110 protein-coding genes, 1 tRNA gene and 1 riboswitch are annotated in these 109,213 nt (G+C 67.6%); of the genes, 56 read left to right on the forward strand and 55 right to left on the reverse strand.

Translation table 11 applies throughout. The features are described from left to right. Positions 1-229 (reverse strand): nuclear transport factor 2 family protein (locus tag ACFCV3_RS37895; protein ID WP_376039011.1); only part of this gene is annotated, 229 nt, incomplete at its 3' end. Positions 230-307: 78 nt separating this feature from the next. Here ACFCV3_RS37895 and ACFCV3_RS37900 point away from each other — a divergent pair. Further along, positions 308-1,102, forward strand: a complete 795-nt coding sequence (locus tag ACFCV3_RS37900) for a MerR family transcriptional regulator (protein ID WP_376039014.1) — start codon at positions 308-310, stop codon at positions 1,100-1,102. A gap of 65 nt (positions 1,103-1,167) precedes the next feature. Here ACFCV3_RS37900 and ACFCV3_RS37905 read toward each other — a convergent pair whose 3' ends face one another. Together ACFCV3_RS37905 and ACFCV3_RS37910 are read right to left on the reverse strand one after the other, a co-directional pair. Continuing rightward, positions 1,168-3,210, reverse strand: coding sequence for a YhgE/Pip family protein (locus tag ACFCV3_RS37905; protein WP_376039016.1), 2,043 nt, complete (start codon positions 3,208-3,210; stop codon positions 1,168-1,170). Then, a complete protein-coding gene (locus ACFCV3_RS37910; RefSeq protein ID WP_376039019.1) occupies positions 3,210-5,909 on the reverse strand; it encodes an MMPL family transporter in 2,700 nt (899 codons plus the stop codon). The genes ACFCV3_RS37905 and ACFCV3_RS37910 overlap by 1 nt, the downstream gene beginning before the upstream one ends. Positions 5,910-6,031: 122 nt before the next feature. On the opposite strand from ACFCV3_RS37910, the gene ACFCV3_RS37915 reads away from it, so the two are divergent. From ACFCV3_RS37915 to ACFCV3_RS37945, 7 genes are all read left to right on the forward strand, one after another. Beyond that, positions 6,032-6,682 carry a TetR/AcrR family transcriptional regulator gene (locus tag ACFCV3_RS37915; RefSeq protein ID WP_376039021.1) on the forward strand — a complete coding sequence of 217 codons (651 nt, stop codon included), beginning with the start codon at positions 6,032-6,034 and terminating at the stop codon, positions 6,680-6,682. An 89-nt stretch (positions 6,683-6,771) separates the two neighbouring features. After that, complete coding sequence (locus ACFCV3_RS37920) at positions 6,772-7,911, forward strand: VOC family protein (RefSeq protein WP_376039023.1); 1,140 nt, start codon at positions 6,772-6,774, stop codon at positions 7,909-7,911. Then, on the forward strand, positions 7,908-8,849 hold the full coding sequence (locus ACFCV3_RS37925) for a fumarylacetoacetate hydrolase family protein (RefSeq protein ID WP_376039026.1): 942 nt from the start codon (positions 7,908-7,910) through the stop codon (positions 8,847-8,849). The genes ACFCV3_RS37920 and ACFCV3_RS37925 overlap by 4 nt, the downstream gene beginning before the upstream one ends. Next, complete coding sequence (locus tag ACFCV3_RS37930) at positions 8,846-9,223, forward strand: DoxX family protein (RefSeq protein ID WP_376039029.1); 378 nt, start codon at positions 8,846-8,848, stop codon at positions 9,221-9,223. Before ACFCV3_RS37925 ends, ACFCV3_RS37930 begins: the two co-directional genes overlap by 4 nt. Further along, on the forward strand, positions 9,220-10,749 hold the full coding sequence (locus tag ACFCV3_RS37935; protein WP_376039031.1) for a bifunctional 3-(3-hydroxy-phenyl)propionate/3-hydroxycinnamic acid hydroxylase: 1,530 nt from the start codon (positions 9,220-9,222) through the stop codon (positions 10,747-10,749). Before ACFCV3_RS37930 ends, ACFCV3_RS37935 begins: the two co-directional genes overlap by 4 nt. After that, positions 10,746-11,651: a hypothetical protein gene (locus ACFCV3_RS37940; protein WP_376039032.1), complete on the forward strand. Its 906-nt coding sequence runs from the start codon at positions 10,746-10,748 to the stop codon at positions 11,649-11,651. The genes ACFCV3_RS37935 and ACFCV3_RS37940 overlap by 4 nt, the downstream gene beginning before the upstream one ends. 62 nt (positions 11,652-11,713) lie before the next feature. After that, positions 11,714-13,126, forward strand: a complete 1,413-nt coding sequence (locus tag ACFCV3_RS37945) for a hypothetical protein (protein WP_376039034.1) — start codon at positions 11,714-11,716, stop codon at positions 13,124-13,126. 10 nt (positions 13,127-13,136) lie between these two features. Here ACFCV3_RS37945 and ACFCV3_RS37950 read toward each other — a convergent pair whose 3' ends face one another. Beyond that, positions 13,137-13,415: an alpha/beta fold hydrolase gene (locus ACFCV3_RS37950; RefSeq protein WP_376039325.1), complete on the reverse strand. Its 279-nt coding sequence runs from the start codon at positions 13,413-13,415 to the stop codon at positions 13,137-13,139. A 115-nt stretch (positions 13,416-13,530) separates the two neighbouring features. Here ACFCV3_RS37950 and ACFCV3_RS37955 point away from each other — a divergent pair, with 115 nt between their 5' ends. From ACFCV3_RS37955 to ACFCV3_RS37970, 4 genes are all read left to right on the forward strand, one after another. Continuing rightward, entirely contained in the window at positions 13,531-13,698 is a 168-nt protein-coding gene (locus ACFCV3_RS37955) for a hypothetical protein (RefSeq protein WP_376039036.1), read from the forward strand. Positions 13,699-14,154: 456 nt separating this feature from the next. Next, complete coding sequence (locus tag ACFCV3_RS37960; RefSeq protein ID WP_376039038.1) at positions 14,155-15,837, forward strand: B12-binding domain-containing radical SAM protein; 1,683 nt, start codon at positions 14,155-14,157, stop codon at positions 15,835-15,837. Between the two features lie 14 nt (positions 15,838-15,851). Next, positions 15,852-16,466, forward strand: coding sequence for an HD family hydrolase (locus tag ACFCV3_RS37965; protein ID WP_376039041.1), 615 nt, complete (start codon positions 15,852-15,854; stop codon positions 16,464-16,466). 136 nt (positions 16,467-16,602) lie between these two features. Next, a complete protein-coding gene (locus ACFCV3_RS37970; protein WP_376039043.1) occupies positions 16,603-19,062 on the forward strand; it encodes an SIR2 family protein in 2,460 nt (819 codons plus the stop codon). A gap of 17 nt (positions 19,063-19,079) precedes the next feature. Here the strand turns inward: ACFCV3_RS37970 and ACFCV3_RS37975 are convergent, their stop codons facing one another. The 4 genes from ACFCV3_RS37975 to ACFCV3_RS37990 all read right to left on the reverse strand — a co-directional run bounded on the left by ACFCV3_RS37975 (position 19,080) and on the right by ACFCV3_RS37990 (position 21,872). Further along, complete coding sequence (locus ACFCV3_RS37975; protein WP_376039045.1) at positions 19,080-19,421, reverse strand: hypothetical protein; 342 nt, start codon at positions 19,419-19,421, stop codon at positions 19,080-19,082. A gap of 90 nt (positions 19,422-19,511) precedes the next feature. Beyond that, the gene (locus ACFCV3_RS37980) at positions 19,512-20,084 is read right to left on the reverse strand and encodes a hypothetical protein (protein WP_376039047.1); all 573 of its coding nucleotides are present in this window, start codon (positions 20,082-20,084) and stop codon (positions 19,512-19,514) included. A 526-nt stretch (positions 20,085-20,610) separates the two neighbouring features. After that, a tRNA-Thr gene (locus ACFCV3_RS37985) sits at positions 20,611-20,686 on the reverse strand. A gap of 16 nt (positions 20,687-20,702) precedes the next feature. Beyond that, on the reverse strand, positions 20,703-21,872 hold the full coding sequence (locus ACFCV3_RS37990; RefSeq protein WP_376039050.1) for an MFS transporter: 1,170 nt from the start codon (positions 21,870-21,872) through the stop codon (positions 20,703-20,705). Positions 21,873-21,932: 60 nt separating this feature from the next. Between ACFCV3_RS37990 and ACFCV3_RS37995 the strand changes: the two genes are divergently transcribed. The 10 genes from ACFCV3_RS37995 (at position 21,933) to ACFCV3_RS38040 (ending at position 31,157) form a co-directional block, all read left to right on the forward strand. Continuing rightward, a complete protein-coding gene (locus ACFCV3_RS37995) occupies positions 21,933-23,294 on the forward strand; it encodes a pyridoxal phosphate-dependent decarboxylase family protein (RefSeq protein WP_376039052.1) in 1,362 nt (453 codons plus the stop codon). 28 nt (positions 23,295-23,322) lie between these two features. Continuing rightward, complete coding sequence (locus tag ACFCV3_RS38000; RefSeq protein ID WP_376039054.1) at positions 23,323-23,616, forward strand: DUF4287 domain-containing protein; 294 nt, start codon at positions 23,323-23,325, stop codon at positions 23,614-23,616. Positions 23,617-23,625: 9 nt separating this feature from the next. Beyond that, positions 23,626-24,366, forward strand: coding sequence for a TrmH family RNA methyltransferase (locus tag ACFCV3_RS38005; protein WP_376039056.1), 741 nt, complete (start codon positions 23,626-23,628; stop codon positions 24,364-24,366). 125 nt (positions 24,367-24,491) lie between these two features. Then, a complete protein-coding gene (locus ACFCV3_RS38010; protein WP_376039059.1) occupies positions 24,492-25,340 on the forward strand; it encodes a DUF11 domain-containing protein in 849 nt (282 codons plus the stop codon). A gap of 158 nt (positions 25,341-25,498) precedes the next feature. Beyond that, a complete protein-coding gene (locus tag ACFCV3_RS38015) occupies positions 25,499-27,124 on the forward strand; it encodes a sugar ABC transporter substrate-binding protein (RefSeq protein WP_376039061.1) in 1,626 nt (541 codons plus the stop codon). Between the two features lie 32 nt (positions 27,125-27,156). Next, on the forward strand, positions 27,157-28,038 hold the full coding sequence (locus ACFCV3_RS38020) for an ABC transporter permease (RefSeq protein WP_376039064.1): 882 nt from the start codon (positions 27,157-27,159) through the stop codon (positions 28,036-28,038). Next, a complete protein-coding gene (locus ACFCV3_RS38025; protein ID WP_376039067.1) occupies positions 28,035-28,910 on the forward strand; it encodes a carbohydrate ABC transporter permease in 876 nt (291 codons plus the stop codon). The genes ACFCV3_RS38020 and ACFCV3_RS38025 overlap by 4 nt, the downstream gene beginning before the upstream one ends. A 23-nt stretch (positions 28,911-28,933) precedes the next feature. Further along, positions 28,934-29,920, forward strand: coding sequence for a LacI family DNA-binding transcriptional regulator (locus tag ACFCV3_RS38030; RefSeq protein ID WP_202875323.1), 987 nt, complete (start codon positions 28,934-28,936; stop codon positions 29,918-29,920). After that, positions 29,884-30,663 (forward strand): phosphotransferase, encoded by a 780-nt coding sequence (locus ACFCV3_RS38035; protein WP_376039070.1) that lies wholly within the window; start codon positions 29,884-29,886, stop codon positions 30,661-30,663. The genes ACFCV3_RS38030 and ACFCV3_RS38035 overlap by 37 nt, the downstream gene beginning before the upstream one ends. After that, complete coding sequence (locus ACFCV3_RS38040) at positions 30,660-31,157, forward strand: molybdenum cofactor biosysynthesis protein (RefSeq protein WP_376039072.1); 498 nt, start codon at positions 30,660-30,662, stop codon at positions 31,155-31,157. Before ACFCV3_RS38035 ends, ACFCV3_RS38040 begins: the two co-directional genes overlap by 4 nt. 28 nt (positions 31,158-31,185) lie before the next feature. Here the strand turns inward: ACFCV3_RS38040 and ACFCV3_RS38045 are convergent, their stop codons facing one another. Continuing rightward, on the reverse strand, positions 31,186-31,458 hold the full coding sequence (locus ACFCV3_RS38045) for a hypothetical protein (RefSeq protein WP_376039074.1): 273 nt from the start codon (positions 31,456-31,458) through the stop codon (positions 31,186-31,188). Between ACFCV3_RS38045 and ACFCV3_RS38050 the strand changes: the two genes are divergently transcribed. After that, positions 31,451-31,945, forward strand: a complete 495-nt coding sequence (locus tag ACFCV3_RS38050; RefSeq protein ID WP_376039076.1) for a class E sortase — start codon at positions 31,451-31,453, stop codon at positions 31,943-31,945. The genes ACFCV3_RS38045 and ACFCV3_RS38050 overlap by 8 nt on opposite strands. Before the next feature lie 3 nt (positions 31,946-31,948). On the opposite strand, the gene ACFCV3_RS38055 is transcribed toward ACFCV3_RS38050, so the two are convergent. From ACFCV3_RS38055 to ACFCV3_RS38070, 4 genes are all read right to left on the reverse strand, one after another. Continuing rightward, on the reverse strand, positions 31,949-33,100 hold the full coding sequence (locus ACFCV3_RS38055) for an FAD-dependent oxidoreductase (RefSeq protein WP_376039078.1): 1,152 nt from the start codon (positions 33,098-33,100) through the stop codon (positions 31,949-31,951). Then, positions 33,097-33,654: a TetR/AcrR family transcriptional regulator gene (locus ACFCV3_RS38060; protein ID WP_376039080.1), complete on the reverse strand. Its 558-nt coding sequence runs from the start codon at positions 33,652-33,654 to the stop codon at positions 33,097-33,099. Before ACFCV3_RS38060 ends, ACFCV3_RS38055 begins: the two co-directional genes overlap by 4 nt. 80 nt (positions 33,655-33,734) lie before the next feature. Beyond that, positions 33,735-34,157: a hypothetical protein gene (locus tag ACFCV3_RS38065; RefSeq protein WP_376039082.1), complete on the reverse strand. Its 423-nt coding sequence runs from the start codon at positions 34,155-34,157 to the stop codon at positions 33,735-33,737. Beyond that, complete coding sequence (locus ACFCV3_RS38070; RefSeq protein WP_376039083.1) at positions 34,154-34,891, reverse strand: SAM-dependent methyltransferase; 738 nt, start codon at positions 34,889-34,891, stop codon at positions 34,154-34,156. The genes ACFCV3_RS38065 and ACFCV3_RS38070 overlap by 4 nt, the downstream gene beginning before the upstream one ends. 131 nt (positions 34,892-35,022) lie before the next feature. Here ACFCV3_RS38070 and ACFCV3_RS38075 point away from each other — a divergent pair, with 131 nt between their 5' ends. The 3 genes from ACFCV3_RS38075 to ACFCV3_RS38085 are packed head-to-tail and all read left to right on the forward strand — an operon-like array spanning position 35,023 to position 38,424. Next, a complete protein-coding gene (locus ACFCV3_RS38075) occupies positions 35,023-36,198 on the forward strand; it encodes a neutral zinc metallopeptidase (protein WP_376039085.1) in 1,176 nt (391 codons plus the stop codon). Positions 36,199-36,226: 28 nt separating this feature from the next. Further along, complete coding sequence (locus ACFCV3_RS38080; protein WP_376039087.1) at positions 36,227-37,522, forward strand: neutral zinc metallopeptidase; 1,296 nt, start codon at positions 36,227-36,229, stop codon at positions 37,520-37,522. Further along, on the forward strand, positions 37,522-38,424 hold the full coding sequence (locus ACFCV3_RS38085; protein WP_376039090.1) for a neutral zinc metallopeptidase: 903 nt from the start codon (positions 37,522-37,524) through the stop codon (positions 38,422-38,424). Before ACFCV3_RS38080 ends, ACFCV3_RS38085 begins: the two co-directional genes overlap by 1 nt. On the opposite strand, the gene ACFCV3_RS38090 is transcribed toward ACFCV3_RS38085, so the two are convergent. Continuing rightward, a complete protein-coding gene (locus ACFCV3_RS38090) occupies positions 38,417-38,875 on the reverse strand; it encodes a GNAT family N-acetyltransferase (protein ID WP_376039091.1) in 459 nt (152 codons plus the stop codon). The genes ACFCV3_RS38085 and ACFCV3_RS38090 overlap by 8 nt on opposite strands. Positions 38,876-39,001: 126 nt before the next feature. Here ACFCV3_RS38090 and ACFCV3_RS38095 point away from each other — a divergent pair, with 126 nt between their 5' ends. Continuing rightward, entirely contained in the window at positions 39,002-39,808 is an 807-nt protein-coding gene (locus ACFCV3_RS38095) for a hypothetical protein (protein WP_376039093.1), read from the forward strand. 54 nt (positions 39,809-39,862) lie between these two features. Here the strand turns inward: ACFCV3_RS38095 and ACFCV3_RS38100 are convergent, their stop codons facing one another. After that, positions 39,863-40,390 (reverse strand): hypothetical protein, encoded by a 528-nt coding sequence (locus ACFCV3_RS38100; RefSeq protein WP_376039095.1) that lies wholly within the window; start codon positions 40,388-40,390, stop codon positions 39,863-39,865. A 100-nt stretch (positions 40,391-40,490) separates the two neighbouring features. Between ACFCV3_RS38100 and ACFCV3_RS38105 the strand changes: the two genes are divergently transcribed. Then, on the forward strand, positions 40,491-41,333 hold the full coding sequence (locus ACFCV3_RS38105; RefSeq protein ID WP_376039098.1) for a hypothetical protein: 843 nt from the start codon (positions 40,491-40,493) through the stop codon (positions 41,331-41,333). A gap of 60 nt (positions 41,334-41,393) precedes the next feature. Here the strand turns inward: ACFCV3_RS38105 and ACFCV3_RS38110 are convergent, their stop codons facing one another. The 6 genes from ACFCV3_RS38110 to ACFCV3_RS38135 are packed head-to-tail and all read right to left on the reverse strand — an operon-like array spanning position 41,394 to position 48,011. Beyond that, entirely contained in the window at positions 41,394-42,401 is a 1,008-nt protein-coding gene (locus tag ACFCV3_RS38110) for an N-acetylglucosamine kinase (RefSeq protein ID WP_376039100.1), read from the reverse strand. Beyond that, entirely contained in the window at positions 42,398-43,654 is a 1,257-nt protein-coding gene (locus ACFCV3_RS38115) for a 6-phospho-beta-glucosidase (RefSeq protein WP_376039102.1), read from the reverse strand. The genes ACFCV3_RS38110 and ACFCV3_RS38115 overlap by 4 nt, the downstream gene beginning before the upstream one ends. Further along, the gene (locus ACFCV3_RS38120; protein ID WP_376039105.1) at positions 43,651-44,535 is read right to left on the reverse strand and encodes a carbohydrate ABC transporter permease; all 885 of its coding nucleotides are present in this window, start codon (positions 44,533-44,535) and stop codon (positions 43,651-43,653) included. The genes ACFCV3_RS38115 and ACFCV3_RS38120 overlap by 4 nt, the downstream gene beginning before the upstream one ends. 13 nt (positions 44,536-44,548) lie before the next feature. Next, positions 44,549-45,460 carry a carbohydrate ABC transporter permease gene (locus ACFCV3_RS38125; RefSeq protein WP_376039107.1) on the reverse strand — a complete coding sequence of 304 codons (912 nt, stop codon included), beginning with the start codon at positions 45,458-45,460 and terminating at the stop codon, positions 44,549-44,551. Between the two features lie 20 nt (positions 45,461-45,480). Continuing rightward, positions 45,481-46,809, reverse strand: a complete 1,329-nt coding sequence (locus tag ACFCV3_RS38130) for an ABC transporter substrate-binding protein (protein ID WP_376039109.1) — start codon at positions 46,807-46,809, stop codon at positions 45,481-45,483. Positions 46,810-46,820: 11 nt separating this feature from the next. Further along, positions 46,821-48,011, reverse strand: coding sequence for an ROK family transcriptional regulator (locus tag ACFCV3_RS38135; protein WP_376039112.1), 1,191 nt, complete (start codon positions 48,009-48,011; stop codon positions 46,821-46,823). Positions 48,012-48,166: 155 nt separating this feature from the next. Here ACFCV3_RS38135 and ACFCV3_RS38140 point away from each other — a divergent pair, with 155 nt between their 5' ends. Both ACFCV3_RS38140 and ACFCV3_RS38145 read left to right on the forward strand, forming a co-directional pair. Beyond that, entirely contained in the window at positions 48,167-49,822 is a 1,656-nt protein-coding gene (locus tag ACFCV3_RS38140; RefSeq protein ID WP_376039115.1) for an ABC transporter ATP-binding protein, read from the forward strand. Beyond that, the gene (locus ACFCV3_RS38145; protein ID WP_376039118.1) at positions 49,819-51,603 is read left to right on the forward strand and encodes an ABC transporter ATP-binding protein; all 1,785 of its coding nucleotides are present in this window, start codon (positions 49,819-49,821) and stop codon (positions 51,601-51,603) included. The genes ACFCV3_RS38140 and ACFCV3_RS38145 overlap by 4 nt, the downstream gene beginning before the upstream one ends. Here ACFCV3_RS38145 and ACFCV3_RS38150 read toward each other — a convergent pair. The 4 genes from ACFCV3_RS38150 to ACFCV3_RS38165 form a co-directional block, all read right to left on the reverse strand. Beyond that, positions 51,551-52,516 carry a DUF2891 family protein gene (locus ACFCV3_RS38150; protein WP_376039120.1) on the reverse strand — a complete coding sequence of 322 codons (966 nt, stop codon included), beginning with the start codon at positions 52,514-52,516 and terminating at the stop codon, positions 51,551-51,553. The two genes, ACFCV3_RS38145 and ACFCV3_RS38150, sit on opposite strands and share 53 nt — an antisense overlap. 12 nt (positions 52,517-52,528) lie before the next feature. After that, on the reverse strand, positions 52,529-53,500 hold the full coding sequence (locus tag ACFCV3_RS38155; protein ID WP_376039121.1) for a DUF979 domain-containing protein: 972 nt from the start codon (positions 53,498-53,500) through the stop codon (positions 52,529-52,531). Then, positions 53,497-54,198: a DUF969 domain-containing protein gene (locus tag ACFCV3_RS38160; RefSeq protein ID WP_376039124.1), complete on the reverse strand. Its 702-nt coding sequence runs from the start codon at positions 54,196-54,198 to the stop codon at positions 53,497-53,499. Before ACFCV3_RS38160 ends, ACFCV3_RS38155 begins: the two co-directional genes overlap by 4 nt. Positions 54,199-54,345: 147 nt before the next feature. Next, complete coding sequence (locus ACFCV3_RS38165; RefSeq protein ID WP_376039126.1) at positions 54,346-55,035, reverse strand: uracil-DNA glycosylase; 690 nt, start codon at positions 55,033-55,035, stop codon at positions 54,346-54,348. A gap of 397 nt (positions 55,036-55,432) precedes the next feature. Between ACFCV3_RS38165 and panD the strand changes: the two genes are divergently transcribed. After that, the gene (gene panD / locus ACFCV3_RS38170; RefSeq protein WP_376039129.1) at positions 55,433-55,855 is read left to right on the forward strand and encodes an aspartate 1-decarboxylase; all 423 of its coding nucleotides are present in this window, start codon (positions 55,433-55,435) and stop codon (positions 55,853-55,855) included. 37 nt (positions 55,856-55,892) lie between these two features. Continuing rightward, on the forward strand, positions 55,893-57,338 hold the full coding sequence (locus tag ACFCV3_RS38175) for an aminopeptidase P family protein (RefSeq protein WP_376039132.1): 1,446 nt from the start codon (positions 55,893-55,895) through the stop codon (positions 57,336-57,338). Positions 57,339-57,497: 159 nt separating this feature from the next. Here the strand turns inward: ACFCV3_RS38175 and ACFCV3_RS38180 are convergent, their stop codons facing one another. Next, positions 57,498-59,444, reverse strand: coding sequence for a M13 family metallopeptidase (locus ACFCV3_RS38180; RefSeq protein ID WP_376039134.1), 1,947 nt, complete (start codon positions 59,442-59,444; stop codon positions 57,498-57,500). A 128-nt stretch (positions 59,445-59,572) separates the two neighbouring features. Between ACFCV3_RS38180 and ACFCV3_RS38185 the strand changes: the two genes are divergently transcribed. Next, positions 59,573-60,508: an SMP-30/gluconolactonase/LRE family protein gene (locus ACFCV3_RS38185; protein WP_376039136.1), complete on the forward strand. Its 936-nt coding sequence runs from the start codon at positions 59,573-59,575 to the stop codon at positions 60,506-60,508. Between the two features lie 4 nt (positions 60,509-60,512). Here ACFCV3_RS38185 and ACFCV3_RS38190 read toward each other — a convergent pair whose 3' ends face one another. Next, entirely contained in the window at positions 60,513-60,806 is a 294-nt protein-coding gene (locus ACFCV3_RS38190) for an HU family DNA-binding protein (RefSeq protein WP_132408068.1), read from the reverse strand. A 94-nt stretch (positions 60,807-60,900) separates the two neighbouring features. Continuing rightward, entirely contained in the window at positions 60,901-61,674 is a 774-nt protein-coding gene (locus tag ACFCV3_RS38195) for a phytanoyl-CoA dioxygenase family protein (RefSeq protein ID WP_376039137.1), read from the reverse strand. Between the two features lie 71 nt (positions 61,675-61,745). Between ACFCV3_RS38195 and ACFCV3_RS38200 the strand changes: the two genes are divergently transcribed. From ACFCV3_RS38200 to ACFCV3_RS38210, 3 genes are all read left to right on the forward strand, one after another. Next, positions 61,746-62,549 (forward strand): AraC family transcriptional regulator, encoded by an 804-nt coding sequence (locus tag ACFCV3_RS38200; RefSeq protein ID WP_376039140.1) that lies wholly within the window; start codon positions 61,746-61,748, stop codon positions 62,547-62,549. 83 nt (positions 62,550-62,632) lie between these two features. Continuing rightward, on the forward strand, positions 62,633-63,652 hold the full coding sequence (locus ACFCV3_RS38205) for an LCP family protein (protein ID WP_376039142.1): 1,020 nt from the start codon (positions 62,633-62,635) through the stop codon (positions 63,650-63,652). 4 nt (positions 63,653-63,656) lie between these two features. Continuing rightward, complete coding sequence (locus tag ACFCV3_RS38210) at positions 63,657-64,220, forward strand: DUF1990 family protein (RefSeq protein ID WP_376039145.1); 564 nt, start codon at positions 63,657-63,659, stop codon at positions 64,218-64,220. Here the strand turns inward: ACFCV3_RS38210 and ACFCV3_RS38215 are convergent. From ACFCV3_RS38215 to ACFCV3_RS38255, 9 genes are all read right to left on the reverse strand, one after another. Continuing rightward, entirely contained in the window at positions 64,194-66,317 is a 2,124-nt protein-coding gene (locus ACFCV3_RS38215) for an MMPL family transporter (RefSeq protein ID WP_376039148.1), read from the reverse strand. The genes ACFCV3_RS38210 and ACFCV3_RS38215 overlap by 27 nt on opposite strands. Positions 66,318-66,398: 81 nt before the next feature. Then, positions 66,399-67,085, reverse strand: a complete 687-nt coding sequence (locus tag ACFCV3_RS38220) for a response regulator (RefSeq protein WP_376039151.1) — start codon at positions 67,083-67,085, stop codon at positions 66,399-66,401. Beyond that, entirely contained in the window at positions 66,988-68,202 is a 1,215-nt protein-coding gene (locus tag ACFCV3_RS38225; RefSeq protein WP_376039154.1) for a sensor histidine kinase, read from the reverse strand. The genes ACFCV3_RS38220 and ACFCV3_RS38225 overlap by 98 nt, the downstream gene beginning before the upstream one ends. Positions 68,203-68,206: 4 nt before the next feature. Beyond that, the gene (locus ACFCV3_RS38230) at positions 68,207-69,814 is read right to left on the reverse strand and encodes an alpha/beta hydrolase (RefSeq protein ID WP_376039157.1); all 1,608 of its coding nucleotides are present in this window, start codon (positions 69,812-69,814) and stop codon (positions 68,207-68,209) included. Positions 69,815-69,901: 87 nt separating this feature from the next. Next, positions 69,902-71,458: an alpha/beta hydrolase gene (locus ACFCV3_RS38235; protein WP_376039160.1), complete on the reverse strand. Its 1,557-nt coding sequence runs from the start codon at positions 71,456-71,458 to the stop codon at positions 69,902-69,904. A 90-nt stretch (positions 71,459-71,548) separates the two neighbouring features. Then, positions 71,549-72,967 (reverse strand): FGGY family carbohydrate kinase, encoded by a 1,419-nt coding sequence (locus ACFCV3_RS38240; protein ID WP_376039162.1) that lies wholly within the window; start codon positions 72,965-72,967, stop codon positions 71,549-71,551. Then, positions 72,954-74,351 (reverse strand): trehalose-6-phosphate synthase, encoded by a 1,398-nt coding sequence (locus ACFCV3_RS38245; RefSeq protein ID WP_376039164.1) that lies wholly within the window; start codon positions 74,349-74,351, stop codon positions 72,954-72,956. Before ACFCV3_RS38245 ends, ACFCV3_RS38240 begins: the two co-directional genes overlap by 14 nt. Positions 74,352-74,359: 8 nt before the next feature. Next, entirely contained in the window at positions 74,360-75,358 is a 999-nt protein-coding gene (locus tag ACFCV3_RS38250) for a Gfo/Idh/MocA family protein (RefSeq protein ID WP_376039167.1), read from the reverse strand. After that, entirely contained in the window at positions 75,349-76,752 is a 1,404-nt protein-coding gene (locus tag ACFCV3_RS38255) for an amidase (RefSeq protein ID WP_376039169.1), read from the reverse strand. The genes ACFCV3_RS38250 and ACFCV3_RS38255 overlap by 10 nt, the downstream gene beginning before the upstream one ends. A 147-nt stretch (positions 76,753-76,899) precedes the next feature. Between ACFCV3_RS38255 and ACFCV3_RS38260 the strand changes: the two genes are divergently transcribed. From ACFCV3_RS38260 to otsB, 3 genes are read left to right on the forward strand one after another with little or no spacing between them, the layout of a single operon-like run. Further along, on the forward strand, positions 76,900-77,208 hold the full coding sequence (locus tag ACFCV3_RS38260) for a DUF3263 domain-containing protein (RefSeq protein ID WP_376039171.1): 309 nt from the start codon (positions 76,900-76,902) through the stop codon (positions 77,206-77,208). A 2-nt stretch (positions 77,209-77,210) separates the two neighbouring features. Beyond that, positions 77,211-77,810: a LytR C-terminal domain-containing protein gene (locus ACFCV3_RS38265; protein WP_376039174.1), complete on the forward strand. Its 600-nt coding sequence runs from the start codon at positions 77,211-77,213 to the stop codon at positions 77,808-77,810. After that, positions 77,807-78,640, forward strand: a complete 834-nt coding sequence (gene otsB, locus ACFCV3_RS38270; RefSeq protein ID WP_376039176.1) for a trehalose-phosphatase — start codon at positions 77,807-77,809, stop codon at positions 78,638-78,640. The genes ACFCV3_RS38265 and otsB overlap by 4 nt, the downstream gene beginning before the upstream one ends. On the opposite strand, the gene ACFCV3_RS38275 is transcribed toward otsB, so the two are convergent. Beyond that, the gene (locus ACFCV3_RS38275) at positions 78,597-79,073 is read right to left on the reverse strand and encodes a hypothetical protein (protein ID WP_376039178.1); all 477 of its coding nucleotides are present in this window, start codon (positions 79,071-79,073) and stop codon (positions 78,597-78,599) included. The genes otsB and ACFCV3_RS38275 overlap by 44 nt on opposite strands. 55 nt (positions 79,074-79,128) lie before the next feature. On the opposite strand from ACFCV3_RS38275, the gene ACFCV3_RS38280 reads away from it, so the two are divergent. The 6 genes from ACFCV3_RS38280 to ACFCV3_RS38305 all read left to right on the forward strand — a co-directional run bounded on the left by ACFCV3_RS38280 (position 79,129) and on the right by ACFCV3_RS38305 (position 84,506). After that, on the forward strand, positions 79,129-80,061 hold the full coding sequence (locus ACFCV3_RS38280) for a DNA-3-methyladenine glycosylase family protein (protein WP_376039328.1): 933 nt from the start codon (positions 79,129-79,131) through the stop codon (positions 80,059-80,061). A 19-nt stretch (positions 80,062-80,080) separates the two neighbouring features. Beyond that, positions 80,081-81,304, forward strand: coding sequence for a cation:proton antiporter (locus ACFCV3_RS38285; protein WP_376039181.1), 1,224 nt, complete (start codon positions 80,081-80,083; stop codon positions 81,302-81,304). A gap of 64 nt (positions 81,305-81,368) precedes the next feature. Continuing rightward, positions 81,369-81,513, forward strand: a riboswitch (SAM riboswitch). Between the two features lie 13 nt (positions 81,514-81,526). After that, positions 81,527-82,792, forward strand: a complete 1,266-nt coding sequence (gene thrC / locus ACFCV3_RS38290; RefSeq protein ID WP_376039183.1) for a threonine synthase — start codon at positions 81,527-81,529, stop codon at positions 82,790-82,792. Then, positions 82,789-83,064, forward strand: a complete 276-nt coding sequence (locus ACFCV3_RS38295) for a ubiquitin-like small modifier protein 1 (RefSeq protein ID WP_376039186.1) — start codon at positions 82,789-82,791, stop codon at positions 83,062-83,064. Before thrC ends, ACFCV3_RS38295 begins: the two co-directional genes overlap by 4 nt. A 58-nt stretch (positions 83,065-83,122) precedes the next feature. Next, entirely contained in the window at positions 83,123-83,503 is a 381-nt protein-coding gene (locus ACFCV3_RS38300) for a VOC family protein (RefSeq protein ID WP_376039189.1), read from the forward strand. 4 nt (positions 83,504-83,507) lie between these two features. Then, the gene (locus ACFCV3_RS38305) at positions 83,508-84,506 is read left to right on the forward strand and encodes an alcohol dehydrogenase catalytic domain-containing protein (RefSeq protein WP_376039191.1); all 999 of its coding nucleotides are present in this window, start codon (positions 83,508-83,510) and stop codon (positions 84,504-84,506) included. 111 nt (positions 84,507-84,617) lie between these two features. On the opposite strand, the gene ACFCV3_RS38310 is transcribed toward ACFCV3_RS38305, so the two are convergent. The 3 genes from ACFCV3_RS38310 to ACFCV3_RS38320 all read right to left on the reverse strand — a co-directional run bounded on the left by ACFCV3_RS38310 (position 84,618) and on the right by ACFCV3_RS38320 (position 88,084). After that, a complete protein-coding gene (locus ACFCV3_RS38310) occupies positions 84,618-85,841 on the reverse strand; it encodes a hypothetical protein (RefSeq protein ID WP_376039193.1) in 1,224 nt (407 codons plus the stop codon). Positions 85,842-86,000: 159 nt separating this feature from the next. Continuing rightward, complete coding sequence (locus tag ACFCV3_RS38315) at positions 86,001-86,957, reverse strand: dihydrodipicolinate synthase family protein (RefSeq protein WP_376039195.1); 957 nt, start codon at positions 86,955-86,957, stop codon at positions 86,001-86,003. 8 nt (positions 86,958-86,965) lie between these two features. Further along, a complete protein-coding gene (locus ACFCV3_RS38320) occupies positions 86,966-88,084 on the reverse strand; it encodes a mandelate racemase/muconate lactonizing enzyme family protein (protein WP_376039197.1) in 1,119 nt (372 codons plus the stop codon). A 117-nt stretch (positions 88,085-88,201) separates the two neighbouring features. Between ACFCV3_RS38320 and ACFCV3_RS38325 the strand changes: the two genes are divergently transcribed. Both ACFCV3_RS38325 and ACFCV3_RS38330 read left to right on the forward strand, forming a co-directional pair. After that, positions 88,202-89,170 carry an LLM class flavin-dependent oxidoreductase gene (locus ACFCV3_RS38325; RefSeq protein WP_376039200.1) on the forward strand — a complete coding sequence of 323 codons (969 nt, stop codon included), beginning with the start codon at positions 88,202-88,204 and terminating at the stop codon, positions 89,168-89,170. 60 nt (positions 89,171-89,230) lie between these two features. Further along, positions 89,231-89,683: a hypothetical protein gene (locus ACFCV3_RS38330; protein ID WP_376039202.1), complete on the forward strand. Its 453-nt coding sequence runs from the start codon at positions 89,231-89,233 to the stop codon at positions 89,681-89,683. On the opposite strand, the gene ACFCV3_RS38335 is transcribed toward ACFCV3_RS38330, so the two are convergent. Beyond that, a complete protein-coding gene (locus ACFCV3_RS38335; protein ID WP_376039205.1) occupies positions 89,668-90,129 on the reverse strand; it encodes an Lrp/AsnC family transcriptional regulator in 462 nt (153 codons plus the stop codon). The genes ACFCV3_RS38330 and ACFCV3_RS38335 overlap by 16 nt on opposite strands. 93 nt (positions 90,130-90,222) lie before the next feature. Here ACFCV3_RS38335 and ACFCV3_RS38340 point away from each other — a divergent pair, with 93 nt between their 5' ends. Next, positions 90,223-91,059 (forward strand): LLM class flavin-dependent oxidoreductase, encoded by an 837-nt coding sequence (locus tag ACFCV3_RS38340; RefSeq protein ID WP_376039207.1) that lies wholly within the window; start codon positions 90,223-90,225, stop codon positions 91,057-91,059. Further along, positions 91,056-91,475 (forward strand): nucleoside deaminase, encoded by a 420-nt coding sequence (locus ACFCV3_RS38345; RefSeq protein WP_376039210.1) that lies wholly within the window; start codon positions 91,056-91,058, stop codon positions 91,473-91,475. The genes ACFCV3_RS38340 and ACFCV3_RS38345 overlap by 4 nt, the downstream gene beginning before the upstream one ends. A 168-nt stretch (positions 91,476-91,643) precedes the next feature. Here the strand turns inward: ACFCV3_RS38345 and ACFCV3_RS38350 are convergent, their stop codons facing one another. The 10 genes from ACFCV3_RS38350 to ACFCV3_RS38395 form a co-directional block, all read right to left on the reverse strand. Then, positions 91,644-91,979: a hypothetical protein gene (locus tag ACFCV3_RS38350; protein WP_376039213.1), complete on the reverse strand. Its 336-nt coding sequence runs from the start codon at positions 91,977-91,979 to the stop codon at positions 91,644-91,646. Positions 91,980-91,982: 3 nt separating this feature from the next. Further along, positions 91,983-92,861 carry a carbohydrate ABC transporter permease gene (locus tag ACFCV3_RS38355; RefSeq protein ID WP_376039215.1) on the reverse strand — a complete coding sequence of 293 codons (879 nt, stop codon included), beginning with the start codon at positions 92,859-92,861 and terminating at the stop codon, positions 91,983-91,985. Continuing rightward, positions 92,861-93,796, reverse strand: a complete 936-nt coding sequence (locus ACFCV3_RS38360) for a carbohydrate ABC transporter permease (protein WP_376039218.1) — start codon at positions 93,794-93,796, stop codon at positions 92,861-92,863. The genes ACFCV3_RS38355 and ACFCV3_RS38360 overlap by 1 nt, the downstream gene beginning before the upstream one ends. Then, entirely contained in the window at positions 93,793-95,049 is a 1,257-nt protein-coding gene (locus ACFCV3_RS38365; protein WP_376039220.1) for an extracellular solute-binding protein, read from the reverse strand. Before ACFCV3_RS38365 ends, ACFCV3_RS38360 begins: the two co-directional genes overlap by 4 nt. A gap of 87 nt (positions 95,050-95,136) precedes the next feature. After that, on the reverse strand, positions 95,137-97,149 hold the full coding sequence (locus ACFCV3_RS38370) for a hypothetical protein (RefSeq protein WP_376039222.1): 2,013 nt from the start codon (positions 97,147-97,149) through the stop codon (positions 95,137-95,139). A 125-nt stretch (positions 97,150-97,274) separates the two neighbouring features. Then, positions 97,275-97,856, reverse strand: a complete 582-nt coding sequence (locus tag ACFCV3_RS38375) for a hypothetical protein (protein WP_376039224.1) — start codon at positions 97,854-97,856, stop codon at positions 97,275-97,277. Then, complete coding sequence (locus tag ACFCV3_RS38380; protein WP_376039227.1) at positions 97,853-99,004, reverse strand: L-histidine N(alpha)-methyltransferase; 1,152 nt, start codon at positions 99,002-99,004, stop codon at positions 97,853-97,855. Before ACFCV3_RS38380 ends, ACFCV3_RS38375 begins: the two co-directional genes overlap by 4 nt. Before the next feature lie 75 nt (positions 99,005-99,079). Continuing rightward, complete coding sequence (locus ACFCV3_RS38385) at positions 99,080-99,280, reverse strand: cold-shock protein (protein WP_376039230.1); 201 nt, start codon at positions 99,278-99,280, stop codon at positions 99,080-99,082. Between the two features lie 113 nt (positions 99,281-99,393). Then, positions 99,394-99,573, reverse strand: a complete 180-nt coding sequence (locus tag ACFCV3_RS38390; RefSeq protein ID WP_132410131.1) for a hypothetical protein — start codon at positions 99,571-99,573, stop codon at positions 99,394-99,396. Then, positions 99,570-100,847, reverse strand: coding sequence for a PspC domain-containing protein (locus tag ACFCV3_RS38395; RefSeq protein ID WP_376039233.1), 1,278 nt, complete (start codon positions 100,845-100,847; stop codon positions 99,570-99,572). Before ACFCV3_RS38395 ends, ACFCV3_RS38390 begins: the two co-directional genes overlap by 4 nt. A gap of 184 nt (positions 100,848-101,031) precedes the next feature. Between ACFCV3_RS38395 and ACFCV3_RS38400 the strand changes: the two genes are divergently transcribed. From ACFCV3_RS38400 to ACFCV3_RS38415, 4 genes are all read left to right on the forward strand, one after another. Next, positions 101,032-102,555 (forward strand): PspC domain-containing protein, encoded by a 1,524-nt coding sequence (locus ACFCV3_RS38400; RefSeq protein WP_376039234.1) that lies wholly within the window; start codon positions 101,032-101,034, stop codon positions 102,553-102,555. After that, positions 102,552-103,193, forward strand: coding sequence for a response regulator transcription factor (locus ACFCV3_RS38405; RefSeq protein ID WP_132410137.1), 642 nt, complete (start codon positions 102,552-102,554; stop codon positions 103,191-103,193). Before ACFCV3_RS38400 ends, ACFCV3_RS38405 begins: the two co-directional genes overlap by 4 nt. A 106-nt stretch (positions 103,194-103,299) precedes the next feature. Then, a complete protein-coding gene (locus ACFCV3_RS38410; RefSeq protein ID WP_376039237.1) occupies positions 103,300-104,514 on the forward strand; it encodes an MFS transporter in 1,215 nt (404 codons plus the stop codon). 4 nt (positions 104,515-104,518) lie between these two features. After that, positions 104,519-104,869 (forward strand): hypothetical protein, encoded by a 351-nt coding sequence (locus ACFCV3_RS38415; RefSeq protein WP_376039240.1) that lies wholly within the window; start codon positions 104,519-104,521, stop codon positions 104,867-104,869. A 1-nt stretch (position 104,870) separates the two neighbouring features. On the opposite strand, the gene rpsR is transcribed toward ACFCV3_RS38415, so the two are convergent. Continuing rightward, positions 104,871-105,107 carry a 30S ribosomal protein S18 gene (rpsR, locus tag ACFCV3_RS38420; protein WP_376039242.1) on the reverse strand — a complete coding sequence of 79 codons (237 nt, stop codon included), beginning with the start codon at positions 105,105-105,107 and terminating at the stop codon, positions 104,871-104,873. Positions 105,108-105,157: 50 nt separating this feature from the next. On the opposite strand from rpsR, the gene rpmF reads away from it, so the two are divergent. Together rpmF and ACFCV3_RS38430 are read left to right on the forward strand one after the other, a co-directional pair. Beyond that, entirely contained in the window at positions 105,158-105,319 is a 162-nt protein-coding gene (rpmF, locus tag ACFCV3_RS38425; RefSeq protein ID WP_376039243.1) for a 50S ribosomal protein L32, read from the forward strand. Between the two features lie 101 nt (positions 105,320-105,420). After that, a complete protein-coding gene (locus ACFCV3_RS38430; RefSeq protein WP_376039245.1) occupies positions 105,421-106,743 on the forward strand; it encodes an aminopeptidase C in 1,323 nt (440 codons plus the stop codon). Here the strand turns inward: ACFCV3_RS38430 and ACFCV3_RS38435 are convergent. Further along, positions 106,740-107,435, reverse strand: a complete 696-nt coding sequence (locus tag ACFCV3_RS38435) for an alpha/beta fold hydrolase (protein WP_376039247.1) — start codon at positions 107,433-107,435, stop codon at positions 106,740-106,742. The two genes, ACFCV3_RS38430 and ACFCV3_RS38435, sit on opposite strands and share 4 nt — an antisense overlap. Then, positions 107,432-108,163 carry a PIG-L deacetylase family protein gene (locus ACFCV3_RS38440; protein ID WP_376039250.1) on the reverse strand — a complete coding sequence of 244 codons (732 nt, stop codon included), beginning with the start codon at positions 108,161-108,163 and terminating at the stop codon, positions 107,432-107,434. The genes ACFCV3_RS38435 and ACFCV3_RS38440 overlap by 4 nt, the downstream gene beginning before the upstream one ends. A 39-nt stretch (positions 108,164-108,202) precedes the next feature. Here ACFCV3_RS38440 and ACFCV3_RS38445 point away from each other — a divergent pair. After that, positions 108,203-109,213 (forward strand): serine hydrolase domain-containing protein (locus tag ACFCV3_RS38445; protein WP_376039253.1); only part of this gene is annotated, 1,011 nt, incomplete at its 3' end.

The raw sequence follows: 109,213 nt of genomic DNA on the forward strand, positions 1-109,213 counted from the left end.
CGACGCGGCGGGCGCCGATCTGCTCGGTGGTGTACTCGAACTCGGCGCCGGCGTCGCGCAGGAACGCGTGCACCTCGTCGCGGCCCCGGAAGGTCTCGTTCTGGTCGACGATCACAACGTCTTCGACGAGGAACGACGAGGCCGTGTCGGCGTCGTGCACGGTGCTCGCTGCGAGGAAGTCGCGGACCGTGGTCGGGAGGGTGTCTGAGCGGAGATCGGTGTGTGTCATGTCGTCACCGTGCGGCCTCGCGGCGCAGGAGGGTCAAGCGTTGGACCCTCCCCCAGGGGGAGGCTCCACACTGGACGCGTGCTGACCATCGGGGAGTTCTCGCGTCTGACCCACCTGAGCGTGCGGACCCTGCGCCGCTACCACGAGGGGGAGCTGCTCGAGCCGGCCGTCGTGGACGAGGCGACCGGCTACCGCTACTACTCCGTCGAGCAGATCCCGACCGCGCAGGTCATCAACCGGCTCCGCGAGCTCGACGTCCCCTTGAGCGACGTGCAGCAGATCCTGCGGACGCCGGACCCCGGCGTCCGGTCGACCCTGGTCGCGGGTCACCTGCGGCGCTTGGAGGCCGAGTTGGACCGCACCCGGGCCGCGGTCACCTCGCTGCGCCGCCTCCTGCAGCCCGGCCCCGCACCGATCGAGGTCGAGCTACGCGCCGAATCCGCCCGCGAGGTCGCGGCGGTTGAGGCCGTCATCGGCCACGCCGACGTCGAGGCGTGGTTCGCCGGCGCGATGGCCGAGCTGGAAGCGGCCGTGGGCGCAGCTGTGACCGGTCCGCCGGGGGGTACCTACGACAACTCCCTGTTCGAGGAGGGCCGCGGTCGGGTGCTGGTCTACCTGCCGACTTCCACCCCGCCGCGCATCGGACGGGTGCACGCCGTGACCCTGCCCGCCGCGGAACTGGCGGTGACCACCCACGTCGGCGAGCACGAGGGCGTGGACGTCACCTACGGCGAGCTCGGTGCGTGGGTCGTGGAGAACGCGATGTCGGTGGCTGGGCCCGTGCGGGAGGTTTACCGCGTGGGGCCCCGGGATGTGAGCGATCCGGCCGCCTGGCGCACGGAGATCGGGTGGCCGGTGTTCCGCGTGACATGAAGACTTGTGGACAGTGGACCGCCGTCCTGGCCGATGTCCGTCAATGATCACCTCGTCCGCGCTGATCAGAACGTGGTTGCGGCGGCGAGGCGGAGGCGGTGTGGTGTGAGGTAGCGGCGGCGGTCGGTGACGATGATGGTGAGGAGGGTGCCGATCGCCAGCCAGGCGGCGAGTTCGACGGTGCCGTTGGCCAGGCCGGGGCTGTCGGTGGCTACGGCACGCAGGGCCAGTACGGCGCCGTGTGTCGGCAGGTAGCCGGCGAGGCTGTAGAACGGGGACGGCAGGGGCGACACCGTGCCGGTCGCCGCGGCGAGGAGCAGGATCGCGAGGGATGCGATGCGCCCGGATCGGCCGAAGATGGCGGTGGCGGCCTGGTTGAGAGAGACGAAGGCGAAGGCTGCGAGCAGGGTCACGCCGAGGAAGGCCACGGTCCGGCCGAGGCCGAGGGCCAGCACCGGTACGGCGATGGCCGTGATCACGACTGCGGCGAGCGCGGCGGCTGTCGCACCGGGGATCGCGGCGCGGATGATGATGCGCCAGGTCGGTTCGCGTGCGGTGAGTACGGCGTCCGGGACGGCGCGGGTGACGATGTAGGTGGCAAGTGCCAGCGCCCAGAGCGCCAGCGCGGCGAACAGTCCGAGCGCGAGTGGTCCGGTCGAGTTGGTGTTCACAGTGGCGGTCGACGGGTTGGCGGCCACGGTCTTGAGGTGATTGCGTTCGTCGGCGGTGTAGGTCGGCACCTGGTTGCGGCCCTTGTTCAGCTCGGCTGCCAGTTGCTGTGCACCGGTGTTGACCTTGCCGACACCGGTCGACAGTTGCTGAGCGCCGGTGGCGAGCTTTCCGGCTCCGGTGGCGAGCTGAGCGGCACCGGTCGAGAGCTTCTGCGCGCCGGTGTTGACTGCTGCCGCGCCGGTCGCCAGTTGACGGGCGCCGGTGGCCGCCGAGGCGATCCCACGGGTGAGGGGCACGGCCTGCGCGGCCAGTTGACGGTTGCCGTTGGCAACCTTGCGTGAACCGGTGGCGAGCGCCTGCACCGAGTCCCGGATCTGTACGGCGTTCGCCCGGATCCGTGCCTTGGTCGCGTCGATCTTGGCCGCGGTCACCGTGAAGTCACGTGAGGCCTTGGCCAGCTGCCGGCAGAACTCGGGGTCACCGCCCTTCGCGCTGCACTGGCTTGCCAGCCGCTGGAACTTGGCGGCGTCGGCCTTGGCCGACGGTACGGCGTCCAGCGCGGCGATCACCCGATTGGCGAGCGGAACGACCGTCGAGGCGATCTTCTGGTTGCCTTGAGCAACCTGCTCGGCGCCGTCGGCGAGCTGTTTGGTGAGCGTGGGCAACTGAGCAGTGTCACGCTCGGCCTGGGTGAGTCCCTTCGAGAGTTGCGAGGACCCCGTGGCGAGCTGCGACGTACCGGCCGCCAGTTCTTTGGCGCCGCTGGAGAGCTGGGTCGCGGCCGTCGACAGCTGGCCGGCTCCGGTGGCGACCTGTTGTGCGCCCGGGACGAGTTGCTTCGTGCCGGCTGCGAGTTGGGTGGCACCATCGGCGGCCTTCCCGAGCTGGCCGTGGATCGTGGTGAAGCCGACGTAGATGTTGTCCAGGTAGGTCTGGACCACTTGCTGGTCGAGGGACTGCTGGGTTGCCCGCGCGACCTGCGTGGCCAGGGCCGGGTCGGCGACTCCCGCCGTACTGGAGGTCTCGACCTCGATCACGCCCTGGGTCGCGTCCAGCGGCTTGCCGGTGGCTGCTGAGGTCGCCTTGGCGGAGAAGTCCGCGGGAATGGTGACCACCGCGGCGTACTTGCCGTCGGCCAGGCCTTCTTCGGCGTCGTCGGCATCCGTGAGTGCCCAGTTGTACGGCGATTCCGTGCTGTTCATCAGGTTGCCGGCCAGGGTCCGGCCGAGTGGGATGGTCTGCTTGCCGACCTTGACCGGCTGGTCGTTGTTGACGACCGCCGCGGTCGCGGTGTCGTGGTTGCTGTCCGGTGACCAGAAGGCCCAGGTCAGCAGACCCATGACCAGGATCGGTACGGCGATCAGCCCGGCCCAGGTGCGCCAGGTCAGCGGGCCGGCGTCGGGCATCCGCGCGGAGTTGGCGAACGGCTTGAACATCAGTGAACCTCCGCGGGCTGGTTGGCCTGCCCGAACAGTTGGGTGGTGGCGGGGAGCAGGTCCCGGATCCGTTCCGGGTCCTGGCAGCTGACGACGAACGACGCGTCGCGGGCGAGCACGTCGCGCAGCGCGTCGCGGGCGTCGGTTCGCAGTACGACGTCGACGTCGTCGAGCAGGACGAGTTCGACACCGTCCGCGAGTGCGGCGGCTGCCGCGGCACCGGGGTCGGTGACCTCGCGGCACCGGATGACATGGACGGCGCGACGGAGGGCGTGACTGTGCTGTGGAAGGACTCGCCCGAGCACCTTCAGATCGCCCTTGTGCTTGGTGACTCGGCCGGCCAGTGTGAAGAGCAGTGCCGTCTTGCCGACCGATCCGTAGCCGTGCAGGACAAGCGTCGTACCGCGTGGCACGTGCAGCTCGACGCCTCGATAGATCGGGTGGCCGCGGTCGTCGTCCAGGCTGAGTTCGTGGGCGCTGATCACCTCGTCGGGCCCGCCCCAGTCGGCCAGCCGCAACTCGTGGACCAGCGAGTCACCCTCGGCGTCGAACACCGGCAGCATCCGGTCGAGTTTCGGCGGCAGGCCCCACGCGCGTTTCCCGAGCAAAGCCAGCACCGCCGGTACGAGCGTCATCCGGACGACGAAGGCGTCGACGAACACCCCGATCGCGAGGCTGAACGCGATCGGCTTGATCGTCGCGCTGCCTTCCGGCACGAAGGCGGCGAAGACGGCGAACATGATCAGCGCGGCGGCCACGACTACTCGTGACGCGGACACGAAGCCGGACTCGATCGCCTGGTGCGGGTCACCGTGGTGGACGTAGTGCTCACGGATCCGCGAGACCAGGAACACCTCGTAGTCCATCGCCAGCCCGAACAGGACACCCATCAAGATGATCGGCAGGAAGCTGATGACGCTGCCGGTATGGGCGACGTGCAGCGTCTCGGCCAGGTGGCCTTGCTGGAAGACGAATGACGTCGCGCCGAACGCGGCGCCGACCGACAGCAGATAGCCGAACGTGGCCTTGAGCGGAACCCAGGTCGAGCGGAACACCATCGCGAGCAGGATCAACGAGAGGCCGACGACCAGAATCCCGAACGGGACAAGGGCCTGGCCGAGCTTCGCGGAGACGTCGATGCCGACCGCGGTGATTCCGGTGACGGCGGTTCGTGTTCCGTACGTGTCCAGGAAGTGCTGCTCCTGGCCGCGGAGCCGCTTGACCAGGTCCTCGGTCTGCGCGGAGTCCGCGGCGGTCGTCGGGACGACCTGGATGATACCGGTGTCGCCCTTCGGGTTCGGTGTCGCGAGCGGTACGGCGGCGACGCCGGGCATGGTGCGGATCTCCGCGGCGATCTTGTTCACCAGCCCGACCGGGTCGGTGCTTTGGATGATGTCCGCGGTCACGATCAGCGGTCCGTTGTACCCCGGTCCGAAGTGCTCACTCACGACCTCGTAGGTCACCCGTGCGGTCGAGCCCTCCTCCTCACTGCCGTTGTCCGGCAGGGCGAGGCGCAGGTCGGCGGCGGGGATGGCGCAGACGGCCAGGCCGACGATCGTGATGACAACGGTGAGCAGCGGCGCCTTGGTCGCCGTACGGACCCAGGCCTTCGCGATCTGCGGCTTCGGCAGCCGCAGCCGCCGGCGGGCCTTCTGGGCCTTCGGTGGTCTGGGAGCACGCGGCCGGAGCCGTTTGCCGGCCATAGCCATCAGGGCGGGAATCAGCGTGACCGCGATCGCCACCGCGAACGCGACAGCGACTGCCGCGGCGATGCCCATCGTGGTGAGGAACGGGATCCCCGCGACGGTGAGGCCGAGCAGGGCGATCACCACGGTGAGGCCTGCGAAGATGACTGCCGACCCCGCGGTCGCGGTAGCCCTGGCCACGGACTCCTCGACGTCGAGTCCTTCGGCGAGCTGGTCTCGATGCCGGGACAACAGGAAGAGCGCGTAGTCGATACCGACGGCCAGGCCGAGCATCACGGCGAGCATCGGCGCCGTCGAGGAGATCGGCGTGACGACGGTTGCCAGATAGATCAGCCCGACCGAGATGCCCACGCCAAGCACCGCGGTAGCCAGTGGCATCACCGCCGCGATCATCGAGCGGAACATCAGCAACAGCACGATCAGCGCGATGCCGAGTCCGATCCCTTCGGTGGGACTGAGCTTCGGCACCTTGTTCGAGAACGCGTCACCGCCGGTGTAGACGTGCGCGCCGTCGCCGACGGTGGTCGCCAGGTCGTTGGCGATGCCGGTCAGGTGCTCCTTGGTCGACGGTTCGACCTGTGCGAGATCGACCTTCAGAGGTACGGCGATCAGCGCGGCGCGCCCATCTCCCGACACTGCGCCCGAGACGCCGGACCCGAACGGGTTCACCACCGTCGTGACCTGGTCGACCTTCTCGATCCGCTCGACCGCCGAGGCCACCGCGGTCCGCGTCGACGCCGTACTGACCTGCTGCCCGTCCGGTACGACGAGGACCAGTTGCGCCGACGTACCGCTCACCTCGGGGAAGACCCGGCCGAGGTGGTCGAGCGCGTCCTGGGACTCCGAACCCGGGATGCTGAAGGCGTCGTCCGTGCCGTGGTTGAACACCACCGCGGCGCCGCCGGCGGCGGCCAGCACGAGCACCCAAACGGCGACGACCAGCACCCGTAGCCGAGCGGCGGACCGCCCCAGCCGGTAGAGGAACGACGACACGGAGACTCCTCGGATCAGGCCTCACGCAATGGATTGACGATATCGTCACTAGCGAGGCAAATGTCAGCCTACCTCGAACTGACGATATCGTCACCTATGACGAAGCATGTACGCTGGCCGGCATGGCAGCCGACCCCACGCCAGGGCCGAACCGTCTGGAGCGTCGCAAACTGCGCACCCGGACGGCGCTCGTGCGCGCAGCTCAGACCTTCCTCGCCGACGGCAACCTGAATGTTCCGATCCTGGAGATCACCAAGGCGGCCGATGTCGGGATGGGCTCGTTCTACAACCACTTCCAGACCAAAGAGGAGCTTTTCGAGGCGGCTGTCGACGATGCGCTGGAGGCGCACGGCGCTGTCCTGGATGCGCTCGGCGATCCGTCGGACGACCCGGCCGAGGCGTTCGCTCGGAGCTTTCGGCTGACCGGGCGGTTGCACCGGAAGGCGCCGCAACTGAGCCGCGTACTCCTGCGCGGCGGCACCGAACTGATCACCTCCAGTCGCGGTCTGGCGCCGCGCGCGATCCGCGACCTCCAGGCGGCGATCGATGCCGGCCGCTTCGCCTCGCACGACCCGGAGCTCGCGGTCGTCATCGCCGGTGGAGCCCTGCTCGCCCTCGGTCAGCTCCTCCTCGATCGCCCCGAGCGCGACGATGCCGCCGCCACCGACCAGATCGCCGAAGACCTCCTCCGCATGTTCGGCCTGCCGCCCGACGAGGCTCGTGCGCTCACCCGGTCTCCGCTCCCGAGCCTCGACGACCTTCCCGCCGACTGACCCTGTTTCTGACGAATTCGTCAGAAACATTGACTGATGAGGTCCTCATGAGTGAGGATTTCGTCAGTTGATGGCTTGGGAGGCGAATCGTGGAGCGTTCGGTCAAGGACGAGAGCCACCGCAATCTGCACAGTGAGTACGGCGCCGTGCGCGGCGAGCATCCGGGCCGGGTGCGGAATCCGGTGATCAAGGTCGAGGACCTGGCCTGGCTGGAGTTCGAGAAGCCGGACCTCGATCGCGCCGAGCGGTTCGCGCGGGCCTTCGGTTTCGGTGTCGCGGCGCGAACCAGTGCGGAACTGCAGCTCCGCGGCTCCCGGGCGGGAGCTCCGTGCGTCCTGATCAGGCGCGGCCCGAGGTCACGGTTCGCCGGCCTCGCGTTCTCGGCGGCAGATCCACAGGACGTCCTGCGCTTGGCCGAGGCCACCGGCAGTCGTCCACAAAAGCTGCCGGACGGCCTCGGCGGGATCGGTGTCGAGCTGCGGGATCCCAGCGGCGCGCTGGTCCGTGTCGTCAGTGGTGTCCACATGCTGACGGAGATCCCGTCGCAGTCGCCGCCTGCGTTCAACTTCGGCTCGGAGGTCCGGCGTACCAACGCGACCCAACGCCCGGCTCGGCTGCCGGTGACGGTCGAAAGGCTCGGTCATGTGGTTCTGCAGAGCACGACGTTCCGCGAGACCTTGGACTGGTACCTCAAGCACCTCGGCCTGATCGTGAGTGACTTCCTGTACCACGAAGGGCGTCGTGACCGCGGTCCGGTGATGGGCTTCGTGCGCTGTGATCGCGGGAGCGTCGCGACCGACCATCACACGATCGCGCTCACGCTCGGTCCGCGCGACCGGTACGTGCACTCGGCGTACCAGGTCTCGGATCTGGACGCGCTGGCTGCCGGCGGTGAGTATCTGCTGGACCAGGGGTATCGCCGGTCGTGGGGGATCGGCCGGCACATCCAGGGCAGCCAGATCTTCGACTACTGGCGCGATCCGGACGGCTTCCTGGTCGAACACTTCACCGACGGCGACCTGTTCGACAACACCCTGGAGCCCGGCTGGGCGCCGATGACGGTATCTGGCCTGGCCCAATGGGGGCCGTCGGCAACGAAAGACTTCCTGGGCATCGGGTTCGGCCGGGAAACGCTCGGCGAACTCGGCTCCATCGCGGCCGCCCTGCGATCCGAGAACGAGTTCGATCTCGCGCGCCTGCGCGGTCTGCTGAAGGTGGCGGCGTCATGACCGTATCCGTCCTGCGGAGCGACGACGCCTGGTGGGTCCAGACAGCAGCGGGTGCGGCGAGGATCGACACCGAGGCCGTCACCACCGCCGAACTGCTCGCCGATCGTGGCGCCGTCGACGCCGCCGCCACACCCGGCCGGCCGGTCGTACCGGTCGATCGATTGACCCTGCGATCGCCGATCACCGCGCCGTGCCGGGTGGTCGCGCAGATGACCAACTTCCGATCGCACATCACGGATTCCGGAATGAATCCCGACACGGTCCCGCTGACCTTCTTCCGGAAATCGTCCGGTTCGCTCAGTGGGCCGTTCGACGACATCCGCCGCCCTGGTCACGTCTGCTTCCTCGACTACGAGGTCGAGATCGGTGTCGTCATCGGGACGCCGATCCCGGTCGGCACCGCGATCGACGAGCGCGACCTCTCCCGGTACGTCGCCGGTCTGGTGGTCACGAACGACGTCAGCGCCCGAGATGTGCAGTTGCCGAAGACGCAGTTCTACGAGTCGAAGTCGTACCCGACGTTCACGCCGGCCGGGCCGGCGCTCGTCCTGCTCGATGCCGCCGAGCTCGGGAGATTCGCCGATCTCCGGCTGCGCCTCACGGTCAACGGCGAGGCGCGGCAGGACAGCGTCGTCGGGGCAGACATGGTCTTCCGGCCGGCTGCGGCACTTCAGGCACTGGCCAGGTTCCAGCGGCTCGATCCAGGGGATGTGCTGCTGACCGGAACCCCGGGTGGGACCGCACTCAGCGCACCGGCCAAGCCGGTGGAGCTCCTCGGCTCGTTGTTGCCACCCGCGCTGCGATGGAAGGTGTTCTTCAAGCGCCAGGCAGGTAACCGGAAGTACCTGCGCGCCGGTGATGTCATCGAGGCGGGTGTGGGCACGGACGACGGCGCGATCGTGCTCGGCACGCAGCGCACGGTGGTGAGGGACGCGTGAACGCCGATCCGCTGTGGCCGAGGTACACGCTTTCGGTCATCGGGTTCGTGCTGATGGCGATCCTCGGCTCGCTCGGTGCCGCGAAGGTGGCCGCCGTACCGGCGATGCGTGCCGCGGCTGCGCATGCTCGCCTCGGTGTCAGCGCCTACCGGCTCATCGGCGTCGCCGAGCTGGCTGCCGTGGCCGGGTTGCTGCTCGGCCGGTGGTGGCGGTTCGCCGGCATCTCCGCCGCGATCGGCATCCTGGTTCTGATGGCCGGTGCAACGGCCGTTCACCTGCGGAATCGGGATTCCGCTGTGCGGTTTCTGCCCGCGATCGCGACCGCGACGCTGACCATCGCCTATCTCATCCTGCTCGGCGGTGTGACGCCATGACCGGCCGGGTCATCGTTGTCGGTGCCGGCCCCACCGGAGTTGCCGTCGCCACCTTGCTTGCGTCCTACGGTGTCGAAGTCCTGGTTCTCGAGCGATGGGCCGAGGTGTATTCCCAGCCGCGGGCCGTGCACCTGGACGACGAGGTGTACCGAATCCTGGGCTGGGTCGGGGTCGCGCGCGAGTTCGCGCGGATCTCCCGGCCTACGCTCGGACTCCGGCTCGTGGATGGGCAGCATCGGACGATCGCGGAGTTCCGGCGGCACGAACGCACCGGGCGGCACGGGTATCCGGAAGCCAACCTGTTCGACCAGCCGGACCTCGAGGTGCTCCTGCGTGCGAACCTCGCCAACTGCCCATCGGTGACGTTCCAAAGCGACGTCGAGGTCACCGCAGTGCGGCAACTGACAGCCGATGCGGTCCAGGTCGACCTCCACGATCGGACGACGGGGCAGGTCGAGACGCTGACAGCGTCGTACGTACTGGGTTGTGACGGCGCGAACAGCCTCGTACGCCGCGCGATCGGTGCTCGTTTCCGGGATCTCGGGTTCGATCAGCGGTGGCTCGTCGTCGATCTCGACATCGATCAGGAACTGGGCCATTGGGACGGTGTGCATCAGTTGTGCGACACCGGCCGTGCCGCGACCTATCTGCGGGTCGGCGCCCGCCGGCACCGCTGGGAGTTCCGGCTCGCGGACGACGAGGACCAGGAGGATTTCCGGACGCCAGGCGCGCTTCGGTCGATCATCGGGCCCTGGTTGCGAGCTGCCGATGACGACCGGATCGACATCGTGCGGGTGGCGTCGTACACGTTTCGTGCCCAGGTCGCCGATCGATGGCGGGACCGGCGCATCTTCCTGCTCGGCGACGCGGCGCACCTGACGCCGCCGTTCATCGGTCAGGGCCTCGGTGCCGGGATGAGAGACGCCGCGAACCTCTCCTGGAAGCTCGCCGGTGTCCTCGACGCGCGGCTTCCCGAGCAAGTCCTCGACACCTACCAGCAGGAACGACGCCCGCACGCGATCCACATGATCCGCCTGGCCAAGGCAGTCGGCGCGATCATGACCAACGGCGGCCGGACGGGTGACGTTCTCCGGCGGCTCATCGCACCGCGGTTGTCGCTCGTCCCTGGGCTGGCGGCCCGCGTGCTGTCCAGCGAAACTCCGCGCCTGACCCGGACGGGCCTGGTACGGCGAAGTCGTTGGTCCGGAGGCGTCGTGGGGACCTTGTGCGCGAACGCGCCGGTCGGTATCGAGCAACGCCTGGACGACCATGCGGCCGGCCGGTTCGCGCTGCTCACGACGCAGCACCTGACCGCGTTCCAGCGAGCGGAGGCGGTGGCCTTGGGCGTCGTCGTCCTCGAGACGAAGCCCAGGGATCGGCTGCACCATTGGCTGACCCAAGGCCGCCGTACCAGCGCGTTGATCCGACCCGACAGCATCGTCATGCTCGCTGCTGACACCGTCGACGACGTACTCCTGGCTGCCTCCGCTGTGATCCGCCGCCGCCGGCTGGTGGCAGTTCCATGAAAGGCATCCTGGCACTCGTTGCTGCCGTTGTGGCCTGCCTCGGCGGATGCCATGCCGGAGCCGGCACTGAGGCTGACAAAGCGACGCCGGCGCCAGGCCCGTCCCTGATGACGGTGGCTGCAGCCGACGCCGGCGTTCGGTGGGCTTCGCGCGCGAAGGCGCAGATTGCTCCCGGAACGCAGGTCTACACCGGCGATGGGCAGTGCACCGCGAACTTCGTCTTCATCGACAAACTGAGGAACGTCTTCGTCGGGCAGGCCGCCCACTGCGCCGCGCGAGGCTCCAGCGAGGAGACGAACGGCTGCCGAGCCGACAGCCTGCCCCTGGGGACAGCCGTCAGCTTCCGCCGCGGCGGATCACCGGTTTCGACCGGTGTCCTCGTCGGACGTGGCCGCCTGGTCTACAGCAGCTGGATCACCATGCGGCAACGCAACGAGTCCGACAGCGCGGTCTGCGGTCACAACGACTTCGCGCTGGTGAAGGTCGATGCCCGGTACCTGAAACTGGTGAATCCGAGCCTGCCGTTCTGGGGCGGGCCAACAGACCTCAGCACGTCGGGGAGTGCCTCCGGTGATGAGGTCTTCAGCTACGGCAACTCGAGTCTGCGCGCCGGCCTGGCCGCCCTGTCTCCCCAGCAAGGCGTCCTCGAGTCGGCCGATCCGGCGGTCCGCGGATGGGCCCACACAACGACCTCACCGCGCCCCGGTATCCCCGGTGACAGCGGCAGCGCCTACCTCGACGCCAACGGCCGTGCGCTCGGCACCTTGTCCACGCTCGGCCTCTCGATCCCCATCACCAACACGATCGGCGACCTGAACCACGAACTGACCTACGCCCGCGCCCACTCCGGTCTCGGCAACCTCCGCCTGGTCCTCGGAACCGAGCCGTTCACCGGATCCTGAGCGGACCGCGTTGCTCGCGACCTGAACCGTTCGTAGCCCTCGCTGCTGCTACGTTCGCGGCCATGCGCGCGCTGGCTCGGATCGTTGTGGTGATGGCACTGCTCGTCGTCGGCGGTTGCAGTACGGGGGACGCGTCGTCCCCTGGGTCGAAGAGGTCTGTCGTGCCGCCGAATCCGGATCGCGATCTCGGCACGGTGCTGGCTGCGCTGAGTCGCATCGATGCCTGCCTGCTGGTCGACCCGGCGCGCGCCAAAGTACCCGGCTTCGCGGCTGGTCAGCCGTTCGCACAGTCGTCGCCGTCGACCTGCGTGGTCCGGAACGACCGGGCGGGATCGGTGCAGGTCGACCTTTTGACTCCTTATCTCAAGCGGTGGCTGGGTAGCGAGCGGCTGGTCCTGGGTGGGGCGGTCGGCTACCTGCTGCGGAGCGGAAACTGCGAACTGGTTGTCCCGGTCAGTTTCCGGTTCGCGATCAAGTTCGCAGATCACGGTGCGCAGCAGCCTTCCAAGGTGACGTGCGGCCTGGTCCGTGCGTTCGCCGCCGCCGCCGTTCCACTGCTGGAGAAACCGGCGGTCTCCGGGCCGGGCCGCTGGGATGCGTGTGGCCTGTTGGGACGAGCGCTCGGCATGGAGCGGTCGCCGTACCCTCAGGCGCTCGATCGGTGCGAGATGACCGGTAAGGCTCGGCTTCAGTTGCAGTACGAGGTGGTTGCGTTCGATCCCGAGGACTACCGCGAGCGGGTGACGATCGGAGACCGGATCGCTGGACTGAAGCCGTCGGGTGCTGAGTGCGTGCTCACGATGGACCAGGGGCCAACCGGACTTCAGCCCCCGCGCCCGGCCTTCCAACGCATCGTCCTGGCAGCTCCGACCTGCCCGGAAGCGACGAAGCTCGCCACCGCCGTGGCCGATCTGCTCCGCACGCCGCGACCACCCAGCCCGGTCCAAGCGCCGCTGTACTTTCGCCCGAACGAGCCGGAGCAGGCCGCTCCTGGCGGATGTGCGTTTGTCGAGTTCCGTGTGGATTTCAAGGACTGCGAGCCGTACACCTCCGCAGACAGACCGAAGGCCGCCGAACTCCACTCCAAGGCCCAGGCTGACCCTCACGTGCTCTGTGCGATCGCAGCCGAGCCGGTGCGCGAGCGGTTCGGCGAGCGACTGAAGCCGGTGGTCGCCGGGGGCCGTTGCCATTTCCTCGAGGGCGGCGAACGGCTGAAGCTCGTGATCAGCAGCTCGGGCGATACCTTCCAGGCCGATCCGCAGCGGGCGCTGACCATCGCCGGACGCTCCGCCGAGCGGAGCCGCGGTTACGGCGACAGCCACGTCTTCCGGATCGGCTTGGCCGAGAAAAGTCAGCTCTCCATTGAGTACGACTTCTACACGACCAAGGAAGGGCCGACACCGGCCCCCGAAGACGCAGCCGTACTGGCCAAGCTCGAATCATTGGTCCCGGCCATCGTCCAGCAGCTGAACTGAGGCGGTCAGGTCATCCGGTTGCCTTGGCGGCGTCTTTGATCAGGTCCGCCACGGCCTTCGGGTGACTGAGCATCGCGACGTGGGACGAGGTCGGCACTTCGACGACCCTGCGGAAGTTGGCACGGCTGCACATCCATCGCTGGGTCTTGGGTGGGATTGCTTTGTCCCGGCCTGCGACCAGCCCCCACGACGGGATCGTCCGCCACGCGGCAGCCTGGCAAGGCTGCCGACGGAGGCGGAGCCGGCTTCGGCGGAGTTGGTGGCGGAGGTTCCCGGGCCCAGACCGCAGCGGGAAGGATTGGCGAGAAGCGCTCGTGGACTCAGAACGTCTTCATCAGTACGAAGCCGGCGGCGACCGGCAGCGTCAGGATCTGGTGCAGAATCAACGTGCCTAGCGTAGTCAGTTGTTGGAGACAGGATTCGCGCTCCGGCCGCTGACCGCGTTGGTGATCGGCGAGGGAACTGCCGGCTTCGGGCGTGACGCAGCGGGCTGGCCCGATCAGCCGGTGGCGGCCTGGCGGATGAGCTCTTCTGGCACCGGTTGGCAACGGTGTCTGGCCCGGCTGTGGTGACGAAGGAGGACACCACCGTGCGACGAGGAGAATCTGGGCCCGGTGGGCGGTCGACATGCTGCAGCACACGGAGAAGGCCGGTCGGGGAAACCTGTCCGATGAGCAGCACAGCGCCTACCTTGTGGACGGGGCATGTGTTCTTGACCGCTGACAGTCGCTATGCGGCCGTGCTGCAGGCCGTCCGTGAAGATGCTCCGTTCGACATGGCTGAGACGAGGCTGACGTCCGGCGCCCGCACGGTCCCGTACTGGAACGTCTGAGGGCCGGGTCGACCTCAATAGCCTGCTTGGGTTGCAGGGGTGTATCGGTGGTTGTCGTCCTTAGGTTGTGGGAATGCTCGCAACCATGGGCGCGGAGGTGTTCCCTCCTGGACCCCGAGGAAATGGCCTTCGGAACCGGTGGTACCGAAGGTTGTTCTGGAGTAGGCAAGGTAGCGCCGCTCGACTAGGGGGCAGGATGGCATCAGGGAAGCGTCGTACGGGGCTGCGGATACTGATGGTCGGACTCTTCTCCGAGCGTTACCCAGCGGCCGGCGAGACCCATGGTCTGTCGGTCATCGCCGGGGCGGTCCACTCCGCGTTCGAGCCGGAACTCGCTGAGTTCCGGGTCATCGATCTGGTGACGATCGGCAAGGAGGATGCTCGTCTTGTGGCGAGTCACGTCAACGCCGTCCGTCCGGATGTGCTGTCGATCTCCGCGCCTTACGGTACGTACGATCTGCTGCTGGAGTTGCGGGACACGATCAGGGCGCACCACGACCGCGGCGGTCTCACTCTTGTCGGAGGTGCGCTTCCGACGTATATCGGTCCGACGATCCTGACCGAGATCGACGACCGGACAGTAGTCGTACAAGGCGAAGGGGATCGCGCGGCCCCGGCCGTCATTGATGCCTGGAGGAGAAGAGAAGGGATCGACGCCATCCCCAACGTGCTCTTCTCTCAGGCCGGTGTTGTCAAGGCGACGCCGCGTCGCCTGACAGACAGCGGATCGGTTGCGATTCCGTATCGCGAACATCTCCGTAGCGGCATCAGCCGTGGAGTCCAGGTTTACACTGAAGCGAGCCGTGGATGCTCCTGGGCAGCTTGTACTTTCTGCCTGCGAGGGCTCACGGACGTCAAAGGTACGAACCGGGAGTATCGCAGGCTCGCAGGGCCGAGGCTCGAAGTCGATCTCCGACAGCTTCGAGATCTCGGAGCAACGCAGTACACCTTTGCCGATGAGGATTTCCTCGGGGGCGACTCGGATTCGCTCTCGCAGACGATCAATCTCATCGCACGCGTCAAGGCCGAGGACCCGGCGCGCGCGATGACGTTCGATGTCAGCGCTACAACCCGGTCGATATTTGACGAGTCCGACACCGAGACTGAGAACGAGGCAAAGGCCTCCCGACTCCTGCGTCTGAAGGAAGTCGGCCTCAACAAGGTCTTCCTAGGCGTGGAGTCAGGGAGCGTAACTCAACTGGCCCGGTACGCCAAGGGGCACACACCGAGCGAGATCATCCGGGCCTGCGAGACAGTTGCAGCCGCAGGTATCAAGCTGGAGCTCGGATTCATCATGTTCGATCCGCTGTGTACGCCCGCCGAGATCACCGAGAACTGCACCTTCTTGATCGACAACACCTTGGCGCCACTCGTGTCTGGACCGACGAGTGAACTCAGACTGCAGGTGGGGTCGAGATATATCAACGTGCTCACCCGTACAGAGCGACGGCTCGGACGCCGGCTCTTCGATCGGCAGGTCGATCCCAACACGCTGTCCCATGCCTACGAATATGCTGACCCGCAGGTCGCCGAACTTGCCGCCGGAGTTCGCAACTGGAACAGTATCGTCCACCCCTTCGTCTATGCAGCCAAGGGATTGACCCGACACGGCAGAGGAGTACTTGCGACATCCGAGCATAATCTGCTCAAACACACGCTGGGCCTCTACCGGGTGGCCAGCCTGAAGGCCTTGCGTGCGGCGGCATGGTCGGGTCGGGCGGCCCGTTACCGGTTGGACAGCAGCTCCGCGCTACACGAGCTCGTCAGTGTCGCGTCCTCCGTAGGATCGGATTCCCGCCATCCGATGATCGGTACGTTGACTACCGAGTCAGCCCACTTGCTGACGATCCTCGACGAGCATCCACAAGAAACAGTGTGAGAAAAGGTTCAAGTATGACGAATCACCAGTCGCCGGTCGACGAAAATCGCCTGCTCGATTGCTTTGCCGAGCTGCACAACTTGGTGAAGATCCCTCGGACCGGGTGGATCATGGCCGGAGTTCGTGAGCCCGAGGCGGTCTCGGACCACTGCTATGAGGCAGCGATGATGGCGTATGTGCTCAGGCGGTACATCGCCGAGCCTGTCGACATGGGCAAGGTTCTCACGATGCTCCTCTTTCATGAGGTCGGAGAGAGCCGGCTCACGGACCTGCCTCGTCGTGGTTCCGTCTATGTCAAGCAGGCGAAAGGAACGGCCGAGTCCGCGATCGTTCGCGACGTGATTGGCGATGTGGCGCCTGAACTGCTGGAGACACTGGAGGAGTTTCATCGGCGCGAGACTATCGAGGCCAAGCTCGCGGAAGCATGTGAGGAGCTACAGATTCTGTTCGCTGCTCTCATGTATGCCAAGGAGCGCAACGGCGATCTGACCGAATATCGGTTGGATGTTGCGAAGTACGACTCGTACGGGATCGAGATCGCCGACAAGTTGGCCAAGCTCGTCGGTACCAAGCTCGATGAATATCTGGGCGACGCAAAGTACTGGGAGCTGGGATATCGGCGCCAGTAGACCGATGCCTAGCTCAGGCAGTGCACATCGCGAGTCACTCATCGAGGCAGCGCGGGAGCGTCGCCTCGTAGTGGTCTGTGGTGCCGGCGTCTCCTTGAGTTCCACCGGTGGAGAGCCTCGAGCGGGCTGGGTCGGCATGCTCGCCTACGGATTGGACTGGTGCGAACGCGCCGGTATCGAACTGCCCGGTCGTAATGGTCTGCAGAGAGCACGTGCAGACCTGGCGGACGGAGACGTGCTGTCCGTAGCGGAGAAGCTGCAACGGGGCCTGCGACGGGACGCTCAGTGGGGAAATTTCATCGCAGACACGTTCTCAACGATTCCCCTGCGGAGCCGTGACCTCCTCGAAGCGATCGTCTCGTTGGACGCTCCGCTCGCGACGACCAATTACGACACGCTCATCGAGACGGTTTCGGGCCAACCGCCCGTCTCTTGGCGCAGCCCCGCAGTCTTCCAACGAGCGCTTCTGGACCGATCGATAGGAATCGCCCATATGCACGGCGTATGGACGGATCCGGACAGCGTGGTCCTTGGAAGTGAGGACTACGGCGCGTTGTTGGCATCGGCCCATGCGCAGGCGCTCGAACGGGCGATGTTCCTCAGATCGTCGGTGCTCTTTATCGGCTGTGGGGCCGGACTGGACGACCCGAACTTCTCGAGTCTGCGAAGACATCTCCTCGAAGCCTTTGGCGGAACGCCGCTCACTCATTACTACTTGACGACGGCCGCCGAGGCTCAGAACGGTCCCGTGCAGTTCGACCGAAGGGAATCCATCAAACCGATCGTCTACGGCGACCAGTTCGAAGATCTGGTGGGGTTCCTGACAGACATCGTTCGTGACATCAGTACAGGCGGGGATGTGGTGCCTGCCTTCGGTGGCAAGGTGGAGCCGAAGAGTCGGGCGACACTGCTGAACATGCCACTCCTCCGGGGGGCTTCGGTAGCGGGGCCGACCCTCGCTCAGCTGTGGCCGGATCTGATCCTCGAATCCCGAATTCGTCCCCTGAGGTCGCTGACCGTCGCAGCGTCCGACATCTCGACCTGGCTCGCGCGACAGCGACCGAGCCACGTGGTACTGATCGGTGGTGCCGGAGCCGGGAAGTCGACGTTGCTGAGGCGTCTGGCTATCGAGGGGACTGCGGCCACCGCCGAGGCAATGCCGGTCTTCCTGACCGCCGCAGAGTGTGTGGGACTACGTCTGGGTGACGTTCCCGCAGATGGGACTGTGCTGATCGATGGTCTGGACGAGGCGAGCGAAAGCGGGCTGCAGCAAATTGCTGCCTTTCTCCGGTCGCTGGGAGCGCGACCCTGGTGGGTCAGTTGCCGTGCGGAGTTCTTCAGTCGCGCGAGTGCAGTCCGCGCTCTCCTGAGTGGAGCCGACGAGATCCTCGAACTGCAGCCCTTGCTGGAGCAGCAGGTCAACGAGTTCATCGACAGTTTCGTCAGGCAGGCTGACGATGCCGAGACCGGCCGTACGCTGGCGTCATGGCAGGAGTCCGCAGACTTCATACAATTGGTGACCAATCCGCTGCACCTGATCGTCGCGGTGATCACGGCGTCTCATCATGCAGAAGGTGTCACAGCAGACTTGCCGAGAACCAGGTACGCCTTGTACAGCATGTTCTACGATCACCTGCTGACCTACGAGTCGGACCGACATGGACTTGACCAGCGCGAGACTGGGCGGGTGGTACGTGGCCATGTCAAGCTGGCGAGTCAGATCTATTCTCGACGGCAACAAGGGCGCAAGCCACCCTCGCTGCCGATCGAGACCAACAGGGAGAAGACATGGCCGGCGATGTCTTCCATCCTGAACGTTTTCAGCTCGGCCGACAGGTTGGTCATCCCCGGATTTGCTCATGAGACCTTCAGCGAGTTCGTGCTCGCTCAGGACCTGGTCCGCAGTGTGATCGCGAAGGCAAGCAAGATGCGGCCGCCAACGATCGCTTTCAACGACGACGTGAACGGATTCGTGCGCGAAGCGTTCGACTCGTTCGGGCCACCTGAACGAGAACGCGCCCTGTCAAAGCTTACTCGTGCTTACCACGACTCAGCGGACCCACGAGAGCGCGAACATGTGCTCTATTACATCGGTCGCCTCGGCCTCGACAGCTGTCCAGAGGTCCTGCAGGTGGCTTACCGTGCCGAGCCGAGCCCGGTTGCCCGCCGCTCGGCGGCGTTGGGGGCGATCCTTTACGGCGATCTCGATATCGAGGCCGACTACATGGGAACTGTCCTGCAGTCCGACGAGGAGGATCTGCTCAATCGGTCGGTCCAACTGGTCTACTTCGGCGACATGATTGGCAATCTGCACGACGCTCGTGACGAGGGCCAGGACTGGTCTAGGACCCGGCGCGCTTTGATGCTGCGAGTCGCGGACGTCAGCGTGCGGTCACGGCGACTGCGCTGGTGGGACCTGTATACGCTGCTTTGCTTCTTCAGATCTCGTGACGCCGCGCCGTCGTCAGCGGAATGCGCTGCCTTCGACCGCGTTCTCACCGAGGCCACAACGGATGCTTCGCGCGATGTGGCGATTCGCGGCATCATCGCGGACCTAGTCGTGAGGCGTGCCCCGGCCTCGTCTGAGTTGCCTTGATGTGGGTGGCACACCTGTCAGCCGTGCGCGTAGAGGACCTGTGCCGCCGTTGCGTTGATCCTTGCTCGGCATGCCCGCTGAGCCGCCGGCTCCTTAGCGAGCTGCGCGGGTTCGCCCAGGAGGAGTAGCACGCCGTCATTCCGCCAGAGCGCGTCGAGCAGTTCGCCGAACACCGCGGTAGATTCGCTCTCCGACCTCTGCAGATCGACAAATACCGTCAGAACGCGAACGCCGAGAGCGGCGGCAAAATCCACCAGCGTCTGCTGCCGTTGAGCTATGACTACATCTTCCGACGCCTTCACATAAAGAAATGCACGCGATCCGCTGAGCGCACCGCCGGTGAGGCGTAGGTTGGTCATCCACGCTCCTTGATCGACGGCAACGGCGGACAGCGTGGCGGCGCGACGAATAACTCTACAACTGGAGTCATGGGCTGAGCAACTAGGCGATTACTCTCCGTCTGGGGTGGTGGTTTCGGGTGCGCCGGACGACTCTGCATCGGGGCATTGACAGATGTGTTGCTCAGCTCTGGCGATCAACTGCATCAGGTGGGACCACGGTTGATTGACGCCGTGTGCGACGCGGAAGGCCATGAACTGGCGAACAGGTTCCGCGATGTTCGTCAACGGATGGTGCCATGCCTCCAGCACGACGTGCTCGTCCACCTGGTCCCGGTGCATGTAACCCGCAAGGGTGTCGTACAAGGCAAGCGAGTAGTTGATCTCGTCCCATCCATCTTCTCCGAGATTCGGAAAACAGCCTTGCTGTGCTGACCTGAACAGCCTTCTGCGTCCACGCGCGGAGGCCGGGTCGATGAGCAGTTCGTGGATCCGTTGGTAGGTCGCTGTGCGCGCCATTGACTCGGCATGGGCAGCGGAATTCCTGGCGACCTCCTGGGTCAGTTTCGCGTTCTGCCTTGCGGTGATGATCGACAAGAGCAGAGCGAGCAGTGACACACCAAGCGCGAGCAGGTCCTTGTTCTCGGTCCAGAAGTTGGCAGGAGCGACAGTCGCAGAAATCACCGCTCAACAGTAGGCGTTGCCGGCACCCGCTGCGAGAGCGTAGAAGTCGCGGTCCCGTGTTGGTTCCTGGAGCTGGCGTCCGTGTTGTTGGAGCAGCGGAGAGCAGCGACCAGCTTCTCGCCGAGCCCGTACGGCGCTCGGATCTGCCCGCGAGCGTCGTACCGGCCGGATCGAGGTGGGTTGTTGCGATGCAGGCCAGGTGGTGATTTGGGAATCATCAGACTCAAAGCTGTGCGGCAATTGGGCACTGGCCATTCTGACGATCTGTACCCCACCTAACTCGCCTGGTCAGAGAGCCGTCTCCGGACTGAATCTGTGGATTCGAGTGCGCGGGAGTCCGCGGACTGAGGATGCGGTCGGCGTGACGGCGGTAGGGCGAGGCGACGCTGACCTCGGCTGGTCCGGCGCGGGCGGTAGCCCGCAACTTCCGGGCGGTAGCCCGGGGAGGGGCCAAGGGTGGGCGGGTGCGCGCGTAGCTGGCGCGACGCAGGAGCGACTGCGTAGCACGCGGGGATGGTCTTTCCTTTGGAGCCGACGAGGGGACTCGAACCCCTAACCACCGCTTTACAAGAGCGGTGCGCTGCCAGTTGCGCCACGTCGGCGAGGTGCGGGGACAGTTTAGCGGGTGGTGGGGGGGGGGGTTTGCAGGTGGTGGCGGAGGGTGTGGGCGCCGGGGAGGGCGATGAGGGGGAGGAGGGCCAGTAGGAGGAAGGCGTAGCGGGGGTGGTTTACGAGGAGGCCTACTGCGGTGGCTGCTAGGAGGCCGCCTAGGTTGCCGGCGAGCCAGATGAGGCCGGCTGCTGTGCCTTCAGCGTCGGGGGAACGGCGTTCTACTAGTTCCAGGACTATGGGGAGGGCTGGGAGGAGGACCAGGCCGATGAGGGTGATGGTGATCAGGGCCACGGGGGTGCTGGGGAGGAAGGCCAGGAGGGCGCAGGAGATGGCGGTCAGGCTGAGGCTGGCCAGTAGGTAGGGGGACTCGGCGTGGTGGCGGGCGGCGTAGATGGGGAGTAGGGCGCTGCCCAGGACGCCGGCGATGACGTTCAGCAACAGGATGATGCTGGCGGTGGTGGAGGTGACGCCGGCGGGTTCCAGTAGGGGTTGGGCGAAGGTGCTGAGGGCAACGAAGACGCCGAAGGGGAAGACGGCCAGGATGCAGAGGCGGCGGATCAGCGGGTCTGACCAGGCGGTGCGGAGGGCGGTGAAGGTGGCTTGGGGTACGGCGGGGGCGGCGTGCGGGCCGGGGGTGCGGAGGGCGATGGCCAGGAGTGCAACGGCCAGGACGCAGAAGGCTGCGGTGACTACGAGCATGCTCTGCAAGGAGTTACCGGTGGAGAAGACGGCCGAGAGGAGGAAGGCCAGGAGCATGCCGGCGAAGATGCTGGCGGTGCCGATGGCGATGCCGGTCGGGCGGTCTTTCGGCGCGAGGTAGCGGCCGGTGATACCGGTGACGGCATTCAGGACCAGGGGTTGGGCCACAGCACAGATGAGTTGGCCGGCCAGGAGCCAGGCGAAGTGGTCGCCGCCCAGGCGGATCAGAGCGCCGATCGCGGTCAGCAACGCGCCGGCCAGGAGGGCCGGGCGGAACCAGCGGTCCAACGCGAGGCCGCAGGGGATGGAGAGGACGACGTACAGGAGGGGGAAGACCTGCGCGAGCCAGCCGATGGCGGTTTCGGAGACGGCGTAGTGGGTGGCTGTGACGGTGGTGACGCCGGCGAAGTTGAGCCAGACGAGTTGGGTCGCGGCGCCGACCAGTGAATAGCCGGCGATGGCGGACCAGCGGCTCATACCTGTCTCCTCCCGAAACTGATGCGGCACTGTACGACGGAATCGGCGTAGAAAGGAGGAATGGAACCGGACTGGGAGGGGCCGCTCGGCGAGGCCTACGCGCGGGCGATGGCGTATCTGCACAACCTGCCGGAGCGGCCGGTCGGGGCGCGGGCTACGGCAGATGAGTTGAGGCGGCGGTTGGGCGGCGAGTTGCCGGAGGGACCGGGGGACCCGAGCGAGATCATCGAGGAGCTGGCCGACGCGGTTGAGGGCGGGCTGGTGGCGACGGGGAGCGGGCGGTTCTTCGGGTTCGTGATCGGCGGGGCGACGCCGGCGTCGCTGGCGGCGGACTGGTTGGCGACGGTGTGGGATCAGAACGCGGGCCTGTACGCCGCTGCGCCCGCGGCAGCGGTGGCCGAGGAGATCGCGACGGGGTGGCTGGTCGAGTTGTTCGGGCTGCCCGACCAGACCTCTGTGGGGTTCGTGACCGGTGGGCAGATGGCGAACTTCACAGGGCTCGCGGCAGCGCGGTACGACGTACTGCGGAAGGCCGGGTGGGACGTCGAGGCGGACGGGCTGATCGGCGCACCGAGAGTGCGGGTGCTGGTTGGGGCTGAGCGGCACGACACGGTGGATCGGGCGTTGCGGTTCCTCGGATTGGGGACGCGGTGCATCGTGCCGATCGCGGTGGACGGGCAGGGGCGGATGCGGCCGGACGCGCTAGCCAGCGAGCTCCACCAGGGGCCGACGATCGTCTGCGCGCAGGCGGGCAACGTGAACACCGGCGCGATCGATCCGTTGGACGAGATCTGCGAGCTAAGCGACGACGCCTGGGTGCACGTCGATGGCGCGTTCGGGATGTGGAGTGCAGTCGGTACGCCGATCAAGGGGCTCGCGAAGGCGGATTCGTGGGCGACGGACGCGCACAAATGGCTGAACGTGCCGTACGACTCCGGCCTCGTCTTCTGCGCTCATCCGGCTGCGCACCGGGCGGCGATGGGCGTGCGGGCGTCGTACCTGATCCATGACGAGGACCAGCGGGACCCGCTCGACTACAACCCGGAGTTCTCCCGGCGTGCTCGCGGGTTTGCCGTGTACGCCGCGATCCGGGCGCTCGGACGCCAGGGGATCGTGGAGCTGGTCGATCGGTGTTGTGCGATGGCGCGACGGTTCGCCGAGCAGCTGGACGAGTACGTGCTGAACGAGGTGCGCCTCAACCAGGTGCTCGTGCGCTTCGGTGACGACGACCTGACCAGGAGAGTGGTCAGAGCCGTTCAGCAGGAGGGCACGGCCTGGATGTCCGGTACGACGTGGCAGGGGCGCGCGGCGATGCGGATCTCGGTGTCGAACTGGACGACGAGCGAGACCGATGTTGATCGATCGGTCGAAGCGATCACACGATGTGTCGAAATCGAACAGACCCGCTCGACGCAGGGGTGAAAGCAACCCCGACCGAAAGCAGGCGAGCATGTCGTTCCAGGCGTACTTGGACAAGATCGAGGAGAAGACCGGTCACACCCCGCGGGTGCTGGTCGAGCAGGCGAAGGCCAAGGGGTACGACGCCAAGGACGTGAAAGCCGGTGTCATCTGCGACTGGCTGAAGGCGGACTACGACCTCGGCCGTGGGCATGCGATGGCGCTGGTGTACGTGATCAAGAACGGCACGACCATCTCGGACAAGCACGTCGGCCGCCCCGGACCGCACGGCGACAAGTCGAACACTCTCTGGCTGGATGGCAAGGCCACGAACCCGCTCCAGTAAGTTAGGCGGGTGGAGTCGAAGAAGTCGCCGCGGGACAAATGGATCACGATCTACGGGCGCAAGCCGGTGCTCGAGGCGCTGGACGACCCGAGTTTGAGCGTGGCGAAGGTCGTCATCGCCGACAACGCGACCGGTGGTTCGATGCACGAGATCCTGCGTGCGGCGGACCGGACCGGTACGCCGGTGGAGCGGGCGACCGCGAACCGGGTGAAGTGGCTCGCGGGCAACGGGAAGCACGACCAGGGTGTGGTCGCGGATGTGAACGCGCCCCGGATGACGCCGCTGGAGGAGTTCGTCCGGGAGCGTGGCAAGCGGCCGACCAACGTGTTCCTGCTCGACGGTGTCACGAACCCGGGCAACGTCGGGATGATCCTGCGGACGGCGACCGGTGCCGGGTTCGACGGGGTGATCCTGCCCCGGGCCGGTACGCCGCATGTCGGGCCGCTGGTGATCAAGGCGTCGGCCGGGATCGCGTTCCAGGCCCCGATCGTGAACACGTCGACCGCGAAGACCGCTGTCGACGTCCTGCGGACGGCCGGGTACCACGTCTACGGACTCTCGGCGCGGTCGCGGGACTCGCTGTTCAAGACCGAGCTCGCGCCCCGCGCGGTCTACGTGCTCGGCGGCGAGACCAACGGCATCACGGTGACCACCGATTCCGACCTGCAGATCCCGCTGCACGCCGGCGTCGAATCCCTGAACGTCGCGGTCGCCGCGGCGATCGTCGCGTTCGAGGTCACCAACCGCTGACAACGGGTGACCCGTAACAAACGGCTGATTCGAGTGGTTGTGCGTAGTGATCGGGCGCACCATACTCAGCTGCATCGCCGATCAGGCGATGGGGGAAGTATTCAGTCGAATAGTGGGGGGCTGCTATGCATGCCTGGAAGGTACTTCGTGCTGCCCTGGTGACGGTCGTCGCCGGCGCAACGCTGATCGCACCGGCGACGGCCATGGCGGCCGATCCGCCGACCAGTGCGATCGAGGTCAGCAAGACCTCGCTGGATGTCGGCGAGGAATTCACGATCACCCAGACAGTGCACAACGCCGCGTCGTTCACGATTGTGGGCGCCAAGGCCGCGTTGTTCGGGAAGACCGGCGTTTCGCTGCCGGGCATGATCGAGCTGGTGAGTTGTACGGGAGCGGTGATCTGCTTCCCGCTGGACATCGAGTTCCGGGCCGCGCTCGGAGACCTGCCCAGCGGTGCGACCCGGACCGTTGTCTACACCTTCAAGGTGCTGGACACAGCGCCGGAATCCGTCACGCTGCAGCACCAGCTGCTGGGTGACGAGTACTCCTTCGAGCTGCTCGAGGGACCGACGCTGACCTTCGCGGTGGCGCCGGTGGAGGCGGACGTCTCGGTCGGGCTGACCGGATCGGCGTCCGGCGCGCGGATCAACTACACCCTGACGGTGAAGAACAACGGGCCGGCCACGGCGACCGGGATCAACGTCTCGGCGGCGTACCCGTCCGGTCTGTCGTACGGCGGGACGACCGGCTGCACGCGAGTCGGTACGACGCGGAACCTGTACTGCCCGGTCGCATCGCTGGCCAGCGGCGCCTCGGTGACGAAGACGTTCAGCGCGTCCGCCGGACTGCTGACCACGGGCTCGTTCGTCGCGACCGCGCAGCGGGTCGCCAGCTTGCCGACCGACTCGGTGGCGGGTAACGACAAGGCCAGCAAGACCTGCAGCATCCTGCTCGGGCTGCTGGTGCGCTGCTGATCTGACACACAGCAACAGCTGAAGCCGGCGGTCGTGGGGGTCTCCCCGCGGCCGCCGGCTGCGTTTTGTCCCTTGCCATCAGGCGCCACCGTCGTTTACGGTCCGGGTTAACGTTTAAGTGCTCGTTAGTGAGCACTCTACTGTGGCTTGGAGCGGCAATGATCAATCGGCGACGGTTCCTGCAGGTCTCCGGTGCGGCGGTGGTGGCTGGGTCCACGCTCGCCGGGTGTGGTGACGGCGGTACGGCGGGTGGCGGGGCGAAGGCGTCCGGCGAGCTGAAACTCCCGACGTACAAGCCCTTTGCGGGGTTGCAGCCCGATCTGCCGGGTGCTGAGTCGGGGCTCGAGCCCGGGTTCCTGCGGTTCCCGGCCAACGCGACCGCGAGTGTGAAGGCGCCGCCGCTGAAGAACGCGGTGACCGCGCTGACCGAGACGTTCGCGACGCCTCCGCCGCCGATGGGCAGCAACCCGATGTGGCAGGCGCTGAACCAGGCGCTCGGCGCGGAACTCAAGCTCACCATCGGCACGGACCCGGGCTACCCGGAGAAATTCGCGACGCTGCTGGCCAGCGACTCGCTGCCGGACCTGATGTGGCTGCCGCCGAACCAGGGCATCCCGAACATCGGCCCGATGCTGGAGGCCAAGTTCCAGGACCTCACGAAGTACCTGTCCGGCGACGCCGTTCTGGAGTACCCGAACCTGGCCGCGCTGAAGCCGGCGTCCTGGCGAACCGCGGTGGTGAACGGGAAGATCTGGGGCGCGCCGATCCCGTCGACGCCGTTCGGCCAGGTGATGATGGGCAACCCGCGGACCTGGGAAAAGGTCGGCGGCCTGCAGAGCGCGGACGCCGACGAGTTCTTTGCCAAGTGCAAGGAACTCAGCAACGGCACGAACTACGCGCTCGAGCCGGCGATCATCAACATGCTGCACATGTTCGGTGAGTGGTTCGGTGCGCCGAACGGCTGGCGGGTCAACGCGGATCGCTCGCTCACACACTTGTACGAGACCGAGAACTACCGAGCCGCCGTCGAGTACGCCGCGAAGTTGTGGGCGGCCAAGGTGTTCTACCCGGACCTCAACCTCGCCGATGCGACACCGAAGACCGTGAACGGCCAGATCGCCGCGCAGGTCGTGGTCGGACCGCGTGCGACCTCCGACTTCCGGGCGCTCGACCCGACGCTGTTCGTCGACACGCTGATCCCGTTCGGCCATGACGGTAAGGCGAAACCGGTCTACGACATGGGCTACGGCACGGTCGGGTTCACGCCGTTCAAGCAGACCGACGAGGGCCGGATCCGCGAGCTGCTCGCGTTGATGGACTACCTGTCGGCGCCGTTCGGCACCAAGGAGTATCTGCAGAAGAACTTCGGCGTCGAGGGGCAGCAGTACCAGCTGGACGCGCAGAAGAACCCGGTGCTGACCAAGGCCGGCACCCAGCAGGCGCCCGGTCTGGTCAGCGCGCTGACGATCATGACCTCGCCGGAGAGCGTGATCTTCAACCCGGCCTTCCCGGACGACACCCGCAAGATCCACGCGACCGAGCAGAAACTGCTGGAGTTCGCGATGCGCAACCCGACCGCGGGCACGTACTCCGACACCAGCAGCAAGGTCGGCCCGAAGCTGACCGCCGCGTTCCGGGACACGATCGTGGACATCGTCACCGGCCGGCAGAAGATCGGTGCGTACGACGAGGCTCTGAAGCGCTGGAAGTCCGGCGGCGGTGACAAGATGCGTGGCGAGTTCGCTGCCGTACTGCCGGCGGGCGTGCCGGTCACCGGGTCGTGAGGTTCGCGGAGAGGTGGCGCCGGGACTGGCAGATGGTGCTGCTGATGGTCCCGGGCGTCGTCTTCCTGCTGGTCTTCTTCTACCTGCCGGTGATCGGCAACGTCGTCGCGTTCCAGGACTTCCAGCCGTACCTCGGCATCATGCACAGCGAGTGGAACGGGTTCACGAACTTCGTCAACCTGTACGCCAACCCGGACTTCTGGGATGCGCTGCGGAACACGCTGATCCTGGCCGGTGCGCAGTTGCTGCTGTTCTTCCCGATCCCGATCGGGCTGGCGCTGATCGTCGATTCGCTGGTCAGCAACCGGGTACGGCGCTGGTTCCAGACCATCGCGTACCTGCCGCACTTCCTGTCCTGGGTGCTGGTGGTGACGCTGTTCCAGCAGTCGCTGGGTGGCGCGGGGTTCGTGAACAACCTGCTCCGGCAGGCCGGGCTGGACCCGATCCCGTTCATGACGAACCCCGACACCTTCCCGCTGCTGGTGGTCGCGCAGCTGGTCTGGAAGGACGCGGGCTGGGCGATGATCATCTTCCTGGCCGCGCTGACGACGGTCGATGTCTCGCTCTACGAGGCGGCGGCAGCGGACGGCGCCGGCCGCTGGCGGCGGCTCTGGCACATCACTCTGCCGTCGCTGCGAACCGTGATCGTGCTGCTGCTGATCCTGCGGATCGGCGACATCCTCAGTGTCGGCTTCGAACAGTTCATCCTCCAGCGCGACTCTGTCGGTCCGGGCGCGGCCGAAGTGCTCGACACCTTCACGTACTACGCGGGCGTGGTCGGCGGTGATTGGAGTAGCGGAGCCGCAGCCGGGCTGGCCAAGGGCGTGGTCGGCGCGTTGCTGCTCTGGGGTGCGAACTCGCTCGCCCATCGACTCGGTGAGCCGGGGATTTTCCAGCGAAGGGGTGGCTCGTGAGGCCCATTTGGAAAGAGAATCCGTCCCCTGCCTACCAGGCGATCAAGGCGGTCGTCCTCGGTGGCTTCGCGCTGGCGATCGTCGTACCGATCCTGGTCGTGGTGTCGACCTCGCTGGCCAGTGATCAGGACATCATCGACGCCGGTGGGTATGTGCTGTGGCCGTCGCATCCGACGGTGAAGGCGTACGAGACCTTGTTCAGCGGCGGGTTGATGGGCCGGGCGATCATGGTCAGCGTCTTCGTCACCCTGGTCGGTACGGCGATCGCGCTCGCGGTGACGATTGCCCTGGCCTATGCGACGTCGCGGCCGGTGCTGTTCGGGCGGCCGGTGTTGCTGATGGTGCTGTTCACACTGTTGTTCGCGCCGGGGATCATCCCGATGTTCCTGGTGGTGAAGCAGCTCGGGTTGCTGGACAGCCTGTGGTCGCTGATCCTGCCGGGGGCGTTGGGTGCCTTCAACTTCGTTGTCCTGCGCACCTTTTTCATGAATGTGCCGGGTGAACTGCTGGAGAGTGCGCGGATCGACGGCGCGAGTGACTTCATGATCCTCCGCAAGATCATCATGCCGCTGTCCAAGGCGGTGATCGCCGTGGTCGGTCTGTTCTACGCGGTCGGCTTCTGGAATGCGTTCTTCAACGCGCTGCTCTACCTGAACGACACCTCGAAATGGCCGGTCCAGGTGATTCTGCGGACCTACGTGCTGCAGGGGAAGTCGCTGTCGGCGGACCAACTCGGGGTGGAACCGCTGCCGCAGCCGCAGTCCCTGCAGATGGCGGTCGTGGTGGTCGCGCTGGTCCCGATCGCGATGGTCTACCCGTTCCTGCAGCGCCATTTCACCAAGGGCGTCATCACAGGTGCGGTAAAAGGTTAGACCGTTCTGCAAGAATCATCGGTATGTCGGACCGGCCAACACTGCGCATGGTTGCGAAGGAGGCAGGGGTCTCGGTCGCGACCGTGTCCTACGTGCTGTCCGGGCGGCATCGCAGTCACACCATCAAGGACTCCACCGCCGACCGGGTGCGGGAGGTCGCCAGCCGGCTCGGGTACCGGCGCAACGACGCTGCCCGGGCGATCCGGACCGGGAAATCCGACCTGGTCCTGCTGTCACTGAACGTGCTCGCCGACCCGTGGTCCCAGGCGGTGGCCGATGCCGTCAGCGCGGCGGTCCGCCCGTTGAACAAGACGGCGCTGATCGTCGCGGACGGCGACTGGCGGGCCGTGCTGTCGAACCGGACGCCGGACGTGATCTTCATCGACGGCGTCAGCTCGGAGCCTTCGGAGATCGCCGAGCTCGAGGCCTTCGCGGCGCAGGGTGTCCAGATCGTCGCGTTCAGCGAAACGCTTGAGCCACGGGGCTTCGACGTGATCCGGTCCGGCGCCGAGCCGCGGTGTCACCTGGCCGTCGAGCACCTGTTGGCGCAGCACGACCGGGTCGGCGCGCTCACCTCGCGCAGGTCGGGCTTCAAGCGGTTCGACGCCTACCTGAACACGCTGAAGGCGGCCGGGAAGCCGATTCTCGATGACGACATCGAGGTGTTCGAGCAGCACCCCGAGGGTGCCTACCGGGCCGCGATGACCTTGCTCAGCAAGCCGGACCGCCCATCCGCCATTTACTGTACGACGGACTTCGCCGCGATCGCCGTCGTACGGGCGGCGCATCGGCTGCGGATCGACGTACCGCGGGATCTGGCCGTGGTCGGGGTCGGGAACACGCCGGAGGGTGAGCATCTGGACCCGTCGTTGTCGACGGTCGGGCCGGTCGGGTTCAACGAGGCGCTGGCGCGGATCATGGTCGGCCGGTTGACCGACCGGGAGGGCGCACCGGGGGAGGTGTTCGACTTCCCATGGCAGCTGATCGTGCGAGAGTCGTCGCAAGCATGATGCCGGCGGGGGACGGCTGGGAAGCGGTCGAGATCGGGGAATCCGACACGGCGGTGTACCGGCGCGGTTCGGTCTTCGCCAAGAGCTGCGGTCCTTCGGGAGTGCCGGAGTTGGAGGCGGAGCGCGATCGGATCGCCTGGCTGGCGTCTACCGGGATGCCGGGGGCGACGGTGGTCGACTGGCAGGTGTCGGACGACAGCGCGTGCCTGCTGACGAGCGCGGTGCCGGGGATCGCGGGGATCGACCTGCCGTCCTGGGCCTGGCTCGGCGCGATGGAGACGCTCGGGCGGACCTTGCGCGAGCTGCATTCGGTGCCGGACTGCCCGTTCGAGCGCCCGTTGGCGTCCGTGATCGCTGCCGCCGAGGACGTCGTACGGCGGGGTGCGGTGAACCCGCAGTTCCTGACCGACGAGTGGCGAGCGATGACTCCGGAGGCGTTGCTGGCGCAAGTCGTTGCCGAGCGCCCCTATGTGGAGTCGGTGACCGAGCTCGGCGTGTGTCACGGCGATCCGTGTCTGCCGAACGTGTTCTTCGATCCGCTGACCTTGCGTGTGACCGGGTTCATCGACGTGGGCCGGCTCGGGGTCGCCGATCGGTACTCCGACCTCGCCTTGACCACGATCCAGCTGTACGACGAGTGGTCGGTGGACCCTGGTCCGTTCCTGACGGCGTACGGGCTGACCGAGCCGGATCGGCGGCGGCTCGAGTTCTTCCGGCTCCTGGATCCGTTGACCTGGGGATGAGTACGGCGGTCGAGGTCGTGGCGCTGATGGTGTCGCCCGTGCACGCCTTCGAGGGGCGGCCGCAGGACGGGCCGCGGCCTGATCCCGCACCGATCGCCCGTGCCGAAGTGGAGGTTCGGGCCGGGCTCGGGATTGTCGGCGACCGGTACTTCGGCCAGACCGTGCACCGCAACGCGGCCGTCACGCTGCTGGATGCGGATTCCGTGCCCGGCGTGGATCCGACGGTGCTGCGCCGCAACATCGTGGTCCGCGGGTATCCGATCGACACCCTCGCCGCGGGGCGGATGTCGGCCGGGCGGCGGTTCTCGCTCGACTCCGGGTCCGGGCCGGTGGAGTTCCAGGCTTATCGGCCGGCCAATCCGTGTGCCTGGATGAACGTGGTGGTCGGGCCGGGGGCGATGAAGGCGTTGCGCGGGCACGGCGGCGTACGGGCGACTCCGTTGAGCTCTGGGGTGCTACGGGTCGGTCCGGCGCTGTTCGAGCTGCTGGACTGAGCTTTCGGAGGGTTTTCGGTCCTCCGGCTTACCTTCGTCGGGTGAGGCTGGCTGGAGTTGTGGTGATGGTGCTGGTGGCGTTGGCCGGGTGTTCCGACACGACCGGCACCGCGCCGGAGGCCGACGTACCGGCGCCCTCGACCAGCAGCTCACCGCCACCGAGCAACCCGACGACCCCGAGCGCCACGCCGCCCCCGACGACCTCGGGGGCCACGCCTACCCCGAGCGCCAGGCCTACCCCTAGCGCGCGGCCGACCCCCACGCCCCGACCACCCGTCGCCGGGCCGGTCACGATGAGCATCCCGTCGATCGGCGTCCGCGGGCTCCGAGTAGTGAGCTACCCGGGGACGGCCGACGACCGGCCCGGGACCACGATCCAGGACCGCGGCGTCGCGGCCAGCCCACGCGGCCCGGCCGGAGGCGTCGGGGTCGGCGAGATCGGCAACTTCATCATCACCGGACACCGCGTCTCGCACGGACGCCCGCTGGAACGCGTACCCGAGCTGGCCAACGGCGCGCACGTGCTCTTCACCGCCGGCGGGACCATCTACGACTACGTGGTCTCGCAGACGATGACCATCTCGTTCCGCAAACCCGCCGAGAAGGCTGCCCAGAACGCGGCCGTCCCAGGCCGCCCGGGCGTCAAAGCAACCCAGGCCATGCTCACCATCTCCACCTGCGCGACCCCCGAGGACAACGCCGCCGGCAACTACTGGCGCGATTCCCTCGGCAACCCCGAACACCGCATCAACAAGATCGCCCGCCTGGTCGCCACCCGCCCAGCCTGACGGCTACGCGAGCTCCCGGATCAGGGTGGTGGGCTTGCCGGCCAGCGCAGCCGCAAGCAGCTGGCGAGCGAAAGGCAGCCGCAGCATCAGCCTCCGGAGAATCAATTGGGTCCGGGACGCAGGCAGGAACCAGCGCGCCGCCGACCGGCCGACCTTCTGCTTCTCCTCGGCGATCGGACGCCAGACTCGTTCGTACGCCGCCAGTCCGGCCTCAGGTGAAGTCGCCCGGGCCAGCTCACCAGCCAGGACATACGCACCGGCGATCCCCAACGACGCGCCCTGACCGGCCAGCAGGGACACGGCCTGGCAGGCGTCGCCGACGAGGCCGACCCGGCCCTTGCTCCAGCTGGGCATGACGATCTGCGCCACTTGGTCGTAGTAGATCTGGTCTGGAGCAGGGCAGGCAGCCAGGGCCTCAGGCACGACCCATCCAAGATCGCTGTACGCCGACTGGATCGCCGCCCGCAGGTCCGTCGGCAGCACCGGGTCGGGGGTCCGGTGGACGGCGAACGACGCGACCCGGCCGTCACGCAATGCATAGAAGCCGAACTGGCTGCCGATCGAATCCGTCAGGCAGAACCGACCGTCGACCTCCTCGTGGATGTGCGGCGCGTCAAAGGTGTACGCAGCGGTGTGGAAACCGAGGTACCGCAGGTAGTCCCGCTCCGGACCGAACACGATCCGGCGCACCGCAGAATGGATGCCGTCGGCCCCTATCAGGACATCACCGTCGACGGTGCTCCCGTCCGCCGTGGTGACACGTACTCCGTCGCCCTGGGCCCCATCCACCACCGGTACGCCGTACCGCAGATCGACGCCGTCCGGCAGATGTGCGCGCAGGACATCCTCCAGATCCGGGCGGGTGACGCTGAGGAGCTCTCCGGCAGCGAACCGGTCGGTGGCGACGCGGGCCCGGCTGCGCCCGCGATCGTCGACCAGCAACGCCTCGGGGACCTGATAGGCGACATCGCGCAAGGCCGGCAGCAACCCCATCGCCTCCATCGCGTCGAGTCCTGGCCCGAAGAAGTCGATCATGTAGCCCTGCGTGCGCGGCCCGGGACTGCGTTCGAGCACGATCACTTCCTGACCGAGCGCGGAGAGCCGATGTGCAAGGGCGAGACCGGCGATGCCGGCACCACAGACGATCACCTTCATGACAACACCAGCCTCCGCAGCACAGCCGCCGTACCGGCGTCGACCGGCCCCAGACCGCGATGCAGTAGCAGGCCGTCGATCGCGGCAGCGAGGACCGCCGCGGTGGCAGCGGGGTCGGGCACTTGGTGGAGGGCGAGCCAGTCGGCGATCCGAGCGCGGAAGCCCGTCACCAGCGCGGCGATCCGAGCGCGGAGCTCGTCGTCGCGGGTCGCGGCGAGGCAGGCCTCGGTGAACATCACTGAGAGCGGATCGGTCCCGGAGTACTCGTCGATCGACGCGAGCAGGGCGTCGACCCCGTCGGCCGGACTCGTCGCCGCGGCGAAGACCTCACTGGTTGCGTCGAGCACGCCCTGCATGGCGGTGATCGCTGCTTCGATCAGGACGGCCTGGACCGACGGGAAGTGGTAGTGCACGACGCTCGGACTGACCCCGGCGCGGTCGGCCAGGATCCGGGTGCTCACTGCGGACCACCCGCGCTCCGCGATCAGTTCTGCTGCCGCGGTGAGCAGGCGCCGCCGCGCCTCTTCACCCCGCACGGCCGCTGGAGAGGGCATCGGTCCTCCTAGGACGTTCGTCCTGTACGATCGTCCTGATCGTAGCGCAGCGAAAGCCGACGGCAACCTGCCGGGGGTTGTTACTTGCGGCCGAACTTCCACCACTTCGGCTTGTTGGCCTTGATCTCGTCCGGGGTGAGCGGTGGCGGGACCGGGGGCCGGGACTCCTCGGTGAGGAAGTTGCCGGACTCGGTGTCGTACGGCGTGACGCCGAGCCGGCGACTGATCTCCATCACGATCGGGATCGAGCGCGGCCCGTCGTTCAGGTAGAAGGTGATGTCGCGGACCTGGACGCCCTTGCCGATCGTCATCTCGACGTCGTAGTCCTCGCTGCGCAACGTCAGCCAGGACGGTTTGGTCGTGTCCACGTCCGGCACCACCTCGCGGACCACGTCGATCACGTCGGTCGCCATCCCCACCGAGGGCGGTTCGTAGCCGTCCGGCATGTCCTCGAGACGCCGCACGCCTCCTGGTCCTCGCACCGCATACACAGCCCAGCTCATGCCCTCAGCCTACGGGCGGCCAGAATCGCGAACGTCAGGTACTCACCCTGGTCCGCCTCGAGCATGTCGAGGGAGCCGTCGCGCTCACCCCGGTACGCCGAGACTGCCTGCGACCAGGCGAGCCAATCGGCCCACCCGGACTCCTGGAACCGCGCTGCCGTCACCTCGACCAGCTCGGTGATCTCCCACTGGAAACGCCACCAGTCGGCCGTGTGCCAGGCCAGCGCCTCCGGCCCGACCAGCTTCTTGATGTGCTCCGGGATGAACCCCAGCTCCCGGACCTCCCGCCGCAACGCCGGAGTCGCCACTCCGAGCTGCCCGCCCGGTGCCAGGAACTGCGTGATGTAGGCGAGGTAGTTGTCCGCCGTACCGAAGTACTCCCAGGCGTCCACACACACGATCGCGTCGAAGTACCCGCGCGCGAACGGCAACGCATGCGCCTCCGCCTTCAGCGTCGTAACGCCTTCCACCCCTTGTACGGCGATGTGCTCCGCGGCCGTGGTCGGGTCGATCCAGAGGTCCGCGGCCCAGACCCGAACCCCGTACTCCTTGGCCAGGAACGCCGAGGTCGTGCCCTTTCCCGACCCCAGGTCCAGGACTCGCAGGCCCGGTCGGAGCTCGAGCTCACCGGCCAGCTCCTCCAGCAACCACAGCGGGTGCGGCCCCATGTCCCCGGCCAGGACCCACTCTGCGTCGTACCCGTTGGCTCGTGGAAACCGCGAATTCTCCAGCACGAGGACTTAACTTACCGTCAGGTAATGTCAATTGCTGCAATTGAGTGGGCTGATCGGGTGATTCAGGTTTAGGATCATGCGCCGGTCTGGGGGTGGATCGGGGACTGCAGTGCTGGGGAGAGAAGAGAGACATGGCTGATCAGCCAGGGCCGAAACCGGGGCATTTCCTGCCGGGCGGGGCCGGGGACAGCGGTACTGAGGGCAAGCCGGTGGAGCGTGGAGCCGCGCCATTGGCGGCGCCGACGCCACGGTTGAGCAAGGCGGCCGAGGACGAGGCCGCGCCGCAGCTGCGGGGTTCGCGGCTGGACGGGCCCGGGATATCGAGTGCGCGGCGGGATGCTGAGGCGGCCGCAGCGGCGTACCGGACGGTGTTTCAGCCGGAGCCGATCCCGTTCGACCCGAACAAGAAGCGGTCCAAGCTGCTGGTGGCCGGGATCGTGGCCGGTGTGCTGCTGCTGGTCGGCGGGATCGTGTACGCCGGTGTCACCGTCATCTCCAAGAGCGACGGCCTGCTGGCGAACCCGTTGACCACACCGTCGGTGCGCGACGGGGACGGCGCGGCCAAGCCGACCCGCAAGCCGACCGCGGATGCCGACGTACTGGCGAAGAACCCGATCTACACCGCGGGGAAGCTGGCCGCGGTGAAGTGCAAGGAGCCGGGTTTCCGTCCGACCACCCTGGACAACGTCTGGTCGTACTACGAGGCGATGATCAGCTGCCTGGACAACGCCTGGAAGCCGATCGTCACCAAGGCCGGGTTCGAGTTCCGCTCGCCGAAGCTGGTGATCTTCAACGAGGGTCAGGAGACGGCCTGCGGGATCCAGGAGAAGGTCGCGTCGTACTGTGCCGACGAGCACGGCGGTAGCGTCACCATGCCCTGGCAGGAGCTGCCCGACAACTACGCGAAGAACAAGGCGGGCACCCGGATCTACATGGCCCAGTCGATCGCCTTCGTGTACGGCGCGCACGTGCAGAACCTGACCGGGATCCTGGAGTCCTCGGGCAACCTGCGCGACCAGGCCAAGGACAAGGCGGCTGAGCTGGAACAGGACCGGCGGCAGGCGCTGCAGGCCAACTGTTTCGCCGCGGCCTTCGTCGGCGCGAGCCGGGCGAGCTTCCCGATCTCCGGTGAGCTGGAGCGCCAGTGGGTCTACCTGATGAACCACAGCGGCGACGAGAACCACAAGAAGGAACCTCGCGACCACGGATCGATCAAGAGCCACGCCCTCTGGATGGGCCAGGGCTTTGCGAAAACCGATCCCGGGACCTGCAACACTTTTGGAGCGCCAGCCGCCAAGGTCGGTTGAGTCATGTCACGAGCGATGGGGACCAGTCATGCCTGACGAACAGCCCGACGGCGGTGCGAACACGCCGCCAGGCGCGGGACACTACCTCCCCACCAGCGACAGCCTCACCGAGAGTGACCGTACGACGCCGGCCGCGGCGAACCGGTCCCAGCCGATCGCCCTGGGCAAGGCGCGAGCCCTGTCCGACCCGGGCGAATCGTCCCTCCGCCGCAAGGCCCGCCCGCTCCCCGTCGACCCGTCGGCCGAGTCCGTCTACAGCGGACCGCCGCCCGCACCACTCCCCGGCGCCCCGATCACCCCGCTGGCCGGCACCCGCCGTACCGGCGGCGACCGCCGCGTCGGCTGGAACCGCCCGTCGTCGCGCGCCGGATCGCAGTACACTCAGGTCGGCCCGCCGCCCCTGCCGCCCCGGCAGTACTCGAAGGCCGTCATCGCCGGCCTCTCGGCCCTCGTCCTCGTCGTCACCGCCTCGGTCGGCGTCGCCTGCTTCAAGGCAATCAGCAGCTACGACAGCTCGGTCGACTCCCCCCTGTCACGCCCCAAGGTCCGCACCACCCCGGCCCCGATTCCAACGCCCCCGGACCCCACCGTCACAGTCACCGAGAAGCCGGTCCCGAACCTCGTCCGCCTGCAGAAGAACGAGCTCTACACGGTGGGCAAGGTTCCGTCGGTGAACTGCAAGACGTCGATCAAGCCGGACTCCCAGTCGGCGATTCTCGAGTACTACCAGGCCCTGGTTGCCTGCCTGGACAAGACCTGGGCACCGCTGATCAAGAAGGCCGGCTACAAGTTCGAGGCTCCGACGGTGGTCCTGCAGAGCAAGAAGGCCGGCGCCGGATGTACCGAGACGAGCGACTCGATGTACTACTGCAACAGCACCGGTCACTCGATCAGCATCAACTGGCAGGAGGATCTGAAGGACTATCGCGAGGATCCGGCCGGAGCCCAGATCTGGATGATGACCTCCGTCGCCACCGTCTACGGGTTCCATGTGCAGGACAACACCGAGATGCTGACCGCCTCGTTCTCGGAGGAGGGCTTCGCCAAGACAGACGCGTCGAAATTCCAGGCGCGGCGGATGCGTCAGCTCCAGAACAGTTGCTTCGGTGGAATCTTCCTCGGGGCGAACAAGCAGTCGCTCGGCCTGACCGGGGCGAAGTACGACACCTGGGAACGCGGCGAGAAGTCCTCGTCGAACGACCCGAAGGTCACCCGTCTTTACGGGTCGGGCGCGAACCAGTGGTTCTGGACCTCGTCCGGTTTCACCGCGCAGAATCCGAAGGCCTGTAACACCTTCACCGCATCTCCCAAACGAGTCAGCTGATGCTCAAGGCCGCAGGATTCGCCGTACTGGCTGTTGCGGTGGCTGCTGTGGCCGGGGTGGCGGTGGCGCGGGACGAGCCGTCGGTGGCGGTCGAGCCCGTCCGTACGGCGACGCCTACGCCGGTGCTGAAACCTCGGGCGAAGCCTGTTGTGAAGCCGTCGCCGTCGACCTCGATCGATCTGTCGTTGGAGGGCCTTGCGGCGGCGAACAAGTTGTACGGCGCAGGGAAGGTGCCGGCGGTGCGTTGCGTGCTGCCGGCGAAGCCACCCGAGACGAAGTCGGAGCTCTTGGCGTACGCGCGGGTGATGGTCGCATGTATGGACCAGGCGTGGAAGCCGTTGGTGGATCGCTCGCAGGCGGTCTTGTTCCCGGTGAAAACCGTGCAGGCCTATGACCTGAAGAAGCCTGCCGCGTCACCCGAATGCGGCGATGCCCCGAAGAACATGGATGCGTTCTACGACAACGGCACGATCTGCTTCGAGTGGCCCGAGTTCAGCGACCCCGCCGAACCGGCCTGGAACCTCGTCGACTTCCAGCAGTTGCTCGCCCACGAATACGGCCACCACGTCCAGCAGTCGACCGGGATCCTGGCGACGTACGACGCAGGCTGGTGGAAGCAGCCGAAGGCCGCGCAGCTCGAGAACGAACGCCGCCTCGAACTCCAGGCCAGCTGCCTGGGCGCGGCCTTCCTGGGGGCCAACCGGAGCAGCTTCAGACTCACCGGCGAACGGCTCCGGATGTGGAAGTCGATCGTCCGCCGGGTCGGCGACGAGAACAACACGCTGAAGATCCGCGACCACGGCTCCTACAAGAGCCACGCCTACTGGACCACGCGAGCCTTCACTGCCGGCGACCCCGCCACCTGTAACACCTTCAAAGCTTCGCCGAAGCGGGTCAGTTGAGTTTGAGTTTGAAGCCTTCGTGGGATTGTTCGAAGCCTAGGTTCAGGTAGAAGCGGTGGGCTTCGGTTCGGGATTTGTCCGAGGTTAGCTGGACCAGGGTGGCGCCTCGGTTGCGGGATTCTTCGATGGCCCAGTGGATGAGGGTCGTACCGAGGCCGGTGCCGCGGGCGGGGGCGGCTACGCGGACGGCCTCGATGAGGCCTCGGCAGGAGCCTCGGCGGGAGAGGCCGGGGATGATGGTGAGCTGCAGGGTGCCGATGGCCTCGTTGTTGCGTTCAGCAACTACCAGGAGCTGGTTCGGGTCGGCGTCGATGTCCGCGAAGGCCTTCAGGTACGGCGCCGGGTCGTCGAGGGACTCGCGGTTCGTGCCGAGCTGGTCGTCGGCGAGCATGGTGACGATGGCGGGGACGTCGGCGGCGGTGGCGCGGCGGATGATCAGGTCGGCGGTCATGTGACCAGTTTAAGCAAAGACCTTTTCGTTGTGATCCAACAATTACACGGATGTGATCACTGTTTGCCTTAGGCAACCAGGGGAACGGGTGATAGTAGAAACCACCGCACATCGGAAGGGCATCCCATGAGTCCGTTAGCGATCGACTTCACCGGGCCGTTCGAGGACGCGTTCAGCAAGCTGCTCGGGTTCGTTCCGAACCTGCTCGGCGGCCTGGTCATCCTGGTGATCGGGTACTTCGTAGCCAAAGTGCTCGGCAAACTGGTCGGGAAGCTGCTCGGCCGGGTCGGGTTCGACCGGTGGATGGAGCGGGCCGGCGTCTCCGGTGTGCTGCAGCGGTCCGGCACGGGGCTGACCGCTTCGGCGGTGCTGGGCAAGGTCGTGTTCTGGTTCGTGTTCCTGATCAGCTTCACGATGTTCGCCTCCGCGCTCGGCGTGCCGGAGATCTCGGCGTTCATGAGCACGATGCTCGGCTACATCCCGCGGATCTTCGCCGCGATCGTGATCCTGTGCCTGGCCGCGCTGTTCGCGAACTTCCTGGCCGCGATCATCCGTGGTGCCACCGGCAACGAAACCCTGGCCAAGCTCGGCAAGTACGCGGTCCTCGTGTACGCCGCCTTCGCCGCGCTCACGCAGTTGGGTATCGCCGTCCAGCTGACCGGTAACACCCTGCTGATCGTGCTCGCCGGTGCGTCGCTCGCACTCGGCCTGGCGTTCGGTCTCGGTGGCCGGGAGATGGCCGGCCAGGCGCTCAGCAACCTGTTCTCTCGCGACAACATCCAGAAGCCGATGCCGTCGGACAACGGGATGAACGCTCCGCAGCAGCCGTACCAGGCACCGCCGGCCGACCCGCAGTATCCGGCCACTCATGGTGCGCCGCAGAACGGCGGCTACTCCAACGGAACGCCGCCGCAGAACGGCAACTGGCAGTAGGCGACGATGTAAGGCGGGCGGCGACCTCAGCGAGGTTGCCGCCCGTTGCCGTATCTATTCGGTCTTGTCCGGTCCGGCGCTGCGCACATCCTCGACCTTGGTGAGGGCCTCGCGGAGGTCGCCGAGCCAGGTGTCGGCGTGCTGCGACACCAGCTTCACGCACCAGCCGAGCGCGTCGCTGCGCGATCGTGCCACCCCGGCGTCCACGAGAGTGTCGAGCACCTGCCGCTCGGGCTGCCGCAGCCGCGTCATCACGGGCGCGGACAGCGAGGTGAAGACCTTGCGGGTCGCGCCGCAGTCGACACCCCACGCGACCTTGCGCCGAGTGGCGTGCTCGAGCTCGCGGGCGATCTCGATCCGGCGCTCCCGGGTGTCCTCGCGGAACTGCTTGATCCGGCCCTCTTCGGCGGCGGACCGTTCGGCGGCGCTCACGTCGTCGCCCTGCTCAGGAGCCTTCAGCTTGCCGACGATCAGGATCTCGTCCCGGTCGATGGTCAGCTCCGGCTCGCCTTCGAACCACTCGCCGGGCAGGCGGCCGGTCACCCAGCCGCGGACCCGTTCGGTATCAGTCTTTGTACTCATGTAATCATGATTACACCCTTACCCAAGCGTTGTTCAAGGAGAGTTTCCAGCAGCTTGCAATAGGTAGTGCTCGTCCGGCGCCTCACCGACCCTGGACCGCATGACTCTGCCCAGAACGCTGGCTGCCGTCTCAGCCGCCGCCCTGCTCGCCACCGCCCTCGTCTGCACGCTCCCCGCCCAGGCCGCCGTACCGGATCTGCTGCTCGTCACGAAGACGGGCGCTCCGGCCTCCACCGCGACCCGGGCCGGTAGCGCGGAGTGCCCGCTCACCAGCAACATCCTCGGGGCGGGCGGCGAGGTGATCGGGGGCCGCGGCCAGACCAGCCTGTCCACCTACACCCAGATCGAGCGTGAGTGGGGCTCCGCCCAGGCCGACGAGGACGCCGACGGTACGACGGCCGACTGGAGCCTCACGTCGTACGCCATCTGCACGTCCGGCCCGGACCGGTCGTCCGTCAACGCGTTCTCGCCGCACGACTCGGCGACCGACAAGGCTGTCGCAGTCCGCTGCCCGGCTGGCACCGTCACCACCAGCGCGGGCGCCAGCACCGGCGGCGGCCGCCTGGCGCTGGATGACGCCATCCCGAGCGCCGACCTGACCACCGTCACCGCCGGCGCCTACGAGGTCCAGGGCGGCCGTGCCGACACCTGGTCCATCGTCGCCAGCGCCCGCTGCGGAGCGCCTCTCCCGGGCCTCCAGCGCGTCTCGGCCACCTCACCCACCGACTCCGCCACCAACAAGTCCGTGACCGCCACCTGCCCCGTCGGCAAGAAGGTCGTCGGCACCGGCCACGAACTCCTCGGCGGCCGAGGCCAGGTCTACCTCGACGACGTGGTCCCCAGCGCCGACCTCACCAGCGTGCGCGCCGAAGCCTTCGAAGACCAGGACGGCACCGCGAACAACTGGTCCATCACCGCCTACGCGGTGTGCGCCACTGCCTGAGCAAGGCAACAGGCGGTCAGGTCCGGCAACGGGGGTCCGGGCCTGACCACCTGCGGTCGTCTACGCGGCAGGGGAAGTCGCGTAGGCGGATCGGAGGGTGAGGTGGGCGTCTGCGGGTGCATCGGTGTGGTCGAGGCCCAGGAGGGCCGCGCCGACCACCGGCGGTACGTCGATCACCCGGGCGACTGCCTTGGGGGCAGCAGCGTTGAGCAGCCGGATGACCGTCTCCATCAGCAGCGGGTGACCGGCGGTCAGAACGCCCCCGCCGAGGATGACATCGGTCGGCTCGTCCAGGATGTCGAGGCGGCGCATGGCTACGACAGCCATGGTGACGATCTCTTCGGCCTGGTGCTGGACCACCTCACGGGCTACGGCGTCGCCGGCCGCTGCTGCCTGGAAGAGGATGGGTCCTGCTTCGAGGCGGCGGTTGTAGGGGATGTCGCCGAGATGGAGTGCCTCGATGAGCGCAGGGACGGACTTGACGCCGTAGTGCGCCGGGAGGGCTGTCTCCAGCGCCGAGAAAGGACCACGGCCGTCGTCGGAGCGCGCGGCGGCAGCGAAGGCTTCTTCGGCCAGTTGTGCGCCGCCTCCCCAGTCGCCGGAGATTCTGCCGACCGCAGGGAAGCGGGCGGTGCGGCCGTCCGGGAGGAGACCGGCGCAGTTGATGCCGGCCCCGCAGACGACCGCTACCCCGCGGGGCTCGTCCACACCGGAGCGCAGCAGGGCGAAGGTGTCGTTGGTGACGTAGACCGACTCGGCCCAGCCGAAGCTCTCGAACGCTGCGCTCAGCCGCTCCTCCTCGATCGGGAGGTCGGCGTTGGCCAGGCAGGCGGAGATCTGCTGGACCAGTGGGCGCTCGCCGAAGGGCAGGCCAGCTGCGGCGGCTGCAGCCCGCACCAGCGGCTCCAGACCGGCCACGGCGGCGTCGGCGCCGATGACGTGCGGCTCGAAACCGCCGCCGCGTGCTGTCCCGAGCACGCGGCCGTCGGCCGACACCAGGGCGACGTCGGTCTTGCTGTTGCCGGCGTCGAAGGCCAGTACGCCGCCCGGCACCAATGCGGCGCTCATCGGGCCCACGGCAGATGCTGCTTGTTGTGAGCGAGCAGCTTGTCCGTCAGCTGGTCCGCCAAGGAGATCTGACCGACCAGCGGGTGTGCCAGCAGGGCCTCGAAGACCCGCTCGCGGCCGCCCTTGATCGCCGCCTGCAGGGCCAGGTCCTCGTACGCCGTCACGTTCGCCACCAGACCGGCGTACAGGGGCTCCAGTGGTGCCAGTGCGACCGGCATGGTGCCGTCGGCGCCGACGGTGGCCGGTACCTCGATCACTGCGTCGTCTGCGAGGAACGGGAACGTGCCGTCGTTCAGCGTGTTCACCACCTGGACGTCACCGGTGTCGTTGAGCAGTGACGACGCCAGGTCCACGGCAGCCTCGGAGTAGTACGCACCGCCGCGCTTCTCGAGCAGTGCGGGCTTCTCGTCGAGCTGTGGGTCGGCGTACATCTCCAGCAGTTGGGTTTCCAACGCGGCCACCTCCGCAGCGCGCGACGGCTTGGTCAGGAGCTCCTGCACCACCTCGTCGTGCTGGTAGAAGTAGCGCAGGTAGTACGACGGTACGACACCCAGCTGCAGCAGCAACTCCGGCGGAAGTTTCAGGTCCGCGGCCAGCTCGGCCACGTGGCCCTCGAGCAGCTTCGGCAGCATGTCCTCGCCGTTGACGCGGACTGCGCGCTCCCAGGTGAGGTGGTTCAGCCCGACGTGGTCCAGCTGCACCTCACCCGGTGTGACACCGAGCAGCTTGGCGAAGCGGCGCTGGAACCCGATCGCCACGTTGCACAGCCCGACTGCCTTGTGACCGTGCGACAGCAGCGCCCGGGTCACGATGCCGACCGGGTTGGTGAAGTCGATGATCCACGCGTTCGGGTTGGTACGGCGTACTCGCTCGGCGATGTCGAGCACCACCGGCACCGTCCGCAGTGCCTTGGCGAGCCCGCCGGCGCCGGTCGTCTCCTGACCGACACAACCGCACTCCAGCGGCCAGGTCTCGTCCTCCTGACGAGCTGCCTGCCCGCCGACGCGCAGCTGCAGCAGTACGGCGTCCGCGCCCTCGATCCCGGCGTCGATGTCGGTGGTGGTGACGACGCGACCGGGGTGGCCTTGTTTGGCGAAGATGCGCTCGGCCAGCCCGCCGACCAGTTCCAGGCGGTCCTTGGCCGGGTCGACCAGGACCAGCTCGGTCACCGGCAGCGTGTCACGCAGCCGGGCGAAACCGTCGACGAGTTCGGGAGTGTAGGTGGATCCGCCGCCTACGACTGTGAGTTTCAACCTTTGACCCCTGTGAGTGTGACGCCTTCGATGAAGGCTTTCTGCGCGAAGAAGAACAAGATGATCACCGGGGCCATCACGAGCAGAGTGGCGGCCATGGTGAGGTTCCAGTTGGTGTGGTGGGCACCCTTGAAGGACTCCAGGCCGTAGCTCAGTGTCCAGGCGGCCGGGTTCTCACTGGCGTAGATCTGTGGGCCGAAGTAGTCGTTCCAGCAGTAGAAGAACTGGAACAGCGCGACCGCGGCGATGGCCGGACGGGCCATCGGCAGCACGATCCGGATCAGCGCCTTGAACTCGCCGCAGCCGTCCACCTTGGCGGCGTCGACGTAGTCCTTCGGGATCGTCAGCAGGAACTGGCGGAGCAGGAAGATCGAGAACGCGTCGGTGAAGGCCATCGGGATGATGAGCGGCCACAGCGTCCCGGACAGGTGCAGTTCCTTGGCCCAGAACAGGTACATCGGCACGATGACGACCTGGGGCGGAAGCATCATCGTGGCGATCACGAGCATCAGGGCGAAGTTGCGGCCGCGGAACTTGAAGCGGGCCAGCGCGTAGGCGACCGGGATACTCGAGACCAGGGTGAGCGTCGTACCGAGCACGGCGTACATCAAGGTGTTCTTCCACCAGGTCAGGAAGCCCGGGGTGTTCCAGACCGTCTTCAGGTTCTCCCAATGCCAGCTGTCCGGCCACAGGTCCCGGGTGAGGGCCTGCTGGTCGCTCATCAACGCGGTGAGCGCGACGAACACGAACGGGAGCACGAAGAACAGCGCGGCCGCGATGGCCAGCGAGTGCACGGCGACCCAGTGCAGGAAGCGGGTACGGCGTGCCTCGCGGTTGGCGGCGCTGATCGCGACCGGAGAGGTCACGGTAGTGGCAGTCACAACTGGACCCCTTTCAGTCGGAGAGGAAGCCGCTGCGGCGGCGCATCAGGATGGCGGTGAAGACCATGGCCAGCGCGAACAGCACGAGCGCGACCACCGAGGCGCCACCGGTGTCGAACCGCTGGAAGCCGAGGTTGTAGACGAGCTGTGGAAGCGTCAGCGTGGACTTCTCCGGGTAGCCGGGCTCGAACTGCTGTCCCGAGCCGCCGATCACGCCGCTCGCGACTTTCCCGGCCACCAAGGGCTGGGTGTAGTACTGCATGGTCTGGATGACGCCGGTGACCACCGCGAACAGCACGATCGGCGAGATGTTCGGCAGCGTGACGAACCAGAACCGCTGCCACGCCCCGGCGCCGTCCAGCGACGCCGCTTCGTACTGCTCCTGCGGTACGTCGAGCAGCGAGGCCATGAAGATCACCATCAGATCGCCGATACCCCACAGCGCCAGCAGTGTCAGCGCGGGTTTCGACCACGTCGGGTCGTTGAACCAGCCGGGCTGCGGGAGCCCGATCGCGCCGAGGATGTTGTTCACTGGACCCGTGCCCGGATTGAGCAGGAACGCGAACGCCATCGTGGCCGCGACCGGCGGCGCCAGGTAGGGCAGGTAGAAGGCGGTGCGGAAGAATCCCGCACCGGTCTTCACCTTCGTGATCAGCATCCCGATCCCGAGCCCGAACAGCACCCGCAGCGAGACCATCACGATCACGAGCCAGAGCGTGTTCCGCAGGGCGGGCCAGAAGAACGGGTAGTCCGTGAAGACGTAACTCCAGTTCTTCAGGCCGGTCCAGGTCGGGGCCGTGAACCCGTCGTACTTCATGAAACTGAAGTAGACGGTCGAGATCAGCGGGTAGAGGAAGAAGACGCTGACCCCGATCAGCCAGGGCGACAGGAAGGCTACGTTCCGCAGCGCTTCCCGACGATGCATGCGGCGCAATCCGGGTGACGTCATTTGACCTGGGCCAGATCCTTGTCGATCTGCTCGTCGGTCTTCTTCAGACCGGCGGCCAGGTCCGGCACCTTGCCGGCCTCGTGCTGGAAGGCGAAGTCCTGGAAGGTGAGCTGGTAGGCGCCGCCGTTCGGGCTGGCCGGCGTCGTGTTGCTCTTCGGGTGCTGCGCGATCTCGAGGAAGGTCTTGAAACCCTCGTCGACCTTCAGGTTCGGCGACTTCAGCGCGTCCAGCGTCGACGGCACGTTGTGGATGCCGTTGGAGAAGTTCACCACGGCCTCGGTGTCGGTGGTCATGTACTTGACCAGCTCCCAGGCGGCGTTCTGCTTGGTGCTGGGGCTCGCGATGCCGATGATCGTGCCGGCCAGGTAGCCCTTGCCGTAGGTGTCGGCCTGGTCGTCGGGGACCGGGAACGGCGCGACGCCGATGTCGAACTTGACCCCGGCCTCCTTGGCCATCCCGAGCCGCCACTCACCGTCGATCGACATCACCGTCTGGCCGGTGTGGAACGGGTTCTTGGCACCCCACTCGTCGCCGAAGGTGGCGCGGTACTTCTCCAGCTTGGCGTAGCCGCCGAGCGAGTCGACCAGGTTCTTCTGCCACTTCAGCATGCTCGCGAACGCCGGGTCGGCGGCCAGGTTCGACTTGCCGTCGGGGGTCAGGTACGTCGGGTTCCACTGCGCGGCGAAGTGCGAGGTGGTCGACTCGTAGCCGTGGAAGTTCGGCATGAAGCCGAGCTGGGAGTAGGTGTCACCCTTCTCCTTGGTCAGCTGCTTGGCGATCTTGTCGAACTCGGACAGCGTTTTCGGCGGCGCGGTGATCCCGGCCGCCTTGAAGGCGTCCTTGTTGTAGTACAGGCCGTAGGCGTCGTTCAGCAGCGGCAGTGCACAGCGCTTGCCCTGGTACTGCGTGTAGTCCTGCAGCGCCTTCGGGAACGTCTTGTCCATGTCGATCCCGGACTTGTCCAGGAACGGCTTCAGGTCCGCGAACACGTTCGACGTACAGAACGTGCCGACGTTGTCGGTGGTGAACGACGAGACGACGTCGGGGGAGTTGGGCCCGCCGGCCCGCAGCGCCTGCTTGATCTTGTCGTCGTTGATGTTGCCGACGACCTTGACCTTGATGTTCGGATGCTTCGCCTCGAACGATTTGATGTTCGCGGTGATCGCAGCGGCTTCGCTGGGTGCGCTCCAGCCGTGCCAGAACGTGATGGTCACGTCCTTGGTGACGTCGTCGTTCGCCTTCGGGGCTTCCGACGTACCAGTGCAGGCAGTGGCGAGAAGTGCCACCGCAGCGGTGCCGATCAAGGCAGTAGACAGGCGTTGCATCCGTTTGACTCCTAGGAAATGGGTGGAGAACTAGCGGTGTCGAAGATTTCGTCGCGGGTGGCGCTCAGGGCGGACTGCAGGGCACCCGACAGCACGGGATCGAGGGGGATCGCGGTCATCAGCAACCGCGGCCTTGGTACGGCGAGATCCGCCAGCTCGTCCTGGACCAGGCCGCGCAGGCGTTCGCCGCCGGCGGTGATGACACCACCGGCGAGCACGATCAGTTCGGGGTCGACCACAGCCACGATGGCTGCCAGACCGACCGCGAGTCGGTGGGCGAACTCGGACAGGACGGCGTCACCGGCTCCTGGGGTTGCCAGGGCGGCCGTGATCGCGGATTCCGGCGTACGGGCCTTGAGGCCGTGCGCGCGGGCCAGGGCCAGGACGGGTTCGCCACCGGCCAGTTCCTGGAAGCCGCCGGCGTTGTTGCGGCCGACATTGCGGACGAGCGGCGTACCGGGCAGCGGCAGGAAGGCGACCTCACCGGCGCCGCCGGTGGCACCGCGGTGCAGGCGGCCGTTGACCACGATCGCCGCACCGATGCCCTCCTCGCCCCAGAGCAGGACGAAGTTCTCGCTCTCCTTGGCGTGGCCGATCTGACGCTCGGCGACCGCGGCCAGGTTGACGTCGTTCTCGACCTCGAGCGGTACGGCGATCGCCGCGGCCAGCTCCTCGAGCAGGTGCGGGGCGTGCCAGCCGGGCAGGTGGGTCGCGTACCGCAGGCGGCCGGTCGTCGGGTCGAAACCACCCGGCGTACCGATCGAGACGCGGTGCAGGTTCGCCCGGTTCAGACCGGCCTCGCCGGCCGCACCCTCGATCGCCTTGATCACCCGCTCGACCGTGCCCTTGGCACTGCGGCCCGGGGTCGGCAGTTCGTAGCGGCCGACCACCTTGCCGGTCAGGTCGGCGATCGCCGAGCGGATCCGGGTCGGGGTGACGTCGAGACCCGCGACGTACGCCGCGTTGCCGTTGATCTCGTACAGCTGGGCGTTCGGTCCCGGCCGGCCGGCGGTGGTACCGCTGGCGCGGACCAGGTTGGCTGCTTCCAGGCGGGCGAGCAGCTGGGAAGCGGTCGGCTTGGACAGTCCGGTCAGGTGGCCGAGCGTGGTCCGGGACAGCGGCCCTTGGGAGAGCAGCAGGTCCAGGGCGGCCCGGTCGTTCATCGCGCGGAGCAGGCGAGGTGTTCCAGGTGTTGTTGCCATGGGATAACCCTGCCTCCCTCCGCCGGTCTCGTGGTGTCGGCTCGCTGCGTGGAACGGCACCGAGTCAACTGTTAGGAAACTTTCCTATTATCGCGAGACCGTACGGTGATCGGCTCCGGCTGTCAATCACTCCGGATCGGTTAGGGTTACCTAATATGTCGACGGGTGAGTTGCTGAGGCGGGCGGCACGGCGGCATCGGGGGCGGATGATCCTTGGTGTGCTGCTGTTGTCGCTACACCAAGCGACGGAGGCAGCCGTTCCAGTGACGATCGGCATCTTCGTCGACCAGGCCGTGGCCACCGGGGAAGTAGAGCCACTGATCTGGTGCGTGCTGATGCTGCTGGGGCTGTTCGCCGTGCTGTCGAACGCTTGGAAGCTCGGAGCGCGGTTGATCACGCGTGCGATCGAGTACGAGACGCATGAGCTGCGGCTGGAGATCGCCCGGCGCGTACTGGACCCACGAGGACAGCGGACCGGACTGCGCTCTGGGGAGCTGCTCTCGATCGCGACATCCGATGCCGAGAAGACCGCACTGGTGATGCGGGCCGTTTCCATCGGCTGCGCGGCGTCCACGGCGTTGATCGTGGCCTCGGTGTCTCTGCTGCTGGTCGACGTACCGCTCGGGATCGGGGTACTGATCGGCGTACCGCTGCTGGTGCTGGGGATTCAGGCCCTGTCGCCGCTGCTGACCCGCCGTACATCGACTCAGCAGGAGGCGGTTGCTCAGACGACCGCACTGGCCACTGACCTGGTTGGCGGGCTGCGGACGCTGCGCGGGATCGGTGCGCAGCACAACGCGGCGGCTCGCTACCGCCAGTCCAGCCAGACGACGCTGCGAGCCACACTGCGCGCAGTGTCGACGGCTGGTCTGCAGGACGGTGTCAGTACGGCGCTCAGTGGGCTGCTGCTCGCAGCAGTGGCTGGTGTCTCCGGCTGGTTCGCACTGAACGGGCGGATCAGCATCGGTGAGCTGATTGCCGTGGTCGGTCTGGCGCAGTTCATCGCCGAGCCCGTTGGCACGCTCGGCTATGCCAGTCAGGTGCTGGCGACCGCGCGCGCATCTGCCGGCCGGCTCGCGTCTGTCCTGGCTTCGCCTTTTTTAGTAGAGACCGGTACGGCAACTGTTGTTGACCCCAGTAAACCGCTGCTGCAGCTGGATGGCGTGTCCTACAAGACGTTGGCCGCTTTTGATCTCACTCTGCGGCGGGGTGAGTCTGTCGGGGTGCTCTGTTACGACCCGCGCGATGCGGATGCACTGCTGGCGGTCGTTGGCGGGCGAGCCTCGGAGTACACCGGTGCGGTCCGGGTTGGCGGCGTACCGATCGATGAGCTGGATATCGACGCGCTGCGGAACACAGTGCTGCTGGAGCAGCACGACACCGACCTGTTCGAAGGCACACTGCGCAGCAACCTGCTGGTCGAGTCCCCGTCTTTGGAGCGCGTGATGACTGCCGCAGGGGCTGCTGACCTCATTGACGAGCTGGACCGGCCACTGGCCGACCGCGGTCAGGCGCTGTCCGGTGGACAACGCCAGCGTCTCGGTCTGGCCCGCGCACTGCTCGCTTCGCCACCACTGCTCGTCTTGCATGACCCCAGTACGGCGGTCGACGCGGTCACCGAGGAGCTGCTGGCAGAAGGCCTGGCCGATGTCCGGTCCGGCCTGACCACGCTCGTGCTGACCAGTAGCCCGGCACTGCTCGGGAAGATGGATCGCGTCGTGGTGCTGGCCGACGGAGTCGTTGTGACCGAGGGAATCCATGCCGAGCTCGCCGAGTCGGACGCGACGTACCAGGAAGCGGTACTCCGATGAACCTGCTGCCCGTTGCCGGCCCACGTGCGACGTGGGCGCTGCTGTGGAGTGAGATCCGCAAGCTGCCCGGTCTGTCGGTCGTCGCGGCTGTGGTGATTACCGGTGGGAGTGCGGCCGGTCTGGTCGCGCCCTGGGCGCTCGGTGTGCTCGTCGACGACATCTCGAGTGGTGCGGACCGCTCTGCGATCGTGAAGGTCGTGCTGCTGATCGGCGGCGCTGCATTGCTGGCCGGTCTGCTCACCGCGCTGGGCGTCATGCTGGTCGCGCGCGTAGGTGAGACAGTGCTGGCGCGGATCCGGGAGAAGGTGCTGGACCGCGCGCTGCAGTTGCCGGCACCCGTTCTGGACAAGGTGCGGACGGGCGACCTGCTGTCCCGCGTTGGCGATGACGTGGCGACGGTTGCGAAAGCCCTGACCGATATCGGGCCGATGCTGCTCGGTGCGGCGCTGACGATCATCCTGACCGCGGGCGGCATGTTCGCACTGGACTGGAGACTCGGCCTGGCCGGTCTACTCGCGCTGCCGATGTACATCCTGGCCCTGCGCTGGTATCTGCCGCGATCGGCGCCGTACTACGCCAAAGAGCGCATCGCAATGGGCGATCGTTCCGAGGCGATCATCGCGTCCCTGCGAGGCAGTGCGACCGTGCGGGCCTACCGGCTCGAGGATGTGCAGCTGGCGAAGATCGATGCGACGTCGGCGACCGCTCGCGACCTGTCGATCAAGGTGTTCCGGATCTTCAGCTTCTTCTCGTCGCGGATCAACCATGCCGAGTTCGTCGGGCTCACCGGGATTCTGGTGGCCGGGTTCTTCTTGGTGCGTGGCGATCTGGTGACCATCGGTGCGGTGACGGCGGCCGCGCTGTACTTCCATCGGCTGTTCAATCCGATCGGTGCGGTCATGATGCTGTTCGACGAGGTGCAGACCGCAGCTGCGGGCATGGCGCGGCTGGCCGGCGTACTGGAGATGGAGCAGATCTCCTCGCCACCCCCTGGTCCTGGGCCGGCCGATGCGTCGCTGGAGCTGGTTGGCATCGGGCATGCGTACGACGGACCGCTCGTGGTCGACGACGTGTCGCTGCGACTCGAGCCGGGTGAGCGCGTGGCGCTCGTAGGTGCGAGTGGTGCTGGGAAGACCACACTGGCTGCTCTGGCGGCCGGAGTGCTCACGCCGACGGCTGGTGTGGTGAAGCTGGGTGGTGTGGACGTGCAGGCCCTCGGTGAGGACCGGACGCGTTCACAGGTCGCGTTGCTCAGCCAGGAGGTCCACGTGTTCTCCGGGACGCTGGCTGACGACGTACGGCTTGCTCGTCTCGACGCTACCGATGCTGAGGTCGAGGGCGCGCTGGAACGCGTTGGTGCGCTGGCGTGGGTGCGTGCGCTTCCGGACGGGCTGGAGACCGTGGTGGGCGAGGAGGGGCATCAGCTGACTGGTGCACAGTCGCAGCAACTCGCGTTCGCCCGACTCGTGCTCGCGGATCCGCCGGTCGCCGTACTGGATGAGGCCACTGCGGAGGCCGGCAGTGCTGGTGCACGCTCGTTGGAACGCGCATCGGTGGCCGCTACCGAGGGCCGGACGACGCTGATCGTGGCGCACCGGCTCACCCAGGCACAGCAGGCGGACCGGATCGTTGTCTTGGACCATGGCCGGGTGGTCGAGTCCGGAACGCATGACGGGCTGCTAGCTGCTGGTGGTCGCTATGCGTTGCTGTGGCGCAGCTGGACGGGCTTCAAGCCTGGTGAGCCAGAAGGGCGAACGACACCAGCCAGTGCGTCGACATGAAGTCGCCGTCGGTGACAGTGGGGAGTACGGCGTCGATTTGACGGTCGGCGCCTGCTCTTAGTACGTCGGCGACGTCCGGCAGGCTCGGTGCGATCGTGCGGAGCTGCCAGGCACGGGACAGCGCCAGCCCGGACAGGTGCGCGAGTTGCCCGTCACCGGAGGTGTCGGTGGCGGGAACCTCCAGCAGGTGCTGGTGTTTGTCGATGCCGAGCCCTGGAAGGAACGTGTGCAACCAGCTGGTGAACTCTGCGGCGGGTAGTACCCGGCGCATGAGCTCGGCCTCGGACAGCGCCGGGGAGAGGAAGTCCGTCCCGGACGGTTCGAAGCGGGTGTCGTACGCCGTGTCGTGGTGGAACCAGTCGACCGCGCGACTCCGGATCGCGCCGACGACCTCGCCCCGGCCGAGGTCGTCGTACGCTTCCAGCAACAGCGACAGGGCGAACGCTGAGTTCAGGTGGGCACCATGGCGGACCGGGTAGGCCTGCCGCGGTAGCCAGTCGAGCACGAGGTCGGCGATCGCATCGCCGAGTGGAGCTGTCGCCTCGGCCCACTTCGTGGTGCGGGTGGCGGCGACCAGCATCGCTGCCCACGCCCAGCCGTACGGACGCTCGTACGACGGGCGCTCCCGCAGGTACGCCGCCTCGGTCGCGATCGCTGCTGTGGTCAGCCGCTGGTCCAGCACCTCGATCGGCCTGGCCCCGGCCTCGTCCGGTGCCAGTGCGAGCAACCGGACGAGCGACCACTGCATGTGCGCGCTGGAGTGCCAGTCGTAGGAGCCATGGAACGCCGGGTGCAGCTTCTCCGGGGTTACGTCAACGTCCTCCGGACCACGTGAGGCGTGCGTGGCGCCGTACGGGTAGGGCGTCTCGAGCACCTCACAGGCGATCGCGGACCAGGCAGCGGCGTACTTCATGAGCAGTGTCTCCTAGAAGGCGAAGAAGTACATGATGGCGATGTTGCAACCCAGCAAGGGGATCGCGGTCGGGATCTGGGCCTTGATCGGGCCGTACTGATCCTTCATCTCCAGCAGGGCCGCTGGAACCAGGTTGAAGTTCGCGGCCATCGGCGTACAGAGAGTGCCGCAGAAGCCGGCCAGCATGCCGATCGCGAAGACCACCGCCGGCGTACCGTCGAACTGCGTCACCAGCAACGGCCAGCCGACCGCGGCGGTCATCACTGGGAACGCTGCGAACGCATTGCCCATGATGATCGTGAAGACCGCCATACCGATGCAGTACAAGGCGACTGCGGCGATCAGCGAGCCCTTGGGAACCAGGTGGTCGGTGACGCGGCCGACTGCCTTGCCGACACCGGACGCGTTGAACAGCAGCCCCAGTGTGGCCAGCATCTGCGGCAGGATCGCCGCCCAGCCGATGTGCTCGAGCAAACGACGACCCTCGTGCAGCGGTACGGCGGGGGAGCGTGGCCGGAGCAGCGCCATCCCCACCGCCAGTGCCAGCAGGGATGCGACGCCGAGCCCGATGATCGTGGCGGAGCCCGACTGCAGCAACAGCTTGCCGTCGCCGAACTTCACCTTGGCCAGCCACGCACCGAACAGCGCAGCCACCACGGGGATGACCAGTGCGGGCAGGAACAGCTTGTTGCCGAACTTGTCGGCGAACGTCGCTCGCTCGGCCTGCGTCGTCGTACGCTCCTGGCCCTTGCCCGGGAAGCCGGAACCGGCGAGCACGGCCAGCCCGATCACAGCGATACCCAGGAGCCAGGCGGGGGCTGTCTTGTTCACCACGAAGGTTCCGTAGCCGAACGAGAGCCCGAGGACGCCCCAGAACGCCGCACTGCCGATCCGCTTGGGGTTGGTGCGGTCGTTGAGCACCTGCAGTGCGATCAGGACGAAGAAGATCCCGCAGAGCCAGTAGAACCACTCGACCTTGATCACTTCGCCACCGCCTTGGCCTCGGCCCTGGCCTCACGCGCCAGTGCGTCCAGTTGGCGATCGAGGTAGAGCAATCGGGCGCCGTGGATCAGGAGTGCGCAGATACCGGTCGGGATCGCCCAGAGCGCGATGTCGATCGCCTCCAGCTGCAGCCCGTACGTCGCGTCGACGAAGCCGGTGATCAGCAGGATCGAGCCGATCGCGACGAAGATGTCCTCGCCGAAGAACAGTCCGACCGTGTCCGCGCTGGCGGCGAAGCCCTTGATCTTCTCCTGGAGCTTCTCCGGCAGCTTGCCGTAGCGGCGTTCGGCGGCACCGGCCGCCATCGGGTGGATCAGCGGCCGCACCGCCTGCGCGGGACCGCCGATACTGGTCAGGCCGAGCGCTGCCGTGCCCTGCCGGATCAGCAGGTAGATGGCCAGCAGCCGGCCGGTGGTGGCGAAGGTGAGTTTGCCGATCAGCTTGCGGGCCTGATGCTGCAGGCCGTAGCGCTCGATCAGCCCGATGACGGGCAGCGTGACGATGAAGACGGTGACGGACCGGCTACCGGCGAACCCGTCGCCGAAGGCGTTCAGGATCTTGACCGGCGACAGCCCGCCGATCAGGCCGGCGACGATACCGGCCGCGGTGACAACCAGCATCGAGTTCAGCCGAAGCGCGAAACCGACGACAACCACCGCGATGGCGAGCAGAACCCACATGGTTCCTCCCAAGGACGGACCCGCTGAATGCGATTCCCGTCACCATAGGAGATTGTTGAACGATCCTGCAATAGATCATTCGAACAAGTTGTCAGGTCAGAACGACGCACGGCCCGGGTGGACCGTGCGTTGGGGGTGGTTGCTGGGTTAGGGGAGCTGCCAGTTGATCGGGGTTGCGCCTTGCTCGACCAGGAGGGCGTTGACCCGGCTGAACGGGCGGGAGCCGAAGAAGCCGCGGTCCGCGGACATCGGGCTCGGGTGCGCGCTCTCGACGTACGGGATCGTGCCGAGCATCGGCTTGAGGGTCTGCGCGTCGCGGCCCCAGAGGATGGCGACGAGCGGGCCGCCGCGGTTCACGAGCGCGCGGATCGCCTGCTCGGTCACCGACTCCCACCCCTTGCCCCGATGCGAACCGGACTTGCCGGGCTGCACGGTGAGCACTCTGTTGAGCATCAGCACACCCTGCTCGGCCCACGGCGTCAGGTCGCCGTTCGACGGAGCCGGTACGCCGACGTCCGCCATCAGCTCGCGGTAGATGTTCGCCAGGCTGCGCGGGATCGGCCGGACATCAGGCGCCACCGAGAAGCTCAGCCCCACCGGATGCCCCGGCGTCGGATACGGATCCTGCCCGACCACCAGCACCTTCACCTGCTGGAGCGGACTCCGGAAAGCCCGCAGCACGTTCTCCCCAGCCGGCAGATACGGCCGCCCGGCCGCGATCTCGCCGCGGAGGAACTCCCCCATCCGGCTGACCGTCTCCTCGACCGGCGCCAGCGCTTCCGCCCAGTCGGGCGCCACCAAATCCGTCAAAGACTTCGGGCTCACCCGCCACAGCATGTCAGTCCCCGAACGCTCTCCGCCAATCGCGATCGTCCGACCCTGTGATGTCGCTCTCCGTTCGCGTGTCGGCCAGCGCAGGTCCGCCCACGCCCGGTACAAAGGTCACGGCCTCGCAAGGTATGAGCTTGCGAGGCCTTCGCACGCCCAGAGCCTGCACGAACGACAGGACGTCTCCCCTCCACCAACCCCCCGCCCCGCTCGCCGATCCACCACCCGCCCCCTCCGAAACCCCCTCCTCCTGTCCTTCGTGCTCCCCACCCCGGCGACATCGTTGGCCCATCCCCACCGTCCCCGCCGCCCGAAGAGCAGCTGTCCCACCTTTGGGCGGTGGGTGCTCAAGGTGGGGTGATGGCGGCCACTGACAGGGTGGGGTGGGGGCCGGATGATGGCGGGCATGTGGCGTGAGTTGATGAAGTCGAAGGTGCATCGGGCGACGGTTACGCAGGCGGATCTGGATTATGTGGGGTCCTGCACGCTGGATGTGGGGTTGATGGAGGCGGCGGATCTGGTGGCCGGCGAGAAGGTGGACATCGTCGATGTGACCAACGGGGCGCGGTTGTCGACGTATCTGATCGCGGGGCCGCGGGGGTCCGGGGTGGTGGGGATCAACGGGGCGGCGGCGCATCTGATCCATCCGGGGGATGTGGTGATCCTGATCGCGTACGGGATGTTCGATGCCGCGGAGGCGCGGGGGTTCGTGCCGAGCGTAGTCTTCGTGGACGAGCGGAATGCGATCACGCGCATCGGCTCGGATCCCGCGGAAGCGCTGCCGGACAGCGGCCTGACCCGCGGTGACGAACTGCACACCCGGGGCTGACACTGGGCCCCTGCGCCGAAACGAGGACTGGTCGACGATGACCGAGAACACCACAGCCGCTGACGCCACCGCGCCGAAGACCGCGTCGCACGACTCCGTTCCGAGTGCGAAGCTGGCCGCGTTCATGAACTCGGGTTGGGCCGACTCCGAGCGGCAGGACGTGACACTGAGCCCCGCCGGCGTCTGGGCGGCGAAGCGGCGGGATGCGTTGTCGCAGGCGTTCCCGGGCGAGCGGCTGGTGATCCCGGCCGGGACGTACAAGGTGCGGTCCAACGACACCGACTACGTGTTCCGGCCGCACACCGACTACGTCTGGCTGGCCGGTGACCAGACCTCGGACGCCGTCCTGGTGCTCGAGCCGAACGGGACGAGCGGCCACGACGCGGTGCTGTACTTCCGCCCGCGTTCGGACCGCAGTCAGGGTTCGGAGTTCTGGCGCGACCGCACGTACGGCGAGCTCTGGGCCGGGCGCCGCCCGTCGCTGGAGGAGACCGCCAAGGAGTTCGGCCTCGAGACCCGGCACATCGACCAGCTCGGTGACGCGATCAAGGGCGACGTACCGACGCGGGTGCGGCGCGCTGAGGACTACTCGATCGCGCCTCTGCTGAGCGGTGCGCGGACCGACGACACCCGGGACCTGGAGCTGGCGACGACCCTGTCCGAGCTCCGGCTGGTGAAGGACCCGTGGGAGATCGAGCAGCTGCGTGAGGCTGTCGCGATCACCCACCGCGGTTTCTCCGACGTGCTGTCCGAGATGGACCGAGTCCGCGAGTACGGCGAGCGCTGGATCGAGGGCACGTTCTGGCGCCGGGCGCGGGCGGAGGGCAACGACGTCGGGTACACGTCGATCGCCGCGGCCGGACCGCATGCGACCACGCTGCACTGGATCGAGAACGACGGCCCGGTCGTCGACGGCACGCTGATGCTGCTCGACATGGGCGTCGAGAACCGGCAGCTCTACACCGCGGACATCACCCGGACCCTGCCGGTGAACGGCGAGTTCACCCCGCGCCAGCGTGATCTCTACCAGCTCGTCCTGGACGCGCAGAACGCCGGCATCGCAGCCCTCAAGCCCGGCGTACCGTTCCAGTCCGGTCACCACGCCGCGATGGAGGTCATCGTGCGCGGTCTGGACGCGATGGAGCTACTGCCGACCACGGTCGAGGAGGCCCTGGACCCGGCGAGCAACCTGCACCAGCGCTACACCCTGCACGGCACCAGCCACATGCTCGGCCTCGACGTGCACGACTGCGCCTCCGCCCGCGAGGAGAAGTACCGCAAGGGCGACCTGCAGACCGGCTACGTCCTGACCGTCGAGCCCGGCCTCTACTTCCAGGCCGACGACCTGACCGTCCCTGAGGACCTGCGCGGGATCGGCATCCGCATCGAGGACGACATCCTGATCACCGACACCGGCGCCGAGAACCTCTCCGACGCCATGCCTCGCACCATCGAAGGCCTCCAGAACTGGATGTCCTCCTAACCCCATTTGCCTGGCTAGGCACTCTCGTTGGGGGTTCTGCACCCTGATAACGGTGTAGAACCCCCAATTTCCATGCCTAGCCAGCGAAATTGCGGCGGTGGCGCGGACATGACGAAGGGGCACACCGTACGGCGGTGTGCCCCTTGTCGGCGGGGTGAGCTACCAGATGCGGACTCGGTCCTCGGGGGCGAGCCACAGGGCGTCGTCCTCGGTGGTGCCGTAGGTGTCGTGGAAGGCGTCGATGTTCCGCACGACCGCGTTGCAGCGGAACTCGGGCGGCGAGTGCGGGTCGATGGTGAGGCGGCGGGCCGCCTCTTCGGGACGGGTCTTGGTCACCCAGCAATGCGCCCACGCGCCGAAGAACCGCTCCGCACCGGACTTGCCGTCGATCACCGGTGGCTCGGCACCGCCGAGTGAGAGCTGGTAGGCGTGGTAGGCGATGGCCAGCCCGCCGAGGTCGCCGATGTTCTCCCCGAGGGTGAGCTTGCCGTTGACGAACTGACCCGGTGTCTCCGCCGGCGACAAGGCGTCGTACTGCGCGACGAGCTTCTCGGTGAGCGCCTCGAAGGCGGTCCGGTCCTCGTCGGTCCACCAGTCGTTCAGGTTGCCGGCGCCGTCGTAGCGCGAGCCCTGGTCGTCGAACCCGTGGCCGATCTCGTGCCCGATCACGGCCCCGATCGCGCCGTAGTTGACCGCGTCGTCGGCATCCAGGTCGAAGAACGGCGGCTGCAGGATCCCGGCCGGGAAGACGATCTCGTTCTGCCGGGGGTTGTAGTAGGCGTTCACCATCTGCGGCGTCATGTGCCACTCGTCGCGGTCGACCGGTGTCCCGAGCTTGGCCAGCTCACGCGCGGTCTCCACCGCGACCGAGCGCTTCAGGTTGCCGAACAGGTCGCTCGGGTCGATCTCGAGCGCGCTGTAGTCCTTCCACTTGTCCGGGTAGCCGATCTTCGCCACGAAGGTGCCCAGCTTGTCGAGCGCGCGGCGGCGGGTCTCCGGACTCATCCAGTCCAGCCCGTCGATCCGCTGCCGGTAGGACTCGACCAGGTTCGCGACGAGCTCGACCATCCGGGACTTGGCGGCCGGTGGGAAGTGCTCGGTGACATACAGCTGGCCGAGCGCCTCTCCGAGCGCCGACTCGACCGCGCCGAGCCCGCGCTTCCAGCGGTCCCGCAACTCCGGGGCGCCGGTCAGAGTCTTGCCGTAGAAGGCGAAGTTCTCCTCGACGAAGGCCTTGCTGAGCACGGGTGCGGCCGAGTGCACGATCTGCCAGCCCAGCCACTCCTTCCACTGCTCCAGGCCGATCTCCTGCAGGGCGGCCGCGGCCGCGGTCAGGAACTCCGGCTCGCGCACGACGACCTGCTCGAACGCGCTCTCCGGGACACCGGCACCGGCCAGCCACCCGGACCAGTCGAGCCCGGAGGTGAGCTTCTCCAGCCCGGCCCGGTCGAGCTTGTTGTAGGTCAGGGTGACGTCGCGCTCCTTCACCCGGTCCCAGTGGTGCGCAGCCAGGCGCGTCTCCAGCTCCAGGATCCGCTCGGCGGCTCCGGCCGGATCGGCCCGGCCCGCCAGCTCGAGCATCCGGGCGACGTGGGCGACGAACGCCGTCCGCGTCTCGGCGAAACTGTCCTCGCGGTAGTAGGACTCGTCGGGCAGGCTCAGCCCACCCTGCATCAGATACACGATGTGCTGGTCGGACTTCTTCGCGTCCGCGGCGACCCAGACCCGGAAGATGCCGGAGACACCCTCCAGCTCGAGCTTGCCCAGGACCGCGACGAACTCGGCGATCTCGGTGACGCCGTCGGCCAGCGCGAGCTGCCCGGCGATCGGCTCCGCGCCCAGCCGCTCGATGGTCTCGGAGTCCATGAAACTGGTGAAGAGATCGGCGATCTTGCGCGGTTCGCTGCCCTCGGGATGACCGGCGGCGACGGTCTTCTCCACGATCGCGCGGACATCCTGCTCAGCGGTGTCCCAGAGCGCGTGGAAGGCGCCGTAGATGGCCTTGTCGGCCGGGATCTCGTGCGCGGCCAGCCACGGACCGTTGACCGACCGGTAGAGGTCGTCCTGCGGCCGCACCGGACTCGAGCTCTCACTGTCTGCTGTCATCCCTGCCCCAAAAGTTTCGTGTCGAGTTGCTGACAGTGAACATACCCGGTTGCCGGCGCCCGTTCTGAACTTTCCACAGGCCGATCCCGTTGTCCTGACCGAGACCCACGGATCAGGAGGACCCGCCCATGTCACACCTCGTCCGCCGGCTGGCAGTACTCGCCGGCGTACCCGCTCTGCTGCTCGGTCTGGTCAGTGCACCGACCGCAACGGCGACTCCCCAGCACACCAGTTTCCCGGCCCGGATCGAGCTTCCGGCCGGCTTCCAGCCCGAGGGCATCGCGATCGCCCGCAGTACGGCGTACTTCGGCTCCCGCGCCAACGGAGACATCTACGCCGCCGACCTGCGCACCGGCACCGGCAAGGTGCTCAGCCCTGGACCCGGGACCGGCTCACTCGGTATGAAGGTCGACCACCAGGGCCGGCTGTTCGTGGCCGGTGCGGCCGGCGGCAACGGCCGCGTGATCGACACCCGGACCGGCAAGGTGCTGGCCAGCTACACGTTCACCACCACGACGCCGACGTTCGTGAACGACGTCATCCTCGGCAAGGACGCGGCCTGGTTCACGGACTCGCAGCGTCCGGTCTTCTACAAGCTGCCACTCGGTCGGCACGGCAAGCTGCCGGCGAAGGCGGAGACCATCCCGCTCACCGGCGACTACGAGCACAAGCCCGGCAACAACGGCAACGGCATCGCCCTGACGCCGGACGGTAGCGCGCTGATCATTGTCCAGTCCTCGACCGGTTTCCTGCTCCGGGTCGACCCGCGGACCGGTGTGGCCCGGCAGATCGACCTCGGGGGCGCGCTGATGACCAACGGCGACGGTCTGCTGCTGAGCGGCCGGACTCTGTACGTCGTCCAGAACCGGCTGAACAAGATCGCAGTGGTCGGCCTGGACAAGGCCGGTACGAAGGGCACCGTCCTGCGCGAGATCACCAGCACGGACTTCGACGTACCCACGACGGCTGCTGCCTTCGGCAACCGTCTCTACCTGCCGAACGCCCGCTTCACCACACCACCGACCGCGACCACGCCGTACTGGGTGACCGCGGTGCAGCGGTAGTAGATCAGGAGATCGTCCGGAGGTTGCCGCGTGCGGCAGCCTTCAGACGGCTCCCGCAGGACAGTCGTACGGAGTAGCCGGCCGGGATCGACAGCGGCTCGCCGGTCTGCGGGTTGCGGCCGGTCCGCGGCGCGCGCAGGACCCGCTCGATGCTCAGCAGACCGGTCAGGGAGACCTTGTCGCCCTTGTGCACGGCTTCGGTGACCACGTCACCGAGCGCGTCGAGGACCCGCTCGGCCTGGTTGCGCGGAATGCCCGCCTTCTCCGCCACTCCGGCGACCAACTCGTTGCGGTTCACGGCTCTCCTCACACGACTCGACTGATTCACGGTTCGACCGGAACCTTAACCGAAATGATTGTCGTTAGCGAGAAGCAATCCGGATATCGGTCGGTCAGAGTCCGTCTTTTTCGTGCCAGTCCGCCTGCCAGCGGGTGTCGATCGCCTGGTCGACACGCTGGTAGCGGATGTCTGTTGAGAGCCGCATCACATCCGAGACGTTGTCCAGAGCCGCGTGGATCGTGTGGGCGGTGTGGATGACCACGTCGCCGGCCGCGTAGTCGGTCACCAGCCAGTTGGCGTCGTACTGCTCGGCCAGCGCCGGCAGGTCGGCGGTGATCGAAGCAGCCGGCCGTTTCAGGCTCTCTTCGTCGGCGAGCACTCGGTGGTGACTGCGTTCCAGGTAGGTCAGACCGCCCCGGCTGACCGGACAGTCGCCCAGGGGGATCCACGCCGACAGCACCTGGTCGGTCCCGCCGCGCAGGTAGACCAGGTCGTAGTGCGCCTGGGTAGCGGTCCCGATGCCGTTCTCACCCGGAGCGGTCTGCCGGATGATCTTCCGGCGGTGCAGAAACGGTTCCCCGCCCAGAAACCACTCGAACCATCCCTTCAGGAGCGCGCAGAAGGCGGCGTACTCCGGACCCGGCACGATCTGCTCGAACAGCACGCTCCGGTACGACGCCCGGTCCGTGGCAGCGCCGGTGAGCTCGAAGTAGTACCTCCGGAACTCCAGCACCGCCTGCGGATCCAGCAGCCCTCTGAGCAGCAGATAGCCGTCCCGCTGCAACCGGGCCCGCAGTACCGGTAGGTCGGTCCGCTCGTGAGCCGGTACGGCGGTCAGTTCGCCGAGCCGTCGTTCGTCCAGTACGTACCCGTTGGATGTCAGCACATCGACAATTCCACCGGTCACAGGCGTCGACCGGAATGGACAGGGCGGAGTACTTCTTGGACTCTTGTGCCATGGCCAACTGGTCCACTTACCTGACTCCTGGCCCTGCTGAGCAGCAACTTGGACTCTTCTGCCTGGGTGTCGGTGGGCAGGTCAACGCTGGGAAGCCCGCGCCGGAGCGGGCGCTCGGGTGTCATGCGTTGGTGTGGGTGAAGGAGGGCCGGGGGCAGCTCCTGCACGGTCCGGACCGGCAGCTCTCTGAGGTACAGGCGCCCGCCATGCTGTGGCTCTACCCGGGTGTTCTGCACGGTTATCGGCCTGCGACGAAGTGGCGGCAGCTGTGGGTGCTGTTCGGCGGTACGGCGACCGCCGGGCTGGCCGCACTCGGGCATCTGGACGTCCACAGGCCAGTGAGCCGGTACGCCGATCCCAGGCCAGTCGACCGGGCGTTCAGCCGGCTACTGCGGGTCGCCGGCGCGCACAACGCCGTACAGACAGCGGGAGCGTTGTACGACCTCTTGGCGGCGGCTGCACCGGAGTCTGGCGAGGGAGTGGCTGAGCGGCTCGCTGGGCTCGCCTGTGTGGTCGGTTCGGTTCAGGACTATGCCGCCGAGCTCGGGCTCACAGTGAAGGAGCTACGCGAGGCGGTACGGCGTGAGGCCGGAGTGACACCGCAGGAGCTCGTGCTGCGGACCCGGCTGAGTGTGGCGAAGGCTCTGCTCGCAGAGGAGGAGCTGTCGATCGCTGCCGTGGCCAGGCGGGTCGGATACGAGGACCCGGCGTACTTCAGCAGACTGTTCACAGCGCGTACCGGGGTGTCACCGCGCACGTTCCGGCGGTCTGGTTCGATTCCCGGGCCGATTTCCTCCTTCTGAAGGAGGCGGTACCGACTTTCAGACCGCTAGATTCGTTCACTGGAGTGACGTCCGTGGGGCCGCGCACCGATACGGTCGTAGGTATGAGTCAACCGCAGCCCATGGACCAGCGTTTCGCGAGCAGGCCGAACGGCCGCCGCCCGAAGAAGCGGAAGAACTGGTTCCTGAGGACCATCGGCCTGCTGATCCTGGCCTTCGTGCTGATGCTCGTCACCGTCCCGCTCTACGCGTGGAGCCGGATCGACAAGATCGACGCGATGCCGACGGGTACCAGGCCGGCCGCCACGTCCGGTACGACGTACCTCCTGGTCGGGTCGGACGGACGGGAGGGTCTGAGCCGCGCCGAGCGCGCTCGGCTGCACACCGGGAAGGACTCCGGCTCGCGTACCGACTCGATCATGCTGATGCACGTCCCGGCGTCCGGTCCGACCGTGCTGGTCAGCATCCCGCGCGACAGCGTGCTCACGGTGCCGGGCCACGGCAAGAGCAAGGTGAACGCTGCCTTCGCGTACAACAAGGGCAATCCGTCCCTGCTCATCAAGACGCTGGAGAACAAGACCGGCCTGCGCATCGACCACTACGTCGAGATCGGCTTCAGCGGCTTCGCCTCGATCATCGACAGCCTGGGCGGGATCAACATGTGCGTGCCGAAGGCCATGAAGGACCCGGATGCGCACATCGATCTGAAGGCCGGCTGCCAGGACCTCGACGGCGTGAACGCTCTCGGCTATGTGCGCTCGCGGAAGGCCGACGGCAAGAACGACTTCGGCCGCGTCGAGCGGCAGCGCCAGATGGTCGGGGCGGTCGGCAAGAAGGCGAGCTCCCCGTCGACGTTCCTCAACCCGGTGCGCTACTACAGCGTTGCGACCAAGGGCGTGGACGCACTCACCGTCGACAAGGAGATGAGCCTGTTCGACTTCATCAAGTTCGCTCGCGGCATGAGGGCTGTCTCCGGTAGCGGCGGTGTCACGTTGACTGTGCCGATCGGTGATGAAAGCGTCCGGGTCGGCAGCGGGATCGGCGTCGGCTGGGACGAGGCGAAGGCCAAGGCACTCTTCACCAAGCTGAAGTCCGGCGACACGACCGGGCTGAAGAGCAGCTGACCTGATGCGGCTCGACGACCTGCCCCAGCTGCACTTCACGTACGACGTGGTCGGTTCGACCCGGTTCGACGAGACTCCGGCCGGTTACCACCGGCTGGAGCACCGGGCCCGGCTGGGTGACGGCGACGAGGTGTTCCGGCGGGCAGGTGAAGCCCTGCTGAGCTGGCGGATGCACCGGCTCGCAGGGCTGCCGTTCACCACCGAGGGTCCGGCAGCGATCGGGGTGAACGCCCTGGGACGACTAGGGGCAGGCATGGTGATCGGCCGGCTGCGGACCGCCGTACCGATCGGTCTGGTGGGGCTACCGATCCCGTGCCGGGTGGTCTGGACAGTCGACGAGCCGGACCGGATCGGCTTCGCCTACGGGACGCTGCAGGGACACCCGGAGTCCGGCGAGGAGTCCTTCGTGGTGACGCGAGAGTCTGACGGCATCCACTTCACCGTGACCGCCTACAGCCGTGCGGCGGCCTGGTACGCCCGTCTGGGCGGATCGGCCACGCGCACGCTGCAGGGTCTGGCGGCTAAGCGTTATGCCAACGCCTTAAGGCGCCTGGCGGTGACCAGCTAGCTCACCCTGTCGGCGCAGGGACTCGCCTTCGATGTCGACGGTGGGTAGCAGGCGCTCCAGCCAGGCCGGCAGGTACCAGGCGCGGTTGCCGAGCAGCGCCAGGACGGCGGGCACGATCGTCATCCGCACGACGAACGCATCGACGGCGACTGCGAACGCGAGCCCGAACCCCATCTGCTGGATCAGCGTCTGCCCGGCCAGGATGAAGCCGGCGAAGACGGCGACCATGATGACCGCCGCTGCGGTGACCACGCGGGCGTTGTGGGCGAAGCCGTCGACGACAGCGGCGCGTGGACCGGCACCTTGCACATGTGCCTCACGCATCCGGGTGACCAGGAAGACCTGATAGTCCATCGCCAGTCCGAACACGACACCCACCATCAGTACCGGGAGCATGGGTATCACCGGCGCCGCCTGCCCTTCGATCCCGAACAGCCCGGCCAGCCAGCCCCACTGGAAGATGGCGACCAATGCGCCGAAGGTGGCCGCCACAGTGAACAGGAATCCCAGCGTCGCCTTCAGCGGTACGACGATCGAGCGGAAGACCAGCATCAGCAGCAGAAACGCCAGTCCGACCACCAGCGCCAGGTACGGCGCCAGCGCGTCACCGAGCTTGTCCGACATGTCGATGTCCACCGCAGTGGCTCCGGTGACGGACACCCGGGTGCCGGGGAGCTCCGGCAGGTCCCGCAGCGTCTGAACGAGTTCCTCGGTCTCCGAACTGCCCGGACCGGTCGTCGGGACCACTGTCAGCAGCGCAGTGTCCCCGGCTGGGTTGACCCGCGGTGGCTTGACCGCGGCCACGCCCGGCAGCGCGCTGATCGTTTGAGCGGTGGCTGCTGCGGCGGCCGACGTACCGCCGTCGACGACGACAAGCAACGGCCCGTTGACGCCAGGCCCGAATGCACCCGAGACGAGGTCATAGGCCTTGCGTTGAGTGCTGTCCGGCGCCGCTGTGCTGTCGTTCGGCATCGCCAGCTCGAGATCGGTGGCCGGGAGCGCGATTGCGCCGAGACCGAGCACAGACACAGCCAGGACCGCGACCGGCCGGCGAGCGACCATGCGTGCCCAGTTGCGCCCCATGGAACCGGTGCGTTCGTTGGGAGTGACCCGGCGGCCCGCGAAGCCCAGGAGTGCCGGCAGCAAGGTCAGAGCGATGGCAACCGCCAGTACGACGGTCAGCGCGGCAGCCACTCCCATCTGGGTCAGGAAAGGGATGTCGACGACGAACAGCCCGGCCAGAGCGATCACCACGGTCGCCCCGGCGAACACCACTGCGGACCCGGCCGTCCCCACGGCACGCCCGGTCGCCTCCTCGGGGTCGAGCCCGGTGCTGAGTTCGTGCCGGTAGCGGGACATGATGAAGAGCGCGTAGTCCACCGACACCGCGAGTCCGAGCATCAGGGCCAGCAAGGGCGTTGAACTCCCGATGTCGACGAAACCGGACGCGGTGGAGATCGCAGTCACCGCGATCCCGATGCCGACCAGAGCCGAGAGCAGTGGCAGGGCCGCGGCGACGAGTGAACGGAACATGAGCAGCAGGACCAGGGCGGCGACGGCAAGGCCGATCACCTCGCTCAGGGGCGGTCCGCCCGGCGCTTCCAACGCGTCCCCGCCGTACTCGACGGTGAGTCCGCTCGCCCGGGCCGGAGCGATGGCGGCATCGACCGCCTCCTTCGCTTCGTCGGTGACCTCCGCCGAGGGGACGCCGAAGGTCACCTGTGCATAGCCGGTGCGCCCGTCGGGCGACACCGTCTTGGCGGTGAACGGATCGACGACACCGTTGATCTGCGGTGCGGTGGCGATCCTGGCGATCGTCTGCCGGACCTGCGGCTCGTCGGCCAGTTGCCGGCCCGGCTCGGTCTGGAAGGCGATCCGGGCGGTCGCCTGGTTTGCCCCGGCTTGTGGGAAGCGTTGCGCGAGCAGATCGGCCGCACGCTGTGACTCGGTGCCCGGAATCGAGAAGCCGGTCGCGGTCGGGCCGGAGAGGGTGACTGACCCGACCACGCAGGACGCCAGCACCGCCAGCCACAGGAACGCGACCAGCCCGCGGCGACGGAACGCGAACCGGCCGAGCCGATAGAGGTAGATAACCATGCCGTCGATGCTCGCGAGGCCGATCCGTCGCGCGCGTCAGCTGCCGGTGGGCTCCTGGCTGTACGGCGTTCGTCGTACGGGCTACTGCAGCGGCGGTACGACGGTCCCCGGCTGCACGAGCCCGGTCTGGTAGGCGATCACGACCAACTGTGCTCGATCGCGGCAGCCGAGCTTGGTCATGGCCCGGTTGACGTGGGTCTTGGCGGTCGACGGCGAGAGCACCAGCCGGAGCGCGATCTCGTCGTTGGACAGCCCGAGGGCGACCAGTCCGACGATCTCGCGCTCGCGTTCGGTGAGGGCGTCCAGCACCGACGGGCCGATCTCGTGACCGGTCCGTGGTTCGGCCAGGAACCGGTTCATCAGGCTGCGCACAGCCTTGGGTGACAGCAGCGCGTCGCCGCGCGCCACCACCCGGATCGCGTCCACCAGCTCGTCCGGCTCGACGCTCTTGCCCAGAAAGCCGCTGGCACCGGCCAGGACGGCTTCGAACACGTACTCGTCGATCTCGAACGTGGTCAGGATCAGTACCTTCACGCCGGCCAGATCGTCGTCGGCGGTGATCGCCCGGGTCGCCGCCAGCCCGTCGGTCCCGGGCATCCGGATGTCCATCAGCACCACGTCGGCCCGCTCGGTCCGGGCCAGCTCGACGGCCTCGTGCCCGTTCGCGGCCTCAGCGACCACCTGCAGGTCCGGTGCGGAGTCCACCAGCACCCGGAAGCCGCTCCGGATCAGCGTCTGGTCGTCGGCCAGCAGCACTCGGATCGTCATCGGTGACTCCCGTCAGGAGGGGAAGGACGGCCGACACCTCGAAGCCATCCGCTGTCGGCCCGGTCCGGAGTGTGCCATTCACTGCGGCGACGCGCTCGCCCATCCCGATCAGACCATGCCCGATCAGACCGTGCCCGGCCGATGGAGTCGCGTTGTGGTGGTGGCCTCCGGTGTCGGTGACGACGACCGTGAGCGCGTCCGCTCCGCGGGCGATGGTGATCCGGACCTGCGCGCCCGGGGCGTGTTTGAGGACGTTGGTCAACGACTCCTGCACGATGCGGTACGCCGTGAGCTCCACAACCTCAGGTAGGTCGCCAAGGTCGGCCGGGCGAGTCCACTCGACCGCTACCCCTGACGCTTCGAAGGAGGTGACAAGAGTGGGCAGGTCGCGGAGAGACGGTGATGGCACTGTCGGCAGCGGAGTGGTGGAGCGGCGGAGGACACCGAGCAGGATGGTCAGCTCCTGCAGGACAGTGCGGCCGCTGTCTCTGACCAGAGCCAAAGCGTGTTCGGCCCCGGGCGGGTCGCGGCGTAACAGGTGGGCAGCGACTCCGGCCTGGACGTTCATCAGGGCGATGTGGTGTGCCATGACGTCGTGCAGCTCGTGAGCGATCCGCAGCCGCTCTTCCCGGGCTGCTCGGTCCGCCAGCTCACGCATGTAGGCCCGCCGGTACCGCTCCGCCTCGCCGATTGCAGCGCCGAACAGAACGACCAGACCATTGAACAGATTCGCCGTCAGCTCGCCGTGAGTGAAGACGGCCGCCGCCCCCAGCGTGACCGCGACGACAGCGATCACAGACGTCATGCGGGTACGGCGGTCGTTGCGCAGCATCACCGTGTACGCAGCGCAGGCCATGAACAGCCCGATCGGGCTCAACGCCTTCTGACTGACCGAGTAGCTAACCCCTGCTGCGGTTGTGAGGCCGAGAGCGAGCAGCGGGTTCTTCCGGCGAACCAGCATGCCGCCTGCCGCTGCAGCGCACAGCACGATCCCTGAGACGGCCAGCGTGACCTCGCCCTGTTGCCGCTGACCCAACAGGACGAGGTTGAGCACGAGAATGGCTAGGGCCAGTAGACAGTCGAGCAACCACCCGCTCCGCAGCGACGACCTACCCATCCCTTCACAGTACGTGGCCGACGTGCAGCTGACGTCCTGCTGTTGCAGTACCGCCGACGTACTGCAACGGCGGTATTGCGACAGGTGCCTTCAGTGCGGCCGGGGTCGGCACCGGCAGGGCGTGGCCCGGTACCGACATGTCGCCTGGCGGGAGCTCACCGGTGAGCAGGTACTTCGTGCCGATGGCGTTCGCTGCGGTGTTCACCATGGACTGCGGGTTGGCGAAGACGCAGTGTGCACCAGAGTCCCGTTCGGTCACCAGAACCGAGCTCCGCAACACCTTGTGCAACTTCAGAGCACCGCTGTACGGCGTGGCGGGGTCGCCGACGGTGTTGAACATCAGGATGCCGGGGAGCCCTCGTCCGGTGATCTTGATCGGCTCCTGGTCCGGCACGGGCCAGTTGCGGCAGACGCTGCCGGTGATCCACATGTTGTCCCACGCGACCTGGGAGACCTTCGCGAGCCGGGCTGCGTCTCGCTCATAGGTGGCCTTGCTGTCCGGCCACTTCGAGTCGCCACAGATCACCGCACTGAAGGCCGCGGTGAACCGCTCGGCCCCAGCGCTGGTGTTCGGTGTGGCGAAGTCGACCAGCGCGGTGTCGTCACCATCGACCACGTAGGCGCCGAGCGCCTGGGTGAAGGGGATCCAGAGCTGGTCGGAGGTCATTGCTGCGAAAGTGGCGCCGAGGAACTCGTGGCCACCGACCGGACCATGCGGCTCGGCGCGGAAGTCGGCCAGCGTCTTGTTCCAGTTGGCGCGGACTGCGCGCACGGTGGTGCCCAGGTGGAACACCGCGTCGTACTTGGCGACCCAACCGAGATATCTGTCGAGGCTCTTGGGGAATGCGACGCTCTGGGACATTGCCAGCTGGTAGAAGAGGTCAGGTGGTGTGGGGTCGACGTTGCCGTCCAGGATCATCCGGCCGACCCGGTGCGGGAACAGTTCGGTGTACACCGCGCCGAGGTAGGTGCCGTACGAGAAGCCGACATAGTTGAGCTTGCGTTCGCCCAGCGCGGCCCGGACGTGGTCCATGTCCCGAGCGACGTTGTCGGTGCCGAGGTGCGGCAACAACGCGCCGGCCTTCTCGCCACAGCCGTCCGCGTAGCCGTCCCACAGCTTCCACAGCATGTCGCGGCTGGCCGGAGCATCCGGATCCGGCTGCGGGACCGGGAAGTAGTCCGGGGCGGCGCAACTGATGGCCCCGCTGTGCCGGACTCCGCGCGGGTCGAAGCCGATGACGTCGTACGCATCCAGTACGGCGGGCTCCAGCGGCGTGAAGCCGGTCTCGTCGGGGGTAGCGACGTAGCCGGCCATGATCACGCCGCTACCGCCCGGCCCGCCCGGGTTGACGACGAGAGACCCCAGTCGCTTGGACGGGTCGTTGGCGGCGTGCTTGGTGACCAGCAGCGGGATGGTCGCCCCGGACGGGCGCCGGTAGTCGACGGGCACCGGCAACGTGGCGCAGGTCAGCGCTGGGTAGAACTCAGCGATGTCGGCCGGGCATGCCCCGAACTCGAGCGAACTCGGTGGCGGAGCTCCGGCAGCCGCGGGGACTGCCGGAGTGATCAGGGCCAAGGTGACTACGGCGATGACGGGAAGGCGAACACGCATGCGGAATACCCCCTGGTGTGGATGCGTACAGGCACCCTGCCAGGCAACGCGGGACGCTCACCGAGGTTGTCCGGTTCGTGCCAGCGGTCATCGCTCCAGTAGTGGCACCTTCGTGATCGGTGCCTTCAAGGCGGCGGGAGTCGGCACCGGCAAGGCGTGACCCGGGACCGAGGTGTCAGCAGGCGGCAGCTCACCGGTGAGCAGGTATTTCGTGCCGATGTCGTTGGCCGCGGTGTTCACCAAGGCTCGCGAGTTGCCGAAGACGCAGTGCTTGCCGGAGTCCCGCTCAGTCACCAGAACCGAGCTCCGCAACACCTTGTGCAGCTTCAGAGCACCGGCGTACGGCGTAGACGGGTCGCCGACCGTGTTGAACATCAGGATGCCGGGCAGCCCACGACCGGTGATGTGGATCGGAGTGTGGTTCGGCACCGGCCAGTCCAGACAGGCGCCGCCGCCGGCCCAGACGTTGACCCACGCGAACTGCGAGACCTTGGCGAGTCGTGCAGCATCGCGTTCGTAGCGGGACCGGGTGGAGGGCCAGTCCGCGTCGACGCAGATCACCGCGTTGAAGATCGCGTTGAACCGCTCGGACGCCGCACTGGTGTCCGCAGCGGCGAAATCGACCAGTGCGCTGTCGTCACCGCTGACCACGTAGCTGCTGAGCGCACTGGTGAAGCCGATCCAGTTCGACTCCGAGAACATCACTCCGCCAGCTGTGGTGAGCAGCTCGTAGGCGCCGACCGCACCGTGCGGCGTACTGCGGAATTCGGCGAGTGTCTTGTCCCAGTTGGCGCGAACCTGGTCGACCGTCGTCCCGAGGTGGTAGACGCTGTCGTACTTCGCCACCCAGCCGAGGTAGCTGGTGAACCGCTTCTCGAACGCCGGCGCCTGCGCCAGTGAGGCCTGGTACCAGACGTCGCGTGGGGTCGGGTCGATATTGCCGTCCAGGATCATCCGCCCGACCCGCTCCCGGAACAGCTCGCCGTAGACCGAGCCGAGGTACGTCCCGTACGAGAAGCCGACATAGTTGAGCTTCTGCTCGCCGAGTGCGGCCCGGATGCTGTCCATGTCCCGAGCCACGTTGTCGGTGCCGAGGTGCGGCAGCAGTGCGCCGACCTTCGTGCCGCAGCCGTCCGCATAGTCGCCCCACAGCTTCCACAGCGTGTCACGGCTGGCCGGTGCGTCCGGATCCGGTTGCGGCGTGGGGAAATGCGTCGGGTCGGCACAACTGATCGGTGAACTGTGGGAGACCCCGCGCGGGTCGAAGCCGATGACGTCGTAGGCATCGAGTACGGCGGGCTGCAGCCGAGTGAAGCCGGTGGCATCGGGGCGAGTGAGCGTACCGGCGTAGGCTGCGCCTCCGCCGCCCGGACCGCCCGGGTTGACGAACAGTGCGCCCAACCGCTTGGACGGGTCCTTGGCGGCGTGTTTGGTGACCAGCAGGTCCAGCGTCGGGCCGGCAGGTTTCCGGTAGTCCACAGGTACCTGCAGCGTGGCACAGGTCAGCGATGGGAAAGGCTGAGCGATGTCGGCCGGGCAGCTACCGAAAACGAGCGACTCCGATGGCGGAGCGGCCGTCGCTGGGACGACCGGTGAGATCAGAGCGAGTGTCGCAGTGACGGCAACGGCTAGGCGGAAACGCATGAAGCAACCCCCTTGTGCGAACGCTGAGCTTCGCAACGTAGCCATCCGCCGTCAGGACACGCCAGCAGTTTGCCCCTTCGTGCAATGCAGTTAGCGCGCGGCCTGGACGGCGAGGGTGCGGAGGGACTCGTAGCGGGGGCGTAGGGCGGCTACGCGGTTCACGTCGTCGGGGGTGGGGATGAGGTGTTCGCCGCCGGGCTGGGGGGCCAGGCCGAGGGCTACGGCGGCGGCGCCTCGGCAGCCGACCTCCGGCTCGGCGCACACGTCAGTGGGGCGGGCGAAGGTGGCGGTGAGACAGCGCCGCCACCAGGCCGAGGCGTCGATCCCGCCGCCACCTAGGACGACGGACAGCTCGTGGCCGAACAGGGCGTCCAGTTTGCGCAGGCCGCGGTCGACCTCGAGCGAAATCCCTTGCAGGGAAGCGGCGAGCAGCGTTTCGGCGGTGTCGTCGAAGGACAGCCCGAAGTAGACGCCGGAGCCACCAGGCACGGTCGCGGGCGGTCTGGTGCCGGCCTGGAACGGTACGGCGATCACCCGCGACTCACCGATCTCCACAGTGGTCGGTTCATCGTGTTCGAGCCGCAGTACGCCGGTGAGCCACGCATGCATGTTTCCGGCGGCCGAGAACGCCATACCGGTCACTGCGCGCTTGTCGTCGACCCGGTACCGCCAGAGGTCCCACGGGAGCTCGGGTGCGTTGTCGATCGGGTGCACGACCCGCACCGCGGCCGACGTACCGACTGTCACTGCTGCGGTTCGCGAGTCGTACGCACCGGTGCCGACATTCGACGCGGCGCCGTCCCCGGTCGCTGGATGCACTGGTACGCCGACCAGGCCGGGCCAGCGTCGTGCGTACTCGTCCGACAGGTGACCGGTCCACCCGGTGGGCACGATCGGCGGCAGGACATCAGCCTTCACACCGGCGATCGCCAGGGCCTCTTCGTCGTACTCACCCGTGGCGAGGTTGAGAGTGCCGGTGCCAGATGCGACTGAGACCGAGGTGACGCGCTCACCGGTCAGTCGCTCGATCACCAGGTCAGGGAGGCCAGCGAAGCCGGCGGGGCTCGTTTCGCTCAGCAGCCAAGGGATGCGGCGCGTCCAGTACAGCCGGTGCAGCCAGCTGCCGGTCCGCGCGTGGAACGCCTGCTCGTCGAACGACGACCCCAGGTCGAGGTCGACCGAGCGAGTGTCCGCCCAACTGATCACTGGGGTCAGAGCGGCGCCCTGACCGTCCAGGGCGACGATCGAGTGCCACTGCGTGGACAGGACGATCGCCTGGATCTCCTCGAGGTGCCCGCCCTGCTGTAGCTCATCCAGACAGCCCAGCAAGCCTTCGACGTACCCGTGCAGGTCCAGAACCGCAGACCCATCACCGCCGTACGTCGGACTGATCTTGTGCCGCGCCAGTGCGCCCGGGACCGGGGACGCGTCCGCGGCGGACAGGACGAGCGCGCGGGCGGACGACGTACCGAGGTCGAGTGCGAGGAGGCGGCCGTCAGTCCTCGTCATGGAGCGCCTTGAGGAACGTGGCGGCCCACAGGTTCACGTCATGGGCGGCCAGGTGCTTGCGCATCGCCTTCATCCGGCGGCCGAGCTGGCGGTCGTCGGTGTTCATGGCGTCGACGATGGTGTCCTTCATGCCGTTGATGTCATGCGGGTTCACCAGGAAGGCCTGACGGAACTCGTCGGCCGCACCGGCGAACTCACTGAGTACCAGCGCGCCGGTGTCGTCGTACCGGCAGGCGACGTACTCCTTCGCGACCAGGTTCATCCCGTCGCGCAGCGGGGTCACCACGGCGACATCCGCGGCCCGGAACAGGGCTGCCATCTCGGTCCGCGAGTACGACGTGTGCAGGTAGTTGATGGCCGGTGTGCCGATCCGGCCGTGCTCACCGTTGATCCGGCCGACCAGGAGCTCGATCTCGTCACGCAGCACGCGGTACTGCTCCACGCGCTCGCGAGACGGCGTCGCGACCTGCACGAAGACCGCCTCGTCGACAGAGATCCGCTTCTCGTCCAGGAGCTCGCCGAACGCGCGCATGCGCTGGCGGATGCCCTTGGTGTAGTCGAGCCGGTCGACGCCGAGCAGGATGTGCGCCGGGTTGCCGACCTCGTCGCGGATCTCGCGGGCCCGCTGCTCGGTCTCCGGCTTGCGGGCCAGGTCCTCCAGCTCGCCGACATCGATCGAGATCGGGAAGGCCTTGGCGCGAACGACCCGGTCGTCCGGCAGGTGGATCCGGTCGCCACGGGTGCGCAGGCCCATCCGGTTGCGGGCGAGCCGGGCGAAGTTGGATGCGGCGCCAGGACGCTGGAAACCGACCAGGTCCGCGCCCATCAGACCGTCGAGGATCTGCCGGCGCCAGGGCATCTGGGCGAACAGCTCGGTGGGCGGGAACGGGATGTGCAGGAAGAACCCGATCCGGACGTCCGGACGCAGTCTGCGCAGCATCGCGGGCACCAGCTGCAGCTGGTAGTCGTGCACCCAGACGTCAGCACCGTCCGCGGCAGCCTCTGCCGCCGCTTCGGCGAACCGGCGGTTCACTGCGACGTACGACTCCCACCACTCACGATGGAACTCCGGTGCGACGATCACATCGTGGTAGAGCGGCCAGAGCGTCGCATTCGAGAAGCCTTCGTAGTACAGCTCCACGTCCTCGGCCGTGAGCATCACCGGGACCAGATGCAACCCGTCGTTGTCGAACGGATCCACCTTCTCGTCGGCGCTCCCGGTCCAGCCGATCCACGCTCCATGGTGGCCCTGCATGACCGGGTGCAGCGCGGTCACCAGACCGCCTGGACTGCGGCGCCACGCCGTACTGCCGTCGGGCATCTCGATTCGGTCGACAGGCAGCCGGTTGGCCACCACTACGAAGGAACTTCGTCCGTCGGGCATGTTTTTGTTCATCCAGTCAGGTCGTCGTCGTCACCGGGGTAATGGACCCCGATCTGGCTCCGCGTCTCGTCGAGCAGTTCAAGGATCTCGAGCGTCCCCGCGTGCGGCAGCGACGGCACCTCGATGTGCCCGTCACGCAGCGCACGCATCACAGCGGTGGCTTCGTAGTGGTACCCAAGGCCATGCGCCGGTACGTCGATCCGCTCCGCCCCAGCGGCCGTGTGACGCACGTAGTACGCAGGGTGGTGGAACCGGTGCGGCAGCTGCAGGCTGCCCTCTGGACCGCTCACGGAGGCCACCCACGGGTTCTGCGACTTCAGACCGCAGGTGAGGGCCGCCACCGCGCCGGAGTCGTAGCGCCAGGCCATGGCGACGTTCAGGTCGATGTTGTCCTCGTTGAGCGAGGCCACCGCCTTCACCTCGGCTGGGCGGCCCAGGGCCATGTAGGCGAACGTCATCGGGTAGATGCCGCCGTCCATCAGCGACCCGCCACCCAGCGCCGGGTCCAGCAGCCGTGCGGGCAGTGCGGGCTTGTGGAACGCGAAGTCCGCCACGACCTGCTGCGGCTCACCGATCACTCCGGCGGCCAGATCGGCGAACAGGGCCTGGATGACCGGGTTGGTGCGCATCCACATGGCCTCTGCGAACAGAGTCTTGTGCTCGGTGGCGACAGCGATCAGATCGCGCGCCTGGGCCGCAGTGAGCGTCACGGGCTTCTCACACAGCACTGCGATCCCCGCCTGCAGCGCAGTGCGGGCGATCGCGTAGTGCTGTGGGTGCGGCGTGCCGATGTAGATCACGTCGACGGTGCCGGAGTCGATCAGCCGGCGATAGTCGTCGTACGCCTGCTCGATGCCGTGCTCGGCCGCGAACCGGTCGGCGCTGTCCTGGGACCGGGAGGCGACAGCGGTCGCGACCGCGCCCTCCAGCAGCTTCAGATCCCGCGTGAACGAGGTCGAGATGTTGCCAGTAGCAACGATGCCCCAGCTGACACGATCTACACCCACTGTGTGAACTCCGGGGTCGGGAACGGTCCGTCTGCCTTGATTCTGGCGGTTTCGAAGGCGTGAGCCAAGCGAATGAGCGTGGCGTCACTCCCGCCGGTCCCGCTGAACGTGATGCCGACGGGTAGTCCGGAGACCAGTCCTGCGGGCACCGAGAGCAGCGGATAGCCCGCCAGAGCGGCATGTGAGGACGAACCGCCCAGCACGTTGTCACCGTTCACCAGGTCGATGCTCCAGGCCGGTGAGTACGACGGACTGACCAGTGCGTCGAGGTCGTTGTCCCTGAGCAGGTCGTCGATGCCGTCGCGGCCCGCACGCAGCGCGGTGAGCCGGGCGGCGACGTATGCGGGCGAATCGAGCCCCTCGGTCGCTGCGGCCCGCTCGAACAGCTCCTGACCGAACCACTTGAGCTCTACGTCCGCATGGTCCCGGTTGTAGGCGATGAGGTCGTGCAGGGTCTTGGGCCCGCCAGGAACGCGGCTGGCGAGGTACGCCGCCATGTCGATCTTCATCTCGTGCGCGAGCACCTGGAGCTGGTCCTCGTCGCCGCCGGGTGTCGGGAGCGACAGGTGGTCGACCAGAGTGGCTCCGCAGCGGCTGAGCGTCTCCAGCGCCTGCTCGACCACCTGATCCAGACCGAGTGAGTAGCCCCAGAGCGGACCGCGCGGTACGCCGATGCGGACGTTGCTGAGGTCGTCCCCGCGGCAGTGCTCGGTGTAGTCAGTCCCATCGCCGGTGAGCACGTTGAGCAGAGCTGCGGCCTGCCTGACGGTCCTGGTCATCGGACCCGCGGTGTCCTGCGAGTGCGAGATCGGCACGATGCCCTGCTGCGACACGAGGCCTACTGTGGGCTTCAGGCCGACTATGCCGTTCAGAGCGGCCGGACAGACGATCGAACCGTTCGTCTCGGTACCGATGGCGAAATCGGTGAGTCCCGCGGCCACTGCGACCCCGGAACCGCTGGAGGAGCCGCCTGCCGAGCGGTTCAGTGCATACGGGTTCCGCGTGAGACCGCCGTACGCGCTCCAACCGGAGGAGGACGAGGAGCCGCGGAAGTTGGCCCACTCGCTCAGGTTGGTCTTGCCGAGGATCACGCAGCCGGCGGCGCGCAGCCGCTGGACCAGTGGTGCGTTCTGCGGGGGCGGAGGCTGCTCGGCCAGTGCCAGTGACCCGGCAGTGGTCAGCAGGCCGGCCGTGTCGATGTTGTCCTTGACCAGCACCGGGACGCCATGCAGGGGACCACGGACGCGACCTTGGTCACGCTCCGTGTCGAGCTGAACGGCATCGGTGAGAGCGGCGGGGTTGGGCGTGCAGATGGCGTTGACCAGCGGGTCCACCTCACGGCTCCTGGCCTGCAGCTCTTCCACCAGCGCCTGGCTGGAAAGAGTTGAGCTCACCCTCTGATCCTGCCAGAGTTACCCCTGCCCGGCCGCCCGCGTACGACACGCTCCGTGTCGTTCCACCGGTGAATGACATTGCTGTTGTTCGGCACGTACAGTGGAGCGCGGACGGACGATCACCGACCGCACAGGAGTCAGCAGCAGATGGACAGCGCCAACGCCAGCTCTTCCGAGCCCGCCGAAGCCGCGATGCCAGTGATTGCCGGCCTTTCCGACCGTGACGGGCAGATCCTCGCTTTCGAGCGGCACTGGTGGAAGTACGCCGGCGCCAAGGAGCAGGCGATCCGGGACCAGTTCCAGATGTCCGCCACCCGGTACTACCAGGTGCTGAACGCGCTGATCGACCGGCCCGAGGCCCTGGCGCACGACCCGCTGCTGGTGAAGCGCCTGCGCCGGCTGCGCGCCGCCCGCCAGCGCGCCCGCTCCGCACGTCGACTGGGTATCGAGGTCTGAGTATGCGCCGCCCCAAGGGCGACAAGGGCCAGGTGCTCTCGTCCCTGGTCGCTGTGATTGCCGTCGTTGCCGTCGTCGGTGGGTTGCTCGTGCTGTTCGGTACGCGGGGGCACGAGAGCAGTGCCGACGAGCCGAAGGGCACCAGTACGCCGAAGCCGTCGGCCAAGCCGTCCGGTGGACCGTCGACCATCGTGGCCAGCGTGCCGCCGAAGAAGCCCACCACTGCGCCGACCACGGCTCCTACGACCGTGCCGTCAGCTACGCAGCCCACTGAACCTACGCAGCCCACTCAGCCGCCCGCTACCCGGCCGACGACGATTCCGGCTGCTGAGCGGCCGGCTGCCGAGGTGTACAACAACACCCCGCGCAAGGGCCTGGCCGACCAGGTCGCCGGGCGTGCGCGGCAGGCCGGCTGGACCGTGACCGGTGTGGACAACTGGCACGGCAAGGTCGTCGAGAGCACGGTCTACTACCCACCGGGGATGGTGCAGGCGGCCAACCAGCTGGCCCGCGACCTCGGTGTCGGCCGGACCAAGCCGGCGCTGGACAACATGAAGAAGGACCGCCTGACGGTGATCCTGACCGCGGACTACACCGGATGAGTACGCCGGTCATCCAGACCGATCTCGGTCACGCCGGCTGGCAGGCGATCGTCGCCGACCCGGCCAGTGCGGTGATCGCTACCGATTTCGACGGCGTCCTGTCCCCGCTGGTCGAGGACCCGGCCCGTGCGCGTCCCGTCGACGGTGCACTCGACGCGCTGGCCCGGCTGGCCCGTTCGGTGTGTCAGGTGGCCATCGTGACCGGCCGCCCCGCTTTGGTCGCCACGGAACTGACAGGCGTCACCGGACACCCCGGTCTCGGCGGCCTCGTCGTACTGGGTCACTACGGCCTGGAGCAGTGGGAGGCGTCGACCGGCAAGATCACCAGCGACCCGGTCCCGCCTGGTGTCGCTGTGGCGCGTGAGCGGCTCCCTGAGCTCCTGAGCGTCGCCGGTGTGCCGGATGCCTTCGTGGAGGACAAAGAGAGCTCTCTGGCCGTTCACACCCGCCGCCTGACCGATCCGGCCGGTGCCTTCGCCAGACTCCGTACGCCGCTCACCGAGCTGGCCGACGCGACCCAGCTCCGCCTGGAGCCCGGCAATCTCGTCCTGGAGCTCCGCCCGCCCGGTATCGACAAGGGCGTGGCACTGCGCCGCCTACTCGAGTCCACCGGCGCCCGGTCGATCCTCTACGCCGGTGACGACCTAGGCGACCTGGCCGCGTTCCGAGCCGTCGAAGAAGGGCGCAGGACCGGTCTGAACGCCGTACTGCTCGCCACTCGCTCCTCCGGCGCCACCGAGCTGATCGAGGCCGCCGACATCGTCGTGGACGACCCGACCGGCGTCGTCACCGTCCTGACGGCCCTTTCGGACGCGATCGCAGCGCGCTGACTGCCTGCGCCACTGTCCGCCCGATCGGCTGCACCGGCCGCTCCACGTAACCGCCGTCCTTCAGACTGGCCATCCGCTCGAACGGATTCCGCGACGCCGGATCCCCGGTCAGCAACCACGAGACGGCCACGCCCACGACGTACAAGGGCAACATCGGCAACCCCAGCAGGCAGAAGTACTGCCACGAGTGCCGCTCCTCGTGCTTCACCAGCAACTCGTCCCCGAAGTACGACACCTCGTGCTTGCTCAGCACCACGTTCCCGATCGTGAACGCCCCCGCGACCGGAAACCCCACCCGATACCCGTTGGCATAGAACAACCCCCGCGGCCCTCGCGTCACCCGCGCCCGCCCGATCCCCGCCACCACGAACCCGGCCACCGTGGACAGGTTGACGAAGTTCCCCACCAACTTCACCCACTGCCACCCGGTCATACGGCTCAGTATGAGTTCTGTCGGTGGGGTGGGTAAGACTTGGCGGGTGGGTTCGATGATGCGGGTCTGGCGGGCGGGGCGGGTGGTGGATCCGCACTCGGTCATCGGTGGGTTGCGGAAGGGGCCGGGGGATCCGGCGTATGTGTACGACGGGCGGACTGTTTGGCGGGCGACGCGGACTCCTGAGGGGCCGGTGCTGTTGCGGCTGACGCCGCGTGGTGCGGAGGTTGAGGCGGAGGCTTGGGGGGCTGGGGCGGAGTGGGCGCTGGACGGGGTGCCGGAGTTGCTGGGGGAGGCGGACAGTTGGGAGGGGTTCGCGCCGTTGGCGGTGCATCCGGTGCTGGTGGAGGCGGCGCGGCGGTTTCCGCACGTGCGGGTGCCGCGGACGCGGGCGGTGTTCGAGGCGATGGCGGCCGCGGGGATCGAGCAGGTGGTGACTGGGAAGGAAGCTTTCCGGGGCTGGCGACTGCTACTGACCGAGTACGGCGAGCCTGCGCCGGGGCCGGGTGGGCCGGAGGGGCGACGGATGATGGTGCCGCCGGCGCCGGAGGAGTGGCGGCTGATTCCGTCCTGGCAGTGGTTGCGGGCCGGCGTCGAGGGGCGGCGGTCGCGGGTCGTGGTGACGGCAGCGACCCGGGCGAAGGCGCTGGAGCGGACGTTGGAGCTGACCGACTCGGCCGAGATCGAGCGGCGGCTGCGGTCGCTGCCCGGGGTCGGGGTGTGGACAGCAGCCGAGGTGCGGCAGCGTGCACATGGTGATGCGGATGCGTTCTCGTTCGCGGACTATCACGTGTCCCGCAACGTGTCGTACGCGTTGATCGGTGAGGAGCTCGACGACGACGGTTGCGCCGAGCTGATCGAGCCGTACCGCGGTCATCGGTTCCGGGTGCAGCGGCTGCTGGAGCTGGCCGGCATCGGCCACCCGCGCTACGGCCCGCGGAAGGCGCTGCCCACGCACACGCCGGGCGCGACGCATCGTCTGCGGTAGTGCGGGGCACTAGACGGTCGTGATCAACGGGGACGGGCTCTACCTGGTTGCGGGGCTCGCGCTCCTGCTCGGCGCGGTGCTGCCACGACTGCTCTCCCGGTACGCCGTCTCGGCGCCGATCGCGTTCCTTGGCGGCGGAATGCTGCTCGGCCTGGTCGTGGACCGGAGCCACCTCAGCCCGATCGCCGAGCCGGAGCTCACCAAACACCTGGCCGAGCTGACGGTGATCGTCGCGCTGATGGGTGTCGGCCTCGCGATCGACCGGCCGATCAGCCTCCTGCACTGGGGTGTGACGTGGCGGCTGCTGTTCATCGCGATGCCCGCGGGCGTCGCGGCGTTGACCGGTGTGGGCTGGCTGCTCGGCCTCGCGCCGGCGACCGCGCTGCTGATCGCGGCGGTGCTGGCGCCCACCGATCCGGTGCTGGCATCGGATGTGCAGGTCGGCGGCCCGACGACTGGCGAGGACGCCGAGCTGGACGAGGAGGACGAAGTACGGTTCGCACTGACCTCTGAAGCCGGTCTGAACGACGGGCTGGCCGCCCCGCTCGTCTACCTCGCGGTTTTCCTTGCCACCAAGAGCCTTTCGCCGGTCGAGTGGATCGCCTGGGATCTCGTCGGCAAGACGGTGATCGGTGTGGCTGTCGGTTTCGGGGCCGGCTGGCTACTCGGGCGGATGACGTTCTCGGCGCGGGCGCACAGTCTGCGGCTGGCGGATTCGCGGGAGCCTGTCCTCGCGCTGGCCATGACACTCGGTGTCTACGGGCTCACCGAGGTGCTGCACGGGTACGGCTTCATCGCGGTCTTCGTGGCCGCTCTCACACTGCGAGCGGCCGAGCGCAGCCACGATTTCCACAACGAGCTGCACGACTTCATCGGTGAGCTCGAACACATTCTGACCTGGGGTGTCCTGCTGCTCCTCGGGGTCGCCGTGACCGCTGGGCTGCTCGCGCCACTCACCTGGACCGGGGTGCTGATCGGCGTGCTGCTGGTCGCCGTCGTACGCCCAATTGTCGGTCGGTTGTCGCTCATCAGAAGCGGGCTGAGCCGGACCGAGGCGTGGGCGACAGCAGCGTTCGGAGTCCGGGGCGTGTCGTCGATCTACTACCTCGCGGCGGTCGGGATGCACTTCCGCGCGGAGCTGCCCTGGCTGTGGGCGACCCTCGGGTTCACGGTCGTTCTGAGTGTCGTCCTGCACGGTGTCGCCGCCACGCCGGTGATGCGCTTCCTGGAGCGCCGAACATGAGACGGCGTCTCGCATGCTGGAAGTCAGAGGGTGCGATCCGGCCTTGATTGGGTAACCTCGGGGCAGCTCATCCAGAGGGACTGAGGGAAACGGCCCGTTGAAGTCCCGGCAACCCTCCCCGTCGAGACCCCACCCCGGGGCCACTCACGGTGGAACGGTGCCAAATCCGTCCCGCCATCGAGATCCGGTGTTCGCGGGGAAGATGAGAGGGGAACCTCAGCCATGAGCCTGGCCACCGCGACCACCCACACCATCCGTGAAGGTGCCTTCGGCAACGGTACGCACCTGAGCTGTCGCGCCTGTGGGGCGAAGTCGCCGCTCGGTCCGTTCTACGCCTGTATGGAGTGCTTCGGTCCGCTCGAGGTCGGGTACGAGTTCCCGACCATCACGCGGGAGCAGATCGAGGCCGGCCCGAAGAACATCTGGCGCTACCAGCCGCTGCTGCCCGTCCCCGTCGACGTGGCCAGCTTCCCGAACACCGAGCCCGGCTACACCCGGCTCATCGACGCCCAGAACCTCGCCCGCGAGCTCGGGCTGCGCAAGCTCTGGGTGAAGGACGACTCCGGCAACCCGACCCACTCCTTCAAGGACCGGGTCGTGGCCAGCGCCCTGAGCGCCACCCGCGAGCTCGGCCTGAAGGTCTTCGCCTGCCCCTCCACCGGCAACCTGGCCAACGCCGTCGCGGCGGCCGCCGCCCGGGCCGGCATCCGCTCGGTCGTCTTCATCCCGAAAGACCTCGAGCGGCCCAAGATCATCACCACCGCCGTGTACGGCGGGACCCTGGTGGCCGTCGACGGCAACTACGACGACGTGAACAAGCTGGCCTCCGAGATCGCCGGTGAGGAGGAGGGCTGGGCGTTCGTCAACGTCAACGTCCGCCCCTACTACTCCGAGGGCTCCAAGACACTCGCCTACGAGATCGCCGAGCAGCTCGGCTGGCGGATCCCGCAGCAGGTCGTGATCCCGGTCGCGTCCGGTTCCCAGCTGACCAAGATCGACAAGGGCTTCACCGAGCTCGGCAAGCTCGGTCTGGTCGACGCCACCGACTACAAGATCTACGGCGCCCAGGCCACCGGCTGCTCGCCGGTCGCCCAGGCCTTCCGCGACGGGTACGACGTGGTGAAGCCGGTCAAGCCGGACACGATCGCGAAGTCGCTCGCCATCGGCAACCCGGCCGACGGGCCGTACGTGCTGGACGTCGCCCGCCGTACCGGTGGTGCGATCGAGGACGTCTCCGACTCCGAAGTTGTCGACGGCATCCAGTTGCTCGCCCGCACCGAGGGCATCTTCACCGAGACCGCCGGCGGGGTGACCGTCGCGACCCTGAAGAAGCTGATCGCGACCGGTCAGCTCGACCCCGACGCCGAGACGGTGATCATCAACTCCGGCGACGGGCTCAAGACGCTCGACGCCGTGGCCGACCGGGTCGGCCCGAAGGTGACCATCCCCGCGTCGTACGACGCCTTCGTGAAGGCAGGCCTGCAGTGAGTGTGAGTGTTCGCGTTCCGACCATCCTCCGGCCCTACACCCAGGGAGTCTCCGAGGTGTCCGCCGAGGGCGCGACGCTGACCGAGGTGCTGGATTCGCTCGACGCGTCGTACCCCGGGATCAAGTCCCGGGTGCTCGACGAGTCCGGTGAGCTGCGCCGCTTCGTGAACGTGTACGTCAACGACGACGACGTCCGCTTCGCCGACGGCCTGCAGACCGCGATCAAGGACGGCGGCCAGGTCTCGATCATCCCGGCCGTCGCCGGCGGCTGATCTTTCTCCGGGTGGTTCCGGGCGTCGATCGTCCGGAACCACCGCTACCGTCGCCGCTATGGCCACCAAATGGACCCTCGGCGGAGATGCCGCCGACCCCCAGCGGCTGGCGCGCTTCTGGGCCGCCGCGCTCGGCTACGTGATCGAGCCCGGCTTCGACAGCCCGGACGTCGCAGGGCTGGTCGACCCGGATGGCGTGGGCCCGGCAATCTGCTTCCTCCGGGTCCCCGAACCCAAGACCGCCAAGAACCGCCTCCACCTCGATATCCGCGTCGCCGGCCCGGGCGACCGCGACGCCGCGTCCGCCGCGCGGATGCGAACCAAGGCCGCCGAGCTGGTCGCGCTCGGTGCGACCCAGGTACGCGAGGACATCTACGGCGACCAGCTCGGTCACATCGTGATGCTCGACCCCGAGGGCAACGAGTTCTGCGTAGGGTGACGCCATGCGCGCAGTGGTGATCGAGAAGTACGGCGTTGTCCCCGAGGTACGGGAGGTTCCGGAGCCCTCGGTGGCGGACGGGTCCGTCGTACTGAAGGTTGAGGCGACTGGGCTGTGCCGGAGTGACTGGCATGGGTGGATGGGGCACGACTCGGACATCGTGTTGCCGCATGTGCCTGGGCATGAGTTGGCCGGGACGGTTGCGGCGATTGGTGCTGGGGTCGAGGGGTGGCAGGTCGGGGATCGGGTCACGACGCCGTTCATCTGTGCCTGTGGTTCGTGCGACGAGTGTGCTTCCGGGAATCAGCAGGTGTGCCCGAATCAGTTGCAGCCTGGGTTCAACTACTGGGGATCGTTCGCCGAATACGTCGCGATCCCGTATGCGCAGGTGAATCTGGTGCGGCTGCCGGACGAGCTCGACTTCGGTACGGCGGCTGGGCTGGGTTGCCGGTTTGCGACGTCGTACCGGGCTGTTCGGCAGGTGGGGAAGGTCGAGGCCGGCGAGACCGTGGTGGTGTACGGCTGTGGTGGGGTCGGGCTGTCGGCGGTGATGATCGCCGCCGCCGCGGGTGCCCGGGTGATCGCCGTCGACACGAACCCGGCCGCGCTTCAGCTGGCCGTCCAGTACGGCGCTGCCGAAACACTGAGCACGACGGTCGGAGCCGACCTGGGTGCGCACGTGACGTTCGACGCGCTCGGATCGAACGACCTCGTGCAGCAGGCGCTCCGGGTACTCCGGCCGCGCGGTAGGCACGTCCAGATCGGGCTGCTGCCGTCCGGCGTACAACTCGATGTCAGTCGCCTGATCGGCCAAGAGCTCCAATGGCTCGGCAGCCACGGCATGCCCGCCCACGCCTACCCCGAAATGCTCACCCAAGTTGCCCAAGGCAACCTAAACCCCGCCGCCCTGATCACCCGAACCATCACCCTCGCCGAAACCCCCGAAGCCCTGGCCGCCCTCACCAACGGCACCCCCGCCGGCGTCACCATCATCACCCCCTGACCAGCCGACCCCACCCTGTCCCGTTTGGTGGGCCAGCCCATCCGGTGGTGGGTGGGCTAACGGCATGCGGTGGGCCCTCCCGCAACGCGATGGGTCAGCCCACCAAATGGGTTAGAGGCGGATGGCGTAGATGGTGGAGGGTCGGCCGGTTCGGCCGTGTTGCTGGGTGGCGATGGGGTCGGCCAAGCCCGCGCGCTCGAGGCGTTTCAGGACTCGGCGGGCGGTTCGGAGTTGGACTGCCAGGTGGTCGGCTACGTCTTGGGTGGTGAGGCCGTCGGGGTTCTTGGCGGTGAGTTCGCGCATGCGGGCGAGGGTTGCCGGGTTGAGGCCTACGCGGCGGGCCAGCAGGGGGAGGCTTTCGGCGCCGCGGGGGATGGCGGGCTGGTCGCCGGAGGGTTCGATGACGATCTCGACGTCGTCGGACATCGAGACGACGCCGGCCACGGTGCCGATCGAACCGGCGCGGCCGACGGCGCGGCGGGCCAGGGCTTCTGCTTCCGCGGCGGTGCGGCCGATGCCGAAGCCGACGTACGCCGTGCTGTGCCGAGCGGCGAGGTGGTCGAGGAGTGGCATCCGGGTGAACTGTTCGGTCGCCTGCTCGAGTAGTCCGCGGGTGGTCACCACCAGGTGGCGGCCGTCGGGAAGGAGGGCGAGGCTGCCGCCGAGGGTGATGAGGTCGCCGGCCAGGGCGTCGTCGGGTTCGGGGAGGTCGACGATGCCGAGTGCGACTTGGGCGTCACCGACGTGCTGGCCGCTGGTCGTGAGGACGAGTGCCTGCAGAGTCGAGCGGATCGAGTAGCGCGACGGGACCAGGCGGACCGACGGCATCTCGTTCTCGAGGAGGTGGAAGGCCGAACCGAGGCAGCTGATCGCGATCTTGGTGTCGTGCTTGTCGCGGGTGCTGCGGTGGAAGGTGACGATGTCGTCCGAGGTCAGACCGGGCCGGTACGGGAGCACCTGGATCTGATCGGTGGGCAGCTTGGCCTCGATCAGCGTCTCCAGGACCTCACTGCGCCGGAGGGTGTCGATCGAGAACTGGGTGACGTTGTGGCCGAGCCGCAGCAGCTCGACCAAGGCGCGCAGGAGCGTGGCGCCGTCGTACGAGACGTACATGGCGGGGCGGTCGACGACGCCGGCCTCGGTCGCGATCGTGTACGGGACGATGCCGGTGAAGAGCAGGGCGTCGAGCTTCTCCTGGGACTCCACGACCAGCTCGACCGTCTCGGTCTCGTGCCGGTACGACAGCGGCTGCAGGGTGGCCCCGCTCGGCGGACCGGTCGCGATCACGCGCTGCACGACGTCCTCCGGACCGACAACGCCGACCACGACTGCCATCAGGACACCCCCATGCCACGCACTGTAATGCAGCCCGGGCCGAACTCTTGACGATCGAAGCAGAGTCTCTTAGTTTCGGTCAAGACCATAATTGCCGTGAGGTGACTGCTGGTCGGCTGCGGACGAGGTGTGGTGGAGCGATGGAGGGAGCGCGCCACCTCACTTGTCGGCCTGCAGCTCCTCAAGTGTGCGGATCACCAACGAGCGCTCGCTGCTGGGCAGATTCGGGCCGTACGGGTCGTGCGCGGCCGTCTCCGGGATGAGGCCCTCCCAGGCCGCCGCCCAGATCATCCGCTGCACGTAGCCCTCGATCGGCGCATAAAAGGTGGCTGCCGCGAACCGGTCCAGCCGGTCGGATGCAGTCAGGAACGCGCTGTGATCGCCGGCCCGCCAACTCCGCAGTACGGCGACCGACAGCTCGACCTGTGCGGAGGCAATACCGACCAGGGCCGTATCTGCGCCCCACATGAACGACGGACCGTACATCCGGTCCTCGCCCGTGATCAGCAGCTTCCCGGTGTCCCGTCCGGCCCAGATGGCGTCCTGCGTGCCGATAGCCCGGTCCAGGGTCGCTGTCTTGACGCCGAGCATCGCATCCAGGCTCAGCAGGTCCCGGATGAGCTCCGGCGGGTACGGGTACCCACCTGCCTCACCGTGCAGGTAGAAACCGACCAGCGGCAGCCCGCTCTCAGTAGCGACTCGCTCGTGCAGCTTCACGGCCTGCGCATGTCCGTCCGACAGTTCGGCCAGCCCAGCCAGCGGATAGACCATCACCGCGTCCGCCCCGGCGTCCGCTGCCTGCAGAGACATCGCCACAGTTAGGTCTGCAGCCTCCTGCAGGCTGGCAGGGGACTCCGACCGCGGTACGCCGACTCCGGCCACGATCGGAGCCGCAGTGGCCTGCCGCCACGTTTCCAGCACCTTGGTCCGGTCTGCAGCACTCAGGTACAACCCACGGCCCGTGTGGGCCCACACCGCGATCCCGCCGATGTCCTGACCCGCAATAGCAGTCGCGTACGCCGCCAGAACGTCGTACGCGATCACTCCGTTGCTGTCCATCGGTGTGAAGACTGCAGGGAGCACTGTGCCGCGGAGTTGCTCGACGAGGGGATGCATGGGACCTCTCAGACGTCGTGGCCGAGGCCAGGTCGGGTGGGTACGTCGATCCAGCCTTTGCAGTCGGCGAACACACTCGGAGCCAGCGGGTCCTCCTCGACCAGCAGCGGCCCCACCAGGTCGGCCGCAACGGTTGCACCCGGTACGGCGGCGGCCAGGTGGACTGCGGCCAGTGTGGCGACGCCCAGCTCCGGCATCGAGCCTATCTTCACCGCAAGACCTGCAGCCTCGGCCAGATTGGCGATCTGCAGCGCCCGGTGCAGTCCGCCGACCTTCAGGATCTTGATGTTCAGTACGTCGGCCGCCCCGCGCCGGACGATCTCCAGGGCATCGTGCAACGAGTGCATGCTCTCGTCAGCCATCACCCGCACGTCCAGCCGCTGTCGCAGCCGGACCATCCCCGCGAGGTCCCAGCGCGGCAGCGGCTGCTCCAGCAGGCTCAGACCGGCATCCGTCATCTTGGCCAGGTACGGCAGGGACGTAGTGGCGTCGTACCCCTCATTGGCGTCCAGACACAGCTCTGTCTCCGCTGGGACCGCAGCGCGTACCGCGCGGACTAGCTCAAGGTCCTTGGCGGGGTCATGGCCGCCCTTGACCTTCAGATGCTGGAAGCCGCGTGCGGAGTACTCGGCGGCCTCGGCAGCCATCTCGTCGAGCGTGCCGAGGCCGACCACCCAGGCGGTCTGCACCCGGCTCCGGATGCTGCCGCCGAGCAGCGCGTGCACCGGCCAGCCGCACAGACGGCCGGCCAGGTCGTACAAGGCGATGTCGAGGCCGGACTTGGCTACGTTCTGGCCGCGCAGAACGCCGTCCATCACGACATGTGCACCGGCTCGGTCGAGCGGGTCCCGGCCGATCAGTGCGGGCGCGAGATGCTGCTCGATCGCGGCGGTGACCCCGGCCAGCGTCTCTCCGGTGTACGCCGTCATGGGGGACGTCTCGCCGATCCCGACCGCGCCGTCGGCGGTGTGGATCTCGACCACCAGACTGATCAGGTCCGTGCTGGTTCCACTGCTGATCTGGAACGGCCGGCGGTACGGCGCGCTGACCACGCGGGTCCGGATCGCGCTGATCGGCGCCGATCCGGTGCCGGCCGGGACGCCGACCGGATGCGATAGAACAGTCAAGGTCGGCTCCTTAGGGACACCATCAGGCGGTTAGGGGTCGCATTCCGACGCAAAAGGACTTACGGTCAAGACCGTAAATACCCCGAGTGCTCTCTGTCAACGGAAGGTGGCACCCTGATGCGGCTGGGTCTGTATCTCAACCTGTACGGCACCGACGGCGAACGGCCGCAACTGGCCGATGCGGTCGAGCAGGCGCGGCTGGCCGAGCAGGCCGGGTTCGAGTGGGTGGTGCTCGGTGAGCGGCATCTGCACCGGCCTGGGTACCACGAGATCCTCACTTCTCTCACCTGGCTCGCGGCTCATACTTCGCGGATCGGGATCGCCACGGCAGGGATCGTCGCACCGTTGTACCAGCCCGTCGTACTGGCTGAAACGCTCGCGCATCTGGACGTTCTGTCCGGCGGCCGGGTGACGGCCGGGTTCGTGCTCGGGTACCGCCCGGAGGAGTTTGCCCTGTACGGCGTGACGCAGCGCGAGCGGGTCGCGCGGTTCGAGGAGTGCCTCGAGATCGTCACCCGGTTGTGGACGTCGGAGTCGGTGACCTACGAGGGCCGCTTCACGTCGCTGCAGGATGCCTACTTGTCGCCGCGTCCGGTGCAAAGTCCCCGGCCCCGGCTGTGGAACGGCGGCCAGGTGTCCGCCGTACTGGAGCGCACGGCGCGAATGTGTGACGGCTGGACGACCTCGTTCAACCAGCCCGACGAGGTCCTGCCGGACAAGATCGCGGAGTACCGCTCGTATCCGCGGGGTGCGGGAACGCTCGGCGCCGAAGTGATCTTCTGCCGCGAGGGCTATGCCGCGCCGACCTCGCAGGACGCGCGGAAGGCGCTGGAGGAGCCGCTGCGCGACCTGTACGACGCCTATACCGGCTGGAAGCGAACCTCCGCCGACGCCAGCCGCTACGCCCAGGGCTGGGACGACATCGCCGACCGCAGCGTCATCGGCTCGTCCGCCGAATGCGTCGAACGGATCGCCCACTACGAGGAGATGGGCGCGGACGGCATCATCCTCCGCATCCAGCCGCCCGGTATGTCCCAGACCGACGCCCTCCGCGCCATCGAAGCCTTCGGTGAGCTGAACGCCTGAGTTCTGGCCGCTTGGTGTCAACCTCGCCAGGCTGGGTGGCATCGGTGCTGCACTGAACAGATGGCATCGGAGATCACTGACCTGGCGGGCCGTTTCCGGACGATCGCGTCGCCAGGTGCGCGGCCGATCATGCAGTTCGACGAAGGGACGGCGACGCCGGTCCGCCGGTCGATGAACACCGTGGCGCGGATCGGCCGGACGATCGCGCCGTTCACCGATCGGCTCGGTACGGTGACGCCGGCAGCCGCGCTGAACTGGAGTGAACCGATCTCGGTGTTCGTCCCGCCGGCACCGGTCGCCTATCGCGATCGGGAGGCTGCCATCGCCGCCGTTGTCGCAGCGGTGTCGCAGCGACTGACCGAGACCTTCTACACCTACCAACTCGGAACGGCCGGCGACGGCGCGGCCGTCATGCTGCAGGCGGACCTCGACGTCGACACGTTGAGCAGTCAGTACATGTTCATCATCGACACCTCGCTGCAGCTGCACCAGTTCTACTACTGGAGTCGTTGAGCCGGCGGCCGCGGACCGCGGAAGGGCAAGGTCTGGGAGTAGACGAGGTTGGTGGTGGTGCTGCCGAACTCGGTGAGCTGGTTGACGAGCTCTTCCAGGTGCGGCATCGAGGCGGCGGCGACTTTGAGGGTGTAGCAGTCGTCGCCGGTGGTGCGCAGACATTCGAGGAACTCACTGCGCTCTGCGAGTAGACGCTTGAGTGGCTCGTGCTTGTTGCCGGGATACTTCAGTCGTACGACGGCGAGCACCGGGTAGCCGACCTTGGCGAGGTCCACGTCCGCCCGGTAGCCGGTGATGACGCCTAGCGACTCTAGCCGCCGTACCCGCTCGGTGGTTGCCGAGGCGCTCAGGTTGACCCGCCGGCCCAGCTCGCTGAGCGTGAGCCGGGCATCGGTCTGCAGCTCGGTCAGCAGCGCCCAATCGGTCGAATCGAGAGTCTCGGTCATATGGGCAATCTACCGGGGAATTCCCGGCGGGGTGGCGATCTTGCCGGGAGAAGTCTCTTCAACGGTGGACTCCTGCCTGGATAGCCTGACGGGGTGGAAATCGGTGTGAACGTCCCGAATTTCGGGCCTGGTACGAATCCGAGCCGGCTGCGTGAGTGGGCTCAGGTGGTCGAAGGGCTTGGGTATGACCTGTTGATGGTGTCGGACCATGTGGTGATCACGCCGGATGTTGCTGAGCAGTACCCGGCGCCGTTCTACGAGCCGTTCACCACGTTGAGCTGGCTGGCGGGGATCACGTCGCGGGTGCGGCTCGGTACGACGGTCCTGATCGCGGGGTACCGGCATCCGCTGCTCGTGGCGCGGATGGCGGCCAATCTCGATCAGCTGAGTGGCGGCCGGCTGGTGCTCGGGGTCGGGGCGGGCTGGGCCAAGCAGGAGTTCGAGGCGCTCGGTGCTGAGCACGCGCGGCGTGGTCGGGCGACGGACGAGCTGCTGACTTCGTTGCGCGCGGCCTGGGCGGACACCGCGGACTACGGGGTCGGCCGGATCCCGTTGTGGGTCGGCGGCCGCAGTAGGGCGGCCATGCGCCGTACCGTGTTGCTGGGTGATGCCTGGCATCCGCTCCGGGAGCGGACCGACTGGTTGCGCACGGCAACTGAGCGGCTGGCGGAGATCGCGGCAGCCGAGGGGCGGGCGGTGCCGGCATTCGCGCCGCGGATCCTGCTCCGGCTCACCACTTCACCGTTGCCCGAGGAAACCCGGGTGGCCGGTGAGGGTTCGATCGACCAGGTGCTCGCCGATCTCGACGTACTGCGTGAGCTCGGCGCGACCAGCGTCGTACTCGATCCGTTCCAAGGCGACCCCGCCGAGACCGAACACCCCGAGGTCGCCTGGCGAGACCTGGCGACATTGAAGCAGGAGCTGACATGAACCCCGAAACCCATCTCCGCCGAGCCATCGCCCTGGCCGCCGCCGCCCGCGAAGCCGGCAACCCACCCTTCGGCTCACTCCTCGTCGGCCCCGACGGCACCGTCCTCGCCGAAGCCCAGAACACGAGCATCACCGAATCCAACATCAGCTACCACCCCGAACTGAAGCTGGCCGTCTGGGCCGCCCGCGAACTAACCCCCGAGGTAGCCGCAGCCACCACCATGTACACCAGCTGCCAACCCTGCGAAATGTGCTCCGGCGCCCTGGCCCGCTCCGGCCTGGGCAACGTCGTCTACGCCCTCTCCGCCGAACAACTCAACACCCTCAAACCCACCGGCAGCTTCCCACCCGTCCCCCAGCAAGCCCTGTCCCTCTTCGAAGAAGCCCGAGCCCCCATAGACGGCTACTACAACTAACCGCCTCGAAAGGACACCGCCTCCGGCGGCGGCTCTTCTTTTGGCGCCTCCCGGCGCGGTCTCGTGTGGATCCGCCCTCGGTGGTCGCGCGAAGGAGGAACTGTGGTGACGCGGTTGGTGTCGCGACCTCCCGAAGGACAGGAGGTGTCGGCTGGTTGGGTGCCGGTACTAGGGGTGTACGTCCTGTGCTTGGGACGGTGGCTGGGGGTTGGTGAAGGTGATGGGTTTGTTGGTGGTGTGGGCGTGGGCGATTTCGCGGGTGGTGGATTCGCCTAGGTAGCCGCCGGGGTTGACGATCAGGACTCGGTCGGCGAGGTCGATCTTGTGGAGGTGGAGGGTGCCCAGGGCGGTCTTCTGGTCGTCGGTGAGTGAGGCGGTGGGCGGGAAGAGGGTTGGGGCGAGGACGATGGCGCCTGCGAGGGTCAGGGCGCGGGTTGCTGCGTGGATCTCGTCGGCGAAGCGGGCGGAGCCGCAGATGCAGACGATCTCGGGGCGGTCGGGCACGGGTCAGCTCTTCAGGCCGGACATGGTGATGCTGTCGGTCAGGTAGCGCTGGAGGAGGCCGAAGACCAGGAGGCTGGGGATCACGGTGATGGTGGCGCCGGCCATGATCTGGTTGATGGGGACGGACTGGGTCTGGAGGGTGGCCAGGCCGACGGTCAGGGTTTGCATGTTGGCGGACTGGCCGATGACGAGTGGCCAGAGGAAGTCGTTCCAGTGCCAGAGGAAGACGAAGATGCCCAGGGTGGCCAGGGCGGGGCGGATGAGTGGCATCACGATCAGGGTGAAGATCTTCCACTCGGGGGCGCCGTCGATCTCGGCGGCTTCGAAGAGTTCGTCGGGGAGCTGGCTGATGAACTGGCGGAGCAGGAAGACGGCTTGTGAGTTGGCCAGCGTGGGGACGATCAGGCCCCAGTAGCTGTCGACCCAGTCGAGGCGTGAGATCAGGATGTACGACGGGATCAGGGTCGCCTGGAAGGGGACCATCAGCGTGGCCAGGAAGGCCCAGAACATCAGCTCGCGGCCGGGGAAACGCTTCTTCGCGAACGCGTAGCCGGCCATGGCGGCGAAGAGCAGGACGAAGACGACCGACACCAGCGAGTAGAGCAGCGAGTTGACGGTCCAGCGGGGGATGTCGGAGCTCGACAGCACCCGGGTGAAGTTCTCGACGGTCCACCGGGATGGGTAGAAGGCATCGGGGAAGGTCTGGCCGCTCGGGGGTGCGAAGGCGACCAGTACCATCGCGACGAACGGCAGCACGGTGACGATCGCGGTCAGCGCGAGCAAGGTCGGGAGCGTCAGCCGAGCCACCGGGCGCGACGGCTTCACACCGGAAGACGAGGACGGCGTACGGCGTGTCGACGGGCGGTCGAGGAGGTTCACCATCAGTCGTCATCCCTCCCGACGAGGCGGCGTTGCACGAGTGAGATGACCAGCACGATGAAGAACAGCATGATGCCGATCGCGCTCGCGTAACCGAAGTCGAAGAACTTGAAACCGCTGTCGTACAGGAGATAGACGAGCGAGTAGCTGGCCCGGACCGGACCGCCACCCGTCATCACGTACATCGCGTCGAAGACCTGGAACGCGCTGATCGTCTCGATCACCAGCACGAAGAACAGCACCGGCCGGATCTGCGGGATGGTGATGTACCGGAACCGTTGCCAGGCCGACGCACCGTCGATCATCGCGGCCTCCAGGTACGACTTCGGGACCGCCTGCAGACCGGCGAGCAGGATCAGCATCGAGTAGCCGAAACCCTTCCAGGCCGACGTCACCGCGATCGACGCCAGTACGGAGTTGTCCGAGCCGAGGAAGTCGATCGGGCCGATCGAGACCAGGCCCAGGACGGCGTTCAGCAGTCCGTCCTGGGCGTCGTAGATCCACTTCCATATCACCGCGGCGAGCACGATGCTGGTCACGTACGGCAGGAAGAAGACACCGCGGAAGAACCCGCGCTGCCAGACCACCTGCTGCAGCAGCAACGCCGTACCGAGGGAGATCAGCACGGTCAGCGGGACGAAGATCAGGGTGTAGGTGAGGGTGACCACCAGGCTCTGATGGAACAGCTCGTCCTGCAGCAGGCGGGTGTAGTTGTCGAAGGCAATGAATTTCCAGCGGCCGCTGAGCCGGTAGTCGGTCAGCGACAGCCAGACGGCGCCGACCGCCGGCAGGAACCGGAAGGCCAGGAACAGCGCCAGCATCGGCGCCACGAACACCAGCCCGACCCACGCCCGCCGCCGCGGACCGTACCGCCCCCTGACTGGTACGGGTCGCGGGCGGCGGGCGGGGGAGTTCCGGTCGACGCCGACCTGGGTCATCGACCCAGGAGGGCGTTGCCCTGCTTGGCAGCGTCGTCGAGCGCCTGCTGCGGCGCCTTCTTACCGGTCAGCACGGCCTGGATCTCGACGCTCAGCAGCGACATGATCTGGCGGGCGGCCGGGTTGGGCTCACCCGGGAAGGCGTACTGCAGCGCCGGCCCGAACTTCTGCGTCAGCGGATCGGTGACCTCCACCTTCGCGTCGGTGCGCGGGGTGAAGTAGCCGGTCGCCTTGCTCATCGCCTCGAGCTGCGGCGGCTGGATCATGAACGAGAGGAACTTCTTCGCCCCGTCGATGTTCTCCGAGCCCGCGTTCACCGAGAGGCCGCCGGGAATCCCGTACCCGACCTGCTTGGCCCCGGTCAGCGGTGCGCCGACCTCGGTGTTGTCGACGCCCCAGCTCTTCGCGGCCAGCGCGGCGTTGGCCGGCGTGGCGGTGAAGGCCATCGCGACCTGGCCCTTGCCGATCGGCTGGTCCTCGATCGCGTTGCCGTTGGTCAGCGCGCTCTTCGGGACCGCGCCCTGGTCCCACAGGGTCTTCAGGAAGGTCAGCGCCTCCAGGCCCGGGGCCTGGTTGAAGGTGACGGACTTGCCGTCGTCGGCGAAGACCTTGCCACCGGCCTGCCAGAGCAGCGGGTAGAAGTTCAGGTTCAGGGTGGCCTCCGGCGAGGCCGAGTAGTCGAGGGTGGAGAACCCGGCCGCCTTCAGCTTCGGCGCGGCCGCCTTGATCTCGTCCCAGGTGGCCGGCGGCTTGCTGATCCCGGCCTTGGTCAGCACGGTCTTGTTGTAGAGCGTCGTGGTCACGGTGTGGTAGATCGGTACGCCGTAGACCTTGTCCTGGACGGTCAGGCCGGGGATCGCGTTCGGCAGGAACTTGGCCTTGTCGGCCTCGACCACGTCACCGACCGGCTCGAGCGAACCGTTCTTGACGTACTGCGGGAGCTGGTCGGGGATCAGCAGGACGACGTCCGGGCCCTTCTTGCCGGCGAACGCGGTGGCGAGCTTCTCGTCCCGCTTGTCCCACGGCTGCGGCTCGATGTTGAGGTCGAACCCGGAGTTGGCGGCCTCGAAGTCGGTCTCGACCTTCTTCCAGTAGGTGTCACTGGCGGCCTGGTCGGCGATCACCGGGTACATCCAGAGGGTGACGGTCTTCTTCTCGTCGGAGGATCCGGAGTCCCCGCCGCACGAACTGAGGGCGGCGGTGAGGACAAGTGCGGTGAGTGGCGCCGCGATACGGCGGACGGTGGATTTCATCACAACCCCCTGGATGCCGGCACAGGCCGGAAAGTTGTTCACCGAATAACGGTCAGGACCGAAAGTAGTGGGAAGGAATTTCTGCTGTCAACGTTTGATATCGACTCGGAACAGTTCGGGCCCGTTGCTGAAGACCAGCCGCTGACCACCCTGGACGGCGAGCCGCCGGTGCGGGTGCTCGAGATAAAGCTTCGGCGTCGCCCGGTCGCCGGGTCCGATCCGGTAGATCTTGTTCCAGTCGATGCTGACGTACACCCCGTCCCTGGTCGCGACGATGTCTCCGGTTTGAGAAGTCGTCCCGAGGACGAAGGACCTCAGCACTGTCCCATATCGGGGGTCCATCGCGAACACGGTTTTGCCTGCCACACCCCACAGCGTCCCGTCCGGCCCGAACGTCACCGAGGACACGGTCGGCGCCTTCACCACCGGCACCGTTTCCCAGAGTTTCCGCTTCCCCTCGACATCCCAGGCGAACACGGTTCCGGACTCCCGGGTGGGCTTGGTCGTGCCCAGTCCGCCGGTGATCGACGTACCGCCGTAGACGATTCCTTGACGAGCGGTCAGACCGAAGACGCTCTCGTCCTGGACGACGTTCCGGTACGTCGTGGTGGTACCGGACTGTGGATCGTAGAAGGCCAGCGCGCCGCCGAGGCGGTCACCCTCCGGGACCGTGCCGACCGCGATCTTCCCGTTCACCTCGACCAGCGCGCGGGCGCGGTTCTGGAGCTCGGGCTTCAGGTTGACCGCGAGCTGCGGGTTCGGCGGCGTACCGGGTGGGCCGGGTGAGTACTCGAGACTGTTCCAGGGCAGGCGTGGGTCGTAGGAATAGAGCCGGGCCTCGGGATAGGTGCCGATCCAGACCCGGCCGTCGGACGCCTCCATGAGCTGCTCGGTCTGCGAGAACCGGTTGAACTTGGTGGCGCCGGTCTTCGGGTCGGTGACCGAGACCCCGCCATTCAGATAGCCGCCGGTGTAGACGTTGCGGGCGCCGCCGGACAGGCCGAGGATGTCGATCGGTTCGCGCCGGACGTTGGTCAGGAAGATCTCCGACTTCCCGGTCTGCGGGTTGTAGCGGAACTCCTCCCCGCGCCACAGCGTGCCGACCACACTCGTCCCCGGGTAGTCGGGCAGGCCGAGGTCGGCGTACCCGATGGCGCGCGCGTTCTGGATCCGGCCGGTGAACTTCAGTCCGGTGCCGGTCAAAGTCTTGGTCGCAGGGTCGTACCGACGCAGTTCGCTGGCCTGGATGAAGTAGAGCTCGCCGTTGGCGCCGAGCGGTGAGATGTCCAAGCCGTGGGCCAGCGGTATCTCGTCGACCCAGGTGCGGGACGCGATGTCCCAGACGTACATCGGCATCGGGAACGCGCCGCCGACCCGGATGTAGACGCGGCCGCCGCGGACGCTGAGGTCGTAGACGGACTTGAGCTTCGGGTCGCCGAGGTTCGGCGGCGGCGGGAGCTCGGTAGCGGCGCCGGTGGCGACGTCGATCTCCATCACGTGCGCGTCGGGCAGAGAACCGGTGTAGAGCTTGCCGTTCGCGTAGCCGATGCTCTTGACGTACGGCTGGCTCGCGACGACCTTGCCGTAGTCGCGGATCGCGCCGGTGCTGTCGTTGAACGAGAAGACGCGGCCGCCCGGATAGGTGCCGCCGTACACGGTGCCTTGCTCGTCAGTGGTCAGCGCCCAGATGAAGGACTCGCTGGCCAGCGGCCGGCCGAGGTCCTCGACCGTGGTCGCGCCGGGGCGCAGCCGGTACAGGTGGCCGTTGTTGTAGCTGCCGACGTAGATCGTGCCGGCCGGCGTCGCGACGACGGTGTAGCTGCCCTCGGCGCCGGGCAGTGGCGTCGAGAGCAGGCTGGTGCCGTTCACCGGGTCGAGGGCGTTCAGGTACGCCGGTACGCCGGACGAGATGTTCCAGATCGCGGTTTTGCCGCCCGGACCGGGCGCGACGGTGCCGCCGATCAGCAGGACGTCGGACAGCGGGACGCCGAGGGAAACGGCCACGGCGTGTGGCGGGCCGGCCGCCACGGTGGGCACTGCCGGGGTGACGACGAGGGCAGTGGCGACGGTCAGGGCGAGGAGCGGACGGAAGAAACGCAACGAAGCCTCCGGGGGTGCCGTATTTACGGTCCTGTCCGAAAGTAAGCGCCGATGGCATGACTAAGTCAACCGCTCGGCATGAATTGCTGCTTGTGGCAGCCTGACCGAGGTTTCGGGGGTGCCCGTTAGAGCGGGGGCAGCTTCGCGAGCAGGGCCGTCAGCTGTTCGCGAGTGGCGGCGAAGTAGTTGTTCTCCCGGTGCAGCGCCCGGTGGAAGGCGGCCAGGTCGTCCTGCGAGACGGTCGGTGAGAAGGTGCTGATCTCGGTCAGGTCGAGCCGGCGGTTGAACAGGTGCACGGTGTCGCGCCAGCGGTGCAGCGGGCCGACCAGGTCGGCATCGCGGTGCAGGCCGAGTGCGCCGGAGACCAGGGCCAGGTCGACCGCGGACACCACCAGCCGCGGGTAGACCTGCCGGGTGGCCGGTGCCGCCGGCGAGAAGCGATCGTCGTTCAGCAGGCGGGTGTTCTCGCGCAGCTCGTCACCGACCGCGCGGAGCACTTCGGTACGGCGCTCTGCCTCGGCCGTCAGCCGTTCGACGAAGATGCCGGTGAGACCCGCGACCAGGGTCAGCGAGTTCACCGCGGGCTCCCAGCGGGAGTTCTCCGGCCAGAGGAACCAGCTGACACCCAGAACGAACGCAAGCCCGAGCATGCCGTAGCTGATCGCCGTGACGACGGTACGGCGGTGCTTCGACCAGCGAGCTTTCATCGCGCCCAGATGTCGTCGGCCAGGGTGCGGTCGCGCTCGCCGGAGGATGCGGGGGCGAGCAGGAGCAGCTCGAGACCGAAGTGGTTCGGCCGGCGCTGGTAGCGGAACTGGGACTGGATCGCCTCGACCGGCGTCAGCTTGCAGGCGGTGGTGAGCCGCTTCAGCCGGTTGGCCGAGTACTTCCGGGTTGTGTAGAGGCGGATGGTGTCACCGATCGGCAGCACCACCTCGGTGTGGTCCGGCAGGCCCATCCGGATCACCTCGCGGGTGTCGTTCTGCCATAGAACCTTCACCAGCAGCGCGTCGTCGTCCTCGATCTCGCCGACGAACTTGACCCGCTCGTTGTCGACCTTCAGATCGGTGTTGTAGCGCAGCGCGCTGGTGACGAACTCCGTGAACGCCCTGGTCTGGTGGTACTCGTCGGCGGCCGCCTTCGCCGCCTCCTCGTCCAGCCGGGTGGTGCTGGCCACCTCCAGCAGCAGCCGGTCCTGCGGGCGCAGTACGTCGGTGATCAGCTGCAGCAGGTCTTCGTCGTCGTCGAAGTTGGCCAGGGTGTTCCCGGTCAGGCTGTAGAGCAGCGGCTCGTCACCGACCAGCCGGCCGAGCATCTGGGCCAGCTCGGACATGTTGTCGCGGATCGAGAAGTCGATCTGGACCGGTAGCACCTGGGCGATCGGGAAGTGGCCGCTGCGGACCGACTCCTGAGCGCCGAGCCGGAGCATCTCCGAACTCATGTCGACCGGGATGTAGAACATGTCCGGGTTGCGCCGGTGCAGGTCCTCCAGGATCGTCCGGTCCTTCACCCCGGTCCCGATGCCGAGGCTGACGAAGTGGAAACCGCCCTTGTCCACATGCGGTTTGACCTTGCGCCAGTGCCGCTGGAAGGACTCGGTGCCGGCCTTCATGACCAGGTAGAACGGGTCGTTGGTGGCGTTCGCCCACGCGATCGTCGGGCCGATGCCCCAGTAGGCGAAGCCGGAGGTGATGCCCTTGCCGTCACCGGTCTCCGAGACCGGACCGCGCAGGTCACCGGTCAGGGTGGCGAGCTTGTCGGTCTGGTCCTCACCGACCAGCACGAACGTCCACGCGAAGTCGTCGTCGGCCAGCGCCTGCTCGAGCCTCCGGACCACGTGTACCGGCTCTGTCACGTCTCGGACCCCTCCCACGGTGAGGTGGTCAGGTTACCGGTTGCCGTCACCTCGCGCAGGTTCGAAAACGCCGTACTAGACCGGGGTGACGGCCTCGGCCTCGCGGCCCTTCGGACCGTCGACGATCTGGAAGTCGACGGGCTGGCCGTCCTCGAGGGTCTTGTAGCCGTCGGAGACGATCTTGCTCCAGTGGACGAAGACATCGTCCTGGCCGTCCACGGCGAGGAAACCGTAGCCCTTGTCGGCGTTGAACCACTTCACGGTGCCGCGCACCATCTCAGAACTCCTGTGACCACGGGACCCGTTGCACCCGGACCCCTCGGGTAGCTGGCCCACCGGAACCCCGATGAGCGGACCACAGCCTAGCCCACCTCTCGGTTCGGACCGGCTCAGCCGCGGTGGGAGGCGGCCAGCCCGATGATGCCCGCGGCGAGTAGCAGCAGGGCGCCGGTGAGGCCCAGATCCTTGGTCTGCAGGACGCCGTTCTCGTTCAGCATCCAGATCGTCGCGCCACCGGTCAGCACGGTCCCGGCGATGATGCCGGCCACGTCCGGCTTCGGCTTGTTCATCCCCGCTCCACTCTGATCGAGCCCAGTTTGAGGTCCAGGTCCAGCACCACCGACTCCGGTCCGGTCTTCTGGTCGGCGCCGAGGTCGTTCAGCGTCAACTGTGCATCATGACCGCTCTGCTTCGCGTTCAGTCCGACCAGTTCGCCGAGCTCGGCGTTCAGCTGGCCTTGTACGTCGACATCCCGCGGCACCTTGACGACCACCTCGCCCGCCCGACCGTGGACCTCGATCTTGGCGCCCGGGTCGAACTTGGCCTTGGTCAGATCCAGGTGCACCGAACCGGCGTCGAACGTGTACGACGTCCCCGTGCCGGCCGTAGTGACCACCTGCCCGTCCGGGGCGATGTAGTTCACGTCGGCGAAGTTGCGCGGCACGTTCGGGAACAGGTTGCTCGCAATCGCACCGGCCGCGAGCAGCAGACCCAGTGGGAGCAGTGCGGCCGTCCGGCCGACGAAACCGCCGACCAGCATGCCTGCGCCGAGCACCGCCACTCCGATGAACAGCATGGTCGGTGTGGTTGCTTGGGCCAGCGCTGCGATCCCGATGGCGGCACCGGTCAGTAGTACGACGACTGACTTGACGCCGCGGGGCCCCTTGACCGGTGGCTGCGCCGTACGGGCCCGGGCCGGTGCTGCGGTCGGCTGTTCGTCGACGTACAGGCCGAGTGGGTCGTCCTCGGTCCAGACGGGCTGGACCGGCTCGCTGACGCGGTCCTGCGGGCGCTGCTCGGCAGCGGGGGCCGCAGCGGGCGCTGAGCTCTGGGTTTGGGTCCAGCCGGGCTGTCCGTGCGTCCAGTCGCCGTTCGGACCGGACCACTGGGTGCGCGCGTTGCCACGGCCGCGGCGACCGCCCTTGCGGTGGTAGGCGACCACTCCGATGATCGCGAGCACCAGCAGCGGGCCGGGGACGAACTCCCCGAAGTTGAACGACGACATCATCGCGATGGCGGCGAACACGGCGACGCCGACGATGATCGGGCCCAGCCACGGGTGGTCCGGCCGGACCCGGTCGCCGAGCAGACCCTGCGCGGTGGAGCGGTCGCTGCGCTCGTCCGGCATCAGCAGCCAGCCGGCGATGTAGAAGATGACACCGGGACCGCTGATGATCAGCACGGCCATCACCACCCGGATCAGCACCGGGTCGATGTTCAGCGCCCGCCCGATCCCGCCGCAGACCCCGGCCAGCATCCGGTCCGACCGGCTGCGTTGCCAGTTCTGCACGTTCTGCAGGCGGCTGCGGTCGAACCCTCCGGGTCCGCTCGAGTTCTGGTCCATGACACCGATACTGACGCCTCGACCGGTCCGGAGACATCGGGGATCTCCCCTGACCTCCCCCGGGTGCGCCGGGCGGTCGGGGTTTCCCCCGAGGGGACCCTGACCCGGCCGGGGCGGCTGTTGAGGAGCCGGCCGGGGACAAGCCTGCTGGTGTCGGCCCGGTCGGCATGTGACGATCGTGGTGATGAGTCAGCCAGCCTCCGCCGCGCCGACGGGTGGGACCTCCGGGGCCCCAGCCGAGTCGCCGCCTGCCCAGGAGCAGGCCAACGGCTCGGAGCAGTGGCGGTACAAGGGCTGGGGTCCGCAGGGCCCCAGGCAGTACCAAGGCCCGTACGCCGCCTACGCCGCGCGCCAGACGGCCGCCCTCGGCCCGGGCGCGCCGACTCCACCGCCGCCTCCTCCAGGGCCCGCGTTCGGCCCGAGCCGTCCGACGTCTGACCTACCGCCGGTACGCCGGGCCTACCGCCGTACCGAGGGTCGTGTCGTCGCCGGTGTGGCCGGTGGAGTGGCTGACCACCTCGGTATTTCGGACACTCTGGTGCGGCTGGTGCTGATCGCCGCCACGGTGTTCGGTGGGTTCGGGGTGCTGATCTATGCGGCGCTGTGGTTCCTGATGCCGCTCGGAACGCCGGTTGCCCCGGCGGCGCCCGGCCTGGCCGCGCACACCCGCAGCGGGCTGCGGTCGGACGAGCCGCCGCCCCCGGTGACCGAGGCGAAGACCCAGAAGCGGGAGAAGAGCCGCGGTCAGGTGACCGCGCTGGTCGTCGTCGGAGCCGCCGTACTGCTCCTGCTGCAGGCAGCCGGTATCGGTATCGCCGGGAAGATGTTCTGGCCGCTGGTGTTCGCCGGTACGGGTCTGGCGCTGATCTGGCGGCAGGCTGACGAGGGTCAGAAGCAAGAGTGGCGCGAGGGCGTGCGCGTCCCCGTGCTGGGCGTGCTGCTCGGCAAGGGCGGTGCGAAGTCGTTCATCCGGCTCGCTGTCGGCCTGATCCTGGTCGGTACGGCGGTTGCTGTGTTCCTGGCGCAGAACGGCAAGCTGTCGCAGGCGGGCGACGTACTGATCGCACTGCTGCTTGCGGTGGTGGGTCTTGGGGTGATCGCTGGCCCGTGGGTCCAGCGGCTGACCAGAGACCTGAACTCGGAGCGTGCCGAGCGCATCCGGTCCCAGGAGCGCGCGGATATGGCTGCCCACCTCCATGACTCGGTGCTGCAGACACTCGCCCTGATTCAGAAGCAGGCCAACGACCCCCGTGCGGTGACCACGCTCGCCCGCTCCCAGGAGCGCGAGCTGCGGGCCTGGTTGTACGACGATGACGACAGGACCGACCAGACGCTCGCCGGAGCGGCCAAGCGGGCCGCTGCGGAGGTCGAGGACTCCCATGGCGTGCCCATCGAGGTCGTGACGGTCGGGGACTGCGAGCTGAGCGAACCGATGTCCGCCATGGTGCGGGCGGCTCGTGAGTCGATGGTGAATGCGGCGAAGCACTCCGGTGCTGCCAAGATCGACGTGTTCGTCGAGGTCGACGGCGACCGGGCGGAGATGTTCGTCCGGGACCGCGGTCAGGGCTTCGACGTGGACGGCGTCCCTGACGACCGGCTCGGGTTGCGGCACAGTGTGATGGGCAGAATGGAACGGCACGGCGGACGCGCGACAGTGCGCTCCGATCCGGAGACTGGGACCGAAGTGCGACTGGAGATGGACAGATGAGCAGCAGGCGCGTTGTCGTCATCGATGATCACGACATGTTCCGGGCCGGAGTGCGCAGTGAGATCGGTGCGTCGGTCGACATCGTCGGGGAGGGTGCGGACGTCGACTCCGCGGTGAAGGCGATCGTCGCGGCCGAGCCGGACGTCGTGCTGCTCGATGTGCACCTGCCCGGTGGCGGTGGCACCGAGGTGATGAAGCAGGTGCACCAGAGGCACCCCGAGGTGAAGTTCCTGGCGCTGTCGGTGTCGGACGCCGCCGAGGACGTGATCGGCGTGATCCGGGCCGGTGCCCGCGGCTACGTCACCAAGAACATCAGCGGCACCGAGCTGGTCGACGCGATCAACCGGGTCGCCGAGGGAGACGCGGTGTTCTCGCCGCGGCTGGCCGGCTTCGTACTGGACGCGTTCTCCGGGGCGATCGACATCGCCTCCGTGGACGAGGACCTGGACCGGCTCTCGCAGCGTGAGCGCGAGGTGCTGCGGCTGATCGCCCGTGGGTACGCGTACAAGGAGGTGGCGCGGGAGCTCTTCATCTCGGTGAAGACCGTCGAGACCCACGTCTCGTCGGTACTGCGCAAGCTCCAGCTCTCCAACCGCCACGAGCTGACCCGCTGGGCCACGGACCGCCGCCTGGTCTGATCCACCCTTCCACTGGGTGGAAGGAACGCTGGCGCGCAGAGCGCCGTACCGGGACCTTTTTCGCAAGCCTGGCCGGGATCCGCCCGTCCGGTGGAGCGGAGGTCCGATGTCCACGATCTCGATGGCGCGCGGCGGTTGGGTGCGACCGCTGTGCTGGAGTGCCGTCCTGCTGGACGGATTCGATCTGGTGGTGCTGGGGACGATCACCCCGATACTGCTCAGTGACAAGGTGTGGGGCTACACCCCGCCGATCGCGGCCGCGGTGTCGACGGCCGGTCTGGCCGGGATGACGGTGGGTGCGCTGGCGATCGGGACGGTGACCGACCTGATCGGCCGCCGGCGGGCGTTGCTGGTGGCCGTCGCCGGGTTCTCGTTCTTCACGCTGCTCTGCGCGTTCGCGACGAGCGCGGGCACTTTCGGCGTACTGCGCTTCCTGGCTGGTCTCGGTCTGGGCGGATGCTTGCCGACAGCAATCACTCTGGTGACGGAGTACTCGCCGAAGGGACGGAACGGTGGCCCGACCACACTGGTGATGACCGGGTACCACGTCGGTGCTGTGCTCACTGCGCTGCTCGGGATCCTGGTGATCCCGTCGCTGGGCTGGCGGGCGATGTTCGTGATCGGTGCGGCCCCCGCGCTCGTGCTGCTGCCGCTGATGCTGAAGTACCTGCCGGAGTCGCCGTCCTTCAGCCGGGAGGCGGCCAGCCAGGGGCTGGAGCCGGTGAAGTCCTTGCTGCGCCCGGAGTTCCGGCGTCCGACGCTGGCGTTCTGGGTGACGTCGTTCATGGGACTGCTGCTGGTCTACGGCTTGAACACGTGGCTGCCGCAGATCATGCGAGAGGCGGGCTACCCGCTCGGTGCCGCCCTCAGCTTGCTGCTGGTGCTGAACCTCGGTGCGGTCGCCGGACTGCTGCTGGCCGGGCGGATCGCCGACAAGGTCGCGCTGCGGCCAATCACAGTGGGCTGGTTCGCCGGTGCGACGATCACGCTGGCCCTGCTGAGCATCCGCCTCCCCAGTGTGATTCTGTACGTCGTCGTCCTGCTGGCCGGTGTCTTTGTCTTCGCTGCGCAGGTGCTCGTCTATGCGTACGTCGGCCGCATGTATCCGGCTGCGAACCGCGCGACCTCACTGGGGTGGACGGCAGGCGTCGGCCGGCTCGGTGCGATCGCCGGACCGATCCTCGGTGGTGCCCTGCTATCGGCGGGACTCGCGTTCCCGTGGGGCTTCTACGCCTTCGCTCTGGTCGGCGGGCTGGCCGCCATCTCGGTCAGTGTTGTGGAGCGCCGCGCCGCTGTCGCCGTCAGGTCGGATCTAGGGTGACCACATGGACTTTCTGCATCATGTGTTGACGTTCCTGCACCTGATCGGCTTCGCGGCGTTGTTCGGTGGGTTCTTCACCCAGCTGAAGACGAAGACCCCGGTGGTGAACTCCGCGATGCTGCACGGCGCGCTGACCCAGTTGGTGACCGGCGTCCTGCTGGTCGGGCTCGCCTCCGGGATCAAGGACGACGACTTCACCGTGAACAACACGAAGGTCGGGGTGAAGCTGGTCATCGTACTGGTGATCACCGGACTGCTGTTCGCCTACCGGAAGAAGCCGGCGCTGACGCGGGGCACCTTCTTTGCCATCGGCGGCCTGACCGTGGTCAACACCGCGATCGCCGTCTTCTGGTGAGCTATCTGGACGTGTAGGGCAGCAGGGCCATCTCCCGGGCGTTCTTGATCGCCCGGGAGACCTGCTTCTGCTGCTGCACGGTCAGCCCGGTCACGCGGCGGGAGCGGATCTTGCCGCGGTCGGAGATGAACTTCCGCAGCAGCGCGGTGTCCTTGTAGTCGATGAACGTGATGCCGTCCCGGTCGAGCGGGTTCTGCTTGGGTTTGCGCTTGCCGGTGACCGGTGGTCGTCGCGCCATCGCTGGAAGCTCCCTTGGTATTGAATGTCGTTTTCATTTAGCATAGCCCCATGGCCGTTCCGAAACGCAAGATGTCCCGCTCCAACACCCGCAACCGACGGGCCCAGTGGAAGGCCGCGCCGGTCGACCTGGTGCCGATCGTCGTGGACGGCAAACAGCTCCGCGTCCCCCGCCGGCTGGTCCGTGCGTACCAGCGCGGTCTCATCTCCTGAGACCGGCCGACAGGACCCGCTGGCTGGTTGTGGACAGGGCACAGATTCGCCACCCCGGCAGGGGCGGTGGACGGTTGGTCGCTGAGATACCGTCGATCCTTATGGAGCGGAATCTCACAGCCGAACAACTCGCGCTCTTCGAGAAGGAGTTCGCAGCCAACCCGCAGTACCGGGTGATGCAGAACGCCGTCACGCAGACGCCGGTGAACGCCATCGCCCTCGACCGGCAGGTCGTCACCTCCATCGACCATTCGGTGTCGAACCTGCTGGACGACTGGAAGGTCACCAACCAGAAGAAGAGCGGGCGGTGCTGGCTGTTCGCCGGGCTGAACCTGCTGCGGGTCGGCGCGGCCGAGAAGCTCGGGGTCAAGGACTTCGAGTTCTCGCAGAACTACCTGCTCTTCTGGGACAAGTTCGAGCGTTCGAACTTCTTCCTCGAGGCGATCATCGAGACCGCCGGCCGCGACGTCGACGACCGGACGGTGGCGCACCTGCTGTCGGACCCGATCGGTGACGGCGGCCAGTGGAACATGTTCGTCGCGCTGGTCCGCAAACACGGCCTGGTGCCGAAGACCGCGATGCCCGAGACCGAGAGCTCGTCGTCGACCGGTCAGCTGAACGACACGCTCCGCAAGTTGCTCCGCCAGGGCGCCCGTGACCTGCGTGCCCTCGACAGCGCCGAGGCCCAGCGTGAGCGCAAGCGCGAGCTCCTCACCACGATCCACCGGGTGCTCTGCATCCACCTCGGCACCCCGCCGCAGAAGTTCCTGTGGCAGTGGAAGGACAGCGACAAGGCCTTCCACCGCGACGGCTGGACCACCCCGGCCGAGTTCGCCGCGGCGTACGTGCAGGTCCCGGTCGACGACTACGTCTGCCTGGTGCACGACCCGCGCGAGTCCAGCCCGGTCGGCAAGACCTTCACCGTCGACTACCTCGGCAACGTCATCGACGCCCCGCCGGTGGTCTACCTGAACGTCGAGATCGACCTGATGAAGAAGCTCACCCAGGACGCCATCGTCGGCGGCGAGCCGGTCTGGTTCGGCTGCGACGTCGGCAAGCAGATGAACGGCGACCTCGGGATCTGGGACGCCAACCTCTACGACTACGGCGCCGTCTACGACACGAGTTTCACGCTGGACAAGGCCGAGCGCCTGCTCCACCACGAGACCCTGATGACCCACGCCATGCTCTTCACCGGCGTCGACGTCGTGGACGGCGAGCCCCGCCGCTGGCGCGTCGAGAACAGCTGGGGCGACGAGAAGGCCGACAGCGGCTTCTGGACCATGAACGACTCCTGGTACGGCGAACATGTCTTCGAGATCGCCGTACGCCGCTCAGCCCTGCCCGCCGACCTCCAGGCCCGCCTGGCCGACGATCCCATCGTCCTCCCGGCCTGGGACCCGATGGGCGCCCTGGCCGACTAGAGGATCAGCTCCAGCGCTTCGGAAGGCCTCTCCAGAGTCGGTAGGTGACCTGCCCAGGGGAGGTCTTTTCGTTCTGCGTTGGGGAGGCGATCCGCCAGGTACGTCGCGGAGTCGGCAAAGAACTGGAAGTCGTGGGCGCCGGTGACGAGGCGGACCGGCATGGTGAGGGATTCGGGGAGGACGGGGTATTCCTCGTTGTCGACGTCGCCGGCTGGGATCTGGAGTTCGTAGGCCCGGCGTTGCATGGTGCGGAGGAGCTCCCGGGCCTCGTCGTCAGCGTCGGGGCCGATCCAGCGCTGGACCATCAGTTCGGTGGCGGCTTCCACGTCGCCCGCCTCGATGAGGGCGTTCTCCTCGGCCCAGAGGGCTCGGAGGGCCTCGTCGGGCTCGACGTTGTCGGTGGGTGCGCAGAGCAAGACCAGGCGGGTGAAGCGCTCGGGTTGCCTGCTGGCCGCCTGCTGGAGGACATAGCCGCCGTACGACGCTCCTACGGCTGCGACCTGGTCGAGGCCCAGGTCATCCAGGAGGGTCAGGACGTCGCCTGCGTCGGAGTACTTGGGAACGAGCGGATTCTCGCCGTAGCCGCGGAGGTCCGGGGCGATGACTCGGTGAGTGCTGCTGAGTGCTTCCACCTGGTGGTGCCACATACGGCTGTCGGCCACACCTGCGTGGAGCAGAAGAAGAGGGGTCATGCGCCCAATCGGATCACGGTGAAGGGTTCGGCGTAACTGGTTTTCGGCAGACCGGCGAGGGTGGCGCGGTGCTGGGACAGCTCGCGCATGTGTGCTGCCTGGGAATCGGGGTCGCGGTGCTGACTGGTGTGGGAGAGCAGGGCGGCGATCTTCTGGTCGATGGTGTCGGTGATGTCGACATAGTGGTTGATCTCGGGGTGCTCGACCAGCCAGAGCTCGTTGAGGTCCCAGGGGTCCTCGGTGAGGTCGGGGAAGGCGTAGGGGTTGCCGGCCGCGGGGTAGAAGGCGCGGAGGGCGGCCTCCCCGGTGGCCAGGTGGTCGGGGTGGGAGACCTGCAGGCTCTGCCAGTTGCGCTCTGGTGATGAGGTGACGAGACGCTGCGGGCGCACCTGGCGGATCACGCGGACGATGTCGCGGACCAGGCCGGCGGTCGCCTCGACGGCGCCGTCGGAGTAGCCGAGGAAGTGCAGGCCCTGGACGCCGGCGTGACCGGCTGCCGCGGTCTGCTCGGCGCGGCGGACCGCGGGGATCTCGGAGCGGTCCCGGTCCGGCTCGAAGCCGCCTTCCTGGCCGTCGGTGACGATGCAGTAGTGCACCTCGATACCGGCCTTGGTCCAGGCGGCGACGGTTCCGGCGGCGGCGAAGTCGATGTCGTCGGGGTGCGCGACAACTGCCAGTACTCGCTCTATTTCGCTGTCAGGACGCGGTTTGGCTGCAGGAACAGTCACATCATCGACCTTACTTGTCCCACCCTGCACAGTGGTGGTGTGGAGTTCGGCGGCGAGTGCGAACCTCTCGAGGTCGGTCTGGACGCTGCTCGGTTGCGGACTGCGATCGAGCAGGTACAGACGCGTCGCGGTGCGGCCCAGCTGTGCGTGATCCGGGACGGCCGGGTGGTCGTCGACCGCTGGTTCGGGTGCGAACCGGATGCGCTGTTCTGGCTGTTCTCGGCCAGCAGGCCGTACGTCGCGATCCTCGTGCACCAGCTGGTGGAGTCCGGCGTACTGCATCTCGACGACGAGGTGGCGGCGTACTGGCCGGCGTTCGCGGGGGAGGGTAAGGACGGGGTCACGGTCCGCGATGTACTGCGCAACCAGTCCAGTGCGGTCGGAGCGCCCCGGGCCGACGTACGGGTGATGACCGACTGGGCGAAGTCGCTGCGCCGGATCGAGGAGGCGCCGCTGCGCTACCCGATCAGCTCGCTCGCGTTCGGCTTCATCCTGGCTGAACTGGTCCAGCGGATCACCAGGCATCCGATCCAGGTGGTGCTGCAGGAGGCGGTGCTCCGCCCGCTCGGGGTGACCGACACACACCTGGGGCTGCCGCCAGAGCTGTGGGGCAGGCAGGTCCCGGTCAAGGGCAGTCGGCTGGTGAACCGCCGCAGTACGCGGGAGGCCGTCGTACCGGGGGAAGGCGTGTCGGCAACGGCTCGCGACCTCGCTGCGCTCTACCAGATGCTGCTGAACAACGGCATTGGTACGGCGGGGCGCGTGCTGCGGCCGCAGTCGGTCGCAGCCTCGGTTGCGCCGACCACTGACCCGGCGTTCGGTCAGCTCAGCAGTCGGCGGACGTTCGGTCACAACGGCAGCAACTGCTGTGTCGGGTGGGCGGATCCGGAGCGGCAGCTCGCCTACGCCTATGTGACCGACCGCCTCGGCCGTGGGGGGGGGGGGGGGGGCCCCCCCCCCCCCCCCGGGGGGGGCCGCGCAGGGGGGGGGGGGGCGGGGGGGCACGCAGTAGCGCGCGGCGAAGAGGCAAACGCCGGGGGCAGCGCGGAC

It is taken from the genome of Kribbella sp. NPDC056345, from assembly GCF_042262745.1.
Taxonomy (GTDB): domain Bacteria; phylum Actinomycetota; class Actinomycetes; order Propionibacteriales; family Kribbellaceae; genus Kribbella.

Bases quoted from the DNA above. Each gene is read 5' to 3' on its own strand.
- ACFCV3_RS37905 (WP_376039016.1), bottom strand. From the start codon at position 3,210: ATGTTCAAGCCGTTCGCCAACTCCGCGCGGATGCCCGACGCCGGCCCG.
- ACFCV3_RS37915 (WP_376039021.1), top strand. From the start codon at position 6,032: ATGGCAGCCGACCCCACGCCAGGGCCGAACCGTCTGGAGCGTCGCAAA.
- ACFCV3_RS37925 (WP_376039026.1), top strand. From the start codon at position 7,908: ATGACCGTATCCGTCCTGCGGAGCGACGACGCCTGGTGGGTCCAGACA.
- ACFCV3_RS37935 (WP_376039031.1), top strand. From the start codon at position 9,220: ATGACCGGCCGGGTCATCGTTGTCGGTGCCGGCCCCACCGGAGTTGCC.
- ACFCV3_RS37940 (WP_376039032.1), top strand. From the start codon at position 10,746: ATGAAAGGCATCCTGGCACTCGTTGCTGCCGTTGTGGCCTGCCTCGGC.
- ACFCV3_RS37945 (WP_376039034.1), top strand. From the start codon at position 11,714: ATGCGCGCGCTGGCTCGGATCGTTGTGGTGATGGCACTGCTCGTCGTC.
- ACFCV3_RS37960 (WP_376039038.1), top strand. From the start codon at position 14,155: ATGGCATCAGGGAAGCGTCGTACGGGGCTGCGGATACTGATGGTCGGA.
- ACFCV3_RS37965 (WP_376039041.1), top strand. From the start codon at position 15,852: ATGACGAATCACCAGTCGCCGGTCGACGAAAATCGCCTGCTCGATTGC.
- ACFCV3_RS37970 (WP_376039043.1), top strand. From the start codon at position 16,603: ATGCTCGCCTACGGATTGGACTGGTGCGAACGCGCCGGTATCGAACTG.
- ACFCV3_RS37975 (WP_376039045.1), bottom strand. From the start codon at position 19,421: ATGACCAACCTACGCCTCACCGGCGGTGCGCTCAGCGGATCGCGTGCA.
- ACFCV3_RS37990 (WP_376039050.1), bottom strand. From the start codon at position 21,872: ATGAGCCGCTGGTCCGCCATCGCCGGCTATTCACTGGTCGGCGCCGCG.
- ACFCV3_RS37995 (WP_376039052.1), top strand. From the start codon at position 21,933: ATGGAACCGGACTGGGAGGGGCCGCTCGGCGAGGCCTACGCGCGGGCG.
- ACFCV3_RS38000 (WP_376039054.1), top strand. From the start codon at position 23,323: ATGTCGTTCCAGGCGTACTTGGACAAGATCGAGGAGAAGACCGGTCAC.
- ACFCV3_RS38010 (WP_376039059.1), top strand. From the start codon at position 24,492: ATGCATGCCTGGAAGGTACTTCGTGCTGCCCTGGTGACGGTCGTCGCC.
- ACFCV3_RS38015 (WP_376039061.1), top strand. From the start codon at position 25,499: ATGATCAATCGGCGACGGTTCCTGCAGGTCTCCGGTGCGGCGGTGGTG.
- ACFCV3_RS38020 (WP_376039064.1), top strand. From the start codon at position 27,157: ATGGTGCTGCTGATGGTCCCGGGCGTCGTCTTCCTGCTGGTCTTCTTC.
- ACFCV3_RS38030 (WP_202875323.1), top strand. From the start codon at position 28,934: ATGTCGGACCGGCCAACACTGCGCATGGTTGCGAAGGAGGCAGGGGTC.
- ACFCV3_RS38035 (WP_376039070.1), top strand. From the start codon at position 29,884: ATGGCAGCTGATCGTGCGAGAGTCGTCGCAAGCATGATGCCGGCGGGG.
- ACFCV3_RS38040 (WP_376039072.1), top strand. From the start codon at position 30,660: ATGAGTACGGCGGTCGAGGTCGTGGCGCTGATGGTGTCGCCCGTGCAC.
- ACFCV3_RS38050 (WP_376039076.1), top strand. From the start codon at position 31,451: ATGAGCATCCCGTCGATCGGCGTCCGCGGGCTCCGAGTAGTGAGCTAC.
- ACFCV3_RS38045 (WP_376039074.1), bottom strand. From the start codon at position 31,458: ATGCTCATCGTGACCGGCCCGGCGACGGGTGGTCGGGGCGTGGGGGTC.
- ACFCV3_RS38055 (WP_376039078.1), bottom strand. From the start codon at position 33,100: ATGAAGGTGATCGTCTGTGGTGCCGGCATCGCCGGTCTCGCCCTTGCA.
- ACFCV3_RS38060 (WP_376039080.1), bottom strand. From the start codon at position 33,654: ATGCCCTCTCCAGCGGCCGTGCGGGGTGAAGAGGCGCGGCGGCGCCTG.
- ACFCV3_RS38065 (WP_376039082.1), bottom strand. From the start codon at position 34,157: ATGAGCTGGGCTGTGTATGCGGTGCGAGGACCAGGAGGCGTGCGGCGT.
- ACFCV3_RS38075 (WP_376039085.1), top strand. From the start codon at position 35,023: ATGGCTGATCAGCCAGGGCCGAAACCGGGGCATTTCCTGCCGGGCGGG.
- ACFCV3_RS38080 (WP_376039087.1), top strand. From the start codon at position 36,227: ATGCCTGACGAACAGCCCGACGGCGGTGCGAACACGCCGCCAGGCGCG.
- ACFCV3_RS38085 (WP_376039090.1), top strand. From the start codon at position 37,522: ATGCTCAAGGCCGCAGGATTCGCCGTACTGGCTGTTGCGGTGGCTGCT.
- ACFCV3_RS38090 (WP_376039091.1), bottom strand. From the start codon at position 38,875: ATGACCGCCGACCTGATCATCCGCCGCGCCACCGCCGCCGACGTCCCC.
- ACFCV3_RS38095 (WP_376039093.1), top strand. From the start codon at position 39,002: ATGAGTCCGTTAGCGATCGACTTCACCGGGCCGTTCGAGGACGCGTTC.
- ACFCV3_RS38100 (WP_376039095.1), bottom strand. From the start codon at position 40,390: ATGAGTACAAAGACTGATACCGAACGGGTCCGCGGCTGGGTGACCGGC.
- ACFCV3_RS38105 (WP_376039098.1), top strand. From the start codon at position 40,491: ATGACTCTGCCCAGAACGCTGGCTGCCGTCTCAGCCGCCGCCCTGCTC.
- ACFCV3_RS38110 (WP_376039100.1), bottom strand. From the start codon at position 42,401: ATGAGCGCCGCATTGGTGCCGGGCGGCGTACTGGCCTTCGACGCCGGC.
- ACFCV3_RS38125 (WP_376039107.1), bottom strand. From the start codon at position 45,460: ATGCATCGTCGGGAAGCGCTGCGGAACGTAGCCTTCCTGTCGCCCTGG.
- ACFCV3_RS38130 (WP_376039109.1), bottom strand. From the start codon at position 46,809: ATGCAACGCCTGTCTACTGCCTTGATCGGCACCGCTGCGGTGGCACTT.
- ACFCV3_RS38135 (WP_376039112.1), bottom strand. From the start codon at position 48,011: ATGGCAACAACACCTGGAACACCTCGCCTGCTCCGCGCGATGAACGAC.
- ACFCV3_RS38140 (WP_376039115.1), top strand. From the start codon at position 48,167: ATGTCGACGGGTGAGTTGCTGAGGCGGGCGGCACGGCGGCATCGGGGG.
- ACFCV3_RS38145 (WP_376039118.1), top strand. From the start codon at position 49,819: ATGAACCTGCTGCCCGTTGCCGGCCCACGTGCGACGTGGGCGCTGCTG.
- ACFCV3_RS38150 (WP_376039120.1), bottom strand. From the start codon at position 52,516: ATGAAGTACGCCGCTGCCTGGTCCGCGATCGCCTGTGAGGTGCTCGAG.
- ACFCV3_RS38160 (WP_376039124.1), bottom strand. From the start codon at position 54,198: ATGTGGGTTCTGCTCGCCATCGCGGTGGTTGTCGTCGGTTTCGCGCTT.
- ACFCV3_RS38165 (WP_376039126.1), bottom strand. From the start codon at position 55,035: ATGCTGTGGCGGGTGAGCCCGAAGTCTTTGACGGATTTGGTGGCGCCC.
- panD (WP_376039129.1), top strand. From the start codon at position 55,433: ATGTGGCGTGAGTTGATGAAGTCGAAGGTGCATCGGGCGACGGTTACG.
- ACFCV3_RS38175 (WP_376039132.1), top strand. From the start codon at position 55,893: ATGACCGAGAACACCACAGCCGCTGACGCCACCGCGCCGAAGACCGCG.
- ACFCV3_RS38180 (WP_376039134.1), bottom strand. From the start codon at position 59,444: ATGACAGCAGACAGTGAGAGCTCGAGTCCGGTGCGGCCGCAGGACGAC.
- ACFCV3_RS38185 (WP_376039136.1), top strand. From the start codon at position 59,573: ATGTCACACCTCGTCCGCCGGCTGGCAGTACTCGCCGGCGTACCCGCT.
- ACFCV3_RS38200 (WP_376039140.1), top strand. From the start codon at position 61,746: ATGGCCAACTGGTCCACTTACCTGACTCCTGGCCCTGCTGAGCAGCAA.
- ACFCV3_RS38205 (WP_376039142.1), top strand. From the start codon at position 62,633: ATGAGTCAACCGCAGCCCATGGACCAGCGTTTCGCGAGCAGGCCGAAC.
- ACFCV3_RS38210 (WP_376039145.1), top strand. From the start codon at position 63,657: ATGCGGCTCGACGACCTGCCCCAGCTGCACTTCACGTACGACGTGGTC.
- ACFCV3_RS38215 (WP_376039148.1), bottom strand. From the start codon at position 66,317: ATGGTTATCTACCTCTATCGGCTCGGCCGGTTCGCGTTCCGTCGCCGC.
- ACFCV3_RS38220 (WP_376039151.1), bottom strand. From the start codon at position 67,085: ATGACGATCCGAGTGCTGCTGGCCGACGACCAGACGCTGATCCGGAGC.
- ACFCV3_RS38225 (WP_376039154.1), bottom strand. From the start codon at position 68,202: ATGGGTAGGTCGTCGCTGCGGAGCGGGTGGTTGCTCGACTGTCTACTG.
- ACFCV3_RS38230 (WP_376039157.1), bottom strand. From the start codon at position 69,814: ATGCGTGTTCGCCTTCCCGTCATCGCCGTAGTCACCTTGGCCCTGATC.
- ACFCV3_RS38235 (WP_376039160.1), bottom strand. From the start codon at position 71,458: ATGCGTTTCCGCCTAGCCGTTGCCGTCACTGCGACACTCGCTCTGATC.
- ACFCV3_RS38240 (WP_376039162.1), bottom strand. From the start codon at position 72,967: ATGACGAGGACTGACGGCCGCCTCCTCGCACTCGACCTCGGTACGTCG.
- ACFCV3_RS38245 (WP_376039164.1), bottom strand. From the start codon at position 74,351: ATGCCCGACGGACGAAGTTCCTTCGTAGTGGTGGCCAACCGGCTGCCT.
- ACFCV3_RS38260 (WP_376039171.1), top strand. From the start codon at position 76,900: ATGGACAGCGCCAACGCCAGCTCTTCCGAGCCCGCCGAAGCCGCGATG.
- ACFCV3_RS38265 (WP_376039174.1), top strand. From the start codon at position 77,211: ATGCGCCGCCCCAAGGGCGACAAGGGCCAGGTGCTCTCGTCCCTGGTC.
- otsB (WP_376039176.1), top strand. From the start codon at position 77,807: ATGAGTACGCCGGTCATCCAGACCGATCTCGGTCACGCCGGCTGGCAG.
- ACFCV3_RS38275 (WP_376039178.1), bottom strand. From the start codon at position 79,073: ATGACCGGGTGGCAGTGGGTGAAGTTGGTGGGGAACTTCGTCAACCTG.
- ACFCV3_RS38280 (WP_376039328.1), top strand. From the start codon at position 79,129: ATGATGCGGGTCTGGCGGGCGGGGCGGGTGGTGGATCCGCACTCGGTC.
- thrC (WP_376039183.1), top strand. From the start codon at position 81,527: ATGAGCCTGGCCACCGCGACCACCCACACCATCCGTGAAGGTGCCTTC.
- ACFCV3_RS38300 (WP_376039189.1), top strand. From the start codon at position 83,123: ATGGCCACCAAATGGACCCTCGGCGGAGATGCCGCCGACCCCCAGCGG.
- ACFCV3_RS38305 (WP_376039191.1), top strand. From the start codon at position 83,508: ATGCGCGCAGTGGTGATCGAGAAGTACGGCGTTGTCCCCGAGGTACGG.
- ACFCV3_RS38310 (WP_376039193.1), bottom strand. From the start codon at position 85,841: ATGGCAGTCGTGGTCGGCGTTGTCGGTCCGGAGGACGTCGTGCAGCGC.
- ACFCV3_RS38315 (WP_376039195.1), bottom strand. From the start codon at position 86,957: ATGCATCCCCTCGTCGAGCAACTCCGCGGCACAGTGCTCCCTGCAGTC.
- ACFCV3_RS38325 (WP_376039200.1), top strand. From the start codon at position 88,202: ATGCGGCTGGGTCTGTATCTCAACCTGTACGGCACCGACGGCGAACGG.
- ACFCV3_RS38330 (WP_376039202.1), top strand. From the start codon at position 89,231: ATGGCATCGGAGATCACTGACCTGGCGGGCCGTTTCCGGACGATCGCG.
- ACFCV3_RS38335 (WP_376039205.1), bottom strand. From the start codon at position 90,129: ATGACCGAGACTCTCGATTCGACCGATTGGGCGCTGCTGACCGAGCTG.
- ACFCV3_RS38345 (WP_376039210.1), top strand. From the start codon at position 91,056: ATGAACCCCGAAACCCATCTCCGCCGAGCCATCGCCCTGGCCGCCGCC.
- ACFCV3_RS38355 (WP_376039215.1), bottom strand. From the start codon at position 92,861: ATGGTGAACCTCCTCGACCGCCCGTCGACACGCCGTACGCCGTCCTCG.
- ACFCV3_RS38360 (WP_376039218.1), bottom strand. From the start codon at position 93,796: ATGACCCAGGTCGGCGTCGACCGGAACTCCCCCGCCCGCCGCCCGCGA.
- ACFCV3_RS38365 (WP_376039220.1), bottom strand. From the start codon at position 95,049: ATGAAATCCACCGTCCGCCGTATCGCGGCGCCACTCACCGCACTTGTC.
- ACFCV3_RS38375 (WP_376039224.1), bottom strand. From the start codon at position 97,856: ATGAAAGCTCGCTGGTCGAAGCACCGCCGTACCGTCGTCACGGCGATC.
- ACFCV3_RS38385 (WP_376039230.1), bottom strand. From the start codon at position 99,280: ATGGTGCGCGGCACCGTGAAGTGGTTCAACGCCGACAAGGGCTACGGT.
- ACFCV3_RS38390 (WP_132410131.1), bottom strand. From the start codon at position 99,573: ATGAACAAGCCGAAGCCGGACGTGGCCGGCATCATCGCCGGGACCGTG.
- ACFCV3_RS38395 (WP_376039233.1), bottom strand. From the start codon at position 100,847: ATGGACCAGAACTCGAGCGGACCCGGAGGGTTCGACCGCAGCCGCCTG.
- ACFCV3_RS38400 (WP_376039234.1), top strand. From the start codon at position 101,032: ATGAGTCAGCCAGCCTCCGCCGCGCCGACGGGTGGGACCTCCGGGGCC.
- ACFCV3_RS38405 (WP_132410137.1), top strand. From the start codon at position 102,552: ATGAGCAGCAGGCGCGTTGTCGTCATCGATGATCACGACATGTTCCGG.
- ACFCV3_RS38410 (WP_376039237.1), top strand. From the start codon at position 103,300: ATGTCCACGATCTCGATGGCGCGCGGCGGTTGGGTGCGACCGCTGTGC.
- ACFCV3_RS38415 (WP_376039240.1), top strand. From the start codon at position 104,519: ATGGACTTTCTGCATCATGTGTTGACGTTCCTGCACCTGATCGGCTTC.
- rpsR (WP_376039242.1), bottom strand. From the start codon at position 105,107: ATGGCGCGACGACCACCGGTCACCGGCAAGCGCAAACCCAAGCAGAAC.
- rpmF (WP_376039243.1), top strand. From the start codon at position 105,158: ATGGCCGTTCCGAAACGCAAGATGTCCCGCTCCAACACCCGCAACCGA.
- ACFCV3_RS38430 (WP_376039245.1), top strand. From the start codon at position 105,421: ATGGAGCGGAATCTCACAGCCGAACAACTCGCGCTCTTCGAGAAGGAG.
- ACFCV3_RS38435 (WP_376039247.1), bottom strand. From the start codon at position 107,435: ATGACCCCTCTTCTTCTGCTCCACGCAGGTGTGGCCGACAGCCGTATG.